Here is a 115,343-nt window from a genome sequence, read left to right on the forward strand (position 1 = left end):
TGATAATTGAATATCTAAGAAAATCAAATCTGGATGTTCGTTAGATTCAAACCAATTTAAAGCTTCTTCTACAGAATGTAGCATGGTATCCACCTCAATATCAAGTTGATTCAACATTCTATTTAATCTTCTCGCTGCTGGTTTCTCGTCTTCAATGATAAGTACGTTCATTATAATCTATTTTGTAGTAAGCTTTGGTTAAAACTATAAAATTTTATCTGTTTTTATTTATGTGTTTTTCAATTTGTCTTTCCTCCCAATCTTTTCCTAAAATAAAGTTTAATCCAAAAAGTTTAAAAGCTTGAATTACGATTGCAATACCCCAAAATACCCAAACTGCATAGGTATTGAAATCAAATAATGCTTCCTCTAAGGTTTCTCCGTTTGAGAGGTTTCTCGAAATCTTTAAAATTGAAATCACCAAATTAATAGCCATATAAACAGTTACGTGTTTATAAAACTTCCTAAGATCTTCGACTCGTTTTTTTGCGAGTAAGTACTGAGTTTCTTCTTTATAATCTTCTGTAAACATAACTTATTTCTTTAGTAATTTTTTATCTCTTCTATTATCCTTTTCCATCAATTCTCTGATTTTTCTTTCTTCCCAATCTTTAGAAACTACATTTCCAAACCCAAAAACTCCTAACCAGTGAAAGAATACCCCAATTCCCCAAAATAACCAGGTAGAATAAGCTCCAAAATGTGTTATTGAATCTACAAAGCTCTTTCCATCATTCATCATTCCGAAAACTATAATTGCTGTTAAAAAGATATTTACACCAATATATGAAGCTAAATGACCATAAAATCCTTTAATATCTTTTACTCTTTTTTTCGCTTTCAAATAGCGTTGTTCTTCTAAATAATTTCGCTCCATAATTAATTGTTTTTATTCATTAATTCACGAATTTTCTTTTCTTCCCAATCTTTACCAAAAAGATTTTCATTAAATGTTACAATTCCATGAATTCCTACTGCTGCTCCCCATCCTAATACAGAAAACCAAAACCATTGAAACTCAGGAGAGGTTAATAAATTTACGGCAATAATTACAGGTGTATTTAAAAGAAAAATTGCCAAGTGAATATAAAATCCTTTAATCTCTTTTACTTTCTTTTTTGCTTTTAAATATTTCTGTTCTTCAATGTATTTACTTTCCATTTCTATAATCTTGTTCCATTAATTCTTTAATTTTTCTCTCTTCCCAATCTTTTCCTAAAAAGATTTTATATCCTTCAAAAGTTTGAAGTGCATGTAGTGCTAAGCCTACTCCCCATCCAATCATTGAAAACCAAAACCAGTGATAATTAGGTGTGAATTTTAAATTAATTCCTATGATTACTGGAATAATAATCATGTAAACTAGTAGGTGACTATAAAAGTCTTTGATCTTCTTTACTTTTTTATGAGCCTTGATATATCTCAACTCGTCTTCTTCACTTCTCATAACTAGAATTTATCTTTTCTCATTAATTCTTTAATCTTTCTTTCCTCCCAATCTTTACCTAAGAATAAGCTATAATTATAAGCTTCTAATCCGTGGAATAAAACTCCAATTCCCCATCCAATAATTGGAAAATAAAACCAGTGAAATTGTGGTGAAAAACGTAAGTTGATGAATATAAATATTGGAATAAATATCAAGTACGTAATTAAGTTTTGATAAAACTCTTTCATTTTTTCAACCTTTTCTACTGCCTTAATATATCTGCTATTTTCAAAGTCATCTATAATTTTCATTGTATTGTTTGTTTTTAATAACAGTGGTAAACTCACTGTAAATGTTTTGTTGTTATTTTCAATATGCACCTCTTCATCAGAGATTAAACCATACCTATCAGCAATATTCTGTAAACCTACCTTCGTGCTTTTTTTACCGATAGCTTCTTTCGTGTTAATATTATTTTGAATCTTTAGATATCCTCGATCTTCAAATATTGAAATTTTTAGAGGTTTTGAGCTCGAAACAACATTGTGTTTCACTGCATTTTCAAGTAATAATTGTAACGATAATGGAACAATTTTCAAATCGCTATTACTTACTGAACTTGGAACCTGAAACTCCAACGCATCTTCAAAACGCATTTGTAATAACTCCATGTATGTTTTTGCAAACTTCAGTTCTTCAGAAATTGGAATTAATTCCTTATTTCTCTGTTCTAGTACATATCTATAAACCTTTGATAGTTTCGTTGTAAACTTCTCTGCTTGAATTGGGTTTTCACCAATTAAGGAAGTCAATACATTCAAACTATTGAATAAAAAATGTGGATCAATTTGACTTTTTAAAGTTTCAAACTTCGCCGTTTCGGTTTTTGCTACAATTTGTTGTTGCGTTGTTTCTTGGCTCATCGTCTTTTTCCATTCAGACATAAACCCTTTTGCATGAAAAAACGCAGCAACACCTAAAGAAAGAACAATCGCAAATAGATGAACGAAAAGTAATCTATCAGTAAATAATACTTTAAAATCATTATTAAATACTAGAACATATTGTATGTAGTGAATAACAAAAACTGCTAAGGTTGTATAAATTACAGTTCCTATAATTCCAGCCCATACCCTGCTATTCGTTTGTTTAACCCAGTCCCATTTTGCATTCAAAAATTCATTTAAAATTCCATTTCCTAATCCTAGAATAAAAGAGTATAAAGCTGAAAACAAAAAGACTACACTTGCTCCTCTCACACTAAATTGTCTGTTAATTAGAGTGAATAAAACTCCAAAAAATAAAGTCATTTTCACACAAACAATTAGGTCTTTTTTAAATTCACTTCTAAAGTAATTTGCTATACTCATATTCCAGCTTTAAAATTCTTTTATAACTTAATATCTAAAGATACATCTTTATCAGTAATTGTAAATTTTGCATCATCATATCTTGGAGGTCCAAAATTCATTACATTGTTTGATGCTCCATAAGCCTCCAGTGGCATCCCATTAGTTTGAAAATCCATTTTTCCATTGCTGTTTTTGTCATGAAAACAAGTAATTGCATATTCTCCAGCTGGAACGTTTTCAAAAACTATTGTACATTTTCCATTTTCAATTTTACTTTCAGAAACTTTTATTGGATTTCTTTTCATAAATGTTTCTTTGTTGTGCAAACCAAACTTAATAGTTCCTTCATTTGAAGTAGCATTTGAAACAGTTACCGTTATTGTCTGAGTGTTTTGTGCAAAAAGACTAAATGTAGTAGTTGTTAATGCGATTAGTAAAGTGATTAAAATTTTCATTTGTTATTGATTTTAAGATTAATTACACTACAAAGGTGCGCACACATTGTTTATTTTAAAACTAATTATTACCGAGTTGTAATTTTTTCACGACGAATTGTATTTTTTTCAAAATAAAGTTTTGTGTATTCAATTTTTTTATACATTTGACGCATGCATTCAAACAATAAGACAAATCAAATTTACATTCGCCGACGCCGCCCCATGCGACGTAGCTAGTTATTCTTGCTCAAGAATCAAGTAATATTTGAACCATCTTATTAATCCTATTATGCATTTTACATCCACATTTTACATTTTACCTTTAGAAGTTATCACTATTGATAACCGTATTTCTGTACGACGCTTTTTCCCTCGCCCGTAAGGGCAATTCTACTATTAGAACTTAGGTGAGTCCGGTTCTCTTTTAAATCAAAAATTAGTACGAACAAAACAATTAAACATCAAAAATAATGGAGATCATTATTGCCGATATTTCACATAGTGTTTATGCACAGGAAATCTGCGAAACTATTGAAAATGCCGCTAAAATCAGAGGAACCGGTATTGCCAAAAGAAAACCAGAGTATGTTATTTCGAAAATGAAAGAAGGAAATGCTGTCATCGCTTTAGATGGTAAAAAGTTTGCAGGATTTTGTTATATCGAATCTTGGAGTCATGGAAAATTTGTAGCCAATTCTGGATTAATAGTACATCCGGATTATAGAGGTCACGGTTTATCTAAAAAAATCAAACAAAAGATTTTTGATCATTCTAGGATGAAATTCCCAGAAGCTAAAGTATTTAGTATTACAACAGGATTAGCTGTTATGAAACTAAATAGTAATTTAGGTTACAAACCTGTTACATTCTCCGAACTTACTACAGATGAAACATTCTGGAATGGATGCAAAACTTGTGTGAATTACGATGTTTTACAAAGAACAAATCAAAAAATGTGTTTATGTACTGGAATGTTATATGATCCAGCTACTGAAAATAACAATCAACCTAAAAGAAGAATTAAAGAAAAAACATTCGCTAGGTTGAAAAGCATAAAACAACATTTATTCTTAAAAAAAGAGAAAAAATGAAAAAATTAGTATTAGCATATAGTGGAGGATTAGATACCTCATATTGCGCTGTTCATTTATCAAAAGATAAAAACTTTGAAGTGCATGCTGTTAGTGTAAATACAGGAGGATTTACGCAAAATGAAATACAAAATATAGAAAACAAAGCATATGAATTAGGTGTAAAAACCTACAAAAACATCAATGCTATTGATAATTACTACGAGAAAGTAATTAAATACTTAATCTTTGGTAATGTTCTAAAAAACAACACCTACCCTTTATCTGTAAGTGCTGAAAGAATTATTCAAGCGATTGAAATCATCAATTATGCAAAAAGTATTGGAGCTGAATATATTGCTCATGGAAGTACTGGTGCAGGAAATGATCAAGTTAGATTCGATTTAATTTTTAATACACTGGCTCCGGAAATTGAAATCATTACGCCAATTAGAGATCAAAAATTAAGTAGACAAGCAGAAATTGAATACTTAAAAAGTCATGGTGTTGACATGAAATGGGAAAAAGCAAAATATTCTATTAATAAAGGATTATGGGGAACTAGTGTTGGCGGAGATGAAACCTTAACCTCTCACCTACCTTTACCAAATGAAGCTTTTCCATCTCAATTAGAAACCACAACTGAACAATCCATTTCAATTAGATTTAAAAATGGAGAGCCAATTGCTATAAATGATAAAGAAGGAAATCCATCAACAATTATTGACAAACTAAATAAACTCGCTTCTAAATTCGCAATTGGTAGAGATATTCATGTTGGAGATACTATTCTTGGAATAAAAGGTAGAGTTGGTTTTGAAGCTCCTGGCGCATTAGTACTTATAAAAGCACATCATTTATTAGAAAAACACGTGCTAACAAAATGGCAATTACAACATAAAGATTATATCGCGAATTGGTATGGAACACATCTTCATGAAGGATTATACTTAGATCCTGTTATGAGAGATTTAGAAGCCTTATTAAGTAGTAGTCAGAAGCATGTTACAGGTGAAGTATTTATTACTTTGAAACCATATCATTTTTCTCTGGATGGAATTACTTCTCAAAACGATTTATTACAATCAAAATTCGGAAGTTATGGTGAAATGAATAATGCTTGGACTGCTGAAGATGCAAAAGGATTCATAAACATCTATGGAAATCAAACTAAAATCTTTCAAAACACTGTAAATCATGATTAAAGTTGGAATTATAGGTGGTGCTGGCTATACAGCTGGAGAATTAATAAGATTATTAATACATCACAAAGAAGTGGAAATAGATTTTGTTTTTAGTACTTCCAATGCCGGAAATAAAATTTGCCACATACATCAAGATTTAGTGGGAACTACTGATCAAAAGTTCACAGATTCATTAAATACAGAAGTGGATGTTGTTTTCTTATGTTTAGGACATGGAAATTCAGGAAAATTCTTAGCACAATATGAATTTTCGAACAATACTAAAATCATTGATTTGAGTAACGAATTTAGATTGGTAAAAGACTCAGAATTCCAAGGAAATTCATACATCTATGGTTTACCAGAAATTCACAAAACTGAAATTCAAAAAGCAAGGTATATTGCGAATCCTGGTTGTTTTGCTACTGCAATTCAATTAGCTATTATCCCATTAGCTCATCACAAGTTAATCAAAACAGATGTTCATGTAAACGCGGTTACAGGAGCAACAGGCGCTGGAACAAGTTTATCTAAAACAACACATTATACTTGGAGAGATAATAATTTTTCATATTACAAACCTTTTACACATCAACATTTAGGTGAGATTTATCAAACTATTGAACATCTAAATGGAAATAATAATAACAAGGTACATTTCTTACCTAATAGAGGAAACTTTTCAAGAGGAATATTTGCTACAGTTTACACCAAATTTGATGATTCTTTGGATACAGCAATTGAACTCTACAAAGACTTTTATAAAGATGCTGCTTTTACTTTTGTTAGTGATGAATTTCTTCATCTCAAACAAGTTGTAAATACCAATAAATGTCTACTTCATTTACACAAACATGAAGATCAACTATTAATTACGAGTTGTATTGATAATTTATTAAAAGGTGCATCTGGACAGGCGATTCAAAATATGAATTTGATATTTGGGTTTGAGGAATCGGAAGGATTACAACTAAAGGCTAGTTTCTTTTAAGAAAGAAACGTCATGCTGAACTTGATTCAGCATCTCATGATGAAACCCTGAAAGAAATTCAGGGAAATACAATTTAAAATTATGAAAATAGCAATCATAGGAACAGGGAACTTAGGAAAATCAATAGCCAAAGGTTTAATTATTAATAATGCTATTACAACCCTATATCTAACGAAAAGGAATCTTCAAGAAATAGAAGAATTCAACGGATATGGAAATGTAACGGTAACAACTGATAATCTGGAAGCAGTTCAAAATTCAGATATTTTAATCTTTGCCGTTCAGCCAAAGCACTTTGAAGGTATTTTAAATAGCATCAAAGATTCGCTAACGGATAAACATGTTATTATTTCTACAATCACTGGATTTTCAATTGAAAAGATTGAAGCTGTTGTAGGCGAAGATCATCATATCATTAGAGCAATGCCAAATACTGCTATTGCTGTTGGCAAATCAATGACTTGTTTATGTGCAAATACAAAAGGAAACGATCGTATTGAATTGGCTAAAGCTATTTTTAACAGACTCGGAAATTCCTTGGCAATCTCGGAAAACTTAATGCAATCAGCAACTGTGGTTTGTGCAAGTGGAATAGCTTTCTGGATGCGTTTAATAAGAGCTACAACACAAGCTGCAATCCAATTAGGTTTTGATACGAAAGAAGCTCAAGAATTGGCCATGTTTACGAGTGAAGGAGCTGCCAATTTACTTATAGAATCTGGAAATCATCCCGAACAGGAAATAGATAGAGTCACGACTCCTAAAGGATGCACTATTGAAGGATTAAATGAAATGGAACACAAAGGTTTAAGTTCCTCATTAATTCAAGGAATGGTTGCATCATACAATAAAATTAACACGATTAAAAAAGAACAAATATGAGTTTATTTAATGTTTACCCATTATTCGATATTACACCTGTAAAAGCTAATGATGTTTACGTGTACGATGAAAACGGAACACAGTATTTAGACTTATATGGTGGACATGCAGTAATTTCAATTGGTCATTCGCATCCTACTTATGTTGAAAAGTTAACCAATCAGCTTTCCAATATTGGTTTCTACAGTAATTCAATTCAAAACCCTTTACAACAGGAACTAGCAAATAAGTTAACTACGCTTTCTAATTGTGAATCGTATGAATTATTCTTGTGTAATTCAGGTGCGGAAGCAAACGAAAATGCAATTAAACTAGCTTCTTTTCATACCGGGAAACACAAAATTGTTGCTTTTAAAAATGCCTTTCACGGTAGAACTTCTGCTGCAGTTGCCGCAACTGATAATGCTAAAATTGTAGCACCAGTAAATGCACAACATGCTGTCGAATTTATTGAATATGGAGATGTCGCTTCTCTACATGATGTATTGGCCAAAGGAGATGTTTGTGCCGTAATTACCGAAATCATTCAAGGTGTTGGAGGTTTAGATGAAGCTACTACTGAATTATATAAGACAGTAACAACTTTATGTAATAAATACGGAAGTTTATTCATTGCAGACGAAGTTCAATCTGGATTTGGAAGAACTGGAGATTTCTTCGCTTTTCAAAAACATGGAATTGAACCAGACATTATTTCTATGGCTAAAGGAATGGGGAACGGATTTCCTGTTGGAGGAATACTTATTCATCCGAAAATTAAAGCCTCTTTTGGTTTGTTAGGAACAACTTTCGGTGGAAACCATTTAGCATGTACTGCTTCTTTAAGTGTTTTAGAAACCATAGAAAAAGAAAACTTATTAGATAATGTAAAAGAAGTTTCATCTTATTTTATAAATAAGGTTCAACAAATATCAGAAATCAGAAACATAAAAGGTCGGGGATTAATGCTTGGATTGGAGTTTGACTTTCCTATCGCAGAGCTACGGAAAGATTTGATTTTTAATCATCATATCTTCACTGGAAGCTCAAAAAATCCGAACCTACTGCGTATTCTTCCTTCATTAACAGTTAAGAAAGAACATGTAGATGTATTTATCAATGCATTAATAAAAGCATTGACCAATGTCACTTCTTATTTACCCAAGAAGTAGATATTTCTAAAGATTAACGTCATTGCGAGGAGGCAACGACGAAGCAATCTATAAGTAAGATTGCTTCATTCCATTCGCAATGACACTAACTATTAATCATTTGGACATGAAAAAATATACTGATATAAATGATATAACCAACATATCTCAAACTATAAACGAAGCAATTCAAATTAAAAAAACTCCTTTTAAACATAAAGGTTTAGGAGCCAACAAAACACTAGTGATGTTATTTTTCAATGCTAGTTTAAGAACTAGATTAAGCACTGAAAAAGCAGCTAAAAATCTTGGAATGGATGTAATGTGTTTACAAATAAATAATTCTTGGAATTTAGAATTTGAAGACGGAACTATTATGAACCTTGATACTTCTGAACACATCAAAGAAGCAGCTAAGGTTATTGCTCAATATGCAGACATTATTGCTGTAAGAGCTTTTCCAACCTTAAAAAACAAAGATGAAGATTACGCAGAAACCATCATTACAAGTTTTACGAAGTATTCTGAGATTCCTATAGTGAACTTAGAAAGTGCAACAGCTCATCCTTTACAAGCCTTGGCTGATGCCATCACCATTAACGAATTTGCTAAAGACAAGAAACCCAAAGTAGTTCTTTCTTGGGCTCCACATCCAAAAGCGTTACCTCAATCAGTTGCGAATTCGTTTGTAAATATGATGCAACAATTAAATGTTGATTTTTCTATAACTCATCCTGAAGGTTACGAACTACATTCAGACATTACTAAGAATACAAGGGTAAATTACAATCAAGAAGAAGCTTTAAAAGATGCCGATTTTGTGTATGTAAAAAACTGGAGTGCTTATGGCGATTATGGAAAAATACTTACTCAAGATAATAATTGGATGATTACCCAAAAGAAACTGAATAATGCTAAGTTTATGCATTGTTTGCCTGTAAGAAGAAATGTAGTTGTTGAGGATGCTGTTTTAGATTCAGAAAACTCAATTGTTATTGATCAAGCGAATAATAGAACTTACGCAGCACAAGTTGTACTAAAACAGATATTAGAACAATTGGATACATAAAAAAGTCTCGACTTTGCTCGACTTGACAATTGTCACCTTGAGCGCAGTCGAAAGGTTTTACATTATGATTAAAGTATGAAAACACTAAAAATTATAAAAATTGGTGGAAATATCATCAACAATAAAATGCTCTTAAATGAATTTTTGGATGACTTTGCGAAACTCGATTCACCAAAACTATTGGTTCATGGAGGAGGAAAATCAGCCTCAGAACTTTCCATTAAAATGGGAATTCAACCTAAAATGATAAATGGTAGGCGGATTACAGATGACGAAACATTGGACATAATCACAATGGTTTATGGTGGTAAAATCAATAAAAATATCGTTGCTCAATTACAAGCGAGAAACTCGAATTCAGTTGGGTTTTCAGGAGCTGATGGAAACAGCATAGTTGCTATTAAACGTCCCGTTACAAATATTGATTATGGTTTTGCAGGTGATGTTATTCGTGTAAACACGCAAACAATGAATGTTTTATTACAAAACGATGTTTCACCTATTTTTTGTGCGATTACTCATGATCAAAAAGGACAGTTATTAAATACGAATGCAGACACCATTGCATCGGAATTGGCAATTGCTCTATCCAAAGATTATAAAGTTTCTCTTTATTACTGCTTTGAGAAAAATGGAGTTTTAAAAAGTATTGAGGATGATGATTCGGTTATCGAACACATTGACAATCAAAAATTTGAACAACTTAAAAACAAAGGTATTATACATGACGGAATGTTACCAAAAATACAAAATTGCTTACAATCCATACAAAAAGGAGTAACAACTGTACACATTGGAAACAATAAAATGCCTTTTGAACAGGATATAAAATGTACAACATTTCAACAATAATGACACAGAAAGAACTTACCTATAGCGCTATTGATTTACTGAAGAAACTCATAGAGATTCCTTCATTTTCTTCGGAAGAAGATAAAACAGGTGATTTATTAGCATATTGGTGTACTATTCATAATATTGAATATAACAGAACTAAGAATAATGTTTGGGCAGTAAATAAATACTTTGATGAAAGTAAACCCACAATTCTTTTAAACTCGCATCATGATACGGTGTATCCAAATAATGGATATACTAAAGATCCTTTTAAGGCCATTGTTGAAGATGGAAAATTATATGGATTAGGAAGTAATGATGCCGGAGGTTGTTTAGTTGCTCTTTTGGCAACGTTTAGTTATTTCTATCATCAAGAAAATTTAAAATACAATTTAGTATTTGTTGGTTCCGCCGAAGAAGAAAGTAGCGGACCTGACGGTTTAAATAGTATGTTATCAATTATTCCTAAAATTGATGTTGCAATAGTTGGTGAGCCAACTCAAATGCAACTCGCTATTGCGGAAAAAGGATTAATCGTTTTTGATGGAAAAGTTAATGGAACTCCTAGTCATGCTGCTCATCCAAATTCTGATAACCCAATTTACAATACTATTGAAGTTTTAGAATGGTTCAAAAATTATCAGTTTGATAAAACTTCAGAAGTTTTAGGTGATGTTAAAATGACAGTTACTCAAATTAATGCTGGAAAACAACACAATGCAGTTCCTTCTGCGGTTGATTTAGTCATAGATGTTCGAGTAAACGATAAATATACGAATCAAGAAATCGCTGACATACTGGAAAAAGAAGCTCCTTGTAAAATGAAACCTAGAAGTTTACGATTAAATTCATCATCAATAGACAAGAATCATCCATTAATTGAAGCTGGAATGGCAATTGGTAGAACAACTTATGGTTCTCCTACCCTTTCGGATCAATCGGTACTAAGTTGTCAATCTGTAAAATTAGGTCCAGGAGATAGTACGCGTTCACATACTGCTGATGAATACATTTATGTGGATGAAGTTGAAGGAGGAATTGATATTTATATCAAAATTTTAGAACAAGTAATAAAATAATTTAACGTCATTCCGAATGAAGAATGAATGAAAGAATCTAAAGATTGCTTCAAGCTGTAAAATAGCTTCAACTCCGCTCAGCTACCATTTTTTGAAATGCATACAAAGGTGATTGAGCGAAGTCGAAATCATAACATTAAATATCAAATACTAAAAATAAATAAGTTGTCATTTCGCATTTGATGTGGAATCTATATAAATTCATTTAGATTCCTGCCTTCGCAGGAATGACATATAAAATACTTTATTATGAAACTTTGGAAAAAAGAATTTTCTTTGGACAAAGCCATTGAAAACTTTACTATCGGCAACGATAGAGAAATCGATATCCACATTGCAAAATACGATGTAATAGCCTCGAAAGCTCATGCAAAAATGTTAGCATCTGTAGGTATTATTTCATCGGAAGAATCAGAAGCTCTAATTAAAGAACTTGATTTATTGTTGCAACAGATTGAAAACAATGAATTTATTATTGAACAAGATTTTGAAGATGTTCATTCTAAAATTGAGTTTGAACTCACTAAAAAACTTGGAGAAACCGGTAAAAAAATTCATACCGCAAGATCGAGAAATGATCAGGTTCTAGTGGCTTTACAATTATATTATAAAAATGAATTGTTAACGATTATTGAACAAGTCAAAACACTTTTCAATACTCTTATTTCATTAGCAGAACAATATAAAGATAAGTTACTTCCAGGTTATACTCATTTACAAGTAGCAATGCCTTCTTCTTTTGGCTTATGGTTTTCTGGGTATGCAGAAACGCTTTTAGATGACATAGAGTTACTTTCATCTTCACTTAAAATTGTCGATCAAAATCCCTTAGGTTCTGCTGCTGGTTATGGTAGTTCCTTTCCTATTGATAGAGTAATGACTACTGAAGAACTTGAATTTGCAACGTTAAAATATAATGTAATTGCCGCCCAGATGGCAAGAGGAAAAAACGAAAGAATTATTGCTAGTTCTTTAGGGTATTTGGGAAATACTTTGAGTAAATTTTCTATGGATATTTGTTTATATATGAGTCAGAATTTTGGCTTTATTACATTCCCTGACGAATTAACTACAGGAAGTAGTATTATGCCTCACAAAAAAAATCCTGATGTATTTGAATTGGTTAGAGGAAAATGTAATCAAATTCAATCTTTACAAACAGAAATGCTCTTACTTACTAATAATTTACCAAGTGGTTATCACAGAGATTATCAATTATTAAAGGAAAATATGATTAAGGCTTTTGAAAATATGAAGACTATTTTAGGTATTTTCAATTATAGTATTAATCAGGTAATTGTAAAAGATATTGATATGTATGATGATAAATACAAATACCTTTACACAGTTGATAATATTAATACATTGGTGACAAATGGCATGTCTTTTAGAGATGCTTATTTAAAAATAAGCAGTGAAGTAGAAAATGGAACTTATGTGCCAGATGCTTCAAAAGATCACAGCCATGTAGGTAGTATTCATAATCTGTCTTTAGATAAAATAAGAGAAAAGTTAGCTGCTAAATTTTAGTTAAAGTTACTTATCAGAATATTTAGTAAACATATTTAAATGTACTTTGGGAAAAATCAACAATCATGAAATCGATAATCTCAGGGTACATTTTTTTATTCTCTTTCATATGCTTTTCTCAAACAGCAAATGTTCTTCCTATAGACGAGTCTTTTAAGCAATTTATTAGCTGTAGAGATTTTACACTTTCTTCTAATGGTAATGAAGCTTATTTTACGATTCAAAATGTTAACGAGACAAAGGGAGCAATTGTAAAAACTGAAAAAATAAACGATACTTGGACGAATTTTGAAATTGTTTCGTTTTCAGGAAAACATAGAGACATTGAACCTTTTCTTTCTCCTGATAATCTAAAACTATACTTTTCTTCAAATCGTCCTCATGGTAAAGACAATAAACAAACCGATTATGATATTTGGTTTGTTGAACGTACATCAATTAACTCTGCTTGGTCTCAACCCAAAAATATTGGATCTCCAGTAAATACAACATACAATGAGTTCTATCCATCAGTAAGTAAGAGCAACAACTTATATTACACTTCAGATCAATTCACAGCTATAAGTAAAGATGATATTCTTCTTTCGAAATGGAATGGCGAAAACTATGACCAACCAATACAATTAAGTAAAAACATTAACAGTAAAGGTTATGAATTCAACGCCTATATTTCTCCTGATGAAGATTTCTTACTATATACAGTTTATGGTGCTAAAGATGGTTTTGGGAGTGGAGATTTGTACGTAAGTTTTAAAAATAAGAATGGAGAATTTACGAAAAGACAGAACCTTGGAAAGTCTATCAATTCAGATAGAATGGACTACTCTCCTTACTATGACAAAACTTCAGGAACACTTTACTTTACAAGTAAAAGAGATAATACCAAGGAAATAAAAACTACTGACTTAGCGGATTTTAAAGAAATTGTAGAAAGCTATATGAACGGACAAAGTAGAATTTATAAAGTAAAACTAATCTTAAGTCATTAAAAAATGATTAATCTTTCTTTTTAAACTTCTCAATTAAAAATACATTACCGAATAACATCGTAAAAGCATAACCAATGTCCTCTACAGGAATGGTTAACAAACGGATTCCTAAATTTTCATCATTATTATACCAAACAACTGGTTCTTCCAATCCAGTTCCTGTTAAGATTCCATTAACTATGAAAAACGGAATTAATATGATTAAGAATGCAATGTAAAAACGTCTTAAATACTCTAGTCCATAAAATAGACTAATAACTAATAAGACAATTAGAAAACAATAATTAACTGTAGTATAGGCTTTACCCCAATTGAAAAATAAAATAGGAATTAATGTACAGATAACAGTGACTGTTATTGCACGTGTAATATCCTTAGGTATTAAAAAATTGGGTTTAAAATACTCAAGTGAATAATGAATGAAAATACTTGCATAAGGAATACAAAAAAAGAACATCCACTCTTCTATTGGCATTCCAAATAGTAAATAAGGTAAGTGATAATCTGGGTTAAAACCCCAAACACCATTCTTTGTAAAAATAGCATCCCATATTAAAAATACTGAAGCAACTATCGTTAGAGATAATAAAACAGCTTTCCAGTGCTTTATAAAACGCATATTCTTTTCGAAAGAATACAATAAAGGAATGCTTAAGGAACCTAAATTAAGAAGTAAGTATAGGTATACCACTATTTTAAATATTCTTTAAAGTATTTCATAGGAACATATAACATTCCAAAACACTCACTTTCGTGTTTACCCATGTTTTTATGGTGAATTTTATGAGCTTTTCTTAATGCTCTAAAATACCAGTTATCGGTTTTATCAAACCACTTAAACCTTCTGTGAATTAACACATCGTGAATTAAAAAATATGCTATTCCGTAGCATAAAATTCCTAAACCTATGAAAAATAAAAAATTTAATTCAGGACGAATTCCAAAGAAGAATAACAACATACTTGGAATGGCAAAAACCACGAAAAATGCATCATTTTTTTCAAATACATGTGGATAACCAGGTTGATGATGATCTTCATGTAAATACCAACCAAAACCATGCATAACATATTTATGAGTACACCATGTAACTCCTTCCATTAAAATAAATGTACCTAACGTAACTAAAGCAAATACGACCATTAAATAAGGTTTAATTTATACTTAACATAACTTCTTGCCAACAAATTTATCTTCATTGGATTAGAAATCCTAATTCTTGTATCCATAATTTTCGAAGATGGAGTGGCTTTTAACTTATTCAATAACTTTTTGTAATATCTATAAGCCATATACACTCCGAATTTAGCCTCTACAGGAAGCTGTAAGATTCCATTTGAAAAAGCAAATTCAAAATCAGCTTCGATATCTTTAACAATCTCCTCCTTCGATTTATTATCTAGTTCTTGGAAATTTACATTTGGAAAATATGACCTGTTTAATAGTTCCACATCATCTTTTAAATCTCTTAGGAAATTAACTTTTTGAAAAGCAGATCCCAAACGCATTGCGGCTTCTTTTAATTTATTATATTTCTCTTCATCTCCTTTTACGAAAACACGCAAACACATTAAACCAACAACATCCGCTGAACCATAAATATATTGAGCGTACTCTTCTTCTGTTTTGTATTCAGTTTTAGATAAATCTGCTCGCATGCTACCCAGAAAAGCCTGAACCAAATCATCTGTAATATTATTCGCTTTTACAGTATGTATAAATGAGTTTAAAATCGGATTCAAACTAATCCCTTGATGAAGGGACAAATAATAATCTTTCTCGAATCGATTCAATAAACCCTCTTTATCATACTCATGGAAAGTATCAACTATTTCATCTGCAAAACGGACAAAACCATAAATATTGTAAATATGTTCTCTTATTGATTTAGATAGCATTCTCGTTGCTAATGAAAATGATGTACTATAACTTGTAGTTACAAGTTTGCTACACTTGTAAGAAACATTATCAAAAATAGTTTTCATGAAAGGGAAGTTTTTAGAATTAAGTCTGATGCTATTTTACCTGAGATTAATGATGGAGGAACACCCGGTCCTGGAACCGTTAATTGTCCAGTGAAATATAAATTTTTCACTTTTTTACTTTTAATTTTTGGTCTTAAGAAAGCGGTTTGGGTTAAAATATTTGCCAATCCGTATGCATTTCCTTTAAAAGAGTTATAATCCTTAACAAAATCATTTACGCAGTAACTCTCTTTAAAGATAATATTTTCTTTGACATTTTGGCCTGTTAATCTTTCTAATCTTTCAATTATTATATTAAAATACTTTTCTCTCAGTGCGTCTGTGTCTTCTAGTCCAGGAGCTAACGGAATTAAAAACGTTGCTGCTTCTTTCCCTCCCGGAGCTAAGGCGTCATCAGTAATACTAGGGAAACTTGCATAAAACAGAGGCTTTTCAGGCCACGTAATTGTATCGTAAATAGATTCAGCGTGCATATCAAAATCCGTATCAAAAAATAACGTATGATGTTCTACATTTTTTAGCTTCTTATCAAAACCAACATAAAAAAGTAATGAAGAGGGCGCAAATACTCTTTTATTCCAATAATTATTTGAGTATTGCCTGTAGACTTCAGGTAATAGTGTTTCTGTATGTGCATAATCGGCACCACTTAAAACTAAATTAGTTTCTAATCTTTTACCATTTATTACTATCGCCTCAACTTTATCAGCATCATCAACAATAATTTCTTCTACATTCGCATTTGCTACAAAATTAACGCCCAGTTGCTCTGCTAACTTCACCATACCTTCAACAACTTTGTACATTCCCCCTTTAGGATGCCAAGTACCTAGGCCAAAATCCGCGTAATTCATAAAATTGTAAAAAGCTGGAGTATTACTTGGTTTTGCACCTAAGAATAATACCGGAAATTCCAATATTTGAATTAGTTTATCACTTTTAATTCGCTTTCTTACTTGCTTACGGATGGTTGAAAAAAATTGACCTACTCTTAATGCTGTTTTCGGGGTTACAAGTTCTAATGGCGAAACTCCAGGCCTGTAAACAATATCTTTAACGGCAATATCATAATTATCTTTTGCCGCCTTGATAAACTTTTTAAGATGCTTTGAACTACCCTTTTCCTCTTTTTCAAATATTTCACAAATTTCTTCAAAATTGCCAGGTATAGTTATACTGTCATGTTCATCAAAATAAACTTGATAAGCAGGGTCTAATTTTTCAAGTTGATAGTAGTCGGAAGGCTTTTTACCAAAATCAGCAAAGAATTTTTCGAAAACGTCAGGCATCCAATACCAAGTAGGTCCCATATCAAAGGTAAAACCATTGTTTAGGTATTGACTTGCTCGCCCACCAAATGTATTATTCTTTTCAAAAACAGTTACTTCATATCCAGCTTTAGCCATGTAACTAGCTGCTGCTAGAGATGAAAAACCTGAACCAATTATAGATATTTTATTATTCAAAAGGTTAATTTTTATTGTTTAAAAGTATTAAAAAAAAACCAATTGTTTAATATTTTTAACGAATATTTAAACAAAAATATTAAAACTTTTCAAGCATCTCAATCACAGAAGTATATAAGGTGATATCTGAGTCAAATTTATATTTTTTTGCCTCTTCTGCCTTTTTTCCTACAGCAATTAACTTGTGGTCAGTTCCTTTGAGAATTTCGTCAATTTCGTTAAAGTAATCCTGAAGCTTGTCATCGTAGGGCTTAACTGTCATAGAAGTAATGAAACAAACCTTTAGTTCTCCATCGAAAAAGTAATTTAAATTATCTAACGGTAAACTTTGACCTAAGTATATCGTTTGACAACCTCTCAATACCAATTCATAATTTAAGTACATTAGACCAATTTCATGTATTTCACCATCAGGTAAAAACAACACGTATGTGAAGTCTTCATTGGTAGCAGCATACTCTAATTTTTCCGTATTTAATTGAATCTTTTGTATAATCAAGTTGGAAATGAAATGCTCATGTGCTGGCATTAAAGTATTGGTTTGCCACAATAAACCAATATGATTTAAGAATGGTAAAAATACTTCCTTAAAAATCTGTCTAAAGGTTTTTTTGTGAAGTAATTTGTTATAGGTATTATTAAATAGAACTTTATCAAACTGAAACATCGCCATTTTAAAGGCATTAATAGCTTCGTCATTTACAGCATATTTGAACGCTAACTCTCTAGCATTCGTGATAATTTGCTCTTCGGACATTTCAGCTATTTTGGATATTTTATAATTGTGTTTGTTTAATAATGCAACATTCAACAACTTTAATAGGCTGTCAGAAGAATAATAACGAATATTTGTATCTGTTCGATTTGGCTCTAATAAACTATACCTCTTTTCCCATATACGTATGGTATGTGCCTTGATTCCAGATATATTCTCAAGGTCTTTAATAGTAAAAACTGTCTTTATATTGTTCAACTTTACAAGGCTTTTATTAAACAAAGATAATAAATTTCTCGCTTTTCAATAAATTTTAATTGTTAATATGTAACATTTTATATATTCGGCCTACTTATTGTTTAAACTAACTAGAGCAAATTGTGTCAGAAAGTCTTGAAGACAGGTTTTTAAATGATTTTGAATCAAATCAAAATATAGTTCATAAAATTTGTAGAATTTATACTACAAATTCAAGTGATCATAATGATTTGTTCCAAGAAATAACTATCCAAGTTTGGAAGAATTACGCCAAATTTAGAGGTGATGCTAAATTTAGTACTTGGATGTATAGAGTTGCTTTAAATACCGCGATTTCTTTATATAGAAAGTCAACAAAAACTGTAAAAACTCAAGATTTTACAGACGTAGCTTTTAAAATAAAAGCTACTGATTATGACGACACTGAGGAAAAACAACTGAAAGCATTGTACCAGGCAATTCAGAAGTTAAATGATATTGATAAAGCCTTAGTATTTCTGTATTTAGAAGATAAATCGTATCGAGATATATCAGAAACATTAGGAATAAGTGAAGTTAATGCTCGTGTTAAAATGAATAGAGCAAAGGATAAATTAAAAAAAATACTAAACCCATAACTATATGGATTTATTGGATAAGTATAAAAAGGCATGGGAAAACCAGTCAGAGGATGAGCAAAAAGTATCTAAAGTAGATATTTACAGGATGACCAAATTACGATCTTCATCAATTGTAAAGTGGATTTTTATAATTGGTTTAATGGAATTTTTACTTTGGAGTGTTTTAAACATTATGATATCTAAAACAAAATATTTGGATATCTATGAAGACTTAAATATGCTGACTCTTCTTAATTACACCTATTATTTCAACCTAGTTGTAATCATTGTTTTTCTATATCTCTTTTACAAAAACTATACTTCTATTAACACTACAGATAATACAAAGAGTTTAATGAGTAAGATTATTAAGACTCGAAAAACGGTAAAATACTACATGTACTATAATATTATTGGAGGTGTTTTACTTATGATTATCTTCAATTTAATAATAATAAATACCCCAAATGGTATCGAAATAATAATGCCTAATGAAGCTGCTAAGTTTTCAGACAAGTCAGAACTAATTTCTGTATTCCTGATATCTCAAGCCATTGTTATTTTACTGATGATTGGAATCTTAGTGGTGTTTTATTATTTACTTTATGGAATTTTACTTCGTAAATTAAACAAAAACTACAAAGATTTAGCGAAATTAGATGAGTAATGAAGAAAGCTCTTTCACTTCTTTTTCTATTAACTACTTTCGTCGGAATCAGTCAAGAAGATAATGACTCTAAATTTTGGGATCATGTCAGATATGGTGGTGGTGTTGGTCTTACTTTTGGAAATAACATAACCAATATTGCTGTTTTTCCATCTGCTATTTATGATTTTAATAAAACATTTTCCTTGGGAATAAATTTAGGATATCAGTATGCCAAAAGAAACGACGTAAAATCTAATGTATTTAGCACTGGGATACTCGGCCTCATAAATCCAATTTATGAAGCTCAACTTTCCGTTGAGTTCGAACAATTATTTGTGAACAGTACCTTTGGAGATATAAAAGAAAACTACAACTATCCTGCTTTATATTTTGGTGCAGCTTATCAAGTTTCCAATGGAATTGCCATAGGATTACGATACGACGTACTTTATAATAGTCGTAGAAGTATTTACGCATCCGCCTTCTCTCCTATTCTAAGAATATTTTTTTAGAAGTTTTTCAACTCAGTTAGTAATTTTTCGTGCATTACATCTGTATAATCCAAATGGGTAACGATACGAATTTTTCCTTCTCCCATAGGAATCATTAATATTCCCTTACTTTTCATCACATCGATAAACTCCATCGGATTAATATCATCTTTCACATAAAAAATAACGATATTAGTTTCTACTGGCTCAACTTTCTTTACAAAATTTAGCTGCTGTAAAACTTTCTCGATTTCTTTAGCCTTTTGATGATCTTCTGCTAATCTTTCAACATGATTATCTAGAGCATAATTAGCCGCTTCAGCCAAATATCCAACCTGACGCATCGCACCTCCAAATAGTTTTCTAATTCGTAAAGCTTTTTCCATGTGTTCTTTACTTCCTACTAAAATAGAACCAATTGGTGCTCCCAAACCTTTTGAAAGACAAATAGAAATCGTATCGAACAATTCTCCATACTGCTTAGGAGTTTCATTTTTAGCTACTAGAGCATTAAAAAGTCTTGCTCCATCCAAATGATAAGCCAAATTAAATACACGAGAAACTTTTTCAATCCTTTTTAACTCTTCAAAATCCCAACAAGCACCTCCACCTTTATTTGTTGTGTTTTCTATACAAACTAATCTGGAATACGGCACATGAATATCAGATCTTCCTTCAGCAGCATATCTTAGTTGTTCTGCGGTAAACATTCCTCTATCTCCATCAATTAATTTACAAGTAACTCCAGCATTAAACGCGGCTCCTCCACCTTCATAATTATACACATGTGCCCATTTATCACAAAACAATTTATCTCCAGGCTGTGTATGTAACTTAATAGCTGTTTGATTCGCCATTGTTCCTGACGGAAAAAATAACGCATCTTCCATACCGAACATATCCGCTACTTTTTCTTGTAACATATTAACCGTAGGGTCACCTTTAAAAACATCATCTCCCACTTTTGCATTCATCATTGCTTTTAGCATTCCCTCAGTTGGTTTCGTAACAGTATCACTTATTAAGTTTATTTCCATTTTTAAGTATGTTTATAAAGTGTATTTTTGCAAATATGATTACACATGAACAGCTAAAAAATATCGCTGAACGCGTTGCCAAGTTAAAAGGTTATTTAGAGATTGACAAGAAATTAATTGAAATTTCGAATGAAGAAGAAAAAACTGCTGATCCTGATTTTTGGAATGACCCAAAAGAAGCTGAAAGCTTGATGAAATCGTTACGTTTAAAGAAAAAATGGGTAAATGATTACAATGAAATCGTTGCTATGAGTGAAGATTTAAACGTCTTATACGATTTTTACAAGGAAGGTGATGTTGATGAAAACGAAATCTCTGAACAATTCGAAAAAACGAATTCCTTTTTAGAAGATATTGAGTTTAAAAATATGCTTTCTGAAGAAGGTGATAGTTTAAGTGCTGTTATTCAAATTACTGCAGGTGCTGGAGGAACAGAAAGTTGCGATTGGACAGAAATGTTAATGCGTATGTACACCATGTGGGCAGAAAAACAAGGTTTTAAATTAAAAACTTTAAATTATCAAAGTGGTGATACAGCCGGTGTAAAAACAGTAACTATTGAAGTTGATGGAGATTTTGCCTTTGGATGGTTAAAAGGTGAAAACGGAGTGCATCGTTTAGTTCGTATTTCTCCTTTTGATAGCAATGCAAAACGTCATACTTCGTTCTCGTCGGTTTATGTTTATCCTGTTGCAGATGATTCAATAGAAATTGAAATTAATCCAGCGGATATTGAAATTACGACTGCAAGATCTAGTGGTGCCGGTGGACAAAATGTAAATAAAGTAGAAACTAAAGTTCAGTTATTACACAAACCAACAGGTATTCAAATTCAATGTTCAAATTCGAGATCTCAACATGATAACAGAGCTACGGCTTTGCAAATGTTAAAATCTCAACTTTATGAAATTGAACTACAAAAAAGACAAGCAGCAAGAGCTGATATTGAAGCAAATAAAATGAAAAATGAATGGGGAAGTCAAATTAGAAACTACGTAATGCATCCTTATAAACTTGTAAAAGATGTTAGAACAGCTCACGAAACTGGAAATGTTGATGCTGTAATGGACGGAAATATTAATCCGTTTTTAAAAGCTTATTTAATGATGATGGGACAGAAAGAAAGCTAAAGTCTAAAGTCTAAAGTCTAAAGTCTAAAGATAAAATTTATATTAAAAAACATGATAAAAATATACCACAATCCTAGATGCTCTAAGTCTAGACAAGGATTAGCTATTTTAGAAGAAAGCGGAAAAGAATTTAAAACAGTTAAATATTTAGAGGATACTTTAAACGAAAAAGAATTATCTGAAATAATTGACCTTTTGAATATCTCACCTATTGATTTAGTGAGAAAAAATGAAAAAATTTGGAAAGAAAATTTTAAAGGAAAAGATTTATCAGATAGCGATATTATAAAAGCTATGGTGGAAAATCCAAAATTAATTGAAAGACCAATTGTTGTAAATAATAATAAAGCTGTTGTTGGTAGACCTCCTGAGACCATTAAAGAAATCATTTAATTTTATCTCTGTAAATGGAATTTGATAAGAAAAAGCATTGGGAAAAAGTATACGAGACTAAAAGTCCTAACGAAGTTAGTTGGACTCAAGAAATTCCTAAAACATCTTTAGAATTTATATCTTCAATTCCTTTTGATAAAAAAACTAGTATTATTGATATTGGCGGCGGTGATAGCAAACTGGTTGATTTTTTATTAGAAAAAGGGTTTGAAGATATAACAGTTCTTGATATATCTGAAAAGTCTCTCGAGAAAGCGAAAAAAAGACTCGGTAATAAAGCTGATAAAGTAAACTGGATTGTATCTGATATCCTTGAATTCAAACCGGAAAGGACTTACTCGATTTGGCACGATAGAGCTGTATTTCATTTCATAACTGAAGACAAAGATGTGGCGAATTATATAGAAAAAGTTACTACAGCTGCAGAAAAACTCCTTGTAATTGGAACTTTTTCAGAGGACGGTCCTTTAAAATGTAGTGGATTAGAGATTAAACAATACAATGAAAACAGCCTTACAGCCCTATTTCAGAATAATTTCATAAAAAAGGACTGTAAGTATGAAAATCATGTAACTCCCTTTAACACTGAACAAAACTTTTTGTTTTGTAGTTTTAAAAAAAGATAAATCCCATGAATAATTAGTATTCGTTTCTAATCTTCTTGGTATAATAATTTTGATTTCGTTCTTCCATAATAATATATGTATATGTAACACATCATAATTAGTACAAAAGCTAATTTAAATCCTAAATTATCAACCAACATTCCATATAATGGTGGAATAACCGCTCCTCCAAAAATAGCCGTACACAACACTCCTGAAGCTTGAGGTTTCAAATCATCCAATCCTTCTAAACTTAATGAAAAAATAGTTGGGAACATGATCGAATTAAACAACCCAACCGCTAAAATAGCCCACATTGACATTAATCCCGTGGTTGAAACGGAAATTATAATCATTAAAATTGCTAGAGAAGCAAATAGACCTAGCACTTTTACAGGAGATAAGATCTTAGTTAAATAGGCTCCAACAAAACGACCAATCATCGCTCCTCCCCAATAGAATACTACAAACACACCTAATAAAGATTTAGGATCAGAATTGGTAAAAGTCTTATTGAATAAAGTAGCAATTGTATTCGCTATTGACATCATCGTTTCATTTGAAGAAATCAATGGAGCCAAGTTCATATCCATAAAATAATTTACTAAGAAACTTCCAATAGCAACTTCGGCACCAACATATACAAAAATTGCGATTGTACCCATTACTAAAGATTTTTTTCCCAGCAAGGCTTTATAACCTTCACTTGGTATTCTTTCCATCACTTTAGGTAGTTTTACAAAAACGAATATTATTGCTAATAACGCTACAAAAATTGCTATACCTAAAAATGGAGACTGTACCGCTGAAGCTTCAGAAATAAAATAAGCCTCTTTTTCAGTTGCAGTTAAACTTGCAATTTCTTCTTTAGATTTAACTTTATCACTTAATATCAACATTGCTCCAATGGCAGGGGCAATTGTTGTTCCTAAAGAATTGAATGCCTGAGATAAATTCAATCTACTACTTGCTCCTTCCTCAGAACCTAAAACTGCTACATAAGGATTTGCAGCAACTTGGAGTATTGTCATACCTCCCGCTAATACGAAATAAGCTAACATAAAAATTCCGAAAACTCTATACGAAGCTGCAGGATAAAACAACAAACAACCCAGGGCCATTGTTGCTAATCCCAATACAATTCCTCGTTTATACCCAATTTTCGCTAAAATGTTACCTGCTGGAATAGATAATAAAAAATAGGCTCCAAAAAAGGCGAACTGGACCAAAGCTGCTTTACCATAAGATAAAGTAAATACTTCTTTTAATCTTGGAATTAACGAATCAACTAATACCGTGATAAATCCCCAAAGGAAAAATAACGATGTTAAAAAAATAAAAGCCGTTCTGTACGATTTATTGGTTGTTGTCATTTGAATTATTTGGTCTTTAGATAAAAATCTGATTTTATATTTTTTGTTTCTCCGTTCTTAAATATGTTATAACTAAACCATTCATGAATAGAATAACTTCCTACTTCACCTTTTTTGTTTAGTGCAATATAACACACTTGAAAATCTTTATAATTACTATTTGGTTTACTTACAATTCTACGAATTGCTTCCTCACAAGCTTCTTGTGGTGATTTTCCTTGCCTCATTAATTCAACAATTAGAAAACTACCGACAGTTTTTAAAACTTCTTCTCCCAAACCAGTTGCAACAGCTCCACCAACTTCATTATCTATAAATAAACCTGAACCAATGATTGGGGAATCTCCAATTCTTCCTGCCATTTTATAAGCCAATCCACTTGTGGTACAAGCTCCAGAAATATTACCTTCAGCATCTAAAGCTAACATTCCAATGGTATCATGGTTTTCGATGTTTATAATTGGTTTGTATTCAGATTTTATTTTCCATTCTTCCCAAGCTTTCTTAGAATCTTCTGTTAACAAATCTTCCTTTACAAAACCATTAGCCTGGGCAAACTTTTCAGCTCCGTCTCCAGCTAAAATGGCGTGAGGTGTTTCTTCCATCACCTTCCTCGCTAAAGAAATTACGTGCTTTATGTTTTTTACTCCAACTACAGCTCCGTAATCACCCTTTTCGTTCATAACACAAGCATCTAATGTAACATCTCCATCTCTATCTGGTACCCCCCCTATTCCAACAGTTTGATTCTTAGGGTTAGCTTCCTCCTTTTTACAACCTTCAACAACTGCATCTAACGCTGAACCACCATTTTTTAAAACTGCTGCTGCCGCATTAATTGCATCTGGAAAATTCCAAGTTCCGATGGCAATAGGTGTGACTTTAGTTGAACTTTCAACTTTCTTTAATCCAGTTTTTGAATCTGACTTTTCGTTATTACAGCCATAAAAACCGAGCATCGAAAGCAAACATAGATTAAATACGAGTATACTTTTTATAATTTTTCTTCCTTTCATTCTATTATTTTATCATTATTTCATCAATAAAAATCCATGAACGGCCATCGTGTGGATAGCCTAAATGCCACTCAGGTAATTTCCCAAGTTTCTTTGCAACTATTTTTACATATCTATATGATCTTGATGGTTGTTTGAAGTGGATATTTTTAATACTAACATTCTCTACAGGCTTATTTGCGTCAATTTTTCTAGGACTATAATCAATAGGAATATAATTTACTCCATCATTTGACATAAAACATGCAACTTCAGTAGGTAAGAAAATCCAACTTCTTTGATCTTCCAAAAAATTAATAGAAACCATGTTAACTAGTTTAGATTTCCCTAAATCAACAATTGCTTCAACATCTTCATTCCAGTATCCTTGCCATGTTCCTGTTCTAAAATCTTCTGTTCCTAAAATTCCATCAATTAAGGCATTATCTCCACCTGCATTGTATTGATTTGCATACTTCGTTTTTAATTCGATTTTTATATTCGGGTCAATTTTATAGAAATTAGTAGTTATAATCGAACTTTTAATATCTCCTTTTTGAGAATAAACTTTCAGTGTTGACTTTTCTTCAATGGTAAATGAACTCTTATATTCTATAAATTCATTACTGTTTAATGAGTAAAATGTCTTCACATCTTTTTCTACGTTTGACAGCACAACTTCGGTATTTCCTTTAAAAGCAACTTCTCCTTTTTCAATAAAAGGTGCAGGAACTATTACATGATCATCAATACTTGTTATAGGAAGTTCTTCTTCTTTTGTTCCCCAATCTGAAGGTGAATTTGTCATTTCAAAAACTAAAGATCCTCCATTAATAATTTCTTCATGACTGATATAGGTTCTGTTCAACGATTCTCCATTTAAGAATGCTTCTTTTATATAAATATTATCATTATTAAGATTCTTAGCTTGAATGGTAAATATTTTTCCATTTTCTAAATTGATTGAAGCTTTATCAAACAAAGGTTTTCCTATGATATATTGGTTTGATCCTGGAGTTACTGGATAAAATCCTAAAGAACTAAAAATATACCAAGCACTCATTTGTCCACAATCTTCATTTCCTGAAATTCCATCTGGTGAATTTGTATACTGTTCAGTTAAAATTTGTTGAATCTTTTCCTGAGTTTTATGAGGTTTTCCAACAAAATTGTACAAATATGCCATGTGGTGACTTGGTTCATTTCCATGTGCATATTGACCGATTAACCCTGTAATATCAACTTGATGACGACCTGAAGTTTCCGCTTCAGCTTTAAATAGTGTATCTAAATTCTTTTCTAAAACAGACTTCCCTCCTAGCAACTTCATATATCCTGAAATATCTTGAGGAACATAATTACTATACTGCCAAGCATTGGCTTCTGTATAATTAAAGTTTACTTCATAAGGATCAAATGTAGCAAACCAAGTATTTCTAAATCGACCTCTCATAAATTGAGACTTCGGATCAAAAATATTCTTGTAATTCTGAGCTCTTTCTATGTACGTCTTATAATCATCAGACTTATTCATTGCTTTTGCCATTTGAGCAATCGTCCAATCATCATATGCATATTCTAAAGTTTTAGAAACCGATTCACTTTCTTTCTCCACAGGAATATACCCAAGACTTTTATACGATTCTAATCCAAGCTTATCTCTAGTTGCAGAATGTTTCATGGCTTGCAATGCTTTCTCGGTATCATATCCTTGAATTCCTTTCAAATAAGCATCAGCAATTACTGGAACTGCATGATAACCAATCATACAGCCAGTATAATTTGCAGATAAATCCCAAATTGGCATAATCCCTCCTTCATCATACTTTGCCAAAAAAGTATTGATAAAATCATTTGTTCGTTCTTGTTCAATAATTGTATACAAAGGATGTGTAGCTCTGTATGTATCCCAAAGTGAGAAAACAGTGTAGTAATCAAAATCTTTAGTTTCATGAATTTTTAAATCCATTCCTCTGTATCTTCCATCAACATCTTGATATTTGTTTGGAGCAATCATTGCGTGATACATACTTGTAAAGAAATTAGTCTTATAATCTTCATTATTACTTTCTACAACAATTTTCTCTAATTGTTTTGTCCAAGCTTGTTGTGCATCATTCTTAACTTCTTCAAAAGACTTATTACCTATTTCTTGATCTAAATTATTTTTAGCTCCTTCAATATCTACTGCAGAAATTCCAATTTTTACATAAACTGGTTCGTTATTTGGGTTTTCAAAAACAAACCCAGCAATTTGTTCTCTATTCTTCGGAACTGGATGATCTAGTTTGTCTTGAATTGAATGCGAAAATTTAATATAGAAGAATAATTTCTGATTGGTAGCCCATGCTTTTGAAAATCGATATCCAGAAATTTCTTTATCAGAGATCATATTAATAACTCCTCCCAATAATTCATCACGATGAATTAAATCGAGAATTACCACTTGGTTTTCACTAGAGGGAAACTGATATTTATGCACTCCACTTCGTTCTGACACTGTTAGTTCAATATCAATATTGGTATCATCTAAATGAACTTTATAATAACCTGCCTCTGCGATTTCTTTATCATGAGTAAACTTTGAACGATAGCCTGGCTTTCCATCTGCACCATTATTGAAAACAATATCGTTTGTCGGCATTAATAAAATATCACCATAATCAGACACTCCAGTTCCACTTAGATGTGTATGAGAAAAACCATAGATATATTCATCAGAATAATGATACCCAGAACATCCATCCCATCCATCTAATCGAGTATCTGGACTTAATTGCATCATTCCAAATGGCATTGTAGCTCCAGGATAAGTATGTCCGTGACCACCTGTTCCTATAAATGGATTTACATAAGAAATTAAAGGCTTTGAAATTTTTGCGGGAGTAATTGTTTCTTGTTTACAATTAGATATTAATAATCCTATTAAGAAAAGGAATATTGTTTTAAGCTTCATTTGGTTTAGATTCTTATTTTTAGATTTCTAATATACTAAAATGAAAATTTTAAAATACTTCCTACCGCTTTTATTAATATTTGTTCAATGCAAAAAAGAACAAAAATTAGCTCTTGAACCAGCAGTTATGCCAATACCAGCATATCAAGAAATTAAAAATGGTTCTTTTATTCTTTCTAATGAAACCTATATTTCAGGTGATGACAGCCTATTAAAAGTAATTGATTATTTCAAATCCTATTTAGAAAGTAATCTTCATATAAAACCGAATACTAGTTCTGAAAAAAATTCTATCATTTTTATAATAGATAACGCAATAAAGAACAACGAAGAATATCATTTATCAATAACGGAAAAAGACATTCAAATAAAGTCCAAAACTCCTAAAGGAGCTTTTTATGGAGTTCAAACATTACTTCAGTTGCTTCCTTCAAAAAGCGATTCTCAAGAAATTTCGATACAATGTTTAGAAATTAAAGATAAACCACAATTTTCTTATCGAGGAATGCATTTAGACGTTGCCAGACATATGTTTCCTGTTTCATTTATTAAAAAATATATTGATGTTATTGCTTCTTTAAAATACAATACTTTTCATTGGCATTTAACTGAGGATCAAGGTTGGAGAATTGAAATAAAAAAATATCCTAAACTACAAGAGATTGCAGCATATAGAGAAGAAACATTAATTGGACACTATAATGACCAACCACAGAAATATGATGGAAAAAGATATGGAGGTTATTATACACAAGAAGAAATAAAGGAAATTGTACAATATGCATCAGAACGATTTGTAGATATTATCCCTGAAATAGAAATGCCTGGACACTCTCAGGCAGCAATTGCAGCTTATCCAGAACTAGGATGCACCGGTGACAGTATTAAAGTAGCTACAAAATGGGGAGTATTTGAAGAAGTGTATTGTCCGACAGAAACAACTTTTAAATTTTTGGAAGATGTAATTGACGAAGTAATTGAGTTATTTCCGAGTAAATATATTCATATTGGTGGTGATGAAGCTCCAAAAACGAGATGGAAAAACTCAAAATTTTGTCAACAATTAATCAAGGAAAAAAACTTAAAAGATGAACATGGGTTGCAAAGCTACTTTATCAAAAGAATGGAAAAGTATATCAACTCAAAAGGAAAACAAATTATTGGTTGGGATGAAATTTTAGAAGGAGGGTTAGCCCCGAATGCCACAGTAATGTCTTGGAGAGGAACTGAAGGAGCTGTTAAAGCAGCAAAAGAACATCATAATGTAATCATGACACCTACTTCTCATTGTTATTTTGATTATTATCAGTCCGAAAATGAAAACGAACCTCTAGCTATTGGTGGTTTTTTACCACTTGAAAAAGTATATAGTTTTAATCCGATTCCTGTAGAGTTAACTATAGAAGAATCTAAATACGTTTTAGGAGCTCAAGGAAATGTCTGGACAGAGTACATGAAAACTCCTGAAAAAGTGGAATACATGACTTTTCCAAGAGCAGTTGCACTTGCAGAAGTTCTTTGGTCTAAACCCAAACATAGAAATTTTGAAGATTTTAAAAACAGACTTGAAATTTTCCACGAACAATTAAAAAGTAAAAAAGTCAACTTTGCGAATCATTTACATGAGATAAGCGGAAAATTATCTAAAAATGAAAAAGATGGACTTGAATATTCATTAAAATCTTCCTCAAGAAAATCCGTTGTTCGTTTTACTTTAGACGGAACAAGTCCATCAGTAAACTCCGAGATTTATAAAAAACCAATTTTAATTGAGAAGACTACGAATATTAAAGCTGCCAGCTTTGATAATCAAATTCAAGTAAGTTCTTTATTTACCACGAAAGTTAATTTACATAAAGCTGTCGGAAAGAATATTAGTTTAAATGTTAATCCCCATCGCTCTTATAATGCTGGAGGCAAACAAGCTCTAATTAATGGAATTTCAGGAAGTAATAAACGATATGGCGATAAAGAGTGGTTAGGTTTCTCTGGAGATGATGTAAAAATTACCATTGATTTAGATTCTATAACACCTATAAAAAATATCAAAATGCGTTTCCATAATGGAAATGGACAATGGATTTATGCTCCTAAAAAAATTAAAATTGATTTTTCCTCTGATTGTAATATAAAAGAGAAACCTGATTTCATAAATATAAAAAATAGAGATTCATTAATGGTTAATGTAAATATAAAATTTAAAGATCTTAAAGCCTCAAAAGTATTTATTGAAATTCCAAACTATGGAATCATTCCAGAAGGAAGACAAGGCGCTGGTTTTAAAGCTTGGACTTTTATTGATGAAATAATTATTGAATAATGAAATTAGAAATTTGTGCAAATTCATATCAATCTGCTTTAAATGCTGAACAAGCTGGAGCTCATCGAATAGAATTGTGTTCTGAATTAAATTCTGGTGGAATTACGCCTTCTTATGGATTAATTCAAAAGGTGATTTCGGAACTATCTATAGAAACCTTTGTTTTAATTCGACCAAGAAGCGGAAATTTTGTGTACTCCGAAGCCGAATTCGATATTATGAAACAAGACATTATTAAATGTAAATCATTAGGTGTAAATGGGATTGTTTCAGGTGTATTAATGCAGGATAATACAATTGACGTAGAAAGAACTAAAGAATTGATTTCAATAGCTTATCCGCTTCCTTTTGCGTTTCATAGAGCTTTTGATTTAGTTAAGAATCCAATAGAAGGAATACAACAGTTAATTGAGTTAAAAGTAGATCGAATATTAACTTCTGGTCAACAGAACAAAGCTTTAGAAGGAATAACTTTATTGCAAAAATTAAATCAGCAATTTGGTAATCAGATAATCATCTTACCTGGATCTGGAATAAACTCGAAAAACGTTACTGATTTCAAAAAAGCTGGTTTTTCAGAAGTTCATGCTTCGGCTTCAATTATAATTCAAGAAAGTACTGCTTTGAATTTTGACGAAATACCTCAAACGGTTTCTGACTTAAAAGAAATAAAGAGAATTTTAAATGTTATAACTTCTTCACAAAATTCTTATTGATCAAAAATGTCATTACTGAAGAGATATTTTACCGTCATTGCGAATGAAGTATAACGAAATGAAGCAATCTGCAAATCAAAAGTGAGGTTACTTCGTCGTTAGCTCCTCGTAATGACGTATTATTATAATTTGAACATTCTTGAAAAATTATTCAGAACTCTTAAATAAAAAGGACTTTAAAAATCCTAATCCGTAACCATAAAATTGAGTAAGTGTGGTTACAATACTTAAATAAGCAACTTTGAAACTTTTATTCTGAGCCAATGAATCAAAGAAAAGTAAGATGAAATAAGCTAGGTAGAATAATAACAATTTAGAGTAGCCAAAAAACAACAAAATTATGCCTAAATCTAACCCTAAAATAAAAACACTTGGAAACCAATAGGTAATTTTTTTTGTACTTGGAAATCTTCTATTTAATTCTGGACGCGCTGTTCCAAAGGAAAAGGTTTGTTTGAAAAATTGTTTGATACTTGTTCTTCTCTTGTGATACACATAAGCATCAGAAATTAATTGAGTGTCGTATCCTTCGTTCCATAATCGAAAAGATAAATCAATGTCCTCTCCTACTTTGTAATGATTAAACCCCTTCGTTTTATCAAAAGCTTCTTTGGAAATTCCCATATTGAAACTTCTCGGTTGAAATTTACCAACACTTTTCTTTTTTCCTCGAATTCCTCCTGTAGTAAAAACAGAAGTCATAGAATAATTAATTGCTTTTTGCAAAGGAGTAAAACTCTCATGAGCTTTATCCGGACCACCAAAAGCATCCGTAAAATTATGTGTCAAAGCATTCTTTACACTACTCAAATAAGTATTTGGTAAAATAACATCAGAATCTAGAATAATGAAATAGTTACCAGTTGCCTTTTCCATTCCAAAATTACGCGACATTCCAGCACCTGAATTCTCCTTGTAATAATACTTAATGTTTAGGCTTGAAGAATACTTTTTAACTATTCCCTCAGAAGAATTATCAGAACCATCTTCCACAATTATAATTTCATAAGCATCACTAAAATCTTGTTTAGTAAAGCTTTCTAGCAATTCATCGATTTCATTTGGACGATTATATACTGGAATAATTATGGAAAAATTTAATTTCATTTAAGCTAATACTGACGCGTTTATTTCTTTTACTATCCCATCCCAAAGCTGAATCCTCTTTCGAAGCGCTTCTTTGGCATAAAACAGCACATCATCCCATTTTTGTTGGTCATTGCCACATAATTCTTCTATCATTTCTAATGATAAAGGTCCATGTTCATCTCCATCCAATTCAATGTGTCTATTTAAGTAATATATTAATTTACTATAATTGGTATTTTTCTCTTCCTCTGTATTCTTAACAATTTCAATAAACATATCAGGAATTACATCTTCTCTACCAAATGTAAATACAGATCCAATTAAATGTGGTTCTCTGGTATTTATAACATCAAAAGTGAATTTTACAAAGTCCAAAACTTCTTTAGATACTTCACTTTTGGTTAATGCGTTTTCAATACTCGTTCCGTCATATACTTCAGAAATAAAATTAGCTATAGCTGAAGTACTCGCTCCGACTTGCTTCATTGCGTCTACATACATCTCGAAATGACTTCTAGGCTCGCCTAATTCATTTACATCTGTTTCCTCTCCTAATACAATTTCATTTATAAAACGAGCTGTTTTTGTATTTACTTTAGGAAACCAAGGTAATGTTGTACAGGTTAACTCTTGTTGTAAAGCCTTTAACAACGACATGAAATCCCAAACAGCGAATACATGAGATTCCATAAAAGTTTTTACATCATCAATATTTTTAAGAGATGTATATAACTCATGTTGATTTAATTCTTTTCTCAGTCCTTCTAATTCTTTTTCTATGAACGAAATGTTACTCATAAATACTATAAATAAATATCTTAAATAATATTTTAAATCGTCATTCTGAATTTATTTCAGAATCTTATCATTATAAAATATCAAGCAAGATGAGATACTGAAACTCCCGAATCTTCGAGACAGTTTGACAATTATTAAAATATAATCAATAAAAAATGCAAATCTAAAGATTTGCATTCTTGTATTTTGATTCTTTTAATAAGAAAAATTTATTCTTCCGTAAATCTTTCCATTACTGCATCACTCACTCCCATGTTGGAGAATCCTCCATCGTGGAATAAGTTTTGTAATGTAACTTTTTTCGTTAAATCTGAGAATAATGAAATTGTATAATCTGCACATTCTAATGCTGTAGCGTTTCCTAATGGAGACATTTTTTCTGCATACGCTAAGAATCCGTCAAACCCCTTAACTCCACTACCTGCAGTTGTTACCGTTGGTGATTGTGAAATTGTATTTACACGAACTTTATGATCTCTTCCGAAGAAATAACCAAAACTACGTGCAATAGATTCTAAATACGCTTTATTATCAGCCATATCATTATAATCTGGGAAAACTCTTTGAGCTGCCATATACGTTAAAGCAACAATACTTCCCCATTCATTCATAGCTTGCTTGTTATATAAAACGTTCATTGTTTTATGAAAAGATACAGCAGATACATCCCAACCTTTAGTTGTAAAATCATACTTAGGATCTGTATAATGTTTTCCTTTACGAACGTTAACAGACATTCCGATTGAATGTAAAACAAAGTCTAGTTTACCACCTAAAATTTCCATAGATTTTTCAACTAAGTTCGTTAAATCTTCCATAGAAGTCGCATCAGCAGGAATAACTTGCGATCCAGTTTTCTCAGCTAATTCATTTAATTGTCCCATTCTAAGAGCAATTGGTGCATTAGTTAATACAAACTCAGCTCCTTCTTCATGAGCTCTTTCTGCAACTTTCCAAGCAATAGAATTCTCATCTAAAGCTCCGAAAATAATTCCTTTCTTACCTTTTAATAAGTTATACATGTTTTAGTGTTTATTTTCCTATTGGTTAATTAATTTTAAGCGTTGCATCAGGCTCATTTTTCTTTTTACCCTATTTACAGACGCGTATATCGAGTCTAACGTTTTGTTGTTTAGTGTTTCTCCGATAGCCAATTTATAATGTTTGTGAGCACTCATTAAATCTTTTTTTAATTCAAATGCTTGTCCCATTTTATTATAAATAGTTGATTTATCTACAACAGAACTATTTATGACTTTGTTGCCAAATGTAATCATTTCATCATTAAGATTCATATCAATTAACAAATATGCATAATTACTGTAAGCCGCATGATAATCTGGCGCGAACTTAATGGCTAATTCTAAATGTTTCTTTGCTTTTGGATAGTTATTAAACTTCAAGTTATATAACCATCCTAAATGATTGTGAGCTCTTCCGTAATCTGGAAACTCTTCTAATAAATCATACAATCTTTCTTTGGCCTCAACAATTTGGTTCTCATCAATCATTTGATCTGCCTCGAAAAATAAATCCTCCGCTCTGTTATCACTCATAACCTTTTAATTTAATAGTTCCTTTGCATGGGTCAATGCACTTTCTGAAATATCCTTTCCACTTAACATTTCAGCAATTTCAACGACTCTTTCATCTGTTGAAAGCAATTTTAAATTGGATGCTGTAACACCATTTTTATCTTCTTTAAATACTTTATAATGCGATTTTCCTTTTGAGGCGATTTGAGGTAAATGCGTTATTGCTATTACCTGCATATATTGACTCATTTGTTGCATTATGTTGGCTATTTTATTAGAAACTTCACCCGAAACTCCCGTATCAATTTCATCAAAAATAATGGTTGGTAGTTTTGTGTTTTCTGAAAGAATTTTCTTTATGGAAAGCATAATTCTAGATAATTCTCCTCCAGAAGCAACCTTCTTTAATTCACCAAAATTCCCTCCTTTATTTGCTGAAAACAAAAATGCTAAATCGTCCTTTCCATTAGATAAATAATTTTCTGAAGGCGTAATTTCAATAGAAAAACTCGCATTTGGCATTCCTAATTCAGATAGTAAAAACTCTAATTCTTTCTTAAGTTTAGGAATCGATTTATTTCTTTGGTTTGAAATTAACATAGCAACTTCATCCAACTTCTTAGCAACCTCATCAACTTCTTGTTGTTTTTTATCAATTATTTCTGAAGCATTCTCAACTCCACTAACTTTCTCGGCTAATTGCTGGTGGATGCTTGCTAATTCTTCTAAAGATGAGACTTGATGCTTTTTTTGTAAAGAATAAATTAATTGTAATCGTTCATTTACAATCTCTAGTTCGTTTGGATTAAATTCTATTGACTCATTTGAACGTTCTAATTCATCAGCAACATCATCTAACTCTATTTTAATACTAGCAACTCTATTATATAATTCTTCATATTCTTTAGAGAACGTACTTATTTTTTGGAGCGTATTTTGTAGAGAATATAACAAGTTTTGCGCACCGACCTCTTCGCTCACTGTAATCTGAAGAGCTTCAGAAAGATTAACCTTAATATCTTCAACATTGTTTAAAACATCAAGTTTAGCTTCTAAATCTTGTTGTTCGTTTTCTTTTAAATCAGCCTCTTCTAATTCTTTAAATAAATGTAAATTATACTCGTATTGCTGGTTTTCGCTCTCTTGGTTTTCTTTTAACAATCGAAGCTCTTTTAAAAGCTTATTGTACTTTTTTAAACCTCGTTTATAGGAAGCTACTCGTTTATCATTTTTTGCTAGTGCATCAATTACAGAGAATTGAAATAAAGTATCAGAAATTTGTAATGTTTGATGCTGAGAATGAATATCGACCAATTTCGATTTTAATTCACTTAACGAACTTAAGTTTACTGGTGTATCGTTTACAAAAGCCCTTGATTTACCAGAAGGCAAAATTTCTCTTCTGATGATAGTTTTATCCTCATAATCCAAATCATTTGCTTCAAAAAAGTCTTGAAGTACATATGCTGTTAAATCAAATTCGGCTTCAATTATACATTTAGATTCATTATTCTTTAAAGAACCAAGGTCTGCTCTATTACCAAGAACTAGTCCTAAAGCTCCTAAAAGAATTGATTTTCCTGAACCTGTTTCTCCTGTAATAATAGACAATCCATCAGAAAAATTGATAGATAACTCATCTATTAAGGCGTAATTTTGTATGGATAAATGATGTAACAAAAGCTATCTTTTATAGCCCGTAAAAATAAGGAATTTTAAAAAAATAAAAGAAGAAATTAATAAGCTCTCTAGTTAAAACATACTTAAAGCTTTATTTCTTTCCACTTACTATTTTGTGTAGGTGCAACTCGCTCTAAGATTTCTTTTAATTTCGGCTCGTAACCTGTAGTTTTACCAGTAGAAAAGATGTTAACAATCTCATCCGACTTGGCATCCAAAAAAACACGAATCATATAGTTTCCCACAGTAATATTGAATAATTTCTCCAAATCCATAACACTTTGTGCAATGGCTTTTTTGGCATCAATTTCTTTTTCGATAAAATTATCCATACCTTTTCTATGATAATCGTAATAAATAGACCTTAAGGTACTGAACTTCGATGATAATAAATTATCAATTAACGTAAATCTGTTTTGAGCTCCAACTTCATTTTGCCAAGCTGCATCACCACTTTGTTGAGCCTGTAACATAACATTTTGAGCTAGTTTTAAATAATTCTCTCCTCCTTTTAACGCAAAAGAATCGGCATCGATTCCGATAATTGTATATACATAAAACACAATTACTGAAACCAAGTTAGAATCAAAACTATTTGGATTAAATATCAACGGCTCAAACTCGTTATATTGAAAACTAAAACTAGTATCGTTTATATTAAGTAAGGTAGTTTCATAAGAAGCATTATAAACTGGTCTTGCAGATTGAACTTGAATACTTCCCTTGAAGTTATTCCCATTTTGTTCGTTAATAATGATCGTAAATGCACAATTTATTCGTTCTTGTGGAAGCACTTTCTTATTCGTCCATCTTGTTTGGTTGATAAACTCCGTTATAGACTGCTCTAAAGTTGAAAAAACCTGTTTGTTAGTACTTTGTACACGGTCTGCATTAACAACAACAACAGCATTTAATTCTTCTTGAGAAAAGATTGGATTTATACATCCAATTGAAAGCAAAATAAGAAAGATAATTTTACGCATTAATTCTTGAAATAATTTCGTTAATAATATCAACAGCTACCTCCCTCTTCGATTTTAGAGAATAAACTGTTTCATTGAAATCAGAATCAATAATAGTAATTTTATTTGTATCACCAGCAAAACCAGCTCCTTTATCTCGGAGAGAATTCAAAACAATAAGATCTAAATTTTTTCCTTCGATTTTCTTTTTAGCGTTTGAAACTTCGTCATTTGTTTCTAACGCAAATCCCACTAAAAATTGATTCTTTTTCGCTGCTCCTAAAGATTTTAAAATATCTTGTGTAGGTTCAAGCTCTATTACTAACGAAGCATCTTTCTTTTTTATTTTTTTATCAGCAACATTTTTTGGGCGATAATCTGCAACGGCAGCTGATAATATTGCAATATCAACATCTTTATAATATTCATGGCAGGCATTATACATTTGTTCCGCTGATTTTACATCAATTCTATGAATCAATGAATGCTTTACAGTTTGATGTGAAGGTCCTGAAACAAGAAAAACTTCAGCTCCTAAACTGGCTGCTGCTTTTGCTATTTCAAATCCCATTTTACCAGAGGAATGATTCCCAATAAAACGAACTGGATCAATTGCTTCATATGTTGGTCCAGCTGTTAATAAGAGCTTTTTGCCTTTAAGAGGTAATTTTGATAAGATGTCATTAGTAATAAAATCAACGATATCCTCAGGTTCTGCCATTCTTCCTTCACCAACCAAACCACTAGCCAATTCACCAGAAGTTGCTGGAATCATAATATTCCCAAAACTTTGTAATTTCTCTAAACTATTTTTTGTAGAGGCATGTTTGTACATGTCTAAATCCATAGCAGGTGCAAAATAAACTGGACATTTAGCTGACAAATAGGTTGCTAGTAATAAATTATCACAAACGCCATTGGTCATTTTTGATAATGTATTAGCTGTTGTAGGGGCGATTAACATAATATCTGCCCAAAGACCTAATTCAACATGATTATTCCAAAGTTCATTTTCATCTTCTTGATCATAAAAAGCAGAATGAACTGGGTTTTTGGAAAGTGTAGAAAGTGTTAGAGGTGTTATAAAATCTTTAGACGCAGGAGTCATAATTACTTTGACTTCTGCGCCTGATTTTATAAATAAACGTACTAAACTAGCGGTTTTATATGCTGCAATTCCAGCTGTTATACCTAATAGTACTTTTTTTCCTTGAAGTACAGACATTTATTTGTTGTCTGGAGATCTATGATAAACTCTTTCGTTTAACCATTCTTCAACAGCAATAGCCGTTGGTTTCGGTAAACGCTCATAAAATTTAGAAACTTCAATTTGCTCTTTATTTTCGAAAACTTCTTCTAGACTATCATTGTAAGTAGCAAATTCATCAAGCTTATCAACTAATTCTTTCTTTAGGTCAGAATTAATTTGAGTTGCTCTTTTTGCTATAATAGAAATCGCTTCGTAAATGTTATTTGTTGGAGCTTCTATGGCTTCTCTATTGTAAGTTACCGTAGTAGCTGCTGCCTTCGTTTCTTTATAATTCATATTTAACTTTTACTATTAACTATTAATTGCTGTATTCTCTCTTGTTCTTTATTTAATACTGCTAACATTTCTTCTGATTCTTTTTTAAATTTAGACTCAGGGAAATTACGTTTGAACTTTTCGTATGCTTTTACCGCATTTTTGATACGCTCTTCTTTTCTTTTAATTTTACTTTTAAGAGCTAAATCATGAGCAGATCTAAATCGCAAGAATAATGCTTCCTCTTTGTAACGAGTACCTAAATAATCTGTCAATAAATTATCAAAAGCAGTTATCGCTGCTCTATAATTTCTTGGGTCAGTTTGCGCGGTAGTATAATAACCTTTTGCTATTTCAAAAGCTTTTGTTTCTAACTTAAACTGCAATTCGTTATAAAATTTGTTTGCCTCCGCCAAACGCGGTGAATCTGGATATTTGTCTATAAAAGATTGAAAAGATTCCAACGCCTTATTCGTATCTGTAGGATCTTTACTATATATAGGAGCTGCCTTATAATAGCTCAACGCCGATAAAAAATCTGCTTCCTCTTTCTTTGAACTTTTTGGATAATTCTGAGAAAAACGATTAAAGTAATATCCAGCTATACTGAAATTCTTTTCATTAAAATTTGAATTGGCCACCATATATTGAATTCTTTCCATTTGTGGCTTGTTACGATATGCTGGCGTAACTTTTTCAAATAAACGTAAAGCTTTACTATATTTTTTAGCTTCATACATTTTTACCGCCATCTTGTATTGCTCTTCTATGGTACCTCTGTTTAAAACCTTTTGGTACTCACCACACGAAGTCAACAGGACTAACGATAAAACGAAATATATCTTTCTGATCATTTTTTGCATTTTGCAAAATTAGTAATTAATTATGTATTATTAAAATGAATTCGTAGCTACGAGTTCTTGTGCAATAACGCATAATTAACAATAAGATGCTATTAAACGTTTGTTAAATTTACTGCGGTGCATTTTCTTGACCAACTAACTGCTTTACATCATTATCAAATAAGTACAATCCACCTTTATCATCACCAATTAAATTGATTTTATCTAGAATGGTTCGAGCTAATGCTTCTTCTTCGATTTGTTCGGCAACATACCATTGTAAAAAGTTATGAGTTGCGTAATCTCTTGCCTCGAGAGTAATATGAACTAAATCGTTTATTGACTTAGAAACCATTACTTCATGATCAAATAACGTTTGGAACATATCTTTGAAAGAACCAAACTTAGGTGATGGCGCTTCTAATGCTGGAACCATTGCATGACCTCCTCTTTCGTTAATAAACTTAACGAGCTTTAACATGTGCATACGTTCTTCATCGGAATGTGCGTACATAAATTGAGAAACTCCTTCGAAACCTTGAACTTCAGCCCAAGATGCCATTGCTAAATATACTTGAGATGACTGCGCTTCTATTTGAACTTGTTTATTTAATGCTGACTCTATTTTTTCTGATAACATAATTCTCTATTTTTACTACAACAAAGATGCAAAAAAGCTCATAATTCTGCATTATGAGCTTTATTTATTTTCTTATAGCTGTATTTGCTTTATTGATGATCCATAAAGTCGGAAATTCGAGTTTGCAGAGATTCTGAAGCTTTTACCAACGGCAACCTAACCACGTCTTCGCATACACCTAATTTCTGCAACATTGCCTTGATTCCTGCAGGGTTTCCTTCTTCAAAAATTAAATCTATGCTATCTGCTACGTTGTAATGTAGTTTATAAGCTTCTTTTGGATTTCCATCCAGTCCAAGTCTAATTAAATTAGAAAACTTCTTTGGCAAACCTTGAGCTATTACACTAATAACTCCTGCTCCCCCTGCCAAAACCATTGGAAGAGCAATCATATCATCGCCAGAAATAACTAAAAAGTCTTCCGGTACATTTTGAATAATCTTCATAGCTTGTACCATATCTCCTTTCGCTTCTTTAACCGCGATAACGTTTTCGAAATCATTCGCTAAACGAACAATTACTTCAGGAGACATATTTGAAGATGTTCTTCCTGGTACATTATATAAGATAATCGGTTTATCAGTAGCCTCTGCAACTTTTTTAAAATGTTGATAAATACCTTCTTGAGTTGGTTTGTTGTAATATGGCGAAACTGAAAGTATCGCATCAAAACTCGACAAATCAGTATATTTAATCTCCTCAACAACTGCTGCTGTATTATTTCCTCCAATTCCAATAACTAGAGGGAGTCTTCCATTATTGACTTCAATAATCTTCGATTTCACAGCCTCTTTTTCATCTTTAGATAACGTTGCTGGTTCACCTGTTGTTCCGAGAACAACTAAGTAATCAATTCCATTCTCTATTTGGTAATTAACTAATCTTTCTAATCCGTCAAAGTCAACAGAACCATCTTCTAAAAAAGGAGTAACCAAAGCAACTCCTGTTCCAATAAATTTTTGCATTTCCTTCTTAAAATTTGACTCAAAATTACTGCTTTATTTTGTATGAAAAGCGGTTTATTTACAGAATATACAAATTTTCTAAGCTTGTTTAATTTTATCTCAATAATGAAAACTCAACTAGAAAATCTTATTTCTATAAAACTTAGAATAGACTAATAAATTGAAACCCTATACACCCCTTATTTTTCGCAAATTCATTTTATTTTAACATTTTTGAAATGATGTTTAAATTGTTCCGTCTAATTCCAAAACAAATTTTAAATAATTATGAAAACACGTTTGCCACTTATATTAAAAATTATCGCAGCTGTAATAATGTTACAAACATTGTTTTTTAAGTTCACTGGTGCTCAAGAAAGCATTGACCTATTTACAAAAGTTGCTGGAGAAAATGAACAATTAATGAGAATTGGTACAGGGGTTTTAGAACTAATTGCATCTATTTTACTATTTATACCTAGAAGAGTTTGGTTAGGCGCCGCATTAACAGTGGGATTAATGGGAGGTGCTATTTTCTCTCATTTAACAAAAATCGGCATAACACACAATAACGACGGAGGTACTTTGTTTATGATGGCCGTTATCACTTTAATCTCAGGTGGAATTTTACTGTTTTTCAATAAAAAAGATATTCCCTTTTTAGATTTATAATTCTGACTTTAGTGATTTAGCAATTAAAGCCTTACAAATTAAATATTGAGCAACTATATAAGTAATCATTATTAGGCTTCCTAAATCAGTATTCATCAAATAAAATTTATTAATCGCTATTATACTGTCTGATAGAATAAAAACAATAGCACCTATAAGCAACCATAAGTTTTCGGTTGCTTTGTTTTTTATATAATTTACCAAAGAAAACGTTCCGAAAGCAGAAATAACTAAACCATATACTATAACCGGAATCAGTAGCTCTTTAAGGTTATCTTTAATCAAAAAAACTACTCCACCAAAATACCCTAGAAAAACAAGAGCAAATTTAACAAATACAGCAACGTTTAGTTTAGGTAAAAATCCATTTATAAGTTTAATATACAGCACATGAGTCAGTAGAAAAGAAACTAAACCAAGAACAAAAAACCTCTCCGGAAATAATAATAAAACATCTCCCCAAAAAGAGAAAAACAATGCTGATATATACAAGAAACTTGGTTTTTTTACGGATACTAAATATAAAACCGCTAGCGAAACTGTGATTAAAGGTTTAAAAATAAACTCTAATAACTCACTATGGATTAGTACACCATAAATCTCACAGAAAGAAACAATTAAAAATAGAATCGAAAAAAGAATTGTTCTAAAGTTTTTCATAAAAGATAAATTCAAATTAGCTGCTTAAATGTTTTTCTCTTAAAAGAAATGATTTATAAAATAAAAAGCACGATATCATCCAAATACTTAAAGAAATCAAATCAAAATAAACATTTGATATATTAAAAATTACCACAGCATAAACAGCATCAGAAATTACACGAACTCCAATAGTTAGGAACAATAATCCATTAGCTAAAATCATTTCGTGTTTATAATTCAATAAGGAAACTGAAAATAATAATGAAACAGTTAATCCATAAAATAAAATTGAAAAGTAACAATTTCCTTTATCTTGAATTACATAAACAAATACTATTAAAAATAAAATTACAGATAAAAGAAAATAGATAAGCAACTCTTTTTTTGCACGTTTTGAAATCGTTTGTAACATCATTCTTACTAAGAGAAGATTTCCAAGACCATATATAATTAGTGCTAACCAAAACATATTTAACGCAGCACTTACAATATCGGCAATTACAATAAGTAAAAAGGTAGAAATTATTAGAGGACTTTTTATTTTACTCTCAAAACTATAGAGCATCAAAAGAAAAATGATTGGTATAGGTTTTAGAGAATTTCTCAAAGCATTGTTATCAGAAGTAACAGTGGCTAGCATGTATAAGTACAAAATACCTGTTAAAACAAATCCTAAAAACAACCCTATTTTGGTAACTCTATTCAAACTTTTATAAATTTAATTTACAAAACCTTCTTTACATAATTCGATTAAAAAAATTTGAAACTCGCTTTTCATTAAATAAAAAACCTCTGTAAAATAAGAAATTAGAGATTAATAAAGTACTCAGTGAGAAAATATCAAAATACACATCGGTTTCGCTAAACAAAACTATCGCATAAATTGAATCAGAAATAATTCTAAACCCAATAGCGACAAGTAAAATAAAATTAGCATGTTCCATACTCTCGATGTAATTCATTAATATAAACGAAGTAACAAGGCAAATACAAACTCCATAAAACAAAATAGGAATCATAGAATTACCAGGATCGTTTAAAACAAAAACATAAACAATGGTAAATAAGAAACCGAATAACAACAAATAAATTAATAGTAGTTTATAGGTTTCTTTATTAATGTACTTGCTTATAGAATTTACTAATAACAAATATGCCATCCCGTAAGAGATTATACCAATATTAAAACCATAAGCAATTGATGTAAAAATATCTCCAATCAAACTTAAAAATAGAAAACCTATATGCGTTTTATTATATTTCTTTGTTTCGATTAGATACAAAGCAATTAATATGAGAGTTGGAAATGGTTTAATCTCGAATTTATATTGATGATTAACAACAATTAAATACACACTAATAGCACATATAATTGCATACACTACAAATAAAGACCTCTTTATGTTTTTTAGTTTCAACAAGTGTAATTATTTAATCATACTTATAAATTCATCTTCAGAAATTATATCAATTCCTAAATCTTGTGCTTTTGTCAATTTACTAGGCCCCATGTTATCACCAGCAACTATAAAACTAGTTTTTTTAGATATAGAACTGCTTACTTTACCTCCGTTATCTTCAATTGCTTTCTTTAAATCATTCCTACTCATTTGATGAAAAACTCCAGAAACTACAATTATTTTTCCTTCTAGTTTATTGGTTTGGTTACTCAGTTCCTCCTGAGAAACTTCAAGTTGTACTCCATAACTTTTTAATCTCGAGATGATGCCTAAGTTTTTTTCATCTTTTGAAAAACTCAAAACACTTTCTGCTATTTTTTCTCCAATCTCATCAACATTAATTAACTCTTCAAAACTGGCATTTAACAAACTATCAATTGACTTGAAATGTTTCGCTAATTTTTTTGCCACTGTTTCACCAACAAATCGAATTCCCAAGGCAAATAAAACCTTTTCAAAAGGAATTTCTTTTGATTTTTCAATTCCTTCAATCATATTTTGAGCAGATTTCTCTGCCATTCGCTCTAAAGGAATTATTTGATCTACATTTAACTCATATAAATCAGCATAGTTTTCAATCAACCCTTCTTTTCTCAGTAAATCAACTGTTTCTCCTCCTAAACCGTCAATATCCATGGCCTTTCTACTAATAAAATGCTGAATTCTTCCTGTAATTTGAGGAGCACAACCAAATTCATTCGGGCAATAATGTTTTGCGTCACCTTCTGTCCTTACTAACTCTGTTTTACATTCAGGACAATGAGTTGCATATTGAGTAGGAACAGAATCTACGGGTCTCATAGACAAATCAACTCCCATAATTTTAGGAATAATTTCACCTCCTTTTTCTACATAAACTGTATCACCAATTCTCACATCCAACTTTTCAATTTGATCTGAGTTATGTAATGATGCTCTCTTAACAATAGTTCCAGCTAAATACACAGGTTCTAAATTTGCTACAGGAGTTATTGCACCAGTTCTTCCAACTTGATAAGTAATTTCATTAAGTAAAGTTGAAACCTGTTCAGCTTTAAATTTATAAGCAATTGCCCATCTTGGAGATTTTGATGTATATCCAAGCTCTTCTTGTTGGTAAAGCGAATTAACTTTAACAACAACACCATCTGTTTCGTAAGGTAATTCATGACGCTTTTCGTCCCAATAGTTTACGAATTCCAGAACTTCGGAAATAGATTTCGCTAGAGAAATGGTTTCTGGAACTTTAAAACCACAATTTCTTGCCGCATTTAGGCTCTCGAAATGAGTTTTATATTTCCTTTCGTTTGTTACTACCTGGTACAACAAACAATCTAACGGTCGTTTAGCAACCTCTCCGCTATCTTGTAGCTTCAGGCTTCCACTAGCAGTATTTCTTGGATTTCTATAAGGTTCTTCTCCATTCGCAACTCGTTCTTGGTTCATAGCATTAAATCCATCTAGCGGCAAAATTATTTCACCTCTCATTTCAAAATCTGAAACAAAATCATTCGTCAACACTAGAGGAATAGATTTAATTGTTCGAATATTTGTGGTTACTTCATCTCCTTGAAAACCATCACCTCTGGTTACGGCTCGGACAAATTTTCCTCCTTCATAAGTTAAGTTAATAGAGGCACCATCGTACTTTAACTCACAAGTGTATTCAATTTCTGTAGTTCCTAACAATTTTTGAATACGCTTTTCCCAATCTAATAAATCTTCTTTAGAATATGAATTATCGAGAGAATACATTCTGTTTTTATGAAAAACAGTATTAAAGTTTTTAGTGATCTGACCTCCTACTCTTTGAGTTGGTGAATTTGGATCAAAAAATTCAGGATTCTGATCTTCTAATTGCTCGAGCTCTTTTAATTTTATATCAAACTCATAATCAGAAATCGTAGCATTATCTAACACATAATAATTATAATTATGCTTATTTAACTCTTTTCTTAAAGATGCTATCTTCTCTTTAATTGTCATTATTTCCTAATCTTACCCGTTAATAAACTAACCCCTTTCGGAAAAGGGTTTCCTGATGAACGTCTAAATGAAACAATTTGTCCACAATGCCATATAGCATCAGCAATTGGTCCGTTTAATTGATTCCAAAAAGGATATTCTTCTACTTTTCCATTTCCTCTTTTAATCTTCATAACAAACTTTGAAATATCGTCTGCCTCTTTCAATATATCACTGGCTTTTTTAAAATTTTTAAGCGTCAATGCTCTCATTTCTTCAAAAGTTAATGAACCTTCTTTTGGAAATGTCATTGTAGTATTTTCTACAGCACTTAACGTCATAATAGATAATACTAAAATATGATCTGCAGTATCAAAAACACTTCTTGTTTTATCTCCTGGTTTGTATTTCAAATCTTTTTCTGTCAGATCTTTTGTTGCCCAATAATACCTAAACCCTAGACCATCTATCAATCTACTAGCTACAGCACCGGCTGTATACTTCTCAGGTGCTTCTGGTATTTCATAATACGGTAATTCCTGAGCATTGGTTTGATTTATCATAACAAAAAATATGATTAGAGATAAAAATGACTTCATCTTTGTTCTTTATAAAAATTCGATTTGCAATTTACTATTTTTAAACAAAAAAAATCCGAAGTATTTACCTCGGATTTTTAAAGTTGAAATAGTAGTTAGTCTACTAATAATAAGTATATCGACGAACTTTTGCTATGTGCTTAGCCAAACGCATTACTTGGTGAGAATAACCATACTCGTTATCATACCAAACGTAAATTACAATTGTATCTCCATCTACAATTGTAGCTTTACTATCAAAAATTGAAGGAGCAGTTGTTCCTACGATATCGGTAGAAACTAATTCGTTACTTAACGAATATTTGATTTGCTCAACCAAATCTCCTTCTAAAGCATATTGCTTCATTATTGCATTAACTGCTTCAACAGTAGTTTCCGAATTTAATTGTAAATTCAATACAGCTAATGATCCGTTAGGTACAGGAACTCTAATTGCATTTGAAGTTAATTTTCCTTCTAATGCAGGTAATGCCTTAGAAACTGCTTTTCCAGCTCCTGTTTCGGTAATTACCATATTTAAAGCTGCAGCTCTACCTCTACGATATTTTTTATGCATATTATCAACTAAATTTTGATCATTAGTATATGCATGAATAGTTTCTAAGTGTCCTTTTTTGATTCCAAAATTATCTTCTAAAACCTTTAATACTGGAGTAATTGCATTTGTTGTACAAGACGCAGCTGAGAAAATATCAATTGAATCAGGATTATTCTCTAAATGATTAACTCCATGCACAATATTTGGAACTCCCTTTCCTGGAGCTGTTAACAATACTTTACTTGCTCCTTTAGCAGTTAAATGACGACTTAATGCTTCTTTATCTCTAAAAGCTCCTGTATTATCAATTACTAAAGCATCATTAATTCCATAAGAAGTATAATCAATTTCTTCTTCTGGTCCTCCTGCAGAAATCATGTGTACCGTCGTTCCATTAATGATTAATGCATTATTTTCAGCATCAACTTGAACAGTTCCTAAAAAATCACCGTGAACTGAATCAACACTTAATAAAGAAGCTCTTTTTTCTAAAACTGCTTCATCTATTTTACCACGAGTAACAATTGCTCTTAATCTTAATTGAGAACCTTTACCCATTCTTGTGCTTAATTCTCTCGCTAATAAACGACCGATACGACCGAAACCATAAAGAACGACATCTTTAGGCTCAAAGTTAGTAGCTTCAGTAGCATCTTTTAATTGATTTTTCACAAAATCAACAGTATCTAATTCAGCATCATCTATTAAATAATATTCATATGCTAATTTACCTATATCTAATTTTGAAGCTGGTAAGTCAATACTTTGAATAGCTTTAGCAATTGCTAATGCGTCTTGAATTGTAATTGGTTTTGTAACAAACTCTTTTGCATAGTTTATTAAGTTTAACACCTCACTAGCTCTTTTGTCTACTAATGGGTTTCTAAACAATACTAATTCAATTGATTTGTCGTACCATAAATCGTTTACAATATTGATAAATTCAGTAGTTGCTCTTCTTACTTGAGCTTGATTTACCACTTCTTTTTCGTAATTTGTTATTGTTGACATAGTTGTGTTAACTAAATTTTTAAAAATTTGGTGCAAAAGTAGTTATTTCAAACGATTTCGTAACCCAAAAAACAAAAAAAACTCGATAATAAAATTACCGAGTTTTTTTTTAGATTTTATAATCCGTATCGTTCAATTTGTCCTTCTGGACTAACGAGCTCTATAATTAATCTTCTGCCACTTCTTTGAGAGTAACTATCGAGTAAATTAGCAGCTTCTGATGCTGAGTAGATTTTCTTTCCGTTAATTTTAGTAATCACATATCCTTCACCAACATTGTACTCTACAAAAGCTGGATTGGTAGATTTAATAATTTTTGCTCCGTTTTCTAGCTTTCTTTCTTTTTGTTCTTTTTCCGTCAAGTCTTTTAACCTGATACCAAACACAGTAGAATCAAAGGTTGTTCTTTTCATTAGTGTTACGGATTTTGTTAAAAATTCTCCATCCCTTTCTATGGTTACATCAACACTTTGTCCCGGCCTCTTTGCATTCAGTTGCCCTTTTAAATCCGCTATTTTACTTATTTTAACGTTATTCACCCTTTTAATAATGTCTCCTTCCTTTAAACCTGCTAAGTCAGCTCCTTCTCCTGAAGTAACTTCAACAATTTCAACTCCTTCTACTTCATCTCTATCAGGACGAAAACTGAATCCCATTACCGCTTCTTGAACATTTCCAAACTCTAATAAGTCATCTATAATCTTCTTTGTAATATTTGAAGGTACTGCAAATGAATATCCTATAAAAGAACCCGTCCTAGAACTTATGGCTGTATTAATTCCAATTAACTCTCCTCTCGTATTCACTAATGCCCCACCGCTATTACCAGGGTTTACAGCTGCATCCGTTTGAATAAATGCATCAATATTTGTGTTTCCTTGTAAATCTCTTCCTTTTGCACTAATAATCCCAGCAGTAACTGTAGAATTTAAATTATAAGGATTTCCAACGGCCAATACCCACTCTCCTATTTTTGCATTATCTGAATTACCAAAAGTAATATATGGTAAATCGAAATCTGAATTAATTTTTAGTAAAGCAATATCATTTTTAACATCTGCTCCAACCAACTCTGCTTTATATTTCTTTTTATTATTTAAGGTAACTTCTAAATCTGTTGCTCCATCTATTACATGGTTATTTGTCACAATATATCCATCTGAAGAAATAATTACACCGCTTCCTGTTCCAACTCTTTCCTGTTTTCTCTTTCCACTTCCTGTTCCAAAAAACTCCTCAAACGGGTTATAGACCTCTTTGATTGCAGTATTTTTCACATGAACAACCGTATTTACTGTTTTTTCAGCAGCTTCGGTAAAATCTGTTGGAACTGAAGTTGTATTTAAAACTGCAGGTGTGTAACTTGCATTCATTGTTTGTAATGCCGGCTCGACCGTTTTTTCAACAATATCTTGTGGCTTTTCAATAAAAATCTTGTAAACTCCTAATGAAGAAGCTCCTCCCAAAAATGCAATAGTCAATATTCCTAAAACTCTTTTCATATATATTAAATTTTTAAGCTAATCAAAGATACAATTTTAACATTTTAACACAATCTGTTTAACTTCTCTTTAACGGACTTTAACCGCCATTTAACAATCATATTTTCCTGAGTAAATACGTATATTTGCTCCAATGAATTTAGAGTTTTACAAGTACCAAGGAACGGGAAATGATTTTGTGATGATTGATAATAGATCTTCTTTTTTTCCAAAAGAGAACAAGGAGCTTATCAACAAATTGTGTGATCGTAATTTTGGAGTCGGTGGAGATGGATTAATCTTACTAGAGAATGATGCAAATACTGATTTTAGAATGGTGTATTTTAATGCAGATGGAAATCAAAGTACCATGTGTGGAAATGGTGGAAGATGTATTGTAGCATTTGCAAATCAATTAAATGTTATAAAAAACCAAACAACATTTATTGCAATTGATGGGCTTCATCATGCGACTATTGAGAACGGAATTGTTTCATTACAAATGATTGATGTGAATGAAGTGAAAAATGAAAACGGATTTGTTTTTACTGACACCGGTTCTCCTCATCATGTCGAACTCGTAGAAAATATCGGCTCTTTCGATGTTTATAACAAAGGAAAACAAATTCGTAATAATGTATATGGTTCCGAAGGAAGTAATGTTAATTTTGTTGAACAACTCAACTCCAATTCTTTTAGAATAAGAACCTATGAACGTGGAGTTGAAGATGAAACTTTAGCATGTGGAACCGGCGCTACAGCCGCTGCAATTGCCATGCATAAAACGAATAAAACAGAGGCTACAGACATAAATATTCAAGTAGAAGGTGGACAACTCTCTATTTCATTTGATGTGCAAGATAATAAGTATAAGAATGTATTTTTAAAAGGTCCAGCTGAGTTTGTTTTTAAAGGTCAAATTGAAATTTAATGCAAACATTAAGAGGAAAAAATATTAATCTTAGAGCAGTTGAACCTGAAGATTTAGATTTTCTTTTTCAAATTGAAAATAACCAACTCTTCTGGGAAGTTAGTCATACCCAAACACCCTTTTCAAAGTTTCTCTTAAAACAATACATAGAGAACTGTCACTTGGACATTTATGAAGCAAAACAGTTACGTTTGGTTATTGAAGAAATAAAAAATAATAACCCGATTGGACTTATAGACTTGTTTGATTTTAATCCTCAGCATAGAAGAGCTGGAGTTGGAATTGTCATTCATGAAAACTATCAACACAATGGTTTCGCCAATGAAGCATTGAGCATCTTATTAAATTATAGTTTTACAAATCTTAATTTACACCAATTATTTGCTAATATTGCTAACGACAATCAAAAAAGCATTTCGTTATTTAAAAAACATCACTTTAAACAAGTTGGAGTAAAAAAAGACTGGCTTTTTTCAAAAGGAGACTTTAAAGACGAAATATTATTTCAATTAATCAATGAAAAATAAAATCATCATAATTCTAGGAATCTTACTTCTTATATTTGGAGCGGTAGGATTCTATTTTTACAACAAAATTTTTTCAACTGCAGTGCACAAAGAAGCTTCAATATTTATTAAATCAAACAGTAATATGGATGATTTAAAAGTTTCACTTGAGGGAATTGTAGATAATTACGAAGATTTCCTATGGGTAGCCGATTTGAAAAAATTCAATAAACCTAAAGGAGGAATGTATGTTGTAAAGAAAGGAATGAATATGAATGATTTGGTTAATCTTTTTCGTTCTGGAAATCAAACTGCAGTAAAAGTTACCTTCAACAATCAAGATACATTAGAAAAATTGGCTGGAAGAATCGCACAACAAATAGAAGCCGATAGTATTTCTTTATTAAATGCATTTAAAGATACTAAGTTTCTTCAAGAGAATGATTTTACAGAAAAATCTGTATTGGGAATGTATATACCAAATCAGTATGAAGTTTATTGGAACACTTCTCCTGAAAGATTCAGAAATAAAATGTTACAACAGTATAATAAGTTCTGGAACAAAAGCAGGTTAGAAAAAGCTAGTAAACTTGGTTTAACAGAAGATCAAGTTATAACCCTCGCTTCAATTGTGCAAAAAGAAACTGCACAAATTTCAGAGCGCCCAAAAGTAGCAGGCCTATATTTAAACAGATATAAGAATAATTGGCCATTAGAAGCAGACCCAACTATAATTTATGCTTTGAAAGAGGTCAACGGTCAAGATTTTATTGTAAAAAGAGTCTTATTCAGAGATATTGAAAACACAAAAAAATCACCTTATAATACTTACAAAAATATTGGCTTACCTCCTTCTCCAATATCAATGCCCGATATTTCATCAATAGAAGCAGTTTTAAATCCTGAAAAACATGACTACTATTTTATGTGTGCGAGCGTCGATAATATAGGTTTTCATGAATTTGCTAAAACACTAGCGCAACACAACCGAAATGCTGTGAAATATCAAAGATGGATTAATAATCAAGGGATTAAGCGATAATTTTAACAAAAATTTATTTTTAATCGATTAACAGCTTTTTAGGAAATTTAACAAGTAATCAAGAGTCCTGATTATTAGATTTTTAAAATTTTGTTAGTAAAAATACATTTTCCGTAAAACCTAAAAATATACAAAATTCCAAAGTTTGTTTTGAACTGTATTTTTACCCTATATTTGCGCCCGCTAAACAGAAAGTATATTAATTATCAGAAAATTAGGGGCATTTTTAATTTTTATTACGCTATTTAGTTTTACAGATAAAAAGGGGAAATTATCTGAAAAAACTAAACCAATTAACTACACTACTACAGAAGACCTATTAATCCTAGAGAAGGATTTCATCGGTTTTAAAGAAGCACTTGCTTTTAAAGAATCTCAAGGAAGATATACAGTAGTAAATACATTAGGTTACTTAGGAAAGTATCAATTTGGAAAAGGCACTTTACGTCGATTTAAAATTTACGATACGCAAAAATTCCTGAAAAACCCTGAACTACAAGAGAGGGCTTTCACTGCTCTTTGCCAGGTGAATAAATGGATTTTAAGAAGGGATATTTCCCGTTTCGTCGGCAAACGTATTAAAGGAATTGTTGTTACCGAATCTGGAATTTTAGCAGCAGCACATTTAGCTGGCGCAGGTAACGTTAAAAAATTCTTACGTTCTTATGGTAAGTTTCAGTTTAAAGATTCTTACGGAACGTCGATAGAATCCTATTTAAAGAAATTTGCAGGATACGATGTATCCCACGTAAAGGCTGATAAAAAAGCTACAGTTTAAAAAATTACTTATTAAATTATATCAATTAACTAGGCCTGTATGATGAAAATCGCAGGCCTTTTGTGTAATTCTGGATTTTCTGATTTCCATTTTGAAATTGGAAATGTTTTGATATATTCTGATGGTAATGTGATATCACAAGCGACACAAAGACGTGTATTCGGATGTAAAGTAGCTCTCAAATCATCTAACATTTTTCCATTTCGATATGGTGTTTCTATAAAAATTTGAGATTGTTTCTTATCACGTGATAATCGTTCAAGCTCTTTAATAGCTTTTTTCTTGTCACTCTTATCAATCGGTAAATAACCGTTAAAAGCAAAATTTTGTCCATTCATTCCTGAAGCCATCATAGCCAATAAAATTGACGAAGGACCAACCAAAGGAATAACTTGAATTCCCTTCTCATGCGCTTGTTTAACAATTGTAGCTCCTGGATCTGCAACTCCAGGCACTCCCGCTTCCGATAATACTCCAACGGAAATTCCATGCTGACAAACATCTAGGTAATTTCTAGTTTCCAATTCATGGGAAAACTTATCTATCTTCATAAAGTGCAACTCCGATTGAACTTTGCTAGGTGTAATTCGTTTGATATATCTTCTTGCTGTTTTTTCATTTTCAACAATAAAATAATCTAACGTTTCAATCACTTTTTTAACCGAGATTGGCATCACTTCAAGAGGTTCTGTATCTCCTAAAGTTGTTGGAATTAAATAAAGTTTACCTAACATAAATATTTATTGAAATTTTGAAGCAATAACATCACAAGCTTCATCAAGCATTCTAAAAACATTATCAAATCCTTTATCTCCACCATAATATGGATCAGGAACATTTAAGTTTTCTCCAGGATTTGATTCGTTCAAAATCATCTTAATTTTAGATTCGTCATCTTTGTTCCTAGCTATATCTAATAGATTCTGATAATTACTTTGATCCATGGCATAAATTAAATCGAAATTATCGAAATCTTCTACCGTAAACTTTCTAGAACGCTGATAAGTAATATCTATACCATTTGATTTAGCAACAGCAATCGAACGAGGATCAGGCAACTCACCTTGATGAAAACCTGAAGTACCAGCAGAATCAATGGTTACAGCATCAGTAAAAACCTTAGAACGAAGAATACCTTCCGCTAGTGGCGAACGACAAATATTCCCCAGACAAACCATTAGTATTCTCATATAAAGTGATATTTTGCTAGAATGTTAACTTCTTAGTTAAGTCTTCTACGTACTTTCTAAATTGCTTATCTGTTTCAGTTAAGTTATCAACTGTTTTACAAGCATGAAGTACAGTTGCGTGATCTCTTTGTCCAATTTGACTTCCAATACTTGCTAATGAAGACTTCGTCATACGTTTTGCAAAATACATGGCTAATTGACGAGCCTGAACTACATGACGTTTTCTTGTTTTTGATTGAAGTGTTGCAACATCCATATCAAAATATTTAGAAACGACTTTCTGAATATAATCAATAGAAACTTCTTTCTTAGTATTCTTAACAAACTTGTCAACAATTTGTCTTGCCAATTCTAATGTAAATTCTTTTCTATTAAAAGACGCCTGAGCAATCATTGAAATGATAACTCCTTCCAACTCTCTTACATTAGATTTTACGTTTTTGGCAATATACTCAACAATATCTTCAGGCATTTCTACTCCATCTCTAAACAACTTTCGCTGTAAAATTGAGATACGAGTTTCATAATCTGGATTTTGCAATTCTGCAGATAACCCCCATTTGAAACGTGATAATAAACGTTGTTCTATATCTTGCATGTCAACAGGCGCCTTATCCGAAGTTAAAATTACCTGTTTCCCATTTTGATGTAAGTGATTGAAGATATGGAAGAACACATCCTGAGTTCCTGCTTTTCCTGATAAAAATTGAACATCATCAATAATTAACACATCAATCATTTGATAAAAATGAATAAAATCATTTCTGGTATTCGACTTTACCGAATCAATAAATTGTTGTGTAAATTTTTCTGATGATATATATAAAACAGTTTTATCTGGATATTTATCTTTTATATCAACACCTATAGCATGAGCTAAATGTGTTTTACCTAATCCTACTCCACCATAAATCAACAAAGGATTAAAAGATGTTCCTCCTGGTTTGTTCGCTACTGCAATTCCCGCTGAACGTGCAAGTCTGTTTGAATCACCTTCTACAAAATTCTCAAAATTATAATTTGGATTTAGTTGAGATTCAATTTTTACCTTTTGCAAACCTGGTATGATGAAAGGATTTTTTAGTTCTCTTTTAGATTCTAAAGGAACCGTAACTTTTTGAGGTTTTAATGGATTCCTATTAGAACTAGGAATTTTAACAGTTTGAGGACTGTTACTACTATAAGTATTCTCCATTCGAACATCATAAATCAACTTTGCATGCTCTCCTAATTCTTTGATAAGAGCCACACGTAATAATTTGATATAATGTTCTTCTAACCACTCGTAAAAAAACTTACTAGGAACTTGTACAGTTAATGCCTCACCAGATAACTTAACAGGCTTTATTGGTTCGAACCATGTCTTGTATGCTTGAGGTTTTATATTGTCCTTAATAAAAGACAAGCAATTTAACCAAACTAATTCAGCAGATTTATTCATTTAAGTTTTTCAGAAAAAAAATTACGCTCGCAATAAAAAAAATTGCGAAAAAAAATATGTTTAATTACCCTCCCTACGGGCGAACAAAAGTGTGAATAAAATTCAGTAAAAAAAAATCAAATTGGTATTGATTTTTATTTTTTTTTTACGTAAGATTCAATAAAAAAACTTAATGATTGTTAAACACAATTCTATTGTAAGGGTACGATACGGCGAAACTGATCAAATGGGGGTAGTTTATCACGGAAATTATGCTCAATATTTTGAAATTGGTCGAACAGAATGGCTTCGTTCCCTTGGGATTACGTACAAATATATGGAAAAAACAGGAATAATTCTTCCTGTGATTTCCCTGAATTGTAATTTTAAGAAATCGGCTTATTATGATGACGAATTAACCATTTCAACCTTCCTTAAAAAACCTCCAAGTGTTAAAATAGAATTTAACTATGAAATCAGAAACCAACATCAAGAATTAATATGTACAGGAAGTACAACTTTAGCTTTTATTAACCAAGATACCATGAGACCAATTCGTTGTCCTCAATATATCTTAGATAAATTAAAAGTTTCAACGCAGACAATCTTAGATAAAGAAGAAAATTAATATCTTCATTTAAAATTTTGAACAATTAACTTAATGAAAATATATACTAAAACTGGAGATAAAGGAACTACTGCTCTTTTTGGAGGCACTAGAGTTCCTAAATACCACTTAAGAATAGAAAGTTACGGAACTGTAGATGAATTAAATTCTTATATAGGGCTTATTAGAGATCAGGAAATAGATGAAATTTCTAAAAATGCCTTAATTAAAATTCAAGACGAATTATTTACTCTTGGCGCAATGCTCGCTACTCCTCCGGAAAAGGAAGTTCTAAAAAATGGCAAGGAACGTCTAAATATTCCCAAAGTTGATAACAATTCTATTGAGTTTTTAGAAAATGAAATTGACGTTATGAATGAACAGTTACCACCCATGACTCATTTTATTTTACCTGGTGGTCATCAAACCGTGTCATTCTGTCACATAGCTCGCTGTGTATGTAGAAGAGCTGAGCGTTTGAGCGTTGCTTTAAACGAAGAAGAACCTCTTGATAATAGTATTTTAATGTATTTAAACCGACTTTCTGACTACCTTTTTGTATTGGCACGGAAGTTGACTTTCCTTTTGAAAGCTGATGAGGTTAAATGGATACCTAAAAAGCTTTAATAAAGTTCTTTTTTTATTAACTTTTACATTTTCAAAAAAAAACTTGACTTTTTCAGTTTAAATTTTATTTTTGCAAAACACTAAAACAGATTTAGAAATGTATTGGACACTTGAATTAGCATCTTATTTAGCAGATGCACCTTGGCCAGCTACCAAAGACGAATTAATTGATTATGCTATTCGTACAGGAGCTCCTTTGGAAGTGGTAGAAAATCTACAAGATATCGAAGATGAAGGTGAGATTTACGATTCTATCATTGAAATTTGGCCAGATTATCCTACAGAAGAGGATTATCTTTGGAACGAAGATGAATATTAAAATATAAATTCAAAGAGTCTCTTTTAGAGGCTTTTTTTTTGCTTACTTTTAAGCGCCGAATAACTAATTATACTCTGAATTTTATTCAGATTAAAACATACTCAAAATGAGCATTTTAAACTCAATTCTTAAACTTTTTGTTGGTGATAAACAACAAAAAGATTTAAAATCTTTACAGCCTATTGTTGATAAAGTTAAGTCTTTCGAAAGCGATATTGCGAATCTTTCTAATGATGAATTAAGAAATAAAACAACAGAATTTAAGTCTAAAATTAAAGAGGCAACTCAGCAATTTGAAGACGAAATTTTAAAGTTGGAAGAAGAAGTAAAAACTACTGATATCGATCGTCAAGAAGAAATTTATGCTGAAATTGACAGGTTAAAAGATGAAGCTTATAATGCATCAGAAGCGGTTTTAGCAGAAATTATGCCTGAAGCTTTCGCTGTTGTAAAAGAAACTGCAAAGCGTTTTGCTAACAATGAAGAAATTGAAGTTACTGCTACTCCATTTGATCGTGAATTATCTGCTTCAAGACCGCATATAACTTTAGAGGATGATAAGGCTTATTGGGCTAATTCATGGGATGCTTCTGGAAAAGAAGTAACATGGGATATGATTCACTACGATGTTCAGTTAATTGGTGGTTCGGTACTACATCAAGGTAAAATTGCTGAGATGATGACAGGAGAAGGAAAGACCTTAGTTTCTACTTTACCAGTTTACTTAAACGCACTTACAGGTAAAGGTGTACACGTTGTAACGGTAAATGACTATCTGGCAAAACGTGACCGCGCTTGGATGGCTCCTATTTTTGAGTTCCATGGATTATCAACAGATTGTATTGATTTCCATCAGCCAAATTCAGAGGACAGAAGAAAAGCATATAATGCGGATATTACTTACGGTACAAATAATGAATTTGGTTTCGATTATTTAAGAGATAACATGGCTTCTTCTAAGGAAGACTTAGTACAAAGAGCTCCAAATTACGCGATTATTGATGAGGTTGATTCTGTTTTAATTGACGATGCTCGTACTCCATTGATTATTTCAGGTCCTGTACCACAAGGAGATTTACATGAGTTTAATGAATTAAAACCTTTAGTATCTGATTTAGTTACTCTACAAAACAAATATTTAGTTGGTGTTTTAGCTGAAGCTAAAAAATTAATTAAAGAAGGGAATTCAAAAGACGGTGGCTTCTTATTGTTAAGAGTTTACAGAGGACTTCCTAAAAACAAAGCCCTTATTAAGTTCTTATCGCAAGAAGGAGTTAAACAAATTCTTCAAAAAACAGAGAACTACTACATGCAGGATAACAACAAATTAATGCCTGAAGTAGATGCTGAGTTATGGTTTACTATTGAAGAAAAAAACAATCAAATTAACTTGACAGATAAAGGTGTTGCTCACTTATCTGACAAAACACAAAATTCGACTTTCTTTGTTTTACCAGATATCAGTATAAAGGTTGCGGAAATAGAAAACGCAGACAGTACTCCTGAAGAAAAAGCGGAGTTAAAAGAAGAATTATATCGTGACTTTAGTGTAAAAAGTGAACGAATTCACACGATGAACCAGCTTTTAAAAGCTTACACGCTTTTTGAAAAAGATGTTGAGTATGTTGTTGTTGACAATAAAGTAATGATTGTTGATGAGCAGACAGGTCGTATTATGGACGGTCGTCGTTACTCAGATGGTTTACACCAAGCAATTGAAGCGAAAGAAAATGTAAAGATTGAAGATGCAACTCAAACTTTTGCTACTGTAACTTTGCAAAATTACTTTAGAATGTATCGTAAACTTTCTGGAATGACAGGTACAGCAATTACTGAAGCTGGAGAATTCTGGGAAATTTATAAATTAGATGTTGTTGAAATTCCAACTAATAGACCAATTGCTCGTGATGATAGAGAAGATTTATTATATAAAACTACTCGTGAGAAATATAATGCTGTAATTGAAGAAATCGTAAAGCTAGTTGGACAAAACAGACCTGTTTTAGTAGGTACAACTTCGGTTGAAATTTCAGAATTATTAGGAAGAATGTTAGCGATGCGCAAAATTCCTCATAACATCTTAAATGCAAAATTACACAAGAAAGAAGCTGATGTTGTTGCTGAAGCTGGAAAACCAGGACAAGTAACAATTGCAACAAACATGGCTGGTCGTGGTACCGACATTAAATTATCTGATGAAGTAAAAGAAGCTGGAGGTTTGGCTATTATCGGTACAGAACGTCATGATTCTCGTCGTGTTGACCGTCAGTTACGTGGACGTGCCGGTCGTCAAGGAGATGTTGGGTCTTCTCAATTCTTCGTTGCGTTAGATGATAATTTAATGCGTTTATTTGGTTCTGACAGAATTGCTAAGATGATGGATAGATTAGGGTTGAAAGAAGGTGAAGTAATTCAGGATCGTTTAATCACAAAATCAATTGAGAGAGCTCAAAAGAAAGTAGAAGAAAACAACTTCGGAATTCGTAAACGTTTATTAGAATACGATGATGTAATGAACTCTCAACGTGAGTTTGTTTATAAACGTCGTCGTCATGCTTTAGACGGAAAGCGTTTACAAATTGACATTGCAAATATGATTTACGATACTTGTGATGCAGTTGTTCGTCAGAATAAATTAAACAAAGATTTCCAAAATTTTGAATTCGAATTAATTCGTTTTTCATCTATGACTTCTCCTTTTTCTGAAGAAGAATTCAACAGTAAAGATGAACAAGTTTTAGTTGATGAGTTGTATAAAATTGTTTCAGAAAACTATAAAAATGATGCTGATAGAAATGCTGTTCAAGCTTTCCCTGTAATCAAAAATGTTTTTGAAAATGAAGGGGATCGTTATGAAAGAATTGTTGTTCCGTTTACAGATGGAGCTAAAACAATTCGTGTAGTAACTAACTTAAAAGAAGCATACGAAACTGAGGCTAAATCATTAGTAACTGATTTTGAAAAGAACATCACATTAGCAATCATTGATGAAAACTGGAAAGATCATTTACGCAAGATGGATGAATTAAAGCAAACTGTTCAAAATGCTACATATGAGCAGAAAGATCCATTATTAGTTTATAAGTTTGAGGCTTTTGAACTTTTCCAAGAAACTATTGATAAAATAAATAAAGAAGTTCTTTCATTCTTATTCAAAGGAAAACTACCAACCGAAGATGAGTCTCAAATTTCTGAAGCTCGTGAGCAAAAGAGAGAAAAATTAGACTTACGCAAAGACGAAGTTCAGAACTCAACGCAACAAGCATTTAACAATGCTCGTAACCAACAAACACAAGAACAACAAGTTGTTGAAACCGTTGTTAGAGAACAACCGAAAATAGGACGTAACGAACGCGTTACTATTAAGAATGTAATGTCTGGAGAAGAGAAAGAAGTTAAATACAAACAAGCAATTCCTTTAATAGAACAAGGAACTTGGGTTTTATATAATAAATAAAATATTCATAAATCAATTTTAAAAAGCCCGGATTTTTATCCGGGCTTTTTTGTTTACATTGAATTTACAAACCTTACTTTTCCTTGAACTTTTTATAACAATCTATTAATTAAGTTTTTACGTAATCAAGAAACTTTAAACATACTTTAGTACAAATTAATTACCCAAATTCTGTTTTCAAATTAAACTTAGTTTAATTCACAATGAAAACTTTTCGATCTAAAGAATGAAAAAAAGTAAAAAACGTAAATTAGATATTGCTGTAATATCTGATGTTCATTTAGGAACTTTTGGTTGTAGAGCTACTGAACTTAACAATTATTTAAAAACTATTAATCCGAAAACTTTAATTCTTAATGGTGACATTATAGACATCTGGCAATTCAATAAGCGTTACTTTCCGAAGGCTCATATGAAAGTAATTAAGCAATTAATGTCGTTTATTACTTCTGGAACAAAGGTTTATTACATCACAGGAAATCATGATGAAATGTTACGAAAATTCAAAGGATTTCGATTAGGTAGCTTTGAAATCGTAAATAAAGTTGTGCTAGATATTGATGGTAAAAAAGGATGGTTTTTCCATGGTGATGTTTTTGATGTTACGATGCAACATTCAAAATGGTTAGCTAAACTAGGTGGAATTGGTTACGATTTACTTATTATGATAAATACAGCTGTAAACTGGATTAGTGAAACTCTAGGATACAATCGTTTATCGTTTAGTAAAAAGATCAAAAACAGTGTTAAGAGCGCCGTTAAGTTTATAAACAACTTCGAAACCACCGCATCGGAAATTGCAATTGATAATGGTTACGAATATGTAGTTTGTGGACATATACATCAGCCCGAAATGAAAGTGATAAAAAATGATCAAGGAGAAACAATGTATTTGAATTCTGGTGATTGGATTGAAAATTTGACTGCTTTAGAATATAGCAATAAAGAATGGAAATTATATGAATATGAAAAAGATGAATTAGCAAAAAGAGTCCCTGAAACTATTGAAGTATCAGACGTAGAACTTGTAAAAGCTGAACAAACTAATAGTCAGCTTTTTGAAGATTTACTTATGGAATTCAATATTAAAAAATCCTTCAAATAATGAGAATACTTTACGCAATCCAAGGAACAGGAAATGGACACGCCAGTAGAGCTTTGGAAATTGTTCCATATTTACAAAAACGAGCAGAAGTTGACATTTTAGTCAGTGGATATCAATGTGAATTAAAATTTCCTTTTGAGATAAAATACAAACTTTACGGTTTAAGTTTTATTTTCGGTAAAAAAGGTGGTGTAGATTTGTGGGAAACTTTGAAAAAGACAAAATTCAGAAACCTTTGGAAAGAAATTAAATCTTTACCTGTAAAGGAATATGATTTAGTAATTAATGATTTTGAGCCTGTTTCTGCTTGGGCTTGTAAACTAAGGAATGTTCCTATTATTTCTTTATGCCATCAAAACGCAGTAGCTGATGAAAAAGCTCCTAAATATGGAAGTTTCAAGTTTGAAAAGCTAATCTTGAAATATTACGCCCCAGCTAGAAATAAATTTGGTTTTCACTTTAAAACGTATTCTTCTGCTACATTCTTACCGATTATCAGGAAAGAAATCCGACATAAGAATATTACAAAAAAAGAACATTACACCGTGTATTTACCTGCTTACGGTGACAAAAAGCTAATTAAGATACTTTCTCAATTCAAAAAAGTAAAGTGGGAAGTATTTTCAAAACACACCAATCAATTTCAGTTACATAATAATGTAATTATTCGTCCGATTGACGGAAAAGAATTCATAAAAAGTATTGCCTCTTCACGTGGCATATTATGTGGCGCGGGATTTGAAACACCAGCAGAAGCTCTATACTTACGTAAAAAACTAATGGTTATTCCTATGAAAAACCAATATGAACAACAATGCAATGCTTTGGCATTAAAAGAAATGGGAGTTCCAGTATTGAAAAAACTCAACAAAAAACAATTACCAAAAATTGAGAAATGGATCAAGTCTGATGAAATAGTAGAAGTAAATTATCCTGATGTAACAGAAGATATATTAGATGCGATTACACTTCCCTATTACAATCAAACAATTTTACCTCAAATTGCAATGGAGTAAAATTAAAAACTAAATTTTCTTATTACCAAAATACCATTTCTTATACCCAAAAAATACACTCTCATAGTTTTAAAGAATAACTTCTCTTGTGAAATCAATAAGTTTGATTGAATTTAAAAGTTATTCAAAATGAAATCAACTACCAATATTTTCACATTTTGTTGCTTCTTGTTTTTGTGTTGTTTCAGCGGACAATCACAAAACAATTACGATGTAAATAAAACTGGATATTTAAGTTTTAGTATCGCGAACAGTACATTACCTCATAAAAGTAAACAACAAATTTCATTGTATGGATGTAACACCAGTATTATCATCGACAGTGGTAAAATTGTTAGTCCGAGATATAAAGACGGTACAATTTCAGTAAAAAAACAGAACGGTTTTAGCTGGAATACCAAAAACCAAGAAGTCTCTGGAGTTCCTTTTGGACATCAAAAAAGCAAAACTGAAAAAAAGAAGTTTAAAGACTTCTACGTTTCTAAATATTATATCGCCTCTCCTCCAGTTGTGAAAAAATCGATGACTGGTAACAAAGATGACGATTTATATGATATTGGATTAATTACTCCCGACAACTTCACATTTGACGGTGTCAAACCAAATCAGCTTGTGTATCTTGATTATTCCATTCTTAGAGAAACACATATTGATTACATTCCTGTTCATTATGATGATTCATTCGATAAATTAAACGTTTATTTAATTCCATTTAAAGTGGAATCGCCTGATTTTCCATGGAGGAACACTAAAGTTATTAAAAACGCACAAGGAGCAACTGGTGTTGGAGCTTTGAATAAAAGAGACAGCATCAATAAACTATTTTTACCATACAGTTATATCAATAACGAAAAGAAGCATTTACAATTCAAAGTGACTATTCTGAATGATATCTTACTTGATCATAAAATATTCTTTATGGTCGATGGTAAAAAAAGAGAAATTATCAACTTGAATGAGTACTACAAAATGTATGGTAAAAAGAAGATTGTATTAAAGGTAGTAAAACGAAAAAAACCACCATGTGGTTGTTTGCCTCCAAAAACTAAAAAACATTAATTCACTACCAATCTATAACAGATAAGTTTTTGTGAGTCAAGAACTCATTGGTTTGTGAAAAATGTTTATTTCCAAACCAGTAACCTCGATTTGCGCTTAAAGGCGAAGGGTGACCTGAAGTTAACACATGATGTTTTTTCTTGTCAATCTTCGCTCCTTTTTTCTTAGCATAACCTCCCCAAAGTAAAAACACAACATCTTCTTTTTGTTGAGAAATAGAAGCGATAACAGCATCTGTAAATTGCTCCCAACCTTTCTTCTGATGACTTCCAGCTTCATGAGCTCTTACAGTTAAGGTCGCATTAAGCAATAAAACGCCCTGTTTGGCCCAACGAGATAAATCTCCAGACTCTGGATAAGGAATTCCTAAATCAGTTTCAATTTCTTTGAAAATATTAATTAATGAAGGTGGGTGCGAAATTCCATCATGAACTGAAAAACAAAGTCCATTTGCCTGACCAATTCCGTGATAAGGATCTTGCCCGATGATAACCACTTTCACATCGTCAAATGAACAATAATCAAAAGCAGCAAAAATATCTGAGCCTTTAGGATAACAAGTAAACTTAGTATACTCATCTTTTACAAATTCAACTAAGTTTTTAAAATAAGGTTTCTCAAACTCTGGTTGTAAAATATGTTTCCAACTTTCCGCGATATTTACTTGCATTCTTGTTATTTTTGTTGTTCTCAAAAATAGGAAATTGAAAAAAAATATATCAGAAAAAACATTACAAGATTTAGAGTTTGCAACCGTTTTAGAACAGGTAAGCGAGTTTTGTATTTCAGAACTTGGTAGAAATGCTGTTTCAAATATTGCACCATATGGAGATACTGAGGAATTGTTTTTTGAATTACAGTTAGTTAATGAATATTTAGCATCATTTCAAAATGAGAACAGAATTCCAAATCACGGTTTCGATAACATTTCTGAATCTATAAAAAGACTGAATATTGAAAATAGTTATTTAGAACCAGAAGCATTCTTAAAAATTGCTTCTATTACTGAAACTGTAAATGAGCAAAAGAAATTCTTAAAAAAATTCAAAGAATATTATCCTTCTCTTTTCAATTTAAGTGAAGAAATTGAATTCACCACTTTTGTTTCGGATGCTATTAGAAAAATAATTACTTCTTACGGAGAAATAGCAGACAACGCCTCTCCTACTTTAAAGCAAATTAGAAAAGATATAAACTCTGTAAGAGGAAAAATATCAGGAAGTTTTTCAAAAGCATTAAATAGTAGTTTAGCTAGTGGTTATTTAGATGATATTAAAGAAACTATTATTGATAATCAGCGTGTTTTAGCCGTTTTGGCAATGCATCGTAGAAAAGTAAAAGGTAGTTTATTAGGATCTTCAAAATCAGGAAATATTGTTTACATAGCTCCACAAGCAACTCTTTCTTTTAGTAGAGAATTACAAAATCTACTTTATGAAGAAAAGCAAGAGGTTATTAAAATTTTACGAGCTTTAGCTGAGGAGATTAGACCATTTACACCTTTATTAGAAGAATATATATCATTTCTAATTCATTTAGATTTAGTGGCGGCGAAAGCAAAATACGCGCAAGCTATCAACGGATTGTTGCCTAAAATTACAAAAGAGAAGAAAATCTATTTCCGAGATGCATATCATCCAATATTATGGAGAAAAAATAACGAGCAAGGAATTGATACTATTTCTCAAACGTTAGCTTTAAATGAGAAACAGCAAATCATTGTAATTTCTGGACCGAACGCAGGGGGAAAAAGTATTACATTAAAAACGATTGGATTGTTACAAGTAATGCTTCAAAGTGGAATATTGATTCCTGTTCATGAAAGAAGTGAAACTACTTTGTTCAGCACGATTTTAACCGATATTGGAGATAATCAATCTATCGAAAACCAATTAAGCACCTACAGCTATCGTTTAAAAAACATGCGTTATTTCTTAAGAAAATGTAACGACAGCACTTTATTCTTAATTGATGAATTTGGAACTGGTTCTGATCCTGAGTTAGGTGGTGCTTTAGCGGAGATATTTTTAGAAGAATTTTATAAGCAAAAATCTTTCGGAATTATAACTACGCATTATGCAAATTTAAAAGTATTAGCGAATGAATTAGAGAATGTAACGAATGCTAATATGCAGTTTAATGAACGTACGTTAGAACCAATGTATAAACTATTTATTGGTCAGGCTGGAAGTTCATTTACATTTGAGGTCGCTCAGAAAAACGGAATTCCATATAGCTTAATTAATAGAGCAAAAAAACGAGTTGAAAGTGAAAAAGTTCGTTTAGATAAAACCATTTCTAAACTTCAGAAAGAACGAAACAGACTACAAAAAACTTCGGATACTCTTGAGAAACAAAAATCTAAAGAACAGGAACATTTAGAAAGTTTACAAGAAAAAGAACTTAAGATTAGAGAAAAGCTAGAAGGGTTCCAAGAATTATATGATAACAATCAACGCATGTTATCTCTAGGAAGAAGACTTAACGAATTATTAAACAAGTACTTCCAAACAAATAACAAAAAGGAATTATCTACAAACTTCTTTAAATGGGTTGCTGCTGAAAAAACAAAATACACCAAACGTAATCCGCCAAAAAAGAAGACAAAAACTGAAAAAGTAAAAGAAAAAGAAATCGCAGAAAAACAAAAAGAAGCGATTAAAAAAGTAGAAAAAGAAGTTTTGCAAAAGGTTGTAAAAGTAAGAGAAGAGAAAAAAGAAGAAGCCAAGAAAATTGCCAAAGCAAAATCAGAATACGTTTTTAAAACTGGGGATCGTGTTCGCTTAGTAGATGGAAATGCTGTAGGAACAATTGATAAAATTGAAAAGAAAAATGCATTTATAAACTACGGTTTATTCACTACTAAAACTTCAATTGAAAAATTAGAGTTAGTTCAGAAAGCGAAGTAAGTTGTAATAAAACATAAAAAAAGCTGCCCAAATTGGGCAGCTACTTAGGCCTGAGTTTTCATTAATTCAAATAAATAAACCAATATTTTTAGTTTATAAGTTATAAACAAACCTAAATGTTATAAATCGGGGTTGGATGAATGTTTCAGAACTAAATACTGAAATATTATTCGCACTATTTCGCACCTGAGAATCTATATCTAATAAGTTGGTGGCTTTGATTTCATATTCCCATTTTGCGTCTCTATCTTTCCTGTACGATATGGTTGCATCCCAATTTTGGAATGATTGTGAGTTTCCGTCTCCTAAATCTTGATTTGTATACGTATAATTTGTTCTAAACGTTACAGATTTCCATAAATAAGCATCAAATTCAACCGAAGGAGCATTTGTTATAAAAGTAGTTTTTCTACTTCCTTGGTTGTTATTAGTAACACTGTATCTATATCTGAAACTTACATTCGGAGCTTCTAAATAATTTGTTCTTACTCCTGGTGTATAAGTTTGCGTAAATCCTTCATTTAATGACTGAATACCTTGAATGAACTGATTGATTTTACTATAGTTCAGATTAACATTCAAACTTGTTCTAAATTTTCCAAACGTTCTTTGTACTCTACCAAAAAGATTTACATTTTCATCTGCAAAATTAGAATTGAAAAATGTACTTGTTCGAATTACATTTTCAAAGGTTGTTAAACTTCTAATTTGATCGATATTACTCGAATAAGAAGCTCGTGCAAAAACATTTGTGTAATTAAACAAATTAAAACTACTATAGAATAAACTTAAATTATGAGATAATGCATTCTGTAATTCTGGTTCTCCAAACTGAATACTATTGAAGTTGTTAAAAACCAAAGCTTCTGCTAAACGAGTAACATCGGTAAACTGATTTCTCATTTCATATCTAAAAGTTAATGCTTCACTTTTCTTAAACTGAATTCTCGTTTCAAAATCAGGTAATATTCTAAAGAAATCCTCTCCAAATTCTTGACCAAATTGTGTATTTGTATTTCCATAAGCATGCAATGAAAAACCTGGGGTTAATGTAAATTTACCGGCTTTTAATCGATAATGTACTCCTAAATAAATATCACTAAAATTATACTCAATATCGTTTACAATCTTTGAGTCATTAATTGTTGGTGTTGGATTGAACGTTGTTCCGTCATTCAAAAATTGAAATATATTAGAATTGAATTTTTGACTACTTATAATAGTTCCAAATGTTAGATTAATATTACTCTTCGTATTGATCAAATTGTAATAATCTAACTTCGCATCTAATTGGTTGGATTTGATTCTTCTATTCTGATTAATATTATAATTATCCTGAGTAGTATCCAATCCTAGAGCATCTGCTGTCGAATCGAAAGGATCATTATTTGCTGATGTATTCGTTAAAACTGCACTATAAAATGGATCTTCATTTTTGAATAAATGCTGAGCTTCAAAAGCGAAAATATTATTCTCATCTAATGTATAGTAGTAATTCAAATTCTGATTAATACTGTAAGGAGTTACCTCGTCTAACTGAGCAGTTGTTCCGATAACTGATGAAAACAAATTTTGATCTTGTGTATCTTTTGAAATTCTACCAATTACATCATAATCTACTTGATTGTTTACGTTTGGTTTATATGAAGCGCTAAATTTCACCAAACCTTGATCCGATCTCTCCGTACTTGATTGATCTGTTTGTTCATCAGGAATTCCTAATTCTTGATTTGTGTATTGAACAAAACTCGTTTCTCTAGATAAGATCTTACTATTATTATAAATAACAAATCCGCTTAAGTCTAAAGTTGATTTAGGAGAATAACTAAAATTTGCTGTTGCCAAATTATTCTCAATCTTTAAAGCATTATTTTGATTTGTTAGAAAGTTCAAACTATTATCTCCAAGGTTTATACTAGTACCACTACTCCTACTCGGAGCTCTAAATCCACCACCAAAACCTCTAATATCTCTTCTATTTAAAGCTACTTCTCCAATATTATTCACATCTCCAATAAAATTAATACTGTACTTCGGACTGTAATAAAAGAGTTTTGGTTGTACTAAGTATAATCCTTCATCCGGAGAAGAACCTCCTCCAACAGTAACATTTCCAAACCAAAAATTTTCTTTACCCTTTTTCAATTTGATGTTTAAAGCAACATTATCTTGATTATTTCTCACACTACTTAATTGTCCTACTTCTGCATAATTTCGAAGTACTTGAATTTTATCTACAGCGTTTGATGGAATATTTTTGGTCGCCAATTTTGTATCACCATCGAAAAAGTCTTTACCATTTACCATAAGCTTATTCACCACCTTCCCTTCTACTTCAACTTGTCCATCTTCATTAATTTCAACTCCAGGTAATTTTTCAAGAACATCTTCAAGTTTTCGTTCTGTTCCATTTTTAAAAGAATCTGCATTATAAATTAAAGTATCTCCTTTAATGGTCACAGGCATTTCATAAGTAATCTCAACCTCGTCCAAAGAATTATCTGGCTGCAAAACAAAATCTTTAGTCATGTTTACCTCTTTTACAGAAATTACTTCTTCAAAAGTTTTCATTCCTATGTAACTAATTTGAATCTTGTAGCTCTTATTCTTTTTTAGCTTTAACGAATAATTACCATTTACATCAGTAATTCCGTACGATTCTAAAACACTTGTTTCTTGATTAATCGCTATAATATTCGCTAAATCTAAAGGTTTTTTAAGTGTGTCTCTAACAACTCCTTTCATTGTTATTTGACCAAATATGCTATTTACTGCAAGTAAGCAAAATAGCAATGTAATTTTTTTCATGTTGTTTAGTTTGATGATTCCGAGTATTAATATCAAGTTACCTTCTTCTTCTACCTCGGTTATTTCTCATTTCGATCATCTTTCCTTTGATAACTTCTTGGTATGCTACTTTTGTAATTTCTTTACCTTTTTCAGGTGCAATAATTTCTATTTTATCTTTTGGATTAATAACTACTTTAGAACATAGCATTACTCTACTTCCTGCAGTGACTTCTAAGATTAACCCTGGTAATCCCCAATATTCTCCCGGTCCATGGCTTACTGGAATTTGCGGAGTATACCAAGCCTCTACTGTGGTCATTTCTATTTGTGGTTGAATATCATTCCCTAAAGAATCTTTTTTCACTTCAGCTTTTCTTAAATCGCTCCAAGAAAAATCATACCAAGTTAATTCTTTCGTAGGAACAACGGCTGTTGCTTTAAAACATAAATAATTACCTATTTTTTTTGATTCTTTCTCTATTTTCCAATCAATCTTCTGAAGCTTATCTTTTACTAAAAAGCGTTTACCATAGAACTCTTGGCTTTGAATCAACTCATTATCTTGCACATTTTTATACTGATCTCCCTGAGAAAAGTTCTTTCCCCAAGAATCCGTTGCTCCTGAAATCGCATCAATTTTCTCTTCTTCTTTGAAAAATGATTCTTTTTTGTTGAAGTTTAATACATATTCTTTCTCTAATCTATTTTTTAAACGAGCTTTTATCTGCTTTTTTTGTGCTTCACTCATTCTTGCTCCGAACCTACCTAACTCTAACTTAGCCTTGGAAAAATAAATAGCTTTACCCTGAAAATCTTGAACTTCTTCTGGTTTGGTAAACCCAAGAATAAGCGTAATGGCGAGACATTTTAATAGTAATGATTTCATGTTAATTGATTTTTGTTTAACAAATATAATTAATTAGTAAACAAAAATAATTTTATTTATTAAAGTTTTAACAGTCTTACAATTACCATTAATAAATTGAGCTGTTTACCAAAATAGTATATATTCGTAAAAAAGTAACCTATAATGGAAAAAACCTCAACCTCAAACTCAAAACAGTGGCTTCAAAAATTAAAAGATGAAAGCTGGGAAGCAGAGCTTTTAGTATCGGCTGTGGCAATATTTGGTACTTTTAAATTATTTAGTATCATAACTTGGATAACAAATAAGTTTATAGATATTGTTGATCCTAGTCTACATTTAGCCGCATATATGGTCGTTTTCTTTGGTTTATTTGCCATCAGCATTTTGGCGTCCATGTTTATAATTCATTTTTGTTTAAGAGCTTACTGGATTGGATTGGTTGGTTTAAATTCCGTTTTTCCCGATTATAGTATTGAAGATAGTGCCTATTCAAAAATTTATACTGAAAAAATTATTTCAATTTTACCCAAAGTAAAAGACTCTATAGAAAAGGTAGATGAATTATGCAGTGTTATTTTTTCGGCAGCTTTTACATTTTTGTTGATTTATGCAAATGCTGCAATCATATCTAGCCTATACTTATTGATATATAATACATTTTTTGAGAGTATCCCAACGATATTTTTATTAATACCACTTTATATACTTTGTTTCTTAATCATACTTCAAATGATTGTTTCAATATATGCAAACCTCAAAGTCAATCACGAAAAACATCATGTACAAATCTTTTCATTTAAGGTTAACAATCTAGTTTCGGCGATAATGTTTGGGCCATTGTACAAATCAATTCTTCAAGTTAATATGATATTCGGGTCAAATTTTAAAAAGAAGAAAAGACTCGTTTTCTTAATGATTGTTTTTCTTTTAAGTGGTGCATTTGCTTCTTTTTATCAACTAGATAAAACCAACATTCTATATTTAATTAATCCAAAAAAATACTTTCAAAAAGACCTTATTCATCCGACTTACTATCAAACAAATAATATTGATAATTCCTATCTCCTAAACCCAGAAATAGAATCAGATGTCATTGATGGGAAACTTATGAAGGTTTTTATTCCTTTATTTACATATGAAAATAAGAAAAGAGAAAAGTTCTGTGGCTACAATCTCGATAACCTTAACAGTAAAGAGGCACCCAAAATAATTAATGAGTGCTATCAAAAGTACATTTTAATTACTTTAAATGATAAACCTGTTTTATCAGATTTTTTAAACACGCTACATGAAAGAACTCAACAATTTGGTCTAGTAACCTATATCAACGTAAGCGATCTAAATATTGGAAAGAACATGATAAAAATTTCCAAAGGAACTTCCTCAGAATGGGAAATTCCTTTCTTTATTGAATAGATGTAAAAATTTTCTATTCAAGTTCTTCCATTTCAGAATCGTAAAATTTTCCTGCTTGATCAATCAAGCTTTCTAGTTCATTTGCTAACTCCTGCTCATTTTCTCCCTCAAGGTCTTCAAACCATTCCACAGAGTCATCCTTCAAATTGATTAAAAAACGAGGATATTCAGTATGTAATACAAATATATCTTCTGGATGATTGCTATTATCAGCTAATAAAAATTTAGGTAAGTTCATTATGTTTTGTATTAATCAATTTTCTTGTTAAATAATTAAAGCGTAAAAATAGTAATATTGAAGCAGATGTTAATCCTGCTAAAAGCCCCAGCCAAATTCCAAAACTTCCGTAAGCTTGCTCTTTTCCTAAGAAAAAACTTATTGGAAACCCTATTAACCAATATGAAATAAAAGTAATTATTGTTGGAATAGCGACATCTTGCAAACCTCTTAAAGCTCCTAAAACCATAACCTGTATACTGTCACTAATCTGAAAGAAAGCTGCAGCAATTAATAAGTTAGCCGCTATTTTTATCACTTCCATATTATCTTCAAAATTCTTTGCATCATTTAAATCCACGTAAATTTTTGGTAAACTCTCATGGAAAAGAAAGAAAACAATAGCAAAACCAATTGCTAAAATCACTCCTAATAAAAAGATAGAAAATGCTATTCTTCTTAATTCAATATAATTTTGAAGTCCTTTTTGATTTCCAACTCTAACCATTGCAGCAACACTTAATCCCATTGCAACCATAAATGTCATTGATGATAAATTCAACGCTATTTGATTTGCTGCCTGTGGATTTTTTCCTAATAATCCACTTAACCAAATGGCAGCCGTAAAAATAGCTACCTCAAAAAACATTTGCATTGCACTAGGTGCTCCTAGATTTATAATCTTTTTGAGCATTTTACTCTCTAAAACAAATATTTTAATGTTTGTAACTAATTTTTGAGTTCTCTCTTTTTTCGTCAACAACCACCATAAATATATTACCATGATAAAACGCGACAATAACGTTCCATAAGCCGCACCAACAATTCCTAATTCTGGAAATCCAAACTTTCCAAAAATTAATAAATAGTTCAAAACTACATTGGCTACATTGGCAACAATTGTGGCATACATAGGGTATCTTGTCATCGACATTCCATCACTAAATTGTTTAAAAGCCTGAAATACAATTAACGGAATCAACGAAAAAGCGACTAAATCTAAATAAGGAATTGCCAACTCAACTACTTCATCAGGTTGTTTCATGAAATACAACAATGGTTTCGAGAAAAAAACCATCAGAAACATTAATATCCCTAAAGTGGTACATAAAAACAATCCGTGTTTAAATGTTGATTTTGCCTTATTGAAATTTTCAGACGCATCGGCTTCAGCTATTAACGGAGTTATTGCGGTAGAAAACCCAATTCCTAAAGACATTGCGATAAACATAAAACTATTACCCAAGGAAACAGCTGCGAGCTCCGCGGTTCCCAATTGACCAACCATAATATTATCAATAAAACTCACAAAAGTATGCCCTAGCATACCTAACATTACTGGCGCCGCTAATTTCCAGTTATATGTAAACTCTGATGTGTAACTTGATAAATTCACTGTTATTTTTCCAAGGAATAAGTAGGCGAAGATAGTTTAAAGTTAGTAGATTTTAATTATTTTTGATAAGAATAAAAAATCTAAAACATGGCTACAGTAACTCTACAAGGAAGTAAAGCAAATACAAACGGAACATTACCACAAGTAAATTCTAAAGCACCCGATTTTAAATTAGTTGCTACTGATTTATCTGTTAAATCATTAAATGATTACAAAGGCAAAAAATTAATTTTAAATATTTTCCCAAGTGTTGACACTGGAACATGTGCTACATCTGTTCGAAATTTCAACAAAGAAGCCGCTGAGTTAGATAACACAAAAGTTTTATGCATTTCTAGAGATTTACCTTTTGCTCAAGGACGTTTTTGTGGTGCTGAAGGAATAGAAAATGTTGAAATGTTATCAGATTTTGTTTCTGGAGATTTTGGAAAAAATTACGGATTAGAATTTGTTGATGGTCCTTTAAACGGTTTACATTCACGTTGCATCGTTGTAATTAATGAAAACGGAGAAATAACACATACTGAACAAGTACCTGAAATTGTAGATGAACCAAACTATGAAAAGGCTTTAAAAGCTTTATAATGACAGATAATAAAGATGGTTTTATAAAAAGAAGACTTAAAGGAGTTACGTATGCTCTTAAAGGAATTCTCATACTAGCAACCACTGAAGATAGTATCAAAGCCCAATTTTTTATTGGGCTTTTTGCCGTAATCTTGGGTTTTGTTTTTGGTATTTCAGCAACCGAATGGATGCTTCAATTAACTGTTACTGGACTTGTACTAGTGGCTGAAGCTCTTAATACAGCCGTTGAAAAGATTGCCGATTTTATTCATCCTGAATACCATGACAAAATCGGAACTATAAAAGATGTTGCAGCTGGAGCAGCTGGATTTGCTGCAATAATTTCTTTAATTGTGGGTTCTATAATATACGTTCCAAAAATAATCGTCTTATTTTTGTAATATTTCTATATTTACCAGTCTAATTTTATTCAATTAAATGGTTAAAAAAAGCGTTTCAAAAAAGACAAAAAAAGTAAGCAAACCCTCTGTTTTTAAGCAAGTTTCAGATTTCTTTAAAAACAGACAAACACAAACAATTTTAGGAGCATTCTTTATTCTATTCGCTGCCTTCTTGTGTATTGCTTTTATTTCTTTTTTCTTTTCATGGCAAGATGATCAAAGTATTCTAACTGAATTTTCCGATAAACAGATTAAAGCAAAGAACCTATTGGGAAAAATAGGTTCAAAACTTAGTCATATTTTTATTTATAACGGTTTCGGGCTCGCTGCTTTTATTCTTCCTTTTCTGATTTTTTTAACAGGAGTTAGCTTCTTACTGCAAAAGGGAATTAAAAGCATGGTTTCTAAATGGAACTGGGGTTTATTTAACATGTTGTGGGTTTCAATCGCTCTTGGTTTCGTTGAAAAGAAATACGCTCTCTTATCTGGTGTTGTTGGATTTGAATTGAATGAATATATCAGAACTTTCATTGGAAGAACTGGTTTAGCAATTGTTTTAACTTTCTTCTTAATTTCATATTTAGTAGTTCGCTTTAAATTAACTCCAGAAGGAATTAGCGAAAGATTTAAAAGACCAGAAAAAGAAATTGCTAGTGAAGTAGAAAATCCAATTAAAACCGAAGAAACGATAAATCTAGTAACTGAGGAGCCGATTAAAGAAGATAAGTCCGAATTTGAATTATCTGTTGAAAACCTTCAACCTACAATTAATAATCACTCCGGAATTTCAAAAGATTCAGCTCCAAAAGAGGACGATTCAGATTTACTTAATATTAAGAAGGTCGAAAAACCAAATGAAAATGAGGTAGAAATTGCAATTGAGCAAGTAGCTGAGGAAAAAAGTGTTACAGAAAACTTATCCGATAAACTGGTTAAAGATTTTGGTGAATTTGACCCTACCTTAGAATTAGGTCAATTCAGATTTCCAACATTCAATTTATTAAAACAATACAACGAAAGCATTTCAATTGACCCTGAGGAATTAGAGGTAAACAAAAATCAAATTGTTGAAACTTTAAAGAATTATAAGATTGGAATTTCTCAGATAAAAGCTACCGTTGGTCCAACAATTACATTATATGAAATAGTTCCGGAAGCTGGTATTAGAATATCAAAAATTAAAAACCTAGAAGACGATATTGCATTATCTCTTTCAGCTCTAGGAATTCGTATCATTGCTCCAATTCCAGGAAAAGGAACCATTGGTATTGAAGTACCAAATAAAAAGTCTACGACAGTTTCAATGCATTCGGCAATTACTTCAAAGAAATTTCAAGAAAGTCAAATGCAACTTCCTTTAGCTTTAGGAAAAACTATCTCCAATGAAACCTTTGTTGTTGATTTAGCTAAAATGCCACACTTACTTATGGCCGGTGCAACTGGTCAAGGTAAATCGGTTGGTTTAAATGCTATTTTAACATCACTTTTATATAGAAAACATCCAGCAGAAGTAAAATTTGTACTTGTTGATCCTAAAAAAGTAGAACTTACTTTATTCAATAAAATTGAACGTCATTATTTAGCGAAACTTCCAGATAGCGAAGAAGCTATTATAACTGATACCTCAAAAGTTGTCAATACATTAAACTCTTTGTGTATTGAAATGGATAATCGTTATGATTTATTAAAATCAGCAATGGTTAGAAACATAAAAGAGTATAATGCGAAATTCAAAGCAAGAAAATTAAATCCAGAAAACGGACATCAATTCTTACCATATATAGTACTAGTTATTGATGAATTTGCTGATTTAATTATGACCGCAGGTAAAGAAGTAGAAACACCTATCGCCAGATTGGCTCAATTAGCCAGAGCAATTGGTATTCATTTAATTGTTGCAACTCAACGTCCATCTGTAAATGTAATTACAGGTATTATAAAAGCAAATTTCCCTGCTCGAATTGCATTTAGAGTTACTTCTAAAATCGATAGTAGAACTATTTTAGATGCACCTGGAGCTGACCAGTTAATTGGACGTGGTGATATGCTTTATTCTGGAGGAAATGATATTACACGTATTCAGTGTGCTTTTGTTGACACTCCAGAAGTTGAAAAAATCACAGATTTTATTGGTTCGCAACGTGCTTATCCTGAGGCTTATTTATTACCAGAATATGTTGGTGAAGAAGGTGGCACAAATCTTGATATAGACATTTCAGATCGAGATAAATTGTTTAATGAAGCTGCCCAAGTTATTGTTACAGCACAGCAAGGTTCAGCATCATTATTACAAAGAAAATTAAAATTAGGATATAACAGAGCTGGTAGGCTTATCGACCAATTAGAGGCAGCAGGAATTGTGGGACCTTTTGAAGGTAGTAAAGCTAGACAGGTTTTAGTTCCTGATTTAATTGCTTTAGAACAATTATTAGAAAACGAAAAAACTAAATAGACCATTTTAACGAAACGTAAATATATATGAGAAAAGTAGGATTATTATTAATCGCATTGATAGTAGGAATAAATGTAACAGCTCAAGATACCTCTGGACAAGCTAAAGCGTTATTAGATGAAGTATCTTCTAAAATGGGTGCCTATAAAAATATGACTATTGGCTTTACCTCTACTCTAGTGAATGAAGAAGCTGGCATAACAAACGATCCACCAATTCGTGGAAACATTACTATCGCAGGAGAAAAATACAACTTAGATTATTTAGGAAATAAGTTTGTCTTTAACGGAAAAAAACTTGTGGTTATTAACAAGGAAGAAAAGGAAGTGACGATAACAGATGGTGATTTGGAGGAAGAAGATGGATTTATTTACCCTTCAAAATTATTAACTTTCTACAAAGAAGGATATAATTACTCTATGGGGTCAATAAAAAACAATAAAGGACGTAAAGTTCAGTATGTTGATTTGACTCCTATTGATAGCAATTCGGATATTGTAAAAGTACAATTAGGAATAGATGCTAAAACCAAACATATCTATAAACTTATTCAAATTGGATCGAACGGTGCAGTTACCACATTCACAATCAATAAGTTTAAAAGTGACCAACCTATCTCAGAAAACTTATTCTCTTTTGATAAGTCTAAATATGAAAAGATGGGGTATTTAGTAGATTAAGAATATTTAAAATACATTAACAAAGTTTTGTTAATAGCTTTTTTGGCAATTAACAAAACTTTTGTGTTTATTACAGCTAAGCTCACTACATTTGTATTCGTGAAAAGACTAGATAAGTATATATTAAAAAGTTTTTTAATTCCTTTTTTAGCTACCTTCTTTATCATTCTATTTGTTTTGGTAATGCAAGCTTTATGGCTAGCTTTTGACGATTTAGCAGGTAAGGGAATTAGTATTGGAATTATTTTAAAATTTTTATGGTATACCACACTTATTGTGGCTCCGCAAGCACTACCGATTGGAGTGTTGCTGTCCTCAATTATGACTTTGGGTAGTTTATCAGAAAATTATGAATTTGCTGCTGCTAAGTCTGCTGGAGTTTCTTTACAACGCATGGTGCGACCACTTGTCTTCTTTGCTTTTATTATGAGTGGATTAAACTTTGTTTTTCTGAACTATGTATATCCTTATGCAATTTTAAAACAAATCAATTTAAAAATTAACATCCGAAAGAAACAACCAGCCCTAGCTTTAGTTCCTGGGAGTTTTAATGCTGATATTCCCAATTATCAAATAAAGTTTGATGAAAAGTATGGAAAAGAAGATAATCTTCTTAAAAATGTTTTAATCTATGATTTATCAGCAAAAAAAGGAAACAATAAAATTATCTCTGCAAAACACGGTGAGTTAATTTCTGAGGAAGGAAGTCGCTACATGACTTTAAAATTAAATGATGGTCATTTTTATGAACACCATGTCAATGATAAATCAGCCTATAAAGAGCGATTTAGAATGAAAGCATCATATGCCGATTTTGATGAATATATTCTGAATATTGATATCTCCTCTTTTACAGATGATGATTTAGATCAAATTAAGCATACCAAAAACTTTAACATGCTTAGCTTGAAACAGCTCAAAGATACACTGCCTAATTTAAAGGTAGGATATGACGAGTATGTTACCTCAAGAGCAAAAAGCTTGTATCGAAATAGCGAAGCTGAAGACCTATACAAACTTCCAGATTCTTTAGTGAATGAAAAACTTTCCAGCAACATATTAGACAACTTTGAATTATTGAAGCAACGTGACGTTGTTAATTCGGCAATATCAAAAATTGATCGAACGATTAATAACTTCAGCGCTAATAAAAATTCATTTAAATACAGAAGAAAAGTTTTGAACTTATATGATATAGAATTCTACAACAGAGTAGCTTTTTCTTTATCCTGCTTAATTCTATTTTTTATAGGTGCACCTTTAGGTTCTATTATTCGTAAAGGAGGAATGGGATTGCCTATGATTTTGGCTATAGGTATTTATGTTTTATACTTTTTTACAAATACATTTGGACGAAATATGGCAGAAGAAAGTACTTTATCTGCTATTGCTGGCTCTTGGTTAGCTGTCTGTATTATGTTACCTTTGGCACTTATTTTAACTATTAGAGCAACACAAGACAAAGGTCTGTTTGACATCAACAGTTTTTTTGTCAGAATTAAAAACTTTTTCATTAAAATATTCCCATTTAAAAAAAGGGAAACATCATAAAACTCATGGCAACACAAACTACTCAAAAAATTCAATTAAACACTATTGAAGAAGCAATTAATGACATAAGAGCTGGTAAGGTGATTATTGTTGTTGATGATGAGGATAGAGAAAATGAAGGTGATTTTTTAGCAGCAGCTGAGAAGGTAACACCAGAAATGATCAATTTTATGGCAACTCATGGTAGAGGATTAATTTGTACTCCTCTAACTGAAAATAGATGTAAAGAATTAGAGTTAGGGATGATGGTAAACAACAATACCGATCCTATGGAAACTGCTTTTACTGTTTCTGTTGATTTAAGAGGTAAAGGTGTTACTACCGGAATATCTGCTTCTGATAGATCTAAAACTATTGAGGCTTTGATTGACAAGAATACAAAACCTTTTGATTTAGCTAGACCAGGACATATTTTTCCTTTAAAAGCAAAAGAAGGCGGTGTTTTAAGAAGAACAGGACATACTGAAGCTGCCATTGATTTCGCTCGTTTGGCAGGTTTACAACCAGCAGGAGTTATTGTGGAAATCATGAATGAAGATGGTACAATGGCTCGTTTACCTCAACTAATTAAAGTTGCCCAAAAGTTTGATTTAAAAATTGTTTCAATTGAAGATTTAGTTGCTTATAGAATGGAGCACGATTCTTTAATCGAGAAGAAAGAAGATTTCACAGTTCAAACGCGTTTTGGAGAGTTCAGACTAAGAGCCTATGAACAAACAACGAACAATCAAATTCATATAGCTTTAACAAGAGGTACTTGGAGCAAAAACGAACCTATTATAACTCGTGTAAACTCAAACTTGGTTAATAATGACATTCTTGGAACCTTAACTAATGATGCAGATAAAAAGTTAGATAGAATGTTTAATGTGATAAATGAAGAAGGACGAGGAGCTATTTTATTTATTAATCAGCAAAATCAATCTTTGAACTTATTAAATAGATTAAAAGGTTTAAAAGAAAACCAAGAAAAAGGAGAAATGAAAGCTCCAGCAATTGCTTTTGACAATAAAGATTTCGGAATTGGAGCGCAAATATTACATGATTTAAACATCCATAAACTTCGTTTAGTATCGAACACCAAACAAGAAAAACGTGTTGGAATGATTGGTTACGGATTGGAGATAGTTGACTATGTGAACTTTTAATAATAAAAAAAAGAGCTTCATTTTGAAGCTCTTTTTTTTATAAACCATTTTTCACTTCGGTATATTCTGATATAATTTCCTCTAAGACTTGTTTTGCAGGTTTTATTTCATGAATCAATCCAGCAATTTGACCTATTTCTAATTCGCCTTCTTCTAAATCACCCTCAAACATTCCGCGTTTCGCTCTTGCTCTTCCTAATAAAGATTTTAATTCTTCAACAGATGGTCCTTTTTGATACAACTCTTGAACATCATTAAAAAACTTATTTCTCACTAATCGAACTGGAGCTAATTCTTTTAATGTTACATAAGTATCTCCATCTTTTACTTTGACAATGGTATCTTTAAAACGGTCATGCGCAGAGGATTCTAGAGTAGCCGCAAATCGACTTCCTATTTGAACTCCGTCAGCTCCTAAAACCATTGCAGCTAACATTCCCCTACCCGATCCAATTCCTCCAGCAGCAATTACAGGAATTTTAATCTGTTCTTTTACCATAGGAATTAACGTGAACGTAGTAGTTTCTTCTCTACCATTATGTCCGCCTGCTTCGAAACCTTCACAAACTACAGCATCAACTCCGGCTGCTTCAGCCTTTAAAGCAAATTTTACTGAACTTACTACATGAACTACTGTTATTCCTTTTTCCTTTAAAAAAGATGTCCATGTTTTTGGATTACCTGCTGACGTGAAGACAATTTTCACTCCTTCTTCAACAATTATATCCATAATTTGTTCGATATCAGGATACAACATTGGTACATTTACACCAAAAGGTTTATCAGTTGCTTTTTTACATTTTTGAATGTGTTCTCTTAACACGTCAGGATACATCGATCCCGCACCAATTAAACCTAATCCTCCAGCGTTTGAGACCGCCGAAGCTAATTTCCATCCTGATACCCAAATCATTCCACCTTGGATAACTGGATATTGTATATTAAAAAGTTGTGTGATTTTGTTTTGCATGTAGCGAAACTACGAAATAACACCCGAACCTAAAAGCTCTTCGCTACCATACCAAGCCACAAATTGTCCTTCTTGAATTGCCGATTGTGGATTTTCAAATTCAACAAATAAACCACTCTCAACTTTGTGCAACGTCGCTTTTTCTAAAGGTTGACGATAACGAATTCTTGCTTCAACTTCCATAGTTTCATCCGTTTTCAAAGCTAAATCTTCACGAACCCAATGCAATTCTTCATTTGAAACAAACAACACATTTCTATACAATCCTTTGTGATTTTTTCCTTCACCCGTAAAGATTATATTTTCATCAACGTCTGTTTCAATTACAAACAATGGTTCTTTCGTTCCTCCAACAGCTAAACCTTTACGTTGTCCCTTTGTAAAATAATGTGCTCCCTGATGTTTTCCTACTACTTTTCCATCAGTAACTGCATACTCAAACTTCTTTGATTTGTAAGCTAACTCTGCTTGCTTATTTTCAAATCTAGGTAGTGGTTTATGGTAAGCATCAAAAGAATCTGGAACTTGTACGATAACTCCTTCTTTTAGTTGTAATTTTTGTTGAAGAAAATCAGGTAAACGAACTTTTCCTATAAAACACAATCCTTGTGAATCTTTCTTTTCTGCCGTAATCAAATCAGCTTCTTTAGCTATTTCTCTTACTTCAGGTTTTGTTAATTCACCAACGGGAAATAATGCTTTTGACAATTGTTCTTGCGACAACTGACAAAGAAAATAAGATTGATCTTTGTTTCCGTCTTTTCCAGCTAATAACTTATAAACTGGCTTTCCGTCAATAATTTCTTCTTCTTTTCTACAGTAGTGACCAGTAGCAACATAATCTGCTCCCAAGCTTAATGCAATATCCATAAATACATCAAACTTAATCTCTCTATTACATAAAACATCTGGATTAGGAGTTCTTCCTTTTTCGTATTCATCAAACATATAATCCACAATACGCTCTTTGTATTGTTCGCTTAAATCAACAGTTTGAAAAGGAATTCCCAATTTTTCAGCAACAATCATAGCATCATTGCTATCTTCCAACCAAGGACATTCATCAGAAATAGTAACAGAATCATCATGCCAATTCTTCATGAATAATCCGATTACATCGTATCCTTGCTCTTTTAATAAATATGCTGTAACACTACTATCTACACCACCTGAAAGTCCAACTACAACTCGTTTCATATTTTGTTGAATTTAGGGTGCAAATTTACGAATAAGAATCTGTTTTTCGTATGCGTAAAACTGATAAGCTTATAGAAGAAAATTATAAGAAGTTCCTTTATTATTCTTCCTCTTCTTCGGGTTCATTATCATTCTTCAGTAAATTCTTTCTAGGTCTCCCCTTTTTTGATATTTCACCGTCGATATAAAACTCCCATTTTCCCTTTCTTTCTCCATCTGCATACATCCCTTTTTCTTTAATTATACCTTTGATATCAAAGTATTTTGCTAAACCGTTAAGTTTACCATTCTCGTAATTTACATCCTCAATGAGAATTCCGCTTTCCGTATAAATTTTTGAAGTGCCGTGCTTTTTTCCGTCTTTATAATAAGTTTCTTCCGTAAGATTTCCATTATCGTAGTAGTTTTTTACAACTCCATGTAAAACACCATCAACATAATTCTCTTCAGAAAAAACACGTTTACCATCGGCAAAATAATAAATCCATTTCCCAACTCTTTTCTTTCCAACCATTTTACCTTTGGTTTTTATTCTAGTTTTATCATAGAATTTAACCGAAGCTGTATCTGAAGTATTCGAAAAAATTTTAACAATCGCTGGATAAGAAGAACCTCGATTATAAAAAGTGAATGTTCCTATTTCTTTTCCATTTTTGAACTCTCCTTCATATCTTACATCACCATTATCATAGTATTTTTTCCAAATACCATCACGTTTACCATTTGCATCAAACTGGTTCGTTTTTTGACTAAATGCAGTGAATGAACATACTACAAAACTTAAGACAATTAACAAGTTAACTTTTATCATTCTTTCTTTCTTTTGTCCTTATATTTAGTAATTATAATGTAAAAGTACACAAACCATACCAATATGAGTATTGATTTTTTGATTTCTGTATTGAACAGTATAGAAAATCCTAAAAAAGTAAATCGAAATAAAGCTGCAATTATTGTATTGGAACAGCCAGAATTGATTCGACACCTAATAGATTTAACATTTTCGGTGAATGATAAGCTTTCAATTAAGGCAGCATGGATTTTAGAATGGATTTGTACTCATTATAGTCTTGATTATATCTTACCATATTTATCAACTTTTACAAAAGGCTTACAACACCTACATTTAGATGCAGCTGTTAGAACCTGTGCCAAAATATGCGAACATTTAGCCACGGCATATACCAATAATAGAGAAAACGCTGTGAAAATTGCTTTAAAAGAAAGTGAGATAGATAAAATAATAGAAAACTGTTTTGATTGGTTACTTGGTCAACAAAAAGCCTCGGTTAAAGCTTACAGCATGCAAACGCTTTATTTGTTCGCTTCAAAAAGAAATTGGATAAACGAAGAATTAGAGCATTTATTACGTACTAAAGTAATTCATGAAAACAAAGCTTGTAAAGCGAGAGGAAGAAAAATAATTGAACTGATTCATAAAAAATCAGAGCATTTTTGATATTCGGAAACTTTAATAGGTATTTCAGAAGTTGATAATTAATTCTTATCTGTTGTTAATTTACTTTTAATGTGTTAACCGAAAATAATATCAATTATGAAAAAAACCATTTTAAACTTAAAAGGAGTTAAGCAATTAACAAAGTGTGAGCAAATCGAAATTGAAGGAGGTCGTAATTTAGCTACTTCGGCTACTAGTGCCACACCTGGTAAAACAGAAGTTGGAGATCCAAGTAAAAAATACGAATGTTACTTTACCCATATTGGTCCAACATTATACTTTTCTCATTACTCAAGTATCGACGAGTCAAACGGGGATAATATAAAATGTTATCGTTCTAGCTATTATGCTGAATTTTAATTTTAATGCTTAAAAGTTTTTTAAGAGCGAACCACTTGGTTCGCTTTTTTTATGCTGTTTTTGTATATTTCAATAAAATTAGGAAATGAAAAAATTGCTCTTTCTATTATCTACTATCATCTTACTTTCATGCTCTCAGAAAGTTTCTAAAGAAGATTTGGAGGGAGTTTGGTGGAATTTGGAAAAAACAGGTGATTTTGAAATTATCCTTAAGCGAGACTCCATTTCAATTAATAACGGTATTGGTATTACGCTTAACGGAACTTTTAAATTAGAAAAAGATTCTATTTTGTTAAGTATAAATAATAAAAGTCATAAAGAATACTTCAAATATGAACCCAAGGATTCTACCTTAACTTTTAATAAAAGTAAATATTTTAAATCACCATTATCAGTCGTAGGAATTGATAAAAACTTTAATTTTATTAATATTCAATCAAGAAGTACTATTCATTCAGATAGTTTAAATATTAATTCAAGTATTTTTAAAGCTATCAGAAATGAAAAAAATGAGCTCCAAGTTGTCCTTAATGGTAAAACTGCAACCATTGAAGATATTCCTCTTTTTTTAAACTCTACAACGTGCAGTGGAGGAAAACCAGTACACTATAGACCATATTTAATTTTAGGACAAAATTTAACGACCAAAGATTTATCAAAAATCTTCCCTTATTTAGATGCTATGAATCATTATGTCATAACACTTGTTACACAATATGATTTTCCAAATAGACTATTCCATTTTTACGATATAAGAATTGAGTTATTTAAAGAGCAGCTAGTAAAAAATGGACCACCTCCGAGAGAATCTGATATCTCTAGAAAGGACTATTTAGCAAAGTATAATCCAGAAATTATAACTATTAAATCAAAGCAAGATTTCAAAAAATTAAACGCTGTAAAGCCAAATTCTCATTACTTAGTAAGCATTGATTTAGATTTGCCTATTGAGAATTATTTACATTTAACTCAGAAGTTAAATTCAATCCGAAAAAATAAAAAAACAAGAATTAGAACAGAGTTAATCAACTTTTAATTCAATTATTTAACTCCTAAAAACTTAGAGTTTTCTCCCAGTATTAAAATAGGAAAACTCCCTACTTCTACTCTTTTTCGTCATTGTAATTTGCAGCCAATAATTAATTAAAAAATCAAATAATGAAAAAAAGTATTTTAAACTTAAAGGGAGTGGAAAAATTAGAAAAGAGTAAACTAATTAAAATTAATGGTGGAGCGAATGAATATTTTTGCTGGGATAGTAGCGGAGAATTCAGTTCTAGTATTGATGTTTCTGGAAATGGAGTTCATTGTGTTCCTGTTGCAACTGTTGAACCAGATGAAGAACCACAAGAACTTTTTCCTTTAGACGGATTACGTAAATAAATCCAAAAAATAGAAAAGCCTTTGATTTTTTTTACAAAAGTCATTCTGAATTCATTTCAGAACCTCAAGTATAGTAGTTGAAAAACTTGATGAGAAACTGAAACAAGTTCAGTTTGACGAAACCAATTAAAATTAAAGGCTTTTTAATTATTTCAACTCTTCCAAATTCGTAGGTTTTCGATATCCTTGAAACGGTTGTTTTAACAATTCAGTTAAACTTGAATTTTTCACTTCATCAGGAAATGTATCAACGCCATAAACAATTTTATCTCGATCTAACTCCATATACGTTCCTAATAATCGGTCCCAAATAGAAAAAATATTACCAAAGTTTGAATCTGTATAAGGTAATAAATTATGGTGATGAACCTTGTGCATATCTGGAGAAACAATTACATAACTCAAAATCTTATCTAACTTTCGAGGCATTTTCAAATTTGCATGATTGAATTGTGTAAACACCAGTGATAATGATTGGTATAACATGATGATATAAAACGGTGTTCCTACTAAAAACACACCTAATAACGTAAACGCAAACCGAATTACACTTTCTATCGGATGATGTCTATTTGCTGTTGTTGTATCAACTTTATGATCCGTATGATGTACTAAATGAACCATCCACAGCGGAATGAACTTGTGCTCCACTAAATGAGCTAAATACGCTCCAAAAAAATCTAGAAACAAAATACCTAATGTTATGTAAGCCCATAATGGCATTTCTGGTAGCCAATTGATTAGTCCAAATTGATTTTCGTCTACCCAAAAAGAAGTTTGTAATAAAAGAAAAGCTAGTGCAAAATTGATGATTACGGTGGTTCCTGTAAAAAATAAATTTGGCCAAGCATGTTTCCATTTATTGTAACCAAATTTAAATAATGGTATTCCGCTCTCTAACAACCAAAAAAATGTGATTCCACCAACTAAAAGTAAGCTTCTATGCTCGGTTGGCATGTTTTCAAAATACGATTTTATTACTTCCATGTCATGTTTGTTTACATAACAAGTTTAGTAAAAAACCATCATTTTTTTACTATAACTACGTTAATAAAGTTATGAAACTGGTAATCTTTTCTTCAATTCTTCAAGAATTCTATAAGTGGCAGGGCAAATTTCTGTGTTTTTAATAGTTAAGTTAGCTAACTGAATAAATTTCTTACGATTAGTATGTGGATATTCAGCACAGGCCTTAGGACGAACATCATAAATGAAACAAGAATTATCGTTTAAATCTAAAAACGGACAAGGAGAAGTTTGTAAAACATGAAAATCATCTTCGTCAATACGTAAATATTGAGAAACAAAATCTGCAACCTTCATTTTTAAATGCTTAGAAATACGCTCAATATCTTTATAGGTAAACATTGGACTTGTAGTTTTACAACAATTCCCACAATTCAAGCAATCTGTTCGTTCAAATTCCTCTTCATGAATTTCCTGCACAACTAAATCAAGACGCTTTGGTGTGCGCTTTTTCAGTTTTTGAAAATATTTCTTGTTTTCAGCTAGTTTCTCTTGTGATAATTCTTTAAGATTTTCAAGGTCTTTATCCATATTGCAAAGCTACGGGAATATGAATAGAATTCGGCTACATAAACCAATAAAATTATGTAATTTTGCTACTCGATTTAAATGAAATAAGTCAACTGATGAGCATACAATCGTTATTAGAAGCGAACGTTAAAGAAGGGTTTAAAAAATTATACGATACAGAAATCCCATCTGTAGAATTTCAAGCAACAAGAAAAGATTTCGAAGGAGATATTACCGTGGTAATTTTTCCACTACTTCGATACAAAAAAGGAAATCCGGTACAAATTGGTGAAGATTTAGGAAACTACTTGGTAGAAAACATTCAAGAAGTATCTAAATTTAATGTGGTAAAAGGATTTTTAAACTTAGTTATTGATGATAGTTTTTACATCAACTTCTTCAATGAAATTTCATCAAACGAATCATACGGATTTGTAAGCTCAGACTCAGACGCGCGAATGGTTGAGTATTCTTCTCCGAATACAAATAAGCCTTTACACCTTGGACACGTAAGAAATGTTTTATTAGGATATTCAGTTTCTGAAATTTTAAAAGCAGCGGGTCACAAAGTATATAAAACACAAATTATTAACGACCGTGGAATTCATATTTGTAAGTCAATGTTGGCTTGGAAACGTTTTGGAAACGGCGAAACTCCAGAATCTACAGGATTAAAAGGAGATAAATTAGTTGGTAATTACTACGTAAAATTCGATCAAGAATACAAGAAAGAAATTTCAGAATTAGTTGAACAAGGAATTTCTGAAGATGATGCTAAGAAGCAAGCTCCAATTTTTGTAGAAGCTCAAGAAATGTTACGTAAATGGGAATCTGGAGATTCAGAGACTGTTGATCTTTGGAAAACAATGAACGGTTGGGTTTATGAAGGTTTTGATGTAACATACAAGAATATTGGTGTAGACTTCGATAAGTTATACTATGAAAGTGATACCTATTTATTAGGTAAGGACCTTATTGAACAAGGACTAAAAGACGGTGTTTTCTTTAAAAAAGAAGATGGATCTGTTTGGTGTGATTTAACTGAGGATGGTTTAGATGAAAAGCTAGTGTTACGTTATGATGGAACTGCAGTATATATGACTCAAGATATTGGTACGGCTATTCAACGTGCTAAAGACTTTACAGATTTAAACGGAATGGTTTATACTGTGGGTAATGAACAAGATTATCACTTTAAAGTATTATTCTTAATCTTAAAAAAGTTAGGCTATAACTGGGCTGATCAATTGTATCACTTAAGTTACGGAATGGTAGATTTACCTTCTGGAAAAATGAAGTCTCGTGAAGGAACAGTAGTAGATGCTGATGACTTAATGGATGAAATGACAAATACTGCTCGTGAGATTTCTCAAGAATTAGGGAAATTAGAAGGATACTCTGATGAAGAAAAGGAGTCGCTATATAAAATTATTGGATTAGGAGCTTTAAAATATTTCATTTTAAAAGTAGATCCTAAGAAGAGAATTTTATTCGATCCTCAAGCTTCTGTAGATTTCCAAGGAAACACTGGACCTTTTGTACAATATACGTATGCAAGAATCCAGTCAATTTTAAGAAAAGCTGATTTTGATTATAACTCTACTGTTTCAGGTATTGATTTACATGAAAAAGAGAAAGAATTAATCAAGCAATTAGAATTGTATCCAGAAGTAATTCAACAAGCAGCTAAGAACTATTCTCCTGCTGTGGTTGCAAATTACACTTATGATTTAGTAAAAGAATTCAACTCTTTTTACCAGAATGTTTCAATTTTAGGTGAAGAGAATGAAGATAAAAAGATATTTAGAGTTCAATTATCTAAAAAAGTGGCAGATACTATTAAATCAGCATTTAGTTTGTTAGGAATTAATGTTCCTGAGAGAATGTAAAATTAAATCTGAAATTATGATTACTTTAAAGAAGCTCATTTTACTGTTATTTTTCATTCAGCTATCTGTTTTTGCCCAAGACGATTTTAACAAAGCCAACATCTTACTTCGAAATAATGAGGAAGTTAAAGGGTTGGCTAAAATATCAGGGAATAAAATTCGATTTAAAAAGTTAGAGAATTCTAAGAAAGAAACTTTAAACTATAAGAAAGTAAAAAAAGTAGTTTTTGATAATGGTAAGACTTACGTTTTCAAAATCATGAAGAGGAAAATTATACTTGTTCAGAAATTAGTTCATGGTAAAATAAGCTTATATAGTTTAGAAAAAACACAACACTTTTTTGATTATACAAGTAATGGAGCTCCAAGACCTGCTGGGAGTAACAACTACACTATTCATTATTTTGGAAAAAATGATGAAGATCAAATTATCGGGCTTCTTTCTGAAAAAGATGATAAAAAGATTTATAAAGAATTCTTCTCTGACTGTAAAAAATATACTGATTTAAGCCTAGAAGAAAGAGCTGCTTTAGGAGGTATGGTAAATGCCGTTAAGTTTTATAACGAAAACTGTAAATAGTGCAAAAAATATTACTAATAAATACTATCAAATTAACTGTCGGAGGAATAGCAATTGGACTATTACATCCTTACGACCTTATTTTAGCTGGTTTATTAGCACTAAAAATCGCGCACAGTATTTATAAAAACATAAAAAAACAAACCTTTAGCTTATCATTAATAATTGGATTTGTTTTAACTGGAATTATCGGTATTGCTGTTGAACATGCGGGAACCTCTTATGGCTATTGGGAATATCACAATATTTCAAGACAAGTTCCAGCTTGGATATTTTTTGCCTGGGGAGCAGCATTTATCTTAATGTATCAAATAGAAAATCAAGTTTTGCAAGAAGTCCCTAATTTATCAGAAACTTCAAAAAAATACTTGATACTGTTTATGGTCGCCTTCTTCCCTACTTTAGGAGAAATAATTGCGATTAACTTAGGCACCTGGACATACTATGTGCCTTATCAAATTTTAGGAGTACCTTTGGCTGCAGTTGCGGCTTTAATTATAATTCACTCATCGGTTAATGCCATTGTTGGTATAACCAGTAAAAAATTGGGAATTAAAGACGTAGTTTTTAATCCATAAAAATGTAAATAAACAACTAATAGATAAAATACAAATTATGAAATACGACATCATAGTGATCGGTTCAGGACCTGGAGGATATGTTACGGCTATTAGAGCTTCTCAATTAGGTTTTAAAACAGCTGTAATTGAGAAAGAAAGTTTAGGTGGTATTTGCTTAAACTGGGGATGTATTCCAACGAAAGCATTATTAAAATCGGCTCAGGTATACGACTATTTAAAGCATGTTGATGAATACGGTTTAAAAGCAGAAGCTATTGATAAAGACTTTGATGCTGTAATTAAAAGAAGTCGTGGTGTTGCAGAAGGAATGAGCAAGGGTGTTCAATTCTTAATGAAGAAAAACAAGATTGATGTTATTAACGGTTTTGGTAAAATAAAAACTGGAAAGAAAGTTGATGTTACTGCCGAAGACGGAACTGTAACTGAATATTCTGCTGATCATATTATTATTGCAACGGGAGCTAGATCTCGTCAATTACCAAGCTTACCACAAGATGGTAAAAAAGTTATTGGATATCGTGAAGCAATGACGTTGCCGACTCAGCCTAAATCTATGATTGTTGTAGGTTCTGGTGCTATTGGGGTTGAGTTTGCTCACTTCTACAATTCAATGGGAACTGAAGTTACTATTGTAGAATACATGCCAAATATTGTTCCAGTTGAGGATAAAGATGTTTCTAAGCAAATGGAGCGTTCTTTCAAAAAAGCTGGAATAAAAGTTATGACGAATTCTTCTGTAGAATCTGTTGATACTTCTGGAGATGGAGTTAAAGCTACCGTAAAAACTAAAAAAGGTGAAGAAGTTTTAGAGGCAGACATCGTTTTATCGGCTGTTGGAATTAAAACTAACATTGAAAACATCGGATTAGAAGATGTTGGAATTGTAACTGATAGAGATAAGATTTTAGTAAACGATTGGTATCAAACTAATATTCCAGGATATTATGCCATTGGAGATGTAACTCCTGGTCCAGCTTTAGCACACGTTGCTTCAGCAGAAGGAATTACTTGTGTTGAAAAGATTGCTGGATTACACACAGAAGCTATTGATTATGGAAATATTCCTGGTTGTACCTACGCAACTCCAGAAATTGCTTCTGTAGGATTAACTGAGGAAAAAGCAAAAGAAGCGGGTTACGATATCAAAGTTGGAAAATTCCCATTCTCTGCATCAGGTAAAGCAAAAGCTGCCGGAACTCCTGAAGGATTTGTAAAAGTAATTTTTGATGCTAAATACGGTGAATGGTTAGGTTGCCACATGATTGGTGCTGGTGTTACTGATATGATTGCTGAAGCCGTTTTAGGAAGAAAATTAGAAACTACAGGTCATGAAGTATTGAAAGCTGTTCATCCTCACCCTACAATGAGTGAAGCTGTAATGGAAGCTGTAGCTGATGCTTATGACGAAGTAATTCACCTATAAAAGAAATAAATTTCAGTAAAACATTTAAAAGTCATCAATTAATTTTGATGACTTTTTTTTGAAAATTAACTAGGTTTTAACGACATAAGAAGCTTCCTCTATAATCATTTGTTAAACTTAAACACAATTACGAATTAAGAGTTCTTTGGTACTATTCTTGCTTCATTTTAGACTTAATCATAAAATAAATTTAAAACCAAAAATTATGAAAAAAACTTTATTAAGTCTATTGCTATTATGTGCTACAATTAGCACAACATTTGCTCAAGAAGAAGAAAAAAGACAAGAAGTTGGAATTAACTTTTCTTCATTAAACTCCTTTGGGTTCACTTACAAGACTGGTACATCCAAAAATTTATGGCGTTTTAATGTGTTAGCATTAAACATTAATAGTTTTGAAACAGAAAATGACGATAACGCAACTGGAAATGATCAAAGTAATATTGGTGCTCAGATTAGTATTGGTAAGGAATTTCGAAAAGACATTACCAAAAATCTTGAATTCAGATATGGTTTTGATGTAGCATTTGGCTACACGCATTTAAAAAATTCTAATACTACAGCTACTGATTCTTTTGAACGAGAAAGCACTGTATATACACCTTCTGTAGCAGGCGTAATTGGCGTTAATTACGTATTTAACGATAATTTGGCTTTTGGTGTAGAGTTATTACCAAGATTCAGTTATCGTACTGGAGACTTTACGGAAACCAATAATACAGTTGTGACAAATGGAGATCTCTCTGGTTATAGTTTTGGTTTCGGAAACAGTCCAGCCCAACTTTCTTTATCGTATAGATTTTAAAAACTATAATTAATAAGAAATGAAAAACCTCGCAAATTGCGAGGTTTTTTTAATATATTTAAAAGAATTTAAATCTTAAAAACAATGAAAGCAAAATATCAAAGTGTTTTAAATCTAGGTGAACAATTAGAAATCCAAAATGGGGATGTAAAAGAAGAAAACGGCGTTTTACATGTTTCCGGAACTGCAAAAAATCAGTATGAGAAAAACCTTTTATGGGATGAAATTAAAAAGGTTGGTGGAGAAAACCCGAGTGATATCGTGGCTGATATTAAAGTTGCAGATACTTCAGTATATGCGAATCATACGGTAAAAAGTGGTGAAACTCTAGGTAAAATTGCCAAACATTATTATGGCGATGCCATGAAGTACAAACAGATTTTTGAAGCAAATACAAATATTTTAAAATCTGCAGATTTAATTCACCCAGGACAAGAATTGGTAATTCCAAATTTATAACATAAAGTTTAAAACTACTACTATATAAAAAAACCTCGCAATTTGCGAGGTTTTTATTTTTGAGGACTATCCATTAATTGAAGATGCAAACTCTTTGGCCCCAGCCATAAACGCTATCTCTACAAGAAACGTCTCCAGGACCTAAAAAAGGATATGCATCCCAGCAATCTCTGTTTGTATTACAGTAAACTGTTCCCCAGCCACCGCTAACTTGTTTTTGCTCTTTTTTACTAAGGGACTTTCCTAAATTTTGAATGTTTTTTAACATAATAATAAATTTTTAGATTTTTTATTTGGTATATTTCAATAAATACAATCTAAATATAACAATATCATTTAAAAACTCCCAAAACGATTAAAATTTTTCATTATTAAATTGTTAAATAATAAACATTAAAAAACCATAGCTTTAAACAATACATTAAAAACAAGAAAATCAATTAATTACAATTAAATTGATATTTATTACCACAATTATTTAATAAAAGTAGATTTTCGGCATCATTCTTGTTAACTTTTATTTAACAGAAAAACTACTATTATGCAATTATCATTTACTATTTCATGTAAGTTGATGGGGAAGTTGCTATGAATTACAAAAGAAAAGGTTACAAAACCAGAAAACCGAAATATGCTAGTTTCGGTTTTTTTAGTTTTTCGTTGTTCTTAAACGTAGAAAGATATACGTCATTGCGAACGCAGTGAAGCAATCTCTGTTGCTAGAAATCCTAATAAAGAGATTACTTCGTTATTTCATTCCTCGTAATGACAAAAGCTAAAATCATTAAGAAATAAATTCGTCATTGCGAATGAAACGTAGTGGAATGAAGCAATCTGGTTGTCAACAGTGAGATTACTTCTTCGATTCCTCCTCATAATGACGAGAACAAAACGTCATTGCGATCGCAGTGAAGAAATCTTAACATTTCGAACTCAGAATAGAAAGATTAATTCATTGCTAGCGCCCGAATCCTTTCGGGTGATACTATAAACTCTAATTCATAAAACCTACCTTATCTATTTCTAAAACTGTATCATCATCTTGAAAATTTCTAGCACTACTATACTTCCAATCTTCAGGGTTTACTACAAAACCACTTTTGACAGGGTTCGTATGTATATAGTCTATCTTTTGTTTGATAACTTTTTCACTCCACAATTCTATCGGTTGATTATTGTGTTGCCAGAATTGATACTTCTTTACATTACTCTTTTTATTTCCTACTCTTTTAAACATCCATAATAACCACTCTTTTCTACTCTCTTGCGGATTAATAGTTATTTCATTAATAAGTAACTTAGAAGTATATCGTTTAAAATCTCTTAATAATTCCATAGGCTTGTCATTTGAAGAACGAAATATTAAATGGATATGACTTGGCATAAAACAATAACAATACAATTCCATACCTTTTTCTTTTCTACAAAAATTTATACTGTTTACTAATACATTAAAATATAATTGCCTTGTAAAAACATCCATCCAGTAAACTGTAGTGAAACTCACGAAATATAACCCCGATTTGTTGTGAAATTTATATTTTCTACTCATAGCTTTGCTAAAATAAAAAAACTACCTCAATTATTTATATTAAGGTAGCTCTTTATATTGTTTTATTCAGCTAGTACGGTACTCGATACAATCGAGCACTAGCCGTTTCTTTTATTTATTCGAGCGTGAGCAGGGAATGAAACGAAGTCAAATGAAGCAATCTGTAAATCGAAAATGAGATTACTTCGGCTAGTTACCAAACCAAGTCTGGCACATACCTCGTAATGACGAGAACAAAACGACATTGCGAACGTAGTGAAGCAATCTTAACATTTTAAATTTTAAACAAAAAACTACCTCAATTATTTATATTAAGGTAGCTCTTTATATTGTTTTGCTAAGCTGGCACGGTACTCGATACAATCGAGCACTAGCCATTTCTTTTATTTATTCGAGCGCGAGCGGGGAGCGGTAGCCTTACTCAGACATACTAGCGCCATCAGGAGTATCTAACTATAAACTTTTTATTATTATATAGAATCATCTCAATAAAAGTTTCATGCATTATATAGTCTAAGAGCAAATCCTCAAAAATTATTTTTTCAAAACATTTTAAATTTAATGAATCATAGATATGAGTTTCTAATTCAGATATCAATGCTATTCTATCTCTTTTTATCTGTTCAAAAGTATAAAAATTTGAAATGAGGTTAATTTCCTTTAATATTTCTCCATCCGAACTTATGATAATGACTTTCTGATCAGCTCCAATCCAATATAAATCATTACAAATAAGAACCTTTGGTTTTACAAGATCACTCGAAGACTTTATAATAAATTTGTTAATATCATCTTCAAATAAATAAATTGTTTTTTCATATTCTGAGAAGGACAGAATTTTAACATCAATATCTTCAAAAATCTTTAGATCATCAAATGATAATAATTTTAATTTCATTGTTTATAAATTTTAGGGATAATAGTCGTAATTCTTGGTACTGATTCACCTGCTTGTGTAAAAAAGTTAACATCTATTGCTCCTTTTTTATTAACAACTATTCTTTTAATTACTGAAGTCCCATGATCATTAGTCATTGTTTTTTGAACAACTCCTTTTATGTCTGCCTTGTCTAGAAACTTTTTCAATTTTTTAACTGTAGTTATTCCTAAAGTTTTTAAATCTCTAGCATTTTGGGCAGATCTTGTAATACTATGTAATCTACCTGTTTTAACTTGACCAAAAAAATATTTAAACTTAGCTGGGTCAATTGTATAGTTTGGTGTTTTTGTGAATAATTTAAAAACACTACTAGATCTAGCCGAAGGAGATGCCATACTTAAATTATGTCCTAATGCAACCCACCTATTTTCATGTATCCTAATGGTTAAACCATCAGCTTCCGCTTGATTAATAAAATTATAGCGATCAGTTAATTCATCAATCATTCTCTGTCTGTTTGGTGAATTAATGTAAACTGTTTGGTTTTTAAATGCATCTGTATCCCAACCATGATCTGTAAATGTCCAAGTAGCTCCCATATTACCAACCATTGAATCTCCTATGTTTCCATCAGGACAAGGGCTAGTACTTCCATCATCATTAGTAATCCAACAACCTCCATCTGGATCAACTCCATTCATTGGGTTATTCCCCATGCCCAAGTAAGGAGATACAAATTGTCTATAAGGATCTGGACTTAACCATCTCCCAATTCGAGCATCCCACAATCGCAATTGAAATGCGGGTTTTCCCGTTTCTGGATCAACTTCTTGGCCTTGATACCCATAACGATAAACTTCACCATTTTGTGTTTGTTTCCCCGGCATTGGCATTCCAAATGGGTAATAATCGGTTGTACTTGTTAACGCAATTGCATTGGAACCTTGCTTGGCGATAACCGCACGTATATTTCCTAAATGGTCTGTTAATTGATAAACGCTCGTATTAGCTTGTTTATTATAGATACCTAATCTTCCTGCACCATAAATAGGCAATTCTTTTAAATCACCATTTTCATAAATAGCTAATACACTACCAGCAGCATCTCTTATATAATCCGTAATTTGTTGTGGTGTTTGTCCATCTTCTTGGTAACTAATTTTTTTAGTTCTAAAGTTTTTATCATTATAAACAAACTCAACTTTTGTTTTACCATTATAACTTACTTTAGTAACTAACCCACTAACATTATATTGGTAATCTACATCTTCTTTTTCATTTCTAGTTAACTGTCCAATTTCGTTATAAATATAGTTACCAGGGCTTTGTGAATCTATATCATTAAAACCCGCATTACCAACATCATCCTTTACATGATCTAATCGATTTGATTTACCATTTTTATACGCGTAGGTCAGTTCATCCATTCGGTTAGTACCGTTCTCTGTATTCTTATTACGGTTTAAACTCTCTATATTTCCATTAGCATCATAGGTAATATTAGAAACATTATAATCATTTGCTCCAAATTCGGTAGAAGAACCCGTTACCTCTGCTTTAAATGTTAAGCTAGTAGTTGCTGTAGCTGAAAAACCAGGTTGTAATACAATACTATTTTCTACTTTATTATGTTGAGAAATAGTTACAACTTGATTCAACACTAAAGAACTTGGCAAATTATTATTGGTACTTGCAAAAGTTGCGGCAGTTAACCAATTGTTCTTATCATACTGATAACTATATTGTAAAGGACTTGACTGACCATTTTGTAATACATCAGTATTCCAAGTCATACTTTTAATATTTCCATTATACTGATCTTGTCCTGCACTAAATTCAATAAATTTTGTATCTCTTCGATAATCATCTGTGTAATAATCTAAAGACATTCCAAATAAATCCGTTCCATTTGGATTAATTTCAGGGTCTGTAGCTAAACTAGGATGGTTTATGGCTTTTAGTTGTCCGTTAAAGTTATACACATAGTCTATATCCTGAATACCTTCTGCCAAAGTAGTCCTTTTTAACGCTCCGTTTTCGTAATAATCGTATTCTGCATGAGTTATAAATGTAGTATTATCGGTTGATGTTTCCACTTTTATCAACTCATTGGTATCATCATCATACGTATATCTATGTACAAATAATTCTCCAGGTACATTTTTTTGGAAAAGCACCTTCGTAACTTGGCTCGTTGTTGCATCATATTCGTAATTAATCGTAACCGATTTTGCATCTACAGCTCCTTGAATTTTTTGTATTATCCATTGTACCCGACCATATACATCATAACTATAATAGGTTGCTGAAATTTCATTTCCAGAAGCATCTAAATTATAGGTCTTAGCAACATTTCCCGATAAAAATGATGGATTAGCATAAGAACTATGAATTCCTGTTAAATAGGTAATATCTAAAATTTCTAGATAATCATATTTAGTGAAATGCTGTTCTTTTCTTGTACCTGCAAAGTCATTACCTCCATCAGGATTTAAGGTTGTAAAATTACCAGTACAAACACCGCTTTCAAAAGGACGTCCTAACTCGTCGTAATTGGTATATGAAAATTCTCCAATAGCTAGCTGCTTCGAATTTTGAGAAAAACGAATTTGACCATCTTTACGGTACTTGAATTCGATAGTACCTTCATCGGGACTTTTAGCAAAAACCAATTGATTTATAGAATTATATATAAAATTTAACTTTAAACTTTCATCATGAGTTACCGTGGCAGACAAATTATTTAAGCAAGCGTCGTTAAACCCTAAAGGTTGTAACGATTTTGTTAAACGGCCAATATCGTCATACTCATTTAAACTAAAATCGTAGTAATTTAATTTATAACGAATTCCTACAGCATTACTTTCAACTGGATGAATGGTTCCTGCTTGTTTATCTATGTAGGATAAATTTGATGACTTAGTAAACACTTTTGCTCCTACATATTCAATTCGGTAAAACCCAGCATTTTGTAATGCTGTAGCAGAAACAACTTCTTCTGTTTTTAAATCATAAACTTTATAATCAGAGGCACTTGTTAATAAACTTGCCGTATTTTCACAACCAATAGGTATATGAATATCAACAAACTTTTGCTCCCCAATAAGTGATAATACTTCATATTGTTTCGTTCCTCCTGAACGAGCTGCTCCAATCGTTTTCCCGTCAGCATCTGTAAACACAACAGCTTCTACTTGGTGAACATTTTGAACTACAGATTTTGTAGCTTTCAACCAAGCTATTTGTTTCGTGTCATCATTTATTATTGAGCTAATATTTTCATAAGTCCCCGCAATTTCTGGGTTAGACTCAAAGTAATTAAATCCTAACACATAATAAGGCTCTTGAGCAGCTGGCATAGAAAAACTATACCCTCTTTTCCATTCTCCATTAATTTTATTTCCCCCAACAACCTGTTTAACTGTTCCCGGTGCTAATTCACTATAAATGTTTTTCGAATATGGACGATCTGTAATGTCGCGTAATTTCTCATCCATATTAGATGAACTGTAATAATTTCCTAATGTTAAATCTTGAGCACCAACTATAGCAGGATCTACATCATCATTTTCATAATCAGAGGGTGTAAAATCAGAACCATCCGTTTTTTTAATAAAATTACTCTTATACCCAAAAGAAACTTCTGTTACTTCATTAGTAATTGGTGCACCTAATGTACTTAACACTGGTCTACCTTGGCTATCGTATCGTGATTCAGTTGCCCAAATACGTTTCTTTTTTACATCATAAGATTGAGCTTGAGTAGCCTTTCCTAAATCATCAAAGTAACCTTTTGAAGCACTAATTAATTTTCCATTTCTATCATAAGTATAAGATCTTGTATAATTTAAAAAAACATCACCTGAAGCATCAATACAACCATTATTTGTTGAACTTGCCTCATTAGGACAATAATCTAGGTTGTTATTTACTAAGCCTGAAGGTTGAGATGTCGCATAAGTAGGAGTCGCATTAAAATCACCAAAACCATCATTATCTGAATCTGGATAATATGCGATGTAAGCAGGATTTCCTGATTGCTCTATTTTAAAGTTTACAATTATATTATCGTCTCTATCTACAATACGAATAACATCAAATCTTAGGTTTGGTGTTTGATTTTCTTGAACACCAATTGTAAAATCATTCCCAATACTTGAAGGTAGCGTTATCCAATTGGGATTGTTAGTGCTTGTTGCTTTTAAAAAAAGACAATCTGTTTGTACAGTAAAATATAAGCTTTGAGCCTCACTAGTAACACCTACCACTAATGAAACTGGTTGACCATTGTAAGACACAGTTGTAGTACAATTTCCCCCTTCTTGAGTTATAACCGTTTGAGCACTCAAGAGATTCAATCCTAAAATAAAAAGCCCTAATATGTTTAAAATTTTCTTTTTCATGTCTTATTCGTAATTTCTTTTGTAGTTATATGAATTCGTTGAAACTCTTTTAAAACCACCTGTTCCATCTCCCTGAACTTTATCTGCTAGCTCTGTTTGAGTTTCAATTAACCTACCTGCGTCATCATAAATATAGTACGTAGCTAATCCATTAGCCCCAATGATATGAGTAACCTCATCCCATTCATTATATACATAACTCGTCATACTAGAAATAACCGGTAGTAGTCTAAAATCATCTAATATAACTGTACCTGAACTACTTGTTATAGCTACATTAGCACCGGCTTGCTGAATATTTATATATCCGTTCAACAATACCCAATTACCTGCATGCACTTTTTCTGAATCATTAAAATCAAACTGAACATCATCTAAAAGGATTTTTACATTATTCTCTCCTCCTTTTTTAACCCATACAGATACTTTAAATCGTTGTTTAAGAGGAGTGTTTCTTTCTGTTTTTGAAGGTATTTGAGTTTCAAAACCTTTTTCTCCTTGATTTAACTCTAAAACAAAATTTCCAGTATGAGCTAAACTACCAATATTCTTAAAACCAAAAGACTTTATTCCTCCATCTAAATAATTACCATATTGGTATTCTGCTCCAGAATAATACATATCATCATAAGAAGCATTAGCAGTTGCAATTACTTTAGTATAGTTATCCCCCATTTTTGTAGCAGCATAATTATCATTTACGTCTTTTACTTCTAATGCTTGTGAGAATTGATTATATCTAGTAGTCTCACTTACTTTTTTCCAATTTGAATTTAAAACATTTGTATCATAATTAAATTCTACAAAATTATCATAGATTCCATCATTATCTGTATTGCCATTCCAAACATAAGATTCATGTTTTCGCCAAATACCTATTGAGTTTTCGATTGAACTATTAGTCAATGGGTACTCCCATTGATCTTTCCAAGTGGTTATTGCAGAACCAATTGGTTTCCATTCATTCCCTTTAAAAATATAGTTGTATTCAGCTGTTGTTTGAGATAACATATTTTTATTTAAAACATTATCTAATTTAGAACCCATTCCTAAATATTTTTCATAGGCTGGAACTATCTCTGTTTTAATCGATTTTCCTTTACTATCGTAAACTACCGATTCTAATAACATACCAGTATTAAAATCATACTTATTAAAATATTGAGAAGTCTTTAAATTATGATCATAAGTATGTGACTCCTTTAAAACTGATGGATAATATGATTTTGAAGTAATATTCATGTGATGTATACCTTCTCCATCAGAAGTATTATAGTGAAGAATAGATCTGTAAGAGTTAAAAGTCTCTTTATTTATACCTTGTTTTATTTTTTCTCGTTCAACATAATTACTTCTTTTTATTGCAACTAACTGATTTTTTTTATTGTAGGCTTCATGTTTTAACAATTTACCTAACATTGAAAAATTATTAATTATTTCAAAACGCCCTTTAGTAACATTATGCGTAGTCGGTTTAAAACCAAAATCATTCTCTAATTTATTATAGTAACCCAAATCAACGTTGTTGTATTCTTCCAATTGCACCTTGTTGATTTCAAGAATATTACCTAATTTAAAACTGTTATTAGACTCAGTTTGATATTCTAAAGTTTTAAAATAATACTTATTATAAAGACCATCATCACTCTTTACTGTTACTGTATTATACATAACCATTGGTGGTGGCAACTCACTTAAATAATTAACATTCTTTTCATATCTTGATGGTGCATAAGAAGTAATACCAGAAGATTTATAATTTGAATCAGATTTATTCTGATCAAAACCATTCTGGTTGTAAAAGTATTTAGTTTTATATTCTTTATTACCAGATGAAGTTGTTATTTGTTTAACTCTTAATCCTCCTCCAACTTTTGGTAGATCTTTACTATCAATATATACTGCATAAAAAAGACTATACTTAGTGCCTTCACAATCGTCTCTACTTGGACACTCACCCCTCTCTTCAGATGATAAATTATCCATACTGTAATAATAATCCGTTCCATATAGTTGCCCTAAACCAGAATCACTATTATACGTATGATCTATCAAAGTTGTTTCAAGTTTTACTGAATTTGTAGTGACTGATACAACATCTATATTCTCATTATTAATATCAACTTTACCACTTCTTGTATTACAACCCCATTGATAGTATTTATGGTTTAAACAAGCAAAAATATCTACATTAACAGATTGTCCTACTTGGAAATAATCTGAGAATATAAGTTTATTAATGTTAGATTCATATTCATTTGTTATTTCTATTCCTAATTTACCTTCATTTGTTTCATAAAAATCAAATTTTAATCCCTTCTTGAAAATTACTTGAGAATTAACTGCTTCAGTAAAATAGTCATCCTCTTCATAATCAACTTCAATGACACCACCTGTAGGATGAGTTATTTTACTCAAACTCCATGCTTGTTTGTTCATTGATTGATACCCCCAATCATCTGTCTTGTTTTCTATGAAAAGACTTTCAGGAAAAGCATATTCAAACTTGTAAGGTGGTAAAGATTGTATTCCTTTTTTTCCTTTATAAGTAACGCTTTTCAAAGTTAATCTACCTTGAAGATTATTACCTGAAAGCTTTCTGGCTAAAGAATAATCATAATCAAACTCTATCTCCTTGTTTATATTTTCATTAATATTTCCAAAGTAATACAGAATATCTTTTTCATCTAATATATTTTTATAATGCTCTCCGTAAGACTCACTAGAATGAATTGCTATATCTCCTGAATTCCATCCTTCTACACGAGCAGTTTCGCCTATTACTCCTTTTTCTGAAATTTCTACACGCGCAGTTACCTTAGATAATTTTTCATTGGGATTAGAATAACTAAAATTGCTAGGTATATCATCGTTGTCTATTAATAAAATTTTATCTAGTTTTAATAAGTCATGAGTACTTCTATAGAATTTCATTCTAACAAAATGATTTGTTTGAAGTTGGTTAGTGTCCCATACATTAAAACTTCTAGATGACTCAAAGTTTAAACCAACAAAATGATAACGTCCAGTTTGATCATTAAGTTCAGCTTTATTTATAAGAATATTTGCACTCAAATATTCTTTATCAGAGTTTAATGATATCAATTTTTCATCTTCTCTTAAACTTTTAACAAAAAAAGCAGTATGTGTTCTAGTCTTAATTGCATTTAAATAATAAACTTCTTTAACACCTGTTTCATAGGTTTTAGACCCTAAAGTTGATCTACTTCCAATGTTAGGAGTTCTCCAAGCATATCCATCACTCCAACGACCATAATCAAAAACAACCCAATATCCCAAATCTCCTTGAGAAATCTTCCCATCACCATTGTCAACATAATCAGAACCTGTAATTCCAGTAAGTAACCAATGTGTAGCATATGGTTTAGTTTGAAATTCTTCATAAAATTTATCTGAAATATCCTCATCATATCTGGAAAATCTAGAAAATCTTTCTTTTTGATAAACTGGCATAGAATAATGGTATGTTTTACCATCTATCGCAGTAATTTTAAATGCTCCTATTCCATCTTTCGGCACAGAACTTCTGTTCCTATCAAAGTTTTCAGGTGCATAAATTAAACTTGGATTAGCTAAAATTTGCTCATTAGTATAAGTTTCTATAAATGCTCCACTCTTTCTCCTTTTCTTTTGAACATTAAAATTATCGTATGTCTCTCCATCAATAACAATTGATGTATCAAAATTATCGTTTGGTAAATTAATAGAGTTAATATCAAACAAAGAAGAAATATTATTATCCCAATTACCAGAACTAACATCAACATAGGATTCATTCACATCATTAAAATAAAAATAAATATTATTATTATCTCCTATTCGCTTAGTAAAACCTTTTTTTCTAAGTGAACTTACAGTATATTTCGCTCCTTTAAAATCAACTTGTTTTTGCGCAGGTGTAAGTGTACCATACTCAAAAATCTTTGGACTAATACTCCCTCCTATTCCTTGTCCACTCACGGAATAATTATCATAAGCAGGTAAAATCATACTATTTTCAAATAACGAAGTATCATCCTGATTTTTTACAACTGTGTAAGAATCAAAACCTACTTTTCTATAAAATAAAGTATTATCTCTTAAACTATCATTATTCTGGGCATATAATGTACCTAATACATCATTCGACTTAGAGTCAAAATACCAATATCTCACTTTACTATATTGATATCCAATATTTAACGCCTTGATAGGAAAATTAAGACTTATTCCTATAGCTTCATAACTTGATTGTGAATGACCACCTGCGCTACTTCTGTCTGCAAATGTATTTTGATTAAGTGATAAAGATCCATACCCTAGAGTCCTTAATGCCCTTACTCCGGTACTTGTCCCTGTGCTATTATTATTTATACTAGCAGAATAAGTCATTGACGTTTTACCCGACTTAAAAGAATGGTTAATGCCTAAGGAATATCTACCTGAAATACCTATAGGGTTCAGTTTTTTATTCATTAGACCTCCCGTATATGAAACACCAATTCCATTTGTTCCAATTCTACCACCATATTTGCCAATTTGACCAGAAATTCCAAAATCTGAGCTATAAGTGGTTTCTCCACCAAAAGCTTTATTTTCGACAAAAGAAGCATAAAGTCCTATTGAATATTTTCCTTTTCCCCAACCTACACCTACATTAAAACTATGACTTGTTACAGTCCCCCCAATATCATAAACTATTGAAGACATTTTTCCATCTTTCCAATCATCTGGAAAACCACTTACAGATCTATTAATTGCTCCTGGATTAACATTCCATCCTAATCCAACCCATGATGCTTTCTGGTTATTTGCTATACCTGCATGATTACTTAAAGTAAGTGGATACCCTCCTTCTGGACTTGGAACTTCTAATAACGGTAATACATAAGAGAAATCTCCTGTAACAAGATTTACCATATCACTTGCTTCAACAGGCTCAAAGGTAGCAGCTTCTGGTGCAGTAGGACCTTGAGCAATAAGTTTACTTGTTGATAAAATAAGTATTCCTATTATTACAATTTTTTCTAAAAGGTTCTTTATCATAATATATTATATTTCGTTTGTTGGTTTTGTTCTCGACTGTGCTCGAACTGACATTTAGAAATTAATTTTTGGTTCGTTTTTTATTTTTTGTGTTGGAATTTTGAACTTAACTTCTCCTGTATATGTCCCTAAATCTCCAATTGTGATATTTATATATTCTTCTTGTAAATACTTTTCATCTCTTGGGTACACAAACAACATATCCGTTGATCTACTCATTCCATACATTCTTGGATATACATAGTCTAGCAGTTCTAATGTGTCTTTTTTTGCTGTATATACATGTACTTTTTCGCCCATACCAAAAGCTAAGTTGTTAACCATAGCTCCAAACTCTTGCCTGTTTTTGGGTGTTGCGCTGAGTAATTCTTTATTATCTCTAGACATTGACAAAGTAAAGTAGATGTAATTCTTGTACTTATCACGTAGCTTTTCTAAATCTTCTTTGGTGTAAGAACTAGTTAACTCTTGTGTAACTAATAAATCTGTAGGTTTGTAAAGCAGACTAAAATCATAGCCATTTACATTTTTTTGATGTAAATAACCATTATCAATATCTCTAAGATACTCCCATAGTTTTTCCTTGCTGTCGAATGATTTACTCGAACAACTCATAAAAACTATACTAAAAATTAGTATTGAAATCTTATTTATCATAGCCTTATGATGTACTACTTTTCTTTTTTGATAAAATGAAACGAAAAAACAAGTTTAAATAAGGATATTACTTTCCTTCAAACTCGGCATTTAAACCTTCTAAAACTTTTTCAGTTAAATCGGCACTTTTATCAGCATACATAATGTTTCCACCTCCACTAGCTCCAAAAATCATTTTGTAACCCTTTTTCTTTCCGTATTCTGTTACGAAATCATTAATATCGTTGATAACCGTTTGAGTAGATTTCTTATCTTCTTCTTGAATTTGTTTCTGAACAGCTTGTTGATAATTATTAATCTGTTGTTGTTTGTTAGATAATAATTCTTGTTTCAACTTTAATTCCTTCTTAGAATATCCAGAACGTTCTTTTTCGTAAAGTTTTAGCTCTTTCTGCCAATCTGTAACCAAGCTATCCACATTAGATCTTAAAAGCTTTGCCTTTTTCTCAAACTCTGCTCTTACTACTTTCGTTCTGTTGTAACCTTCTAATAATTTATTTACATCAACATAAACTAAACTTGACTTTTCTTGTGAGTAAAAAAAAGTTACTATTGATGATACCAAAGCTAAGACTGCTATTACTAAAGCAATTTTCTTCATGACTTAAATTTTATATATGTTCCTTTAAAAAGTTGGTAAATGTACTATTTTACATTCCACTTTGTATGACTTCTTTGATCTTAATTATTAACAGTTTATTTTTTTAATAGTGCTTTTATAGTAAGCTCTAATTCTTTTATTTTCTCCTGTTGTTTTTCTAGCTCTTTAATTCTTTTCTCTTGCTCAATTGTATATAAAGTAAGTTCTTCAATTTTTTCTAATAATTTCTTATTCATTTCTCCAAGTTGAACTCCATTCTTTTCAACTTCTTCTGCTGAAGGAATGTTTGACAAATGACCTTTCTCTTTAATTTGCTTTTCAACTTCCTCTAAACTTGGTAGTTTATAATTATTCTCGAAAACATAATCTGGCCAATTATTTAAATCTACTCTTACTTCTTTAGCGTGAACAGTTCCATTAACCGCTAATTTTGCATCAGGATTAGATGTACCGATTCCAACATTTCCAGACCTAGCAATTCTCATACTTTCCTTTATCGGCCCAGGACCATCAACCCCCTGTGTAAAAAAGGATAGTCCTACAAAATCAGCATCACTATGCTCTCTTGAAGCAGCTATCGCAGCTCTTCTTCTACTTCCAGATTTCCATGTTAAACCTCCAAAATGATTTCCATTTCCTGGATCATTTGAAGTAAATGTAATATGATCTTGACCTTGATTTAAATCTGAAGTATTGAATGCATTTTTGTTAAAAATTTCTATACTCTGAAAAGAGTTTGATAAGCCTTGATAAGGAGTAGTTGCCTCTGGATGTAAAAAGAATAATTCCGAAACTCCTAATCTTCCATTTACTTCAACTGTTGTGTAAAAAGTAAACTTTAATTTGGTATAAGCTCCTTTGGGCATTCCTTTTATAAATGAATTACCACCAGAATAATCGGTATTTGAATAATCTGCTATAACCTTCCAAACATTCGCTCCCGAATGTTGATCATACCCTTCTATTTTAAACCTTTTCGCTTGCCAATATCTAGTTGACCATCCAACCCAACCGCCAGTTTGAACATGCTTAGCTGGCAAACCTTCAATCATAACAACTGTTGGCGAAGTAATTGAGGGGGCCGTTGATGTGTATGATGGCTCAAACTTACCATCAAATAAAGTACTTAAATTTAAATTAGCAGCTCCTGTTTGAGATACAGTATATCTTTTATGCGCATTAAATAGCATATTATGCTCTAGACCTACTGCATGTGTGTTACTTGTGTAAGTTTGAGAATTTCCTTTTGTTGAAATTAAACCTACGAATAATAATATTAAATATAACTTTTTCATAATACTATATAATTTTCTCGCTTTAATAATGATTTATTTTTTGTTTTTCTCTTTTTTCAATCTCTTTAATTGGATTTCTAACAGCTCCATTTTCACATAGCTCTCCTTCATCAACTAGTCCTATAATTCGAGACCCTCCCATTTTATGCACATTCCAACAAAAAGAGGAAACCTCGTATTGAAATACTTGCAGCTCAGAAGAGTTTAATTCATGAATAACTTTTCCTTCCTTAAAAATTAAGATATAAGATTGATTGTTTTCTTTAGTTTGTAGATACAAAGCATCTGCTTGTTTTAAAAACCCTAACACTTTCTTTTGAGCTACAAACTTAATTTGAGTAACCAAAGTTAATTCAGGATTATAATAGAGGTAATTTTTTACTTTATTATTATATCCTCTATTATTTATTTCATCAATAACAGAAATTTTGTCATTGATTTTTAACTCAAAATAATTTGGTTTTACCTCTAATGAATCATCGTAAATAATAATGTCTTTTTTTGTGGTAGATTCTAAATAACGCTGATAACTCTTGAAGTTTTGATTATTAAATTCTCTAGATGTAAAATCTAATTTAATAGGATGAAGATATGAAGGTATTCCAACAACCTCAAAACTATTTTTTCTAACGGTTTTCTTTTGTTGACCCAAAACACCTAAGTCAACAGAACTGTAAGCTTGGTATAATTTATTTTTTTGCGGTAATACATAGCAAGAACTAATTAATACGCATAGTATTAGGCTGAAGTATTTTTTCATAAACAATTTATTTCCCGTTAAATTTATCCGGACGCAAAAATATATATTTTATTTAAAAGCCAATAATTTTAAATAAATTATTGGCTTTTAGATATTAACAAAATGTTTAAAACATTTCTACTGTTAGCAGAAATTAATAATTCCTATACTTCTTTGTCTCTTCAAACACTGCTGAAAGAATTTTCTCTTCTAGTTCATCATACACAATATTTCTTCTTTTCATAACTACTTCAGCGACTTCGTTTACTTTATTCATTTTATACTCCGTAAAACCAGAAGCTCCTCCCCAACTAAAAGATGGTACAAAATTCCTAGGAAAACCACTTCCAAATATATTCGCAGAAACTCCTACTACTGTTCCTGTATTGAACATTGTATTAATTCCACATTTAGAATGATCTCCCATTATTAATCCACAAAATTGCAATCCTGTTTTCGCAAATCTACCAGTATCATAACTCCAAAGTCTAACTTCAGCATAATTATTCTTAAGATTCGAATTATTAGTGTCAGCGCCCAAATTACACCACTCTCCTAATACTGAGTTTCCTAAAAATCCATCGTGCCCTTTATTTGAAAATCCAAACAAAACTGAGTTATTAACCTCTCCTCCTACTTTACAATTAGGACCAAGAGTTGTTGCTCCATAAATTTTTGTTCCTAATTTTAAAACTGAATTTTCACACATTGCTAAAGCTCCTCTTACTACAACTCCTTCCATTATTTCGGCGTTTTTTCCAATGTAGATTGGTCCTGTTGTAGCATTTAAAGTGGCAAAAGTTAATTTAGCACCTTCTTCGATAAAAATATTCTCTCTTCCAACACAATTCACCGACTCTGGTATGGGTTGTGAAGTTCTTCCTTCTGTAAGAAGTTTAAAATCTTGACGAATTGCTTCATCATTCTTAGAGAAAATATCCCAAGTATTTTTAATTTGGATGATATCCTCTTCAAACTCAATCTGATTATACTCATCAAAGTCAACTTCCTCCTGATCTTGAGATGTATAAAAAGCAATTACATCTTCACCTTTAAAAATGGCTTCATTCTTTTTTAACCCTTTTACCATTTCAACCAATTCAGGAATCGGTAAAAACGAAGCATTTAGCATTACATTCTCTTCCATTTCTACCATTGGAAACTTTTCTTCTAAATACTCCTCAGTTATAGTGGTTGTTGTTAAACCTAAATACTTTTCCCATTTTTCTCGAATTGTTAAAATTCCAACTCTAATATCAGCGACAGGTCTTGTGAAAGTAAATGGTAATAGAGATGTTCTTACATCTCCATCAAATAAAATATAGTTCATTTTTATTTTTTTTGAAGCATCACAAACATACAACAAAAAACCGATTACCATGACAGTAATCGGTTCTTGAAATCTATTTTTGAATGTTATCTTTTTACAATCATTTTGCTTCCTATTTTTCCCTCCGCACTTACTTTTATGAAATATACTCCACTTCCAAATTCATCTAAAGCAAACTCATTATTACTAAACAATGTAGCAACTTCCTTTTTCAATAATCTACCAGATAAATCGTAAAAGCTTATATCTGCATTCTCTACAGAGGTTGGTAATTGAATTTTTACATTGTTAGAAATAGGATTCGGAGAAACCACAAAATCTAAAGTTTCAAACTTTTTAGTGCTTAATGTTACTCCAAGCGTAGTTGCACCTCTATTAGAACCGCCATGATAAGCATAAGTTGTTGAACTTCCAAAAGCCCAAATAACATCTATACTTCCCGCAGAATTACTAAAAACAAAGTCGCTGGCGTCACCTGAATTATTTGGTCGTGTTGCGACGATAGTTCTGATATTTCCTGAGACCGTGTTTGATACTAAATTCCAATCTTGACTCGAATCTGCCGGAGGTAGCTGATTACCTACTGTTGTAGCATCTGTAATAGTAGTTCCATCAGTTCTAAAAACATCTGTATTGCTAAACATATTGGTAGCTCCATTATCGAAACCTATCGCAAACCAGGCATTTGAAGGACCATTTAAAGTTAATGTAGTAGTTGTTCCGTCTATCTCTAAATTCACACTTAAGTTATCTTTCAGAGTCTGAGTTCCTGTTGAAAATACTTGTGCAGACAGACAGTAACTTGCCAACACAAAAACCAAGAGTAGTTTTGTTTTCATAATATAATTAGATTTTAAATAAGGTTAGTATTCTTTTATCACTTTTTAATTTGGCATAATCTTTAGCCGTGTTTCCTCTATTATCTTTTAAATCGAATTTTGCTCCTGACTTTATTAAAAACTCAACAATTTCATAAGAGTTGAAAACCACAGCATAGTGCAAAGCCGTCTTTCCATTTGCATCAGAAATATCCATATCAGCATTATGTTGCACTAAATACTCAACCAATTCCTTATTACTTTTTACTGTTGCAGCCATTAATGCAGTTCCATAACCATTATTTGTATTAATGTTTTTGGTGTTTTCTACGATGTATTTTGCAACTTCATTATTACTATTATAACAAGCAAGTGTTAGCGCATTATAACCCGCTTCATTCGGCATGTCAATTGCAAGTGGATGAATCTTTAATAATTCTTTTAATTCTTGAAGAGATCCGCTGCGCGCAATATCAAATATTTCATTCGCTTTATTTTCTTGTGTCATTCCTGAAACGGAAACAAACAATAATAGTAGTGCCATTTTTTTTGGAGTCATAATTTTCGATTTAAGCATTTGTAACTCCTTCAAAGAAAGACAGATTATGAATTTAGTACATAACTAAATAGAGTGAAAAGGGAAAAAATAGTGCTGAAAAGGAAAAATAAACCTTTAAAAAACGTGGAAAAACCATAATTGCACTCAATATTTTAAACTAACGATTTAACTTGAAACACTTTTAAATCGTAATTTTGTTACTATGAAAAAAATACTTGCTTACATATTATTAGGGATTTTTTTAATTGCTAGCGCCTATTATGCAATTGTGTATTATGGAACTTATAGTGAAGGAGAAAGATCTGGCGAACTGATTAAATTTAGTAGAAAAGGACTAGTAATTAAAACATGGGAAGGAGAAATTAGTCAGGGTATTTCTGGAGCGCAAATTTTCAAGTTCTCGGTTGAAGATAAAGAAAAAAGCGTAATAGAAAACCTGCAGAAATTTCAGGGACGATATGTAAAATTAAGTTATATAGAACGCTTTGACAAGTTATTTTGGTTAGGAGATACTAAATACTTTATAACGAAAGTAGAAGAAGAAAACTCACCTCATTTTGGTGGACTAAGATCTAAAAAAGATGATGAATAAATACAAACCTGTTGAAGACACTAGAATAACCATTTCGGAATTAATGCTCCCATCACATGCAAATTTTAGCGGTAAAATTCATGGAGGATATATTTTAAACCTCATGGATCAAATTGCCTTTGCTTGTGCAGCCAAATATTCTGGCACATATTGTGTAACTGCATCTGTTGATACTGTTGATTTTTTAAACCCAATCGAAGTTGGAGAATTGGTAACTATGAAAGCTTCTATAAATTACGTAGGAAGGACTTCGATGGTTGTAGGTATTCGAGTAGAATCTCAAAACATACAAACAGGTAAAGTAAATCATTGTAACTCTTCTTATTTCACAATGGTTGCTAAAAATGATGAAGGCAAAAGTGTTCCTGTTCCAGGATTATTGATTAAAAATGATTTAGAAATTCGTCGCTTTTTAAAAGCTATTAAAAGAATTGAAATGAAAGAAACGAGACAACAAGAGTTTGATCATGAAAATTTCATTCCTGACACTTATTTAAAAGATCTTGAAAATTATAATGTTAAGATTGAACTAAATGACTGAAATTATTGATTTAAGTCAGGAGATATACGAAGGAATGCCTGTATATAAAAGTTTGCCTCAGGTTACCATGACAGTTCATAACACACACGAACAATGGGACAATGAAGAAAATCCTCAAACTAAGACTCCCGCTGTTTATAAATTAGAAATGGGTGAACATACTGGAACCCATGTCGATGCGATCAATCATATGGCAAAGGAATATAAAGGTCAATCTATTGATACAATGCCTTTATCTATGTTTTACACGGAAGGAATCTGTATTGATTTATCTTACAAGGGTTTTCAAGAATTAATAACTATCGAAGATGTTAAAGATGCACTTTTAAAAGATAATTTAGAGATCAAAAAAGGAGATACTATTCTATTATATACTGATCATTATAGGAAAGCATTTAGAACAGAGAATTGGGGTAAAGGGCCTGGGATTACGGCTAAATGTGCTCGTTGGTTAGGAAATGAAAAGATAGCAGCTTTCGGTGTTGAAACTATGTCTCCTGGTGTTCCTAAAATATCAAACAAAGAGGTACATCATATTTGTGGAGAACTTGGATTTACACATTATGAAAACATGATTAATTTATATAAATTGATTGGTCGTGGCAGATTTCGTTTTATCGGTTTACCCTTAAAAATAAGAGGAGGAACAGGTTCTCCGGTAAGAGCTGTTGCAATTTTTGAATAAAAAAAGCCGAAGAGATTATCTTCGGCTATATTATCTTTTTAAACATTGTTCTACCAGCGAATAACAACAGATCCCCACGTGAATCCACTTCCAAAAGCTGCTAAAACAACTAAATCATTATCTTTAATTTTTCCTTCTTCCCAAGCTTCAGTTAAAGCTATAATAATAGATGCTGCAGTCGTATTACCATAACGCATAATATTGTTGTAGACTTTCTCATTTGGTAATTGGAATTTTTTCTGAATAAATTGAGCAATTCTTAAATTCGCTTGATGCGGAATTAACATATCTATATCATCCTTTTCCAATCCGTTGGCTTGTAATCCTTCAACAATTGCTTCCGAAAAACGAACAACAGCATGCTTAAATACAAACTGCCCATTCATATGAGGGAAATAAGAAGTATCATCAGGATCATTAGCCTCAATAATTTCTGGAACCCAGCGATTTGTTGATGGACCTATTAACGCCAATTCTTCTGCGTGTTTTCCTTCTGAATGTAAGTGAGAAGATAAAATTCCTTTTCCTTTCTCTTCACATCTTGAAAGTACAGCGGCTCCTGCTCCATCTCCAAAAATTACAGTAACTCCTCTACCTCTTGTTGATCTCTCTAATCCTCCAGAGTGATTTTCAGATCCAATGACCAATATATTCTTGTACATACCAGTTTTTATAAACTGGTCAGCAACAGATAATGAATATATAAAACCAGAACATTGATTACGAACATCTAACGCTCCAATTGTTGGCATGTCTAACATATCTTGTATTTGTACTCCTCCTCCAGGAAAATACATATCAGGACTCAATGTTGCAAAAACAATAAAGTCAATATCGTCTTTAGTTAATCCTGCTCTTTCTATCGCTATTCGGGCAGCCTTAGCTCCCATCACAGCAGTAGTGTCTTCTGTTTTAGGATCAATCCAACGACGTTCTTTGATTCCAGTTCTTTCCTGAATCCACTCGTCACTAGTTTCCATCCACTGGGTCAAATCATCATTTGTAACCACATTATCTGGGACATAATAACCTAAACCAGTAATTTTTGAACTATACATAATATATATTGGTTATAATTTAGTTGTTTTCAAATTATCAGCCTGTAAAAGTATGAATTTTATCATTTTTGTACAAAAATGGATGCTATTAATATTTAGGTAATGTCATGATGTCATTCATATAATAACTAAAAGAACTGGAGGTTCTGTAAAAGTCTGATTAACAACTAAATTCTAACTCATTTTAAAAAAAGGGGGAAAATATTTTTTAAATCTTACCTAAAAATACTTACCTTTTAAGAGTACAAATTACGGATTAACCAATCTAACAACCCTGAAAATAACCACTTTACCTAACCGTGCTACATGAAATATAAAAGAGGCCTCCAAATTACTTTTTTGATTTTAGCAGCAGAAATTATCTACGCTTTACCTTTTGTACTAATAAGAATATTTCGACCTACTTTTTTAAGTGCATTTGAAATAACAAACAAAGACATTGGGTTTTGTTATACACTTTACGGAATCACTGCGATGATTTCTTACTTTTTAGGAGGTTTAATTGCCGATCGTTTTCCCTCTAAATATTTAATGGGAATTGCTTTATTCCTAACGAGTATTGGTGGATTTATATGGGTGATGCACCCTTCCTTAACAACATTATACGTATTGTATATATATTGGGGTTTCACAACAATAATGCTTTTTTGGTCGCCATTAGTTAAAGCTACTAGATTATGGGGAGGTAAAAAACAAATATATGCTTTTGGGTTACTTGAAGGAGGAAGAGGATTTGTTGCTGCAATTATTGGCACAATAGGTGTTTCAATTATTTCTTCTATATCTGAAGTAGATAATTATTCTAAAATTGTAGTTCAAAATGCGATGAATCAAGTATATCTAATTACCTCAATACTCACTATGTTTATCGCTTTTTTAGTTATGTTCCTACCAAATTTTGGAAAACCTTCTAAAATAAATACTAAGAGTAGTAGTCGTAAAAACATTTCAAAAACTTTGGGTTTTCCTATTGTTTGGATTTTAATGATAATTATTTTAACGTCATACGTAGGATATAGAGTAGCTGATGTTTTTACTCAATATGCAAGCGAAATTTATGGATATAACTCTAAAGAATCTGCTCAACTAGGAACTTACTTCTCTTATATGAGGCCCTTTGTTTGTTTGTTTGTCGTTTTACTCGCAAAAAACGCAAATCCTTCAAAATGGTTAATTATAGGATTTTCAATAATGACTTTAGGTAGTTTAATCTTTGTATTAAATATAGACTTCTTTTACTTTTCGCTTTTACTTCCACTAATTAGTTCTCTGATAGGAGCATACACATTAAGAGTTCTCTATTTCACTGTATTAGAAGAGGCTAAAATCCCAATAACAATGACTGGTACAGTTGTAGGAATTGTGTCTGTCATTGGATTCTCACCTGATATTTTTTTAGGTCCAATTGAAGGATATTATTTGGATGAAGTTGGAGGTGTTTTAGGTTACCAATATCTATTTATT

111 protein-coding genes (2 of these 111 running past the window's edge) are annotated in these 115,343 nt (G+C 31.4%); 52 read left to right on the top strand and 59 right to left on the bottom strand.

Translation table 11 applies throughout. The features are described 5' to 3' along the window. The 7 genes in view from ACOSP6_RS15030 to ACOSP6_RS15060 are tightly spaced (at most 43 nt apart) and all read right to left on the bottom strand, a layout consistent with a single transcriptional unit that may run on beyond the window. Nucleotides 1-171, bottom strand: the beginning of a protein-coding gene (locus tag ACOSP6_RS15030) for a LytR/AlgR family response regulator transcription factor (protein ID WP_422093901.1). Its footprint begins 585 nt before the window's first position; 171 of the gene's 756 nt are visible here — the first part of the coding sequence; the start codon lies at nt 169-171; its stop codon lies off the left edge, out of view. Nucleotides 172-214: 43 nt separating this feature from the next. Beyond that, complete coding sequence (locus ACOSP6_RS15035) at nt 215-532, bottom strand: 2TM domain-containing protein (RefSeq protein ID WP_422093900.1); 318 nt, start codon at nt 530-532, stop codon at nt 215-217. A 3-nt stretch (nt 533-535) separates the two neighbouring features. Beyond that, nucleotides 536-877 carry a 2TM domain-containing protein gene (locus ACOSP6_RS15040; protein ID WP_422093899.1) on the bottom strand — a complete coding sequence of 114 codons (342 nt, stop codon included), beginning with the start codon at nt 875-877 and terminating at the stop codon, nt 536-538. A gap of 2 nt (nt 878-879) precedes the next feature. Then, on the bottom strand, nt 880-1,161 hold the full coding sequence (locus tag ACOSP6_RS15045; protein WP_422093898.1) for a 2TM domain-containing protein: 282 nt from the start codon (nt 1,159-1,161) through the stop codon (nt 880-882). Beyond that, nucleotides 1,151-1,447, bottom strand: a complete 297-nt coding sequence (locus ACOSP6_RS15050; protein WP_422093897.1) for a 2TM domain-containing protein — start codon at nt 1,445-1,447, stop codon at nt 1,151-1,153. The genes ACOSP6_RS15045 and ACOSP6_RS15050 overlap by 11 nt, the downstream gene beginning before the upstream one ends. 2 nt (nt 1,448-1,449) lie before the next feature. Then, a complete protein-coding gene (locus tag ACOSP6_RS15055) occupies nt 1,450-2,799 on the bottom strand; it encodes a 2TM domain-containing protein (RefSeq protein ID WP_422093896.1) in 1,350 nt (449 codons plus the stop codon). A gap of 20 nt (nt 2,800-2,819) precedes the next feature. After that, the gene (locus ACOSP6_RS15060; protein ID WP_422093895.1) at nt 2,820-3,236 is read right to left on the bottom strand and encodes a DUF2141 domain-containing protein; all 417 of its coding nucleotides are present in this window, start codon (nt 3,234-3,236) and stop codon (nt 2,820-2,822) included. Between the two features lie 452 nt (nt 3,237-3,688). On the opposite strand from ACOSP6_RS15060, the gene ACOSP6_RS15065 reads away from it, so the two are divergent. The 10 genes from ACOSP6_RS15065 (at nt 3,689) to ACOSP6_RS15110 (ending at nt 13,979) form a co-directional block, all read left to right on the top strand. After that, nucleotides 3,689-4,309, top strand: a complete 621-nt coding sequence (locus tag ACOSP6_RS15065; RefSeq protein WP_422093894.1) for a GNAT family N-acetyltransferase — start codon at nt 3,689-3,691, stop codon at nt 4,307-4,309. Continuing rightward, nucleotides 4,306-5,493, top strand: coding sequence for an argininosuccinate synthase (gene argG, locus ACOSP6_RS15070; protein WP_422093893.1), 1,188 nt, complete (start codon nt 4,306-4,308; stop codon nt 5,491-5,493). Before ACOSP6_RS15065 ends, argG begins: the two co-directional genes overlap by 4 nt. Further along, entirely contained in the window at nt 5,486-6,463 is a 978-nt protein-coding gene (gene argC, locus ACOSP6_RS15075; protein ID WP_422093892.1) for an N-acetyl-gamma-glutamyl-phosphate reductase, read from the top strand. Before argG ends, argC begins: the two co-directional genes overlap by 8 nt. 81 nt (nt 6,464-6,544) lie before the next feature. Then, nucleotides 6,545-7,345, top strand: coding sequence for a pyrroline-5-carboxylate reductase (gene proC, locus ACOSP6_RS15080; RefSeq protein WP_422093891.1), 801 nt, complete (start codon nt 6,545-6,547; stop codon nt 7,343-7,345). Continuing rightward, nucleotides 7,342-8,496 carry an aspartate aminotransferase family protein gene (locus tag ACOSP6_RS15085; protein WP_422093890.1) on the top strand — a complete coding sequence of 385 codons (1,155 nt, stop codon included), beginning with the start codon at nt 7,342-7,344 and terminating at the stop codon, nt 8,494-8,496. The genes proC and ACOSP6_RS15085 overlap by 4 nt, the downstream gene beginning before the upstream one ends. A 106-nt stretch (nt 8,497-8,602) precedes the next feature. Next, on the top strand, nt 8,603-9,544 hold the full coding sequence (locus ACOSP6_RS15090) for an acetylornithine carbamoyltransferase (protein WP_422093889.1): 942 nt from the start codon (nt 8,603-8,605) through the stop codon (nt 9,542-9,544). Nucleotides 9,545-9,619: 75 nt separating this feature from the next. Then, the gene (gene argB, locus ACOSP6_RS15095; RefSeq protein WP_422093888.1) at nt 9,620-10,396 is read left to right on the top strand and encodes an acetylglutamate kinase; all 777 of its coding nucleotides are present in this window, start codon (nt 9,620-9,622) and stop codon (nt 10,394-10,396) included. Beyond that, nucleotides 10,375-11,460 carry a M20 family metallo-hydrolase gene (locus ACOSP6_RS15100; protein WP_422095735.1) on the top strand — a complete coding sequence of 362 codons (1,086 nt, stop codon included), beginning with the start codon at nt 10,375-10,377 and terminating at the stop codon, nt 11,458-11,460. Before argB ends, ACOSP6_RS15100 begins: the two co-directional genes overlap by 22 nt. A gap of 249 nt (nt 11,461-11,709) precedes the next feature. After that, nucleotides 11,710-12,990, top strand: a complete 1,281-nt coding sequence (gene argH / locus ACOSP6_RS15105; protein ID WP_422093886.1) for an argininosuccinate lyase — start codon at nt 11,710-11,712, stop codon at nt 12,988-12,990. 65 nt (nt 12,991-13,055) lie between these two features. Further along, nucleotides 13,056-13,979: a hypothetical protein gene (locus ACOSP6_RS15110; protein WP_422093885.1), complete on the top strand. Its 924-nt coding sequence runs from the start codon at nt 13,056-13,058 to the stop codon at nt 13,977-13,979. Nucleotides 13,980-13,986: 7 nt separating this feature from the next. On the opposite strand, the gene ACOSP6_RS15115 is transcribed toward ACOSP6_RS15110, so the two are convergent. From ACOSP6_RS15115 to ACOSP6_RS15135, 5 genes are all read right to left on the bottom strand, one after another. After that, a complete protein-coding gene (locus ACOSP6_RS15115; RefSeq protein WP_422093884.1) occupies nt 13,987-14,670 on the bottom strand; it encodes a lycopene cyclase domain-containing protein in 684 nt (227 codons plus the stop codon). After that, complete coding sequence (locus tag ACOSP6_RS15120) at nt 14,670-15,122, bottom strand: sterol desaturase family protein (RefSeq protein WP_422093883.1); 453 nt, start codon at nt 15,120-15,122, stop codon at nt 14,670-14,672. Before ACOSP6_RS15120 ends, ACOSP6_RS15115 begins: the two co-directional genes overlap by 1 nt. Continuing rightward, on the bottom strand, nt 15,122-15,964 hold the full coding sequence (locus tag ACOSP6_RS15125; RefSeq protein WP_422093882.1) for a phytoene/squalene synthase family protein: 843 nt from the start codon (nt 15,962-15,964) through the stop codon (nt 15,122-15,124). The genes ACOSP6_RS15120 and ACOSP6_RS15125 overlap by 1 nt, the downstream gene beginning before the upstream one ends. Beyond that, entirely contained in the window at nt 15,961-17,430 is a 1,470-nt protein-coding gene (locus tag ACOSP6_RS15130) for a phytoene desaturase family protein (RefSeq protein ID WP_422093881.1), read from the bottom strand. Before ACOSP6_RS15130 ends, ACOSP6_RS15125 begins: the two co-directional genes overlap by 4 nt. A gap of 79 nt (nt 17,431-17,509) precedes the next feature. Further along, nucleotides 17,510-18,403 (bottom strand): MerR family transcriptional regulator, encoded by an 894-nt coding sequence (locus ACOSP6_RS15135; protein WP_422093880.1) that lies wholly within the window; start codon nt 18,401-18,403, stop codon nt 17,510-17,512. Between the two features lie 122 nt (nt 18,404-18,525). Between ACOSP6_RS15135 and ACOSP6_RS15140 the strand changes: the two genes are divergently transcribed. Genes ACOSP6_RS15140 through ACOSP6_RS15150 form a run of 3 tightly spaced genes read left to right on the top strand, consistent with a single transcriptional unit; the run spans nt 18,526 to nt 20,163 of the window. Further along, nucleotides 18,526-19,020: an RNA polymerase sigma factor gene (locus tag ACOSP6_RS15140; RefSeq protein ID WP_422093879.1), complete on the top strand. Its 495-nt coding sequence runs from the start codon at nt 18,526-18,528 to the stop codon at nt 19,018-19,020. Nucleotides 19,021-19,024: 4 nt separating this feature from the next. After that, a complete protein-coding gene (locus tag ACOSP6_RS15145; RefSeq protein WP_422093878.1) occupies nt 19,025-19,669 on the top strand; it encodes a hypothetical protein in 645 nt (214 codons plus the stop codon). Continuing rightward, nucleotides 19,669-20,163, top strand: a complete 495-nt coding sequence (locus ACOSP6_RS15150; RefSeq protein WP_422093877.1) for a hypothetical protein — start codon at nt 19,669-19,671, stop codon at nt 20,161-20,163. Before ACOSP6_RS15145 ends, ACOSP6_RS15150 begins: the two co-directional genes overlap by 1 nt. Here ACOSP6_RS15150 and ACOSP6_RS15155 read toward each other — a convergent pair. Next, entirely contained in the window at nt 20,160-21,179 is a 1,020-nt protein-coding gene (locus ACOSP6_RS15155) for a threonine aldolase family protein (RefSeq protein WP_422093876.1), read from the bottom strand. The two genes, ACOSP6_RS15150 and ACOSP6_RS15155, sit on opposite strands and share 4 nt — an antisense overlap. A gap of 35 nt (nt 21,180-21,214) precedes the next feature. Here ACOSP6_RS15155 and prfB point away from each other — a divergent pair, with 35 nt between their 5' ends. Genes prfB through ACOSP6_RS15170 form a run of 3 tightly spaced genes read left to right on the top strand, consistent with a single transcriptional unit; the run spans nt 21,215 to nt 23,328 of the window. Next, nucleotides 21,215-22,309, top strand: coding sequence for a peptide chain release factor 2 (gene prfB / locus ACOSP6_RS15160; protein WP_422093875.1), 1,095 nt, complete (start codon nt 21,215-21,217; stop codon nt 22,307-22,309). 51 nt (nt 22,310-22,360) lie between these two features. Next, on the top strand, nt 22,361-22,702 hold the full coding sequence (gene arsC, locus ACOSP6_RS15165) for an arsenate reductase (glutaredoxin) (RefSeq protein ID WP_422093874.1): 342 nt from the start codon (nt 22,361-22,363) through the stop codon (nt 22,700-22,702). Between the two features lie 14 nt (nt 22,703-22,716). Then, a complete protein-coding gene (locus tag ACOSP6_RS15170) occupies nt 22,717-23,328 on the top strand; it encodes a class I SAM-dependent methyltransferase (protein ID WP_422093873.1) in 612 nt (203 codons plus the stop codon). 26 nt (nt 23,329-23,354) lie between these two features. On the opposite strand, the gene ACOSP6_RS15175 is transcribed toward ACOSP6_RS15170, so the two are convergent. From ACOSP6_RS15175 to ACOSP6_RS15185, 3 genes are read right to left on the bottom strand one after another with little or no spacing between them, the layout of a single operon-like run. Further along, the gene (locus ACOSP6_RS15175) at nt 23,355-24,680 is read right to left on the bottom strand and encodes a sugar MFS transporter (RefSeq protein WP_422093872.1); all 1,326 of its coding nucleotides are present in this window, start codon (nt 24,678-24,680) and stop codon (nt 23,355-23,357) included. A gap of 5 nt (nt 24,681-24,685) precedes the next feature. Then, nucleotides 24,686-25,696 (bottom strand): isoaspartyl peptidase/L-asparaginase family protein, encoded by a 1,011-nt coding sequence (locus ACOSP6_RS15180; RefSeq protein ID WP_422093871.1) that lies wholly within the window; start codon nt 25,694-25,696, stop codon nt 24,686-24,688. 4 nt (nt 25,697-25,700) lie between these two features. Beyond that, entirely contained in the window at nt 25,701-28,631 is a 2,931-nt protein-coding gene (locus ACOSP6_RS15185; RefSeq protein WP_422093870.1) for a GH92 family glycosyl hydrolase, read from the bottom strand. Between the two features lie 40 nt (nt 28,632-28,671). Between ACOSP6_RS15185 and ACOSP6_RS15190 the strand changes: the two genes are divergently transcribed. Both ACOSP6_RS15190 and ACOSP6_RS15195 read left to right on the top strand, forming a co-directional pair. Continuing rightward, a complete protein-coding gene (locus tag ACOSP6_RS15190; protein WP_422093869.1) occupies nt 28,672-30,951 on the top strand; it encodes a beta-N-acetylhexosaminidase in 2,280 nt (759 codons plus the stop codon). After that, nucleotides 30,951-31,667: a copper homeostasis protein CutC gene (locus ACOSP6_RS15195; protein ID WP_422093868.1), complete on the top strand. Its 717-nt coding sequence runs from the start codon at nt 30,951-30,953 to the stop codon at nt 31,665-31,667. Before ACOSP6_RS15190 ends, ACOSP6_RS15195 begins: the two co-directional genes overlap by 1 nt. Nucleotides 31,668-31,814: 147 nt before the next feature. Here ACOSP6_RS15195 and ACOSP6_RS15200 read toward each other — a convergent pair whose 3' ends face one another. From ACOSP6_RS15200 to dapA, 11 genes are all read right to left on the bottom strand, one after another. Further along, complete coding sequence (locus ACOSP6_RS15200) at nt 31,815-32,774, bottom strand: glycosyltransferase (RefSeq protein WP_422093867.1); 960 nt, start codon at nt 32,772-32,774, stop codon at nt 31,815-31,817. Beyond that, nucleotides 32,775-33,554, bottom strand: coding sequence for a DUF3050 domain-containing protein (locus tag ACOSP6_RS15205; RefSeq protein WP_422093866.1), 780 nt, complete (start codon nt 33,552-33,554; stop codon nt 32,775-32,777). It lies immediately after the preceding gene. A gap of 209 nt (nt 33,555-33,763) precedes the next feature. After that, entirely contained in the window at nt 33,764-34,576 is an 813-nt protein-coding gene (locus ACOSP6_RS15210) for an enoyl-ACP reductase FabI (RefSeq protein ID WP_348711574.1), read from the bottom strand. Between the two features lie 18 nt (nt 34,577-34,594). Continuing rightward, nucleotides 34,595-35,110, bottom strand: a complete 516-nt coding sequence (locus tag ACOSP6_RS15215) for a tetratricopeptide repeat protein (RefSeq protein ID WP_422093865.1) — start codon at nt 35,108-35,110, stop codon at nt 34,595-34,597. A 6-nt stretch (nt 35,111-35,116) separates the two neighbouring features. Continuing rightward, a complete protein-coding gene (gene recN, locus ACOSP6_RS15220; protein ID WP_422093864.1) occupies nt 35,117-36,769 on the bottom strand; it encodes a DNA repair protein RecN in 1,653 nt (550 codons plus the stop codon). Nucleotides 36,770-36,852: 83 nt separating this feature from the next. Beyond that, on the bottom strand, nt 36,853-37,752 hold the full coding sequence (locus tag ACOSP6_RS15225; RefSeq protein WP_422093863.1) for a DUF4835 family protein: 900 nt from the start codon (nt 37,750-37,752) through the stop codon (nt 36,853-36,855). Further along, nucleotides 37,745-38,956: a bifunctional phosphopantothenoylcysteine decarboxylase/phosphopantothenate--cysteine ligase CoaBC gene (gene coaBC / locus ACOSP6_RS15230; protein WP_422093862.1), complete on the bottom strand. Its 1,212-nt coding sequence runs from the start codon at nt 38,954-38,956 to the stop codon at nt 37,745-37,747. The genes ACOSP6_RS15225 and coaBC overlap by 8 nt, the downstream gene beginning before the upstream one ends. Next, nucleotides 38,957-39,277, bottom strand: coding sequence for a DNA-directed RNA polymerase subunit omega (locus ACOSP6_RS15235; protein ID WP_422093861.1), 321 nt, complete (start codon nt 39,275-39,277; stop codon nt 38,957-38,959). 2 nt (nt 39,278-39,279) lie between these two features. Then, nucleotides 39,280-40,110 (bottom strand): outer membrane protein assembly factor BamD, encoded by an 831-nt coding sequence (locus ACOSP6_RS15240; RefSeq protein ID WP_422093860.1) that lies wholly within the window; start codon nt 40,108-40,110, stop codon nt 39,280-39,282. 118 nt (nt 40,111-40,228) lie between these two features. Then, on the bottom strand, nt 40,229-40,738 hold the full coding sequence (locus tag ACOSP6_RS15245; protein ID WP_422093859.1) for a ferritin: 510 nt from the start codon (nt 40,736-40,738) through the stop codon (nt 40,229-40,231). A gap of 89 nt (nt 40,739-40,827) precedes the next feature. Continuing rightward, nucleotides 40,828-41,703: a 4-hydroxy-tetrahydrodipicolinate synthase gene (dapA, locus tag ACOSP6_RS15250; RefSeq protein WP_422093858.1), complete on the bottom strand. Its 876-nt coding sequence runs from the start codon at nt 41,701-41,703 to the stop codon at nt 40,828-40,830. A gap of 267 nt (nt 41,704-41,970) precedes the next feature. On the opposite strand from dapA, the gene ACOSP6_RS15255 reads away from it, so the two are divergent. Beyond that, nucleotides 41,971-42,354, top strand: a complete 384-nt coding sequence (locus ACOSP6_RS15255; RefSeq protein ID WP_422093857.1) for a DoxX family membrane protein — start codon at nt 41,971-41,973, stop codon at nt 42,352-42,354. Here ACOSP6_RS15255 and ACOSP6_RS15260 read toward each other — a convergent pair. The 7 genes from ACOSP6_RS15260 to ACOSP6_RS15290 all read right to left on the bottom strand — a co-directional run bounded on the left by ACOSP6_RS15260 (nt 42,349) and on the right by ACOSP6_RS15290 (nt 50,050). Further along, nucleotides 42,349-43,014: a lysoplasmalogenase gene (locus ACOSP6_RS15260; RefSeq protein WP_422093856.1), complete on the bottom strand. Its 666-nt coding sequence runs from the start codon at nt 43,012-43,014 to the stop codon at nt 42,349-42,351. The genes ACOSP6_RS15255 and ACOSP6_RS15260 overlap by 6 nt on opposite strands. A gap of 16 nt (nt 43,015-43,030) precedes the next feature. Continuing rightward, nucleotides 43,031-43,702, bottom strand: coding sequence for a hypothetical protein (locus ACOSP6_RS15265; protein WP_422093855.1), 672 nt, complete (start codon nt 43,700-43,702; stop codon nt 43,031-43,033). Between the two features lie 31 nt (nt 43,703-43,733). After that, nucleotides 43,734-44,417, bottom strand: a complete 684-nt coding sequence (locus tag ACOSP6_RS15270) for a lysoplasmalogenase family protein (RefSeq protein ID WP_422093854.1) — start codon at nt 44,415-44,417, stop codon at nt 43,734-43,736. A gap of 6 nt (nt 44,418-44,423) precedes the next feature. Next, on the bottom strand, nt 44,424-46,421 hold the full coding sequence (gene ligA / locus ACOSP6_RS15275) for an NAD-dependent DNA ligase LigA (protein ID WP_422093853.1): 1,998 nt from the start codon (nt 46,419-46,421) through the stop codon (nt 44,424-44,426). Continuing rightward, on the bottom strand, nt 46,421-46,999 hold the full coding sequence (locus tag ACOSP6_RS15280) for a DinB family protein (RefSeq protein WP_422093852.1): 579 nt from the start codon (nt 46,997-46,999) through the stop codon (nt 46,421-46,423). Before ACOSP6_RS15280 ends, ligA begins: the two co-directional genes overlap by 1 nt. Before the next feature lie 103 nt (nt 47,000-47,102). Next, complete coding sequence (locus ACOSP6_RS15285) at nt 47,103-48,548, bottom strand: glyceraldehyde-3-phosphate dehydrogenase (RefSeq protein WP_422093851.1); 1,446 nt, start codon at nt 48,546-48,548, stop codon at nt 47,103-47,105. A gap of 116 nt (nt 48,549-48,664) precedes the next feature. Next, the gene (locus ACOSP6_RS15290) at nt 48,665-50,050 is read right to left on the bottom strand and encodes a S1C family serine protease (RefSeq protein WP_422093850.1); all 1,386 of its coding nucleotides are present in this window, start codon (nt 50,048-50,050) and stop codon (nt 48,665-48,667) included. Between the two features lie 133 nt (nt 50,051-50,183). Between ACOSP6_RS15290 and dapF the strand changes: the two genes are divergently transcribed. From dapF to ACOSP6_RS15310, 4 genes are all read left to right on the top strand, one after another. Then, on the top strand, nt 50,184-50,960 hold the full coding sequence (dapF, locus tag ACOSP6_RS15295; protein ID WP_422093849.1) for a diaminopimelate epimerase: 777 nt from the start codon (nt 50,184-50,186) through the stop codon (nt 50,958-50,960). Continuing rightward, nucleotides 50,960-51,487 (top strand): GNAT family N-acetyltransferase, encoded by a 528-nt coding sequence (locus ACOSP6_RS15300; protein WP_422093848.1) that lies wholly within the window; start codon nt 50,960-50,962, stop codon nt 51,485-51,487. Before dapF ends, ACOSP6_RS15300 begins: the two co-directional genes overlap by 1 nt. Further along, the gene (mltG, locus tag ACOSP6_RS15305) at nt 51,477-52,508 is read left to right on the top strand and encodes an endolytic transglycosylase MltG (RefSeq protein ID WP_422093847.1); all 1,032 of its coding nucleotides are present in this window, start codon (nt 51,477-51,479) and stop codon (nt 52,506-52,508) included. Before ACOSP6_RS15300 ends, mltG begins: the two co-directional genes overlap by 11 nt. A 202-nt stretch (nt 52,509-52,710) precedes the next feature. Then, on the top strand, nt 52,711-53,286 hold the full coding sequence (locus tag ACOSP6_RS15310) for a peptidoglycan-binding protein LysM (RefSeq protein WP_422094061.1): 576 nt from the start codon (nt 52,711-52,713) through the stop codon (nt 53,284-53,286). Between the two features lie 29 nt (nt 53,287-53,315). On the opposite strand, the gene ACOSP6_RS15315 is transcribed toward ACOSP6_RS15310, so the two are convergent. From ACOSP6_RS15315 to dnaA, 3 genes are read right to left on the bottom strand one after another with little or no spacing between them, the layout of a single operon-like run. Further along, nucleotides 53,316-54,020: an SAM-dependent methyltransferase gene (locus tag ACOSP6_RS15315; protein ID WP_422093846.1), complete on the bottom strand. Its 705-nt coding sequence runs from the start codon at nt 54,018-54,020 to the stop codon at nt 53,316-53,318. A gap of 6 nt (nt 54,021-54,026) precedes the next feature. Then, entirely contained in the window at nt 54,027-54,476 is a 450-nt protein-coding gene (locus tag ACOSP6_RS15320) for a low molecular weight protein-tyrosine-phosphatase (protein WP_422093845.1), read from the bottom strand. A gap of 16 nt (nt 54,477-54,492) precedes the next feature. Next, nucleotides 54,493-55,917 carry a chromosomal replication initiator protein DnaA gene (gene dnaA, locus ACOSP6_RS15325; protein ID WP_422093844.1) on the bottom strand — a complete coding sequence of 475 codons (1,425 nt, stop codon included), beginning with the start codon at nt 55,915-55,917 and terminating at the stop codon, nt 54,493-54,495. A 172-nt stretch (nt 55,918-56,089) separates the two neighbouring features. Between dnaA and ACOSP6_RS15330 the strand changes: the two genes are divergently transcribed. The 7 genes from ACOSP6_RS15330 to ACOSP6_RS15360 all read left to right on the top strand — a co-directional run bounded on the left by ACOSP6_RS15330 (nt 56,090) and on the right by ACOSP6_RS15360 (nt 64,086). After that, nucleotides 56,090-56,524 carry an acyl-CoA thioesterase gene (locus tag ACOSP6_RS15330; protein ID WP_422093843.1) on the top strand — a complete coding sequence of 145 codons (435 nt, stop codon included), beginning with the start codon at nt 56,090-56,092 and terminating at the stop codon, nt 56,522-56,524. A 33-nt stretch (nt 56,525-56,557) separates the two neighbouring features. Further along, nucleotides 56,558-57,130 (top strand): cob(I)yrinic acid a,c-diamide adenosyltransferase, encoded by a 573-nt coding sequence (locus ACOSP6_RS15335; RefSeq protein WP_422093842.1) that lies wholly within the window; start codon nt 56,558-56,560, stop codon nt 57,128-57,130. Between the two features lie 97 nt (nt 57,131-57,227). Next, complete coding sequence (locus tag ACOSP6_RS15340; protein ID WP_100924424.1) at nt 57,228-57,449, top strand: DUF2795 domain-containing protein; 222 nt, start codon at nt 57,228-57,230, stop codon at nt 57,447-57,449. A gap of 106 nt (nt 57,450-57,555) precedes the next feature. Next, on the top strand, nt 57,556-60,906 hold the full coding sequence (gene secA, locus ACOSP6_RS15345; protein ID WP_422093841.1) for a preprotein translocase subunit SecA: 3,351 nt from the start codon (nt 57,556-57,558) through the stop codon (nt 60,904-60,906). Between the two features lie 226 nt (nt 60,907-61,132). Beyond that, on the top strand, nt 61,133-62,011 hold the full coding sequence (locus tag ACOSP6_RS15350) for a UDP-2,3-diacylglucosamine diphosphatase (protein WP_422093840.1): 879 nt from the start codon (nt 61,133-61,135) through the stop codon (nt 62,009-62,011). Continuing rightward, nucleotides 62,011-63,027 carry a glycosyltransferase family protein gene (locus ACOSP6_RS15355; protein ID WP_422093839.1) on the top strand — a complete coding sequence of 339 codons (1,017 nt, stop codon included), beginning with the start codon at nt 62,011-62,013 and terminating at the stop codon, nt 63,025-63,027. Before ACOSP6_RS15350 ends, ACOSP6_RS15355 begins: the two co-directional genes overlap by 1 nt. Nucleotides 63,028-63,156: 129 nt before the next feature. Next, on the top strand, nt 63,157-64,086 hold the full coding sequence (locus ACOSP6_RS15360) for a hypothetical protein (RefSeq protein WP_422093838.1): 930 nt from the start codon (nt 63,157-63,159) through the stop codon (nt 64,084-64,086). A gap of 4 nt (nt 64,087-64,090) precedes the next feature. Here the strand turns inward: ACOSP6_RS15360 and ACOSP6_RS15365 are convergent, their stop codons facing one another. After that, on the bottom strand, nt 64,091-64,756 hold the full coding sequence (locus ACOSP6_RS15365) for a uracil-DNA glycosylase (RefSeq protein ID WP_422093837.1): 666 nt from the start codon (nt 64,754-64,756) through the stop codon (nt 64,091-64,093). 34 nt (nt 64,757-64,790) lie between these two features. Here ACOSP6_RS15365 and ACOSP6_RS15370 point away from each other — a divergent pair, with 34 nt between their 5' ends. After that, the gene (locus ACOSP6_RS15370; protein WP_422093836.1) at nt 64,791-66,995 is read left to right on the top strand and encodes an endonuclease MutS2; all 2,205 of its coding nucleotides are present in this window, start codon (nt 64,791-64,793) and stop codon (nt 66,993-66,995) included. 93 nt (nt 66,996-67,088) lie between these two features. Here the strand turns inward: ACOSP6_RS15370 and ACOSP6_RS15375 are convergent, their stop codons facing one another. Next, the gene (locus tag ACOSP6_RS15375; protein WP_422093835.1) at nt 67,089-69,803 is read right to left on the bottom strand and encodes a carboxypeptidase-like regulatory domain-containing protein; all 2,715 of its coding nucleotides are present in this window, start codon (nt 69,801-69,803) and stop codon (nt 67,089-67,091) included. A 37-nt stretch (nt 69,804-69,840) separates the two neighbouring features. After that, nucleotides 69,841-70,671: a GLPGLI family protein gene (locus tag ACOSP6_RS15380; RefSeq protein WP_422093834.1), complete on the bottom strand. Its 831-nt coding sequence runs from the start codon at nt 70,669-70,671 to the stop codon at nt 69,841-69,843. A 144-nt stretch (nt 70,672-70,815) separates the two neighbouring features. On the opposite strand from ACOSP6_RS15380, the gene ACOSP6_RS15385 reads away from it, so the two are divergent. Then, nucleotides 70,816-72,069, top strand: a complete 1,254-nt coding sequence (locus ACOSP6_RS15385; protein ID WP_422093833.1) for a hypothetical protein — start codon at nt 70,816-70,818, stop codon at nt 72,067-72,069. A 13-nt stretch (nt 72,070-72,082) separates the two neighbouring features. Here ACOSP6_RS15385 and ACOSP6_RS15390 read toward each other — a convergent pair whose 3' ends face one another. Beyond that, nucleotides 72,083-72,307: a hypothetical protein gene (locus tag ACOSP6_RS15390; RefSeq protein WP_422093832.1), complete on the bottom strand. Its 225-nt coding sequence runs from the start codon at nt 72,305-72,307 to the stop codon at nt 72,083-72,085. Beyond that, nucleotides 72,294-73,682 carry an MATE family efflux transporter gene (locus tag ACOSP6_RS15395; RefSeq protein ID WP_422093831.1) on the bottom strand — a complete coding sequence of 463 codons (1,389 nt, stop codon included), beginning with the start codon at nt 73,680-73,682 and terminating at the stop codon, nt 72,294-72,296. Before ACOSP6_RS15395 ends, ACOSP6_RS15390 begins: the two co-directional genes overlap by 14 nt. 87 nt (nt 73,683-73,769) lie before the next feature. Between ACOSP6_RS15395 and tpx the strand changes: the two genes are divergently transcribed. From tpx to ribB, 6 genes are all read left to right on the top strand, one after another. After that, on the top strand, nt 73,770-74,267 hold the full coding sequence (tpx, locus tag ACOSP6_RS15400) for a thiol peroxidase (RefSeq protein WP_422093830.1): 498 nt from the start codon (nt 73,770-73,772) through the stop codon (nt 74,265-74,267). Further along, nucleotides 74,267-74,650 carry a diacylglycerol kinase gene (locus ACOSP6_RS15405; protein WP_422093829.1) on the top strand — a complete coding sequence of 128 codons (384 nt, stop codon included), beginning with the start codon at nt 74,267-74,269 and terminating at the stop codon, nt 74,648-74,650. The genes tpx and ACOSP6_RS15405 overlap by 1 nt, the downstream gene beginning before the upstream one ends. A 37-nt stretch (nt 74,651-74,687) precedes the next feature. Next, on the top strand, nt 74,688-77,102 hold the full coding sequence (locus ACOSP6_RS15410; protein ID WP_422093828.1) for a DNA translocase FtsK 4TM domain-containing protein: 2,415 nt from the start codon (nt 74,688-74,690) through the stop codon (nt 77,100-77,102). 26 nt (nt 77,103-77,128) lie between these two features. Beyond that, the gene (locus tag ACOSP6_RS15415; protein WP_422093827.1) at nt 77,129-77,782 is read left to right on the top strand and encodes a LolA family protein; all 654 of its coding nucleotides are present in this window, start codon (nt 77,129-77,131) and stop codon (nt 77,780-77,782) included. Between the two features lie 99 nt (nt 77,783-77,881). Then, the gene (locus ACOSP6_RS15420) at nt 77,882-79,333 is read left to right on the top strand and encodes an LptF/LptG family permease (RefSeq protein WP_422093826.1); all 1,452 of its coding nucleotides are present in this window, start codon (nt 77,882-77,884) and stop codon (nt 79,331-79,333) included. Nucleotides 79,334-79,338: 5 nt separating this feature from the next. After that, nucleotides 79,339-80,481, top strand: a complete 1,143-nt coding sequence (gene ribB / locus ACOSP6_RS15425) for a 3,4-dihydroxy-2-butanone-4-phosphate synthase (RefSeq protein WP_422093825.1) — start codon at nt 79,339-79,341, stop codon at nt 80,479-80,481. 37 nt (nt 80,482-80,518) lie between these two features. Here ribB and ACOSP6_RS15430 read toward each other — a convergent pair whose 3' ends face one another. From ACOSP6_RS15430 to ACOSP6_RS15440, 3 genes are all read right to left on the bottom strand, one after another. Further along, nucleotides 80,519-81,451 carry an NAD(P)H-dependent flavin oxidoreductase gene (locus ACOSP6_RS15430; RefSeq protein ID WP_422093824.1) on the bottom strand — a complete coding sequence of 311 codons (933 nt, stop codon included), beginning with the start codon at nt 81,449-81,451 and terminating at the stop codon, nt 80,519-80,521. Nucleotides 81,452-81,460: 9 nt separating this feature from the next. After that, nucleotides 81,461-82,648 (bottom strand): tRNA 2-thiouridine(34) synthase MnmA, encoded by a 1,188-nt coding sequence (mnmA, locus tag ACOSP6_RS15435; RefSeq protein WP_422093823.1) that lies wholly within the window; start codon nt 82,646-82,648, stop codon nt 81,461-81,463. A gap of 100 nt (nt 82,649-82,748) precedes the next feature. Beyond that, nucleotides 82,749-83,459 carry a toxin-antitoxin system YwqK family antitoxin gene (locus tag ACOSP6_RS15440; protein ID WP_422093822.1) on the bottom strand — a complete coding sequence of 237 codons (711 nt, stop codon included), beginning with the start codon at nt 83,457-83,459 and terminating at the stop codon, nt 82,749-82,751. Nucleotides 83,460-83,522: 63 nt separating this feature from the next. Between ACOSP6_RS15440 and ACOSP6_RS15445 the strand changes: the two genes are divergently transcribed. The 4 genes from ACOSP6_RS15445 to ACOSP6_RS15460 all read left to right on the top strand — a co-directional run bounded on the left by ACOSP6_RS15445 (nt 83,523) and on the right by ACOSP6_RS15460 (nt 85,850). After that, on the top strand, nt 83,523-84,107 hold the full coding sequence (locus ACOSP6_RS15445) for an adenylosuccinate lyase (RefSeq protein WP_422093821.1): 585 nt from the start codon (nt 83,523-83,525) through the stop codon (nt 84,105-84,107). A 96-nt stretch (nt 84,108-84,203) separates the two neighbouring features. Then, on the top strand, nt 84,204-84,467 hold the full coding sequence (locus tag ACOSP6_RS15450; protein WP_422093820.1) for a hypothetical protein: 264 nt from the start codon (nt 84,204-84,206) through the stop codon (nt 84,465-84,467). Between the two features lie 85 nt (nt 84,468-84,552). Continuing rightward, nucleotides 84,553-85,503 carry a hypothetical protein gene (locus tag ACOSP6_RS15455; protein ID WP_422093819.1) on the top strand — a complete coding sequence of 317 codons (951 nt, stop codon included), beginning with the start codon at nt 84,553-84,555 and terminating at the stop codon, nt 85,501-85,503. Between the two features lie 122 nt (nt 85,504-85,625). Next, a complete protein-coding gene (locus ACOSP6_RS15460) occupies nt 85,626-85,850 on the top strand; it encodes a hypothetical protein (protein WP_422093818.1) in 225 nt (74 codons plus the stop codon). A gap of 147 nt (nt 85,851-85,997) precedes the next feature. Here the strand turns inward: ACOSP6_RS15460 and ACOSP6_RS15465 are convergent, their stop codons facing one another. Together ACOSP6_RS15465 and ACOSP6_RS15470 are read right to left on the bottom strand one after the other, a co-directional pair. Further along, nucleotides 85,998-86,837, bottom strand: coding sequence for a sterol desaturase family protein (locus tag ACOSP6_RS15465; protein WP_422093817.1), 840 nt, complete (start codon nt 86,835-86,837; stop codon nt 85,998-86,000). 69 nt (nt 86,838-86,906) lie between these two features. Then, nucleotides 86,907-87,407: a YkgJ family cysteine cluster protein gene (locus ACOSP6_RS15470; protein WP_422093816.1), complete on the bottom strand. Its 501-nt coding sequence runs from the start codon at nt 87,405-87,407 to the stop codon at nt 86,907-86,909. A gap of 95 nt (nt 87,408-87,502) precedes the next feature. Here ACOSP6_RS15470 and argS point away from each other — a divergent pair, with 95 nt between their 5' ends. The 6 genes from argS (at nt 87,503) to ACOSP6_RS15500 (ending at nt 93,123) form a co-directional block, all read left to right on the top strand. Beyond that, complete coding sequence (gene argS, locus ACOSP6_RS15475; RefSeq protein ID WP_422093815.1) at nt 87,503-89,275, top strand: arginine--tRNA ligase; 1,773 nt, start codon at nt 87,503-87,505, stop codon at nt 89,273-89,275. 16 nt (nt 89,276-89,291) lie between these two features. Continuing rightward, nucleotides 89,292-89,855 carry a hypothetical protein gene (locus ACOSP6_RS15480; RefSeq protein ID WP_422093814.1) on the top strand — a complete coding sequence of 188 codons (564 nt, stop codon included), beginning with the start codon at nt 89,292-89,294 and terminating at the stop codon, nt 89,853-89,855. Next, the gene (locus tag ACOSP6_RS15485; protein WP_422093813.1) at nt 89,855-90,433 is read left to right on the top strand and encodes a hypothetical protein; all 579 of its coding nucleotides are present in this window, start codon (nt 89,855-89,857) and stop codon (nt 90,431-90,433) included. The genes ACOSP6_RS15480 and ACOSP6_RS15485 overlap by 1 nt, the downstream gene beginning before the upstream one ends. 37 nt (nt 90,434-90,470) lie before the next feature. Beyond that, nucleotides 90,471-91,859: a dihydrolipoyl dehydrogenase gene (gene lpdA / locus ACOSP6_RS15490; protein ID WP_422093812.1), complete on the top strand. Its 1,389-nt coding sequence runs from the start codon at nt 90,471-90,473 to the stop codon at nt 91,857-91,859. A 205-nt stretch (nt 91,860-92,064) separates the two neighbouring features. Further along, nucleotides 92,065-92,664, top strand: coding sequence for a hypothetical protein (locus ACOSP6_RS15495; RefSeq protein WP_422093811.1), 600 nt, complete (start codon nt 92,065-92,067; stop codon nt 92,662-92,664). Nucleotides 92,665-92,748: 84 nt separating this feature from the next. Next, nucleotides 92,749-93,123, top strand: coding sequence for a LysM peptidoglycan-binding domain-containing protein (locus ACOSP6_RS15500; RefSeq protein ID WP_132794724.1), 375 nt, complete (start codon nt 92,749-92,751; stop codon nt 93,121-93,123). A gap of 994 nt (nt 93,124-94,117) precedes the next feature. On the opposite strand, the gene ACOSP6_RS15505 is transcribed toward ACOSP6_RS15500, so the two are convergent. The 11 genes from ACOSP6_RS15505 to ACOSP6_RS15555 form a co-directional block, all read right to left on the bottom strand. After that, on the bottom strand, nt 94,118-94,675 hold the full coding sequence (locus ACOSP6_RS15505; RefSeq protein ID WP_422093810.1) for an REP-associated tyrosine transposase: 558 nt from the start codon (nt 94,673-94,675) through the stop codon (nt 94,118-94,120). A gap of 439 nt (nt 94,676-95,114) precedes the next feature. Then, complete coding sequence (locus ACOSP6_RS15510) at nt 95,115-95,573, bottom strand: hypothetical protein (RefSeq protein WP_422093809.1); 459 nt, start codon at nt 95,571-95,573, stop codon at nt 95,115-95,117. Then, the gene (locus ACOSP6_RS15515) at nt 95,570-99,958 is read right to left on the bottom strand and encodes an RHS repeat-associated core domain-containing protein (RefSeq protein ID WP_422093808.1); all 4,389 of its coding nucleotides are present in this window, start codon (nt 99,956-99,958) and stop codon (nt 95,570-95,572) included. The genes ACOSP6_RS15510 and ACOSP6_RS15515 overlap by 4 nt, the downstream gene beginning before the upstream one ends. Nucleotides 99,959-99,961: 3 nt before the next feature. Next, nucleotides 99,962-105,004 carry a hypothetical protein gene (locus ACOSP6_RS15520; protein ID WP_422093807.1) on the bottom strand — a complete coding sequence of 1,681 codons (5,043 nt, stop codon included), beginning with the start codon at nt 105,002-105,004 and terminating at the stop codon, nt 99,962-99,964. A 54-nt stretch (nt 105,005-105,058) separates the two neighbouring features. Beyond that, nucleotides 105,059-105,661, bottom strand: a complete 603-nt coding sequence (locus tag ACOSP6_RS15525) for a hypothetical protein (protein ID WP_422093806.1) — start codon at nt 105,659-105,661, stop codon at nt 105,059-105,061. Nucleotides 105,662-105,728: 67 nt separating this feature from the next. Then, nucleotides 105,729-106,262 carry an OmpH family outer membrane protein gene (locus ACOSP6_RS15530; protein ID WP_422093805.1) on the bottom strand — a complete coding sequence of 178 codons (534 nt, stop codon included), beginning with the start codon at nt 106,260-106,262 and terminating at the stop codon, nt 105,729-105,731. Between the two features lie 95 nt (nt 106,263-106,357). Continuing rightward, nucleotides 106,358-107,557: a hypothetical protein gene (locus ACOSP6_RS15535; RefSeq protein WP_422093804.1), complete on the bottom strand. Its 1,200-nt coding sequence runs from the start codon at nt 107,555-107,557 to the stop codon at nt 106,358-106,360. A gap of 22 nt (nt 107,558-107,579) precedes the next feature. Further along, a complete protein-coding gene (locus ACOSP6_RS15540) occupies nt 107,580-108,317 on the bottom strand; it encodes a hypothetical protein (protein WP_422093803.1) in 738 nt (245 codons plus the stop codon). A 133-nt stretch (nt 108,318-108,450) separates the two neighbouring features. Next, a complete protein-coding gene (locus ACOSP6_RS15545) occupies nt 108,451-109,626 on the bottom strand; it encodes a GlmU family protein (RefSeq protein WP_422093802.1) in 1,176 nt (391 codons plus the stop codon). An 86-nt stretch (nt 109,627-109,712) separates the two neighbouring features. Next, nucleotides 109,713-110,465, bottom strand: coding sequence for a T9SS type A sorting domain-containing protein (locus ACOSP6_RS15550; protein ID WP_422093801.1), 753 nt, complete (start codon nt 110,463-110,465; stop codon nt 109,713-109,715). Between the two features lie 7 nt (nt 110,466-110,472). Further along, nucleotides 110,473-111,003: an ankyrin repeat domain-containing protein gene (locus ACOSP6_RS15555; RefSeq protein WP_422093800.1), complete on the bottom strand. Its 531-nt coding sequence runs from the start codon at nt 111,001-111,003 to the stop codon at nt 110,473-110,475. Nucleotides 111,004-111,205: 202 nt separating this feature from the next. On the opposite strand from ACOSP6_RS15555, the gene ACOSP6_RS15560 reads away from it, so the two are divergent. From ACOSP6_RS15560 to ACOSP6_RS15570, 3 genes are read left to right on the top strand one after another with little or no spacing between them, the layout of a single operon-like run. Beyond that, on the top strand, nt 111,206-111,595 hold the full coding sequence (locus tag ACOSP6_RS15560; RefSeq protein WP_422093799.1) for a 6-phosphogluconate dehydrogenase: 390 nt from the start codon (nt 111,206-111,208) through the stop codon (nt 111,593-111,595). Then, on the top strand, nt 111,585-112,136 hold the full coding sequence (locus ACOSP6_RS15565) for an acyl-CoA thioesterase (protein ID WP_422093798.1): 552 nt from the start codon (nt 111,585-111,587) through the stop codon (nt 112,134-112,136). The genes ACOSP6_RS15560 and ACOSP6_RS15565 overlap by 11 nt, the downstream gene beginning before the upstream one ends. Beyond that, entirely contained in the window at nt 112,129-112,821 is a 693-nt protein-coding gene (locus ACOSP6_RS15570) for a cyclase family protein (RefSeq protein ID WP_422093797.1), read from the top strand. The genes ACOSP6_RS15565 and ACOSP6_RS15570 overlap by 8 nt, the downstream gene beginning before the upstream one ends. 50 nt (nt 112,822-112,871) lie before the next feature. Here the strand turns inward: ACOSP6_RS15570 and ACOSP6_RS15575 are convergent, their stop codons facing one another. Continuing rightward, entirely contained in the window at nt 112,872-113,879 is a 1,008-nt protein-coding gene (locus tag ACOSP6_RS15575) for a 3-oxoacyl-ACP synthase III family protein (protein ID WP_422093796.1), read from the bottom strand. A gap of 306 nt (nt 113,880-114,185) precedes the next feature. Here ACOSP6_RS15575 and ACOSP6_RS15580 point away from each other — a divergent pair, with 306 nt between their 5' ends. Further along, nucleotides 114,186-115,343, top strand: partial view of an MFS transporter gene (locus ACOSP6_RS15580; protein WP_422093795.1) — the 5' portion only. Its footprint extends 90 nt past the window's final position; only the first 1,158 of its 1,248 coding nucleotides appear in the window; it begins with the start codon at nt 114,186-114,188; its stop codon lies off the right edge, out of view.

The organism is Tenacibaculum sp. MEBiC06402 (assembly GCF_049239625.1).
In the GTDB taxonomy this organism is placed as follows: Bacteria; Bacteroidota; Bacteroidia; order Flavobacteriales; family Flavobacteriaceae; genus Polaribacter.

Coding starts and splice junctions, on each gene's coding strand:
- ACOSP6_RS15035 (WP_422093900.1), bottom strand. CDS start 532: ATGTTTACAGAAGATTATAAAGAAGAAACTCAGTACTTACTCGCAAAA.
- ACOSP6_RS15040 (WP_422093899.1), bottom strand. CDS start 877: ATGGAGCGAAATTATTTAGAAGAACAACGCTATTTGAAAGCGAAAAAA.
- ACOSP6_RS15045 (WP_422093898.1), bottom strand. CDS start 1,161: ATGGAAAGTAAATACATTGAAGAACAGAAATATTTAAAAGCAAAAAAG.
- ACOSP6_RS15050 (WP_422093897.1), bottom strand. CDS start 1,447: ATGAGAAGTGAAGAAGACGAGTTGAGATATATCAAGGCTCATAAAAAA.
- ACOSP6_RS15055 (WP_422093896.1), bottom strand. CDS start 2,799: ATGAGTATAGCAAATTACTTTAGAAGTGAATTTAAAAAAGACCTAATT.
- ACOSP6_RS15060 (WP_422093895.1), bottom strand. CDS start 3,236: ATGAAAATTTTAATCACTTTACTAATCGCATTAACAACTACTACATTT.
- ACOSP6_RS15065 (WP_422093894.1), top strand. CDS start 3,689: ATGGAGATCATTATTGCCGATATTTCACATAGTGTTTATGCACAGGAA.
- argG (WP_422093893.1), top strand. CDS start 4,306: ATGAAAAAATTAGTATTAGCATATAGTGGAGGATTAGATACCTCATAT.
- argC (WP_422093892.1), top strand. CDS start 5,486: ATGATTAAAGTTGGAATTATAGGTGGTGCTGGCTATACAGCTGGAGAA.
- proC (WP_422093891.1), top strand. CDS start 6,545: ATGAAAATAGCAATCATAGGAACAGGGAACTTAGGAAAATCAATAGCC.
- ACOSP6_RS15085 (WP_422093890.1), top strand. CDS start 7,342: ATGAGTTTATTTAATGTTTACCCATTATTCGATATTACACCTGTAAAA.
- ACOSP6_RS15090 (WP_422093889.1), top strand. CDS start 8,603: ATGAAAAAATATACTGATATAAATGATATAACCAACATATCTCAAACT.
- argB (WP_422093888.1), top strand. CDS start 9,620: ATGAAAACACTAAAAATTATAAAAATTGGTGGAAATATCATCAACAAT.
- ACOSP6_RS15100 (WP_422095735.1), top strand. CDS start 10,375: ATGTACAACATTTCAACAATAATGACACAGAAAGAACTTACCTATAGC.
- argH (WP_422093886.1), top strand. CDS start 11,710: ATGAAACTTTGGAAAAAAGAATTTTCTTTGGACAAAGCCATTGAAAAC.
- ACOSP6_RS15110 (WP_422093885.1), top strand. CDS start 13,056: ATGAAATCGATAATCTCAGGGTACATTTTTTTATTCTCTTTCATATGC.
- ACOSP6_RS15120 (WP_422093883.1), bottom strand. CDS start 15,122: ATGGTCGTATTTGCTTTAGTTACGTTAGGTACATTTATTTTAATGGAA.
- ACOSP6_RS15125 (WP_422093882.1), bottom strand. CDS start 15,964: ATGAAAACTATTTTTGATAATGTTTCTTACAAGTGTAGCAAACTTGTA.
- ACOSP6_RS15145 (WP_422093878.1), top strand. CDS start 19,025: ATGGATTTATTGGATAAGTATAAAAAGGCATGGGAAAACCAGTCAGAG.
- ACOSP6_RS15150 (WP_422093877.1), top strand. CDS start 19,669: ATGAAGAAAGCTCTTTCACTTCTTTTTCTATTAACTACTTTCGTCGGA.
- ACOSP6_RS15155 (WP_422093876.1), bottom strand. CDS start 21,179: ATGGAAATAAACTTAATAAGTGATACTGTTACGAAACCAACTGAGGGA.
- prfB (WP_422093875.1), top strand. CDS start 21,215: ATGATTACACATGAACAGCTAAAAAATATCGCTGAACGCGTTGCCAAG.
- arsC (WP_422093874.1), top strand. CDS start 22,361: ATGATAAAAATATACCACAATCCTAGATGCTCTAAGTCTAGACAAGGA.
- ACOSP6_RS15170 (WP_422093873.1), top strand. CDS start 22,717: ATGGAATTTGATAAGAAAAAGCATTGGGAAAAAGTATACGAGACTAAA.
- ACOSP6_RS15175 (WP_422093872.1), bottom strand. CDS start 24,680: ATGACAACAACCAATAAATCGTACAGAACGGCTTTTATTTTTTTAACA.
- ACOSP6_RS15180 (WP_422093871.1), bottom strand. CDS start 25,696: ATGAAAGGAAGAAAAATTATAAAAAGTATACTCGTATTTAATCTATGT.
- ACOSP6_RS15185 (WP_422093870.1), bottom strand. CDS start 28,631: ATGAAGCTTAAAACAATATTCCTTTTCTTAATAGGATTATTAATATCT.
- ACOSP6_RS15190 (WP_422093869.1), top strand. CDS start 28,672: ATGAAAATTTTAAAATACTTCCTACCGCTTTTATTAATATTTGTTCAA.
- ACOSP6_RS15195 (WP_422093868.1), top strand. CDS start 30,951: ATGAAATTAGAAATTTGTGCAAATTCATATCAATCTGCTTTAAATGCT.
- ACOSP6_RS15200 (WP_422093867.1), bottom strand. CDS start 32,774: ATGAAATTAAATTTTTCCATAATTATTCCAGTATATAATCGTCCAAAT.
- ACOSP6_RS15205 (WP_422093866.1), bottom strand. CDS start 33,554: ATGAGTAACATTTCGTTCATAGAAAAAGAATTAGAAGGACTGAGAAAA.
- ACOSP6_RS15210 (WP_348711574.1), bottom strand. CDS start 34,576: ATGTATAACTTATTAAAAGGTAAGAAAGGAATTATTTTCGGAGCTTTA.
- ACOSP6_RS15215 (WP_422093865.1), bottom strand. CDS start 35,110: ATGAGTGATAACAGAGCGGAGGATTTATTTTTCGAGGCAGATCAAATG.
- ACOSP6_RS15225 (WP_422093863.1), bottom strand. CDS start 37,752: ATGCGTAAAATTATCTTTCTTATTTTGCTTTCAATTGGATGTATAAAT.
- coaBC (WP_422093862.1), bottom strand. CDS start 38,956: ATGTCTGTACTTCAAGGAAAAAAAGTACTATTAGGTATAACAGCTGGA.
- ACOSP6_RS15235 (WP_422093861.1), bottom strand. CDS start 39,277: ATGAATTATAAAGAAACGAAGGCAGCAGCTACTACGGTAACTTACAAT.
- ACOSP6_RS15240 (WP_422093860.1), bottom strand. CDS start 40,110: ATGATCAGAAAGATATATTTCGTTTTATCGTTAGTCCTGTTGACTTCG.
- ACOSP6_RS15245 (WP_422093859.1), bottom strand. CDS start 40,738: ATGTTATCAGAAAAAATAGAGTCAGCATTAAATAAACAAGTTCAAATA.
- dapA (WP_422093858.1), bottom strand. CDS start 41,703: ATGCAAAAATTTATTGGAACAGGAGTTGCTTTGGTTACTCCTTTTTTA.
- ACOSP6_RS15255 (WP_422093857.1), top strand. CDS start 41,971: ATGAAAACACGTTTGCCACTTATATTAAAAATTATCGCAGCTGTAATA.
- ACOSP6_RS15260 (WP_422093856.1), bottom strand. CDS start 43,014: ATGAAAAACTTTAGAACAATTCTTTTTTCGATTCTATTTTTAATTGTT.
- ligA (WP_422093853.1), bottom strand. CDS start 46,421: ATGACAATTAAAGAGAAGATAGCATCTTTAAGAAAAGAGTTAAATAAG.
- ACOSP6_RS15280 (WP_422093852.1), bottom strand. CDS start 46,999: ATGAAGTCATTTTTATCTCTAATCATATTTTTTGTTATGATAAATCAA.
- ACOSP6_RS15285 (WP_422093851.1), bottom strand. CDS start 48,548: ATGTCAACAATAACAAATTACGAAAAAGAAGTGGTAAATCAAGCTCAA.
- ACOSP6_RS15290 (WP_422093850.1), bottom strand. CDS start 50,050: ATGAAAAGAGTTTTAGGAATATTGACTATTGCATTTTTGGGAGGAGCT.
- dapF (WP_422093849.1), top strand. CDS start 50,184: ATGAATTTAGAGTTTTACAAGTACCAAGGAACGGGAAATGATTTTGTG.
- ACOSP6_RS15300 (WP_422093848.1), top strand. CDS start 50,960: ATGCAAACATTAAGAGGAAAAAATATTAATCTTAGAGCAGTTGAACCT.
- mltG (WP_422093847.1), top strand. CDS start 51,477: ATGAAAAATAAAATCATCATAATTCTAGGAATCTTACTTCTTATATTT.
- ACOSP6_RS15315 (WP_422093846.1), bottom strand. CDS start 54,020: ATGTTAGGTAAACTTTATTTAATTCCAACAACTTTAGGAGATACAGAA.
- ACOSP6_RS15320 (WP_422093845.1), bottom strand. CDS start 54,476: ATGAGAATACTAATGGTTTGTCTGGGGAATATTTGTCGTTCGCCACTA.
- dnaA (WP_422093844.1), bottom strand. CDS start 55,917: ATGAATAAATCTGCTGAATTAGTTTGGTTAAATTGCTTGTCTTTTATT.
- ACOSP6_RS15330 (WP_422093843.1), top strand. CDS start 56,090: ATGATTGTTAAACACAATTCTATTGTAAGGGTACGATACGGCGAAACT.
- ACOSP6_RS15335 (WP_422093842.1), top strand. CDS start 56,558: ATGAAAATATATACTAAAACTGGAGATAAAGGAACTACTGCTCTTTTT.
- ACOSP6_RS15340 (WP_100924424.1), top strand. CDS start 57,228: ATGTATTGGACACTTGAATTAGCATCTTATTTAGCAGATGCACCTTGG.
- secA (WP_422093841.1), top strand. CDS start 57,556: ATGAGCATTTTAAACTCAATTCTTAAACTTTTTGTTGGTGATAAACAA.
- ACOSP6_RS15350 (WP_422093840.1), top strand. CDS start 61,133: ATGAAAAAAAGTAAAAAACGTAAATTAGATATTGCTGTAATATCTGAT.
- ACOSP6_RS15355 (WP_422093839.1), top strand. CDS start 62,011: ATGAGAATACTTTACGCAATCCAAGGAACAGGAAATGGACACGCCAGT.
- ACOSP6_RS15360 (WP_422093838.1), top strand. CDS start 63,157: ATGAAATCAACTACCAATATTTTCACATTTTGTTGCTTCTTGTTTTTG.
- ACOSP6_RS15365 (WP_422093837.1), bottom strand. CDS start 64,756: ATGCAAGTAAATATCGCGGAAAGTTGGAAACATATTTTACAACCAGAG.
- ACOSP6_RS15375 (WP_422093835.1), bottom strand. CDS start 69,803: ATGAAAAAAATTACATTGCTATTTTGCTTACTTGCAGTAAATAGCATA.
- ACOSP6_RS15380 (WP_422093834.1), bottom strand. CDS start 70,671: ATGAAATCATTACTATTAAAATGTCTCGCCATTACGCTTATTCTTGGG.
- ACOSP6_RS15385 (WP_422093833.1), top strand. CDS start 70,816: ATGGAAAAAACCTCAACCTCAAACTCAAAACAGTGGCTTCAAAAATTA.
- ACOSP6_RS15390 (WP_422093832.1), bottom strand. CDS start 72,307: ATGAACTTACCTAAATTTTTATTAGCTGATAATAGCAATCATCCAGAA.
- tpx (WP_422093830.1), top strand. CDS start 73,770: ATGGCTACAGTAACTCTACAAGGAAGTAAAGCAAATACAAACGGAACA.
- ACOSP6_RS15405 (WP_422093829.1), top strand. CDS start 74,267: ATGACAGATAATAAAGATGGTTTTATAAAAAGAAGACTTAAAGGAGTT.
- ACOSP6_RS15410 (WP_422093828.1), top strand. CDS start 74,688: ATGGTTAAAAAAAGCGTTTCAAAAAAGACAAAAAAAGTAAGCAAACCC.
- ACOSP6_RS15415 (WP_422093827.1), top strand. CDS start 77,129: ATGAGAAAAGTAGGATTATTATTAATCGCATTGATAGTAGGAATAAAT.
- ribB (WP_422093825.1), top strand. CDS start 79,339: ATGGCAACACAAACTACTCAAAAAATTCAATTAAACACTATTGAAGAA.
- ACOSP6_RS15430 (WP_422093824.1), bottom strand. CDS start 81,451: ATGCAAAACAAAATCACACAACTTTTTAATATACAATATCCAGTTATC.
- mnmA (WP_422093823.1), bottom strand. CDS start 82,648: ATGAAACGAGTTGTAGTTGGACTTTCAGGTGGTGTAGATAGTAGTGTT.
- ACOSP6_RS15440 (WP_422093822.1), bottom strand. CDS start 83,459: ATGATAAAAGTTAACTTGTTAATTGTCTTAAGTTTTGTAGTATGTTCA.
- ACOSP6_RS15445 (WP_422093821.1), top strand. CDS start 83,523: ATGAGTATTGATTTTTTGATTTCTGTATTGAACAGTATAGAAAATCCT.
- ACOSP6_RS15450 (WP_422093820.1), top strand. CDS start 84,204: ATGAAAAAAACCATTTTAAACTTAAAAGGAGTTAAGCAATTAACAAAG.
- ACOSP6_RS15455 (WP_422093819.1), top strand. CDS start 84,553: ATGAAAAAATTGCTCTTTCTATTATCTACTATCATCTTACTTTCATGC.
- ACOSP6_RS15460 (WP_422093818.1), top strand. CDS start 85,626: ATGAAAAAAAGTATTTTAAACTTAAAGGGAGTGGAAAAATTAGAAAAG.
- ACOSP6_RS15465 (WP_422093817.1), bottom strand. CDS start 86,837: ATGGAAGTAATAAAATCGTATTTTGAAAACATGCCAACCGAGCATAGA.
- ACOSP6_RS15470 (WP_422093816.1), bottom strand. CDS start 87,407: ATGGATAAAGACCTTGAAAATCTTAAAGAATTATCACAAGAGAAACTA.
- argS (WP_422093815.1), top strand. CDS start 87,503: ATGAGCATACAATCGTTATTAGAAGCGAACGTTAAAGAAGGGTTTAAA.
- ACOSP6_RS15480 (WP_422093814.1), top strand. CDS start 89,292: ATGATTACTTTAAAGAAGCTCATTTTACTGTTATTTTTCATTCAGCTA.
- lpdA (WP_422093812.1), top strand. CDS start 90,471: ATGAAATACGACATCATAGTGATCGGTTCAGGACCTGGAGGATATGTT.
- ACOSP6_RS15495 (WP_422093811.1), top strand. CDS start 92,065: ATGAAAAAAACTTTATTAAGTCTATTGCTATTATGTGCTACAATTAGC.
- ACOSP6_RS15500 (WP_132794724.1), top strand. CDS start 92,749: ATGAAAGCAAAATATCAAAGTGTTTTAAATCTAGGTGAACAATTAGAA.
- ACOSP6_RS15505 (WP_422093810.1), bottom strand. CDS start 94,675: ATGAGTAGAAAATATAAATTTCACAACAAATCGGGGTTATATTTCGTG.
- ACOSP6_RS15510 (WP_422093809.1), bottom strand. CDS start 95,573: ATGAAATTAAAATTATTATCATTTGATGATCTAAAGATTTTTGAAGAT.
- ACOSP6_RS15515 (WP_422093808.1), bottom strand. CDS start 99,958: ATGAAAAAGAAAATTTTAAACATATTAGGGCTTTTTATTTTAGGATTG.
- ACOSP6_RS15520 (WP_422093807.1), bottom strand. CDS start 105,004: ATGATAAAGAACCTTTTAGAAAAAATTGTAATAATAGGAATACTTATT.
- ACOSP6_RS15525 (WP_422093806.1), bottom strand. CDS start 105,661: ATGATAAATAAGATTTCAATACTAATTTTTAGTATAGTTTTTATGAGT.
- ACOSP6_RS15530 (WP_422093805.1), bottom strand. CDS start 106,262: ATGAAGAAAATTGCTTTAGTAATAGCAGTCTTAGCTTTGGTATCATCA.
- ACOSP6_RS15535 (WP_422093804.1), bottom strand. CDS start 107,557: ATGAAAAAGTTATATTTAATATTATTATTCGTAGGTTTAATTTCAACA.
- ACOSP6_RS15540 (WP_422093803.1), bottom strand. CDS start 108,317: ATGAAAAAATACTTCAGCCTAATACTATGCGTATTAATTAGTTCTTGC.
- ACOSP6_RS15545 (WP_422093802.1), bottom strand. CDS start 109,626: ATGAACTATATTTTATTTGATGGAGATGTAAGAACATCTCTATTACCA.
- ACOSP6_RS15550 (WP_422093801.1), bottom strand. CDS start 110,465: ATGAAAACAAAACTACTCTTGGTTTTTGTGTTGGCAAGTTACTGTCTG.
- ACOSP6_RS15555 (WP_422093800.1), bottom strand. CDS start 111,003: ATGACTCCAAAAAAAATGGCACTACTATTATTGTTTGTTTCCGTTTCA.
- ACOSP6_RS15560 (WP_422093799.1), top strand. CDS start 111,206: ATGAAAAAAATACTTGCTTACATATTATTAGGGATTTTTTTAATTGCT.
- ACOSP6_RS15565 (WP_422093798.1), top strand. CDS start 111,585: ATGATGAATAAATACAAACCTGTTGAAGACACTAGAATAACCATTTCG.
- ACOSP6_RS15570 (WP_422093797.1), top strand. CDS start 112,129: ATGACTGAAATTATTGATTTAAGTCAGGAGATATACGAAGGAATGCCT.
- ACOSP6_RS15575 (WP_422093796.1), bottom strand. CDS start 113,879: ATGTATAGTTCAAAAATTACTGGTTTAGGTTATTATGTCCCAGATAAT.